A 113,977-nucleotide genomic window follows, 5' to 3' on the forward strand; every position below is an offset into this window, starting at 1 on the left:
GCACGTCGTGCCGCGCCAGCGCCGAGCGCACCGTTTCCACCAGGCTGGCGTGGGCAAACTGCAAGGCGGAAATATTGACCGCGATGGTCCAGTTGCCTTGGCCGGCGTTGATCCATTCGCGCATCTGGCGGCAGGCTTCGTTGATGACCCATTCGCCGATCGACAGGATCAGCCCGGTCTTTTCAGCGGTAGGAATGAATTGGTCGGGGCCGACCAGCCCACGCGTGGGATGATTCCAGCGCAGCAGCGCTTCGGCGCCGATGATCGGACCGGCCGGCGCTTCGTACTTGGGCTGGTAATGCAGCACGAACTGGCCGCGCTCCTGCGCCAGGCGCAGGTCGTGCAGCAGCTCGATCTGTTCGTGCGCGTCCGCGTTCATGGACGGTTCGAAGAAGCTGTAGCCGGTGCCACCCAGGCGCTTGGCGTGGTACATCGCGGCGTCGGCGTTCGTCAGCAGCGAATGGGTGTCCTCGCCGTCGTTCGGGTAAACGGCGATCCCCACGCTGGAAGTCACCAGCACTTCGTGGCCGTAGACCATGACCGGGCGCGCGATGGCTTCGATCAGGCGGTCCGCCACGTTGGCGGCGTCGGTGGGTTCGATGACTTCACTGAGCACGATGAATTCGTCGCCGCCCAGGCGCGCCACGGTGTCCTGGGTGCGCAAGGCCTGGCGGATGCGCTGGGCCAGGTCGATCAGCAAGGCGTCGCCCGTGTGGTGGCCGTAGGCGTCGTTGACCGCCTTGAAGCCGTCCAGGTCGAAGAACAGCACCGCGAAATAGCCCTTGTGGCGGTTGGCGCTTTCAATCGCCTGCTCCATGCGGTCTTCGAGCAGGATGCGGTTGGGCAGCTTGGTCAGCGTGTCGTGCAGGGCCAGTTGCACGAGTTCTTCGTTGGCCTCGGCCAGCGACGAGGCCAGGGCCGATGTGCGCGCCTCCAGCCGGTTGTCCAGCACGGCGACAACCAGCGCAATGGCCAGCACGCTGAGGGTGACGGCGGTGACGGCAATCGCCAGCCAGCCCGCCGAGATGCCGCCATCTGCCGCCATGCAGATGCTGCCCGCCGGAAAGCCCGCGGCTTCCATCCCCGAGTAGTGCATGCCGACAATCGCGATGCCCATGACGCCCGAGGCCAACGGGCGCGAGAACGCCACGCGAGGCCCGTCGTGGCGCAAGTGATAGGTGATCCACAGTGCGGCGCCGGAGGCGGCCACCGCGATGCCGATGGACAGCGCGAACCAGGCCGGGTCATAGACGATGCCGGGCGCCATCCGCATGGCGGCCATGCCCAGATAGTGCATGGCGGCGATGCCGACGCCCATCAAAACCGCGCCGCTCAGAAGCCGTCGCCAGGGAAGTTCGTCTTTGCAGACGGTCCACAACGCGAAGGCCGAGCAGCCGATGGCGATGGCCAGCGACAACACAGTCAAAGACAAGTCATAGCCCATCGGGATGGGCAGGTTGAACGCCAGCATGCCCACGAAGTGCATCGACCAGATGCCGACCCCCATCGCGAACGCGCCACCCGCCAGCCAGTAGCGCGCGGCCGGCAACCCGTTCGAGGCCCGCACGCGATTGGCCATGCCCAACGCCGTGTATGACGCCAGGATGGCGACCCCTAGAGATACGAGGACGAGCGAAGGGTTATAAGTTCCAACGAGCATTTGTGCGGTCCTGTCCTAAGCGCTTACTGCCGTCACGCCGGCCTCAAATCAAATCAATTGGTAGTCAACGGTTGCAATCGAGTCGAAAGACGATTGCTGCTGTCGACGCTGGCGATTTACGTACTCTCTTATCGGAAAGGGGGATGGGGCGAGCAATGCCTGCGGTCGATGCTGCCAGGCGCGCCGCGAGGGTGTTGCGGCAAGCGGCGGGCACCGCGCGGCACGAGCCGGTCGAAAGCCGGGGCGCGCGCAGTTCTGGACGCGCGTCCTAGGCTAAGGGATGGGTTATACCGAAATCGCGCTTCCAGAAGCTCACCAATCTTCACTTATGGCCGTCGAACGCGGGCGCGCCCAGGCCGCCGAAGCCGGCGAGCCGGGCGCGATCTTACACGGCCATCGGGGCGGTGAGGGGGGCGTGATGCGTGTAGCCAGACAGCGAAAAGTCGGACGGTTCCACTTTTTCCAGCCATTCCGGTTCGTAGCGGCCGGTGACGGCGAAATCGGGAATGCGGTCCGACAGCACCAGTCGGGGCGATTCGTAGGGTTCGCGCGTGAGCTGTTCGCGCAGCATTGGCAGATGGTTCTCGTAGATATGGGCGTCGCCAATGAAGTACGTGAACCAACGCGGCGTGTAGCCCGTCAGGCGGCCCACCAGATGCAGCAGCGCAGCGCCTTCCGTCAGGTTGAACGGCGTGCCCAGGCCCACGTCATTGGAGCGGATGTACAGGCACAGCGAGATCTCGCGCGTGGTGGCGTTGGGCAGGAACTGATAGAGCAGATGGCAGGGCGGCAGCGCCATTTCTTCGATCTGCGCCCAATTCCAGCCGTGGAACAGGATGCGGCGATCGCCCGGGCGTTCATGGATCGTGTCCAGGCACTGGCGCAGTTGGTCGACCGCTTTATATAGCAGCACCTTGGGCACGCCGCCTTCCTCAAGGTCGGCAACCTTGGCGTAACCGCGCGACAACGCGTCTTCGAGCTGGCCGGGGCGGCTGGCGTCCAGCAGCTTGTAGGCGGGCCACTGGCGCCATTGCACGCCGTACACCGGGCCCAGGTCGTCAGGGCCTTCGCGGTACGGGTTGGCCAGCCATTGGCTGTTTTCGTTGGCGTTCTGGTCCCAGACCTTGCAGCCCAGCTCGCGGAATTCGGCGGCGCTGCGCGAGGCGCGCAGAAAGCCGACCATTTCGCCGATGGCGGACTTGAACGCCAGCTTCTTGGTGGTGACGGCGGGGAAACCCTTTTGCAGGTCGAAGCGCAGCGAGGCGCCCGGCATGCTGATCGTGCGGATACCCGTTCGGTTCTCCTGCCACGAGCCGGTGTCCAGGATGGATTGAACGAGGTCTAGATATTGTTTCATGGCGGTTCTCAGGCGGCGGCCGGCGCGTCCTGGGTGTCGACGATCTGGACCGAGAAGGTCAGCGCCGCGGTCTTTTCGAGCATGGCCGAGGCCGAGCAGTATTTTTCGTGCGACAGCTGCACGGCGCGTTCGACCGCCGCTTGCGGCAGGTTGCGGCCGGTCACGGTGAAGGCGAAATGGATGCGGGTGAACACTTTGGGATCGGCTTCGGCGCGATCGGCTTGCAGCTTGACGCTGCATCCCGTGACGGCGTGGCGGCCGCGCTTGAGGATGAGCACGACGTCGTAGGCCGTGCAGCCGCCGGTGCCTGCCAGCAGCATTTCCATCGGGCGCGGCGCCAGGTTGTGTCCGCCGCCGTCCACGGCGCCATCCATCACGGCCACGTGGCCACTGCCGGTGCTGGCCGTAAAGAGCATGCCGTTGGGGCCGCCCCAGTCAATCGTGCATTCCATTTTGAGTGTCCTTCCGCATTGAGCGCAGTCAATGGTCGATGATACCTGTTGCGTACAATTCCAGGCATGAGAGCCCCGCCCCGCATCAGGGGTGTGTGGCGCCAGTTTGCACAGGAGCCGCCTATGTCGATCGCTTTGTCCCAATCCGGACCCGTTTCCTTGCGCCGCCGCATCGGCCCGCTGGATGCCTTGCTGGCCGAGGCCGACCGCGCGCTGCGCGTGCTGTCCAATAGCGCCACGGCCGGGCGGCCTTATCCGGCCAAGACGCCTGATGCGCCCGGTGCGCTATCGGAACAGGACAAGCGCCACGCCGCTGGATTGATGCGCGTGAACCATGTGGGCGAGATCTGCGCGCAGGCGCTGTACCGGGGGCAGGCGTCGGTCTGCCGTGAGCCCGCCCCGCGCGCGCTGCTGTTGAATGCCGCCGCTGAAGAAGTCGACCACCTGGTCTGGTGCAACGAACGGCTGACCGAATTGAACAGCCGGCCCAGCCTGTTGAACCCGGTCTGGTACGCCGGCTCGTTCGCGCTGGGCGTGCTGGCCAGCTATGCCGGGGTGCCCCGCAATCTGGGCTTCATGGCTGAAACCGAAAAGCAGGTCGAGGCTCATCTCGAAGAACATCTACGCACCTTGCCGGTGCAAGATGAGCGGTCGCGCGAAGTGGTCCGAAAGATGAAGGACGACGAAGCCGAGCATCGAGCCAGCGCCGAACGGGCAGGGGGCGTACCGCTGCCGGGCCCTGTAAAGACGGCCATGCGGGCAATGTCCAAGGTGATGACCACCACTGCTTACTGGATTTGAAGCCGGGCGCCGGGCGGGGTTCAGGAAATATTGCGATGCACCATTTTGGCCGCATGGTGGTGCGCCATGCACTGGAATGGTGCGATTTTCGGGGTGGGATTACCCGGAACCGGCAAGGGTAAATCCGCAAGGGGTTTACCCCTTCGGCAAAAACCCTTTTTTTGGCCAAGTCATTGCTGGCTGCGGGTCTCCAGAGGGCGGACAGCGAATTTGCGGCGAAAATGCAACGCCGGATTTCGCCTTCAAAAGAGATTAAAAAAATTCTTGCATCGCACAAAAAACCTCGGTACTATTCACTCATCGGATGTTGAAACGCAGTCGGCGCGGTGCAAAACCCCGACAGCGCAGCGAGCAGAAGGCCAGCTCCCAACATGCCACGGTTGTCTCCTCCACCCTCCTCCTTTGGTGGATTTAGCCCGAGATCTCACGATCTCGGGCTTTTTTTTATCCCCAATCAATATGTCCCTATTTGTTGGAAAGCCGCGTCTGGTTGTTGCACAACGCGCGCCTATCCTCCCTATGGAGGCATCCGCGTTTTCCCTGGGATATTTCGTATGCGCCCGAGCGGAAAGCTCTACAATCGTCTGCATGAAATCCGTATTTCCGCTCGGACAAACCACCCCGCCAGGGGCGTTACGTTTCGTGCCCGTGAATTGCACTTCCTTATCCCTCCCATATATGGGCGTTACACCTGGCTCCCATAATGGCGGGCCTGTCTCCAAGACCAACCAAAGGTGATCCAGTGACCTGGCTGTATATCTGCGTGGTCGCGTTCATGGTGGGGGGACTCATCGTGTGGTCGGAGCGCTGGCATGGCCGCTTCACCGGCGACAGCGACCTCAACAAACCACAAGCGAACCATTCCCGCGCCACGCCCCGCGTCGGTGGCCTGGCCGTTCTGGCCGGTACGCTGCTGGGCCTGCTTGTGCTGGGCCCGGCCAACATGACGCTGACCTGGCTCTGGCCCGCTCTGTTCGTGGCCGCGCTGCCCGTATTCGTTGCCGGCCTGCTCGAAGACATCACGAAAGACATTGGCGCCAGCAAGCGTTTGCTGGCGGCTTTCCTGTCGGCCGCAATTGCCTGGTGGCTGCTGGGCGGCGTCAGCCGCGTCGGCATGGCGCCCGTGGATTTTGTGCTGTCGTACTGGCCCGTATCGCTGTTGTTCACCATGTTCGCCGTGGGCGGCTGTACGCATGCGCTGAATATCGTTGACGGCATGAACGGTCTGGCCGGCATGGTCGCCACGTTGATGGCGGTGTCGATCAGCCTGGTCGCGCTGCAAGTGGGCGACGTGCCCATCTTCATGATCGCCGCCGCGCTGGCCTCGGCCACCCTGGGTTTCCTGGTCTGGAACTTTCCGTTCGGCCGCGTCTTCCTGGGCGATGGCGGCGCGTATTTCCTGGGCTTCATGCTGGCCGAGCTGGCGGTGTTGCTGGTGGTGCGCAACCCCTCGGTGTCGCCGTTCTATGCGCTGGCCGTGTTGTTCTATCCCGTCTTCGAAACCGGTTTTTCGATCTGGCGCCGCCGCTTCAAGCGCGGTGTGCCGGTCGATCAGCCGGACGCGCTGCACCTGCATCAACTGGTGTTCCGCCGCCTGGTTCGCGTGACTTTCAGCCGTGGCCGCCGTCATGCGGTGCCGGCGCTGTGCAACGCGATGGCGTCGCCCTACATGTGGGTGCTGGCGCTGATCGGCCTGGTGCCGGCCACCATCTGGTGGGATAACGCGTGGGCGCTGGGGGCCAGCCTGCTGGTGTTCGCCAGCGTCTATGTCTGGCTGTATGCGCGCCTGGTGTCCTGGCGCCGCCCGGGGTGGCTGCTGCTGCCTTCCGTTTTGAAGACCTCGGATTAAGAGTTGAGTGCCCCGGCGTTGCCGCCGGGGGCTCGTTAGTCATCGATCACCCGACCATATTTAAGATGCCGTAATCGTTTTACGGTGAAGGGAGAGTTATGTTGCGAATTCAGGATGTGAAACTTGCTGTCGTGGGCCTGGGCTATGTCGGCCTGCCTTTGGCGGTGGAGTTCGGCAAGAAACGTTCGGTCATCGGGTTCGATATCAATACGCGCCGTATCGACGCATTGAAAGCCGGCCATGACCACACGTTGGAAGTCAGCGACGAAGAGTTGGCCGAAGCCGCTCAACTGACCTACACCGCCGATCGCGCCGAACTCGGCAAGGCGAACGTGTTCATCGTTACCGTTCCCACGCCCATCGACGAATACAAGCAGCCCGACCTGACCCCGCTGGTCAAGGCCAGCGAAACGATTGGCGCCGTGCTCAAGCGCGGCGACATCGTCATCTATGAATCCACCGTCTACCCGGGCGCTACCGAAGAAGACTGCGTGCCGGTGCTGGAACGCGTGTCGGGCCTGAAGTTCAACGTGGACTTCTACGCCGGCTACAGCCCCGAGCGCATCAACCCGGGCGACAAGGACCACCGCGTCAGCACCATCAAGAAAGTCACTTCCGGCTCGACGCCCGAAGTCGCCGAACTGGTGGACCAGCTGTACAAACAGATCATCACCGCCGGCACGCACAAGGCGTCCAGCATCCGCGTGGCCGAAGCCGCCAAGGTGATCGAGAACACGCAGCGCGACGTTAACATCGCGCTGATCAACGAACTGGCCCTGATCTTCAACAAGATGGGCATCGACACCGAAGCCGTGTTGCAGGCGGCGGGCACGAAGTGGAACTTCCTGCCGTTCCGTCCGGGCCTGGTTGGCGGCCACTGCATCGGCGTGGACCCCTACTACCTGACCCACAAGGCGCAGTCGATCGGCTACCACCCCGAGATCATCCTCGCGGGCCGCCGCCTGAACGATTCGATGGGCGGCTACGTGGTGTCGCAACTGGTCAAGGCAATGACCAAGCAGCGCATCCATGTGCAAGGCGCGCGCGTGCTGGTCATGGGCCTGGCCTTCAAGGAAAACTGCCCCGACCTGCGCAACACCCGCATTGTGGACATCGTCAGCGAGCTGCGCGACTACAACGTGGACGTGGACGTCTACGATCCGTGGGTCGACCCGGAAGAAGCCGTGCACGAATACGGCTTGACCCCGGTGGCCAAGCTGGAAGAGGGCAAGTACGACGCCGTCATCCTGGCCGTGGCGCACAACCAGTTCAAGGCCATGGGCGCCGAAGGCATCCGCAAGCTGGGCAAGCCGCAACATGTGCTGTACGACCTGAAGTACGTGCTGTCGCCCGCCGAATCCGACCTGCGTCTGTAAGGATTTCGCCATGACCACGCGTTTTGAAACCATCAAGCAAGAATTGACCGCCCAGCCGCGCAAGTGGCTGGTGACGGGTTGCGCCGGCTTCATCGGCTCGAACCTGCTGGAAACGTTGCTCAAGCTGAACCAGACCGTCGTCGGTCTGGACAACTTCGCGACCGGCCACCAGCGCAACCTGGACGAAGTGCGCGGCTCGGTATCTGCCGAACAGTGGACCCGTTTCACGTTCGTTGAAGGCGACATCCGTGATCTGGCCGCCTGCCAGCGCGCCACGCAGGGCGTGGATTTCGTGCTGCATCAGGCCGCGCTGGGTTCGGTGCCGCGTTCGCTGAAAGACCCGATCACCACCAATGAAGTGAACATCGGCGGCTTTCTGAACATGCTGGTCGCCGCGCGCGACGCCGGCGTGAAGTCGTTCGTCTACGCAGCCTCCAGCTCGACCTACGGCGACCACCCGGCGCTGCCCAAGGTGGAAGAGAACATCGGCAAGCCGCTGTCGCCGTATGCCGTCACCAAGTACGTGAACGAGCTTTACGCCGACGTGTTCGCGCGTTCGTACGGCTTCGAAACCGTGGGCCTGCGTTACTTCAACGTGTTCGGCAAGCGTCAGGATCCGGACGGCGCCTACGCCGCCGTGATCCCGAAGTGGACCGCCGCGATGATCAAGGGCGACGACGTCACCATCAACGGCGACGGCGAAACCAGCCGCGACTTCTGCTTCGTCGACAACGCCGTGCAGGCCAACCTGCTGGCCGCGATGGCGCCGCCCGAAGCGCGCAACCAGGTCTACAACGTGGCCGTCAGCGGCCGCAGCACCTTGAATGACCTGTTCGGCTTCCTGGTCAAAGCCCTGGGCAACCAGAACGTGAACTACGGCAAGAAACCGGTCTACGCCGATTTCCGCGCCGGCGATGTGCGCCATTCCCAGGCCGACGTCAGCAAGGCGGGTCGCCTGCTGGGCTACGTGCCGTCGCACACCGTGCTGCAAGGCCTCGAAGTGGCCATGCCCTGGTACACGCAATTCCTGCGTTGATTTGAAAGCACTCGTCCGCAAACTCGGCAACATCCACCCGGACCACCAGCGCATCTTCAAGGGCGCGTTCCGGGTGGCGGTGTTCCTCCTGCTGGGCAAGGCCGCCGGCGCCATCAAAGAGATGGCGGTGGCGTATCGCTACGGCGTCAGCGACGCGGTGGACGCCTACCAGTTCACGATGACCATGGCCACCTGGCTGCCGGTCACGATCGTGGGCGTGCTGTCGGTGGTGCTCATCCCCGTGCTCGTGCGGCTGCGCCGCGCGGACGACAGCGAGCGCGACCAATTCATCAAAGAACTGCAAGGCTGGGTGGCTGCCGCCGGCATCGCGCTGGCCATCGCCACCTGGTTCGCGTGGCCGTATGTGGTCGAGACATTGGGCAAGGGCTTGCCCGATCGCGTACGCGGCATGACGGGCGACCTGCTCGTGGCTTTCGCGCCGGTCTCGGCCCTGTTGCTGATTGCCGGCATCAGCGCCGCGCGCCTGCGCGCGCACGAACGCCACGTCAACACCTTGCTGGACAGCGTGCCGGCCGTGGCCACGCTGGCCTGGGTCATGCTGGCCGTCAACGCCGATGGCGTGGGTCCGCTGCTGTGGGGCACGCTGGTGGGTTACGCCATCCAGACCGTGTGGCTGGCGTGGCTGGCCGCGCGCGCCGACGGCGGATTCTGGGGAGCGCCGCGCCTGACGCTGCGCTCGCCGCACTGGCCCGAATTGATGGGCGCGGCCGGCGTCATGCTGATCGGCCAGGTGGCCATGAGCTTCGTCGGTCCGCTGGACCAGTACGCCGCCGCCAACCTGGGCGCCAACGCCAACGCCACGCTGGGTTACGCCAGCCGCCTGCTGTCGTTGCTGTTGGGCATCGGCGCGGTGTCGGTCGGGCGCGCCGCGCTGCCCGTGCTGGCCGATGTGCAGGCACGCGGCGATACCGCGCGGGCCCGCAGCATGGCGCTGAAATGGTCCGTGCTGATGGTGGGCGCGGGCGCGGTGGCCGTGGCCATCGGCTGGGTGCTGGCGCCCTGGGGCGTGTCCGTGCTGTTCCAGCGCGGCGCATTCACCGCCGAAAACACCGAAGCCGTCGCGCACGTGCTGCGCTGGGGCTTGTTGCAGCTGCCTTTCTATTTTGGCGTGCTGATCCTCGTGCAGTTGCTGGCCAGCCAGAACCGCTACCGCATCATGGCCGCCATCGCCGTGGCCAATTTCGCGCTCAAGGCCGCGTTGAACACCGTGCTGGCGCCCAAGATGGGCGCGGCTGGCATCATGCTGGCAACCAGCCTCATGTATGTGCTGTCCTTCGCCTGCTACCTGGTGGTGGCGATGCGCAAGGCTGAACCCAAGGAGGCCGATTGAATGTCCGAAGCCGACTCCGGCCGCGCGCTGCGCGTGCTGCTGTTTATCCATTCGCTGCATGGCGGCGGCGCGGAACGCGTTGCTGCTGATCTGAGCGCGCACTGGGCCGGCATGGGCCGCGAGGTCATGGTTGTGACGCAGGCCAGCGCCGATGGCGACGTCTACGCGCTGCATCCCAAGGTCCGCCGCGAAGTCCTGCACACCGAGGGCGAAGGCGGCGGGCTGCGTGGCATCTTGAGCAATGTCCGGCGCGTGCGCGCGCTGCGCCGCGTGATCAAGGCGTTCCGTCCCGACATCGTGCTGGGCATGATGACGACCGCCTCGGTGCTGTCGGTACTGGCCTGCACGGGCCTGTCCTGCCGCGTGATCGCCACCGAGCATACTCATCCGCCTTCGCAGACGCTGTCGGGCCTGTGGCAGCGCCTGCGCCGCATGACCTATCCGCGCGCCGCGCGCGTCGTCGCCTTGACGCGCGGCACCGCTGACTGGATCGAACAGCATGTGCCCGGCTCGCGCCTGGCCGTCATCCCCAATCCGGTGCATTGGCCGCTGCCGCGTGCCGAACCCTTGCTGGTTCCCATCACCGACAACGGCCGCAAGCGCCTGCTGGCCGTGGGCCGCCTGCATGCCGACAAGGGTTTCGACCTGTTGATCCAGGCGTTCGCCGCCTTGGCCCCGTCGCATCCCGACTGGGATCTGGTTATCCTGGGCGAAGGCCACGAGCGCGGCGCGTTGCAGGCGCAAGTGGATCAGGCGGGTCTGGCCTCGCGCATCTCGATGCCGGGTCGCGCCGGCAACGTCGGCGACTGGTATGACAGCGCTGACCTGTACGTGTTGACCTCGCGCTTCGAAGGCCTGTCCAACACCTTGCTTGAATCCATGGCCAGCGGCCTGGCCGCCGTGTCGTTCGATTGCGATACCGGGCCGCGCGAGATCGTGCGTGACGGCATCGACGGCGTGCTGGTGCGTCCCAATGGCGATGTGCCGGCGCTTTGCAAGGCGCTGTCCGAAGTAATGGAAAATGACGCAAGGCGCCAGCGCATGGCGCAAGCGGCAACCGATGTGCGCGACCGCTTTTCGGCCGCGCGCATCTTGCAGCAATGGCAAGAACTTTTTGACGGCGTGCGCAAGCCGGGCCGCTAGGCCCTGCGGCGCGCCGTTGCTACGGTGACCACGAGAACCTCATCATGTGTGGAATAGTCGGAATTTGGGGCCCCATCGGGAACAAGGAGCGGTTGCTGGCGGAAAGCTGCCGCCGCATCCGCCATCGCGGGCCGGACAGCAACGGATTCTGGGAAGACCCCGAAGCCGAAGTGGCGCTGGGGCATGTGCGCCTGGCCATCCTGGACCTGACCGAAGCCGGCCACCAGCCCATGACGTCCGCCTGCGGCCGCTACGTGATGGTGTTCAACGGCGAGGTCTATAACCACCTGGACATCCGCAAGCAGCTGGAACAATCGGCGCTCGCGCCGTCCTGGCGCGGGCATTCCGACACCGAAACGCTGCTGGCCGGTTTTACCGCGCTGGGCATCGAGGCCACCCTGCAAGCCGCCGTCGGCATGTTCGCCATCGCGCTGTGGGACCGCGCCTCGCGCAAGCTGATGCTGGCGCGCGACCGCATGGGCGAAAAGCCGCTGTACTACGGCTATTCCGGCGCCGAACTGGTCTTTGCCTCCGAGTTGAAGGGCCTCATGCCCATCCCCGGATTCGGCCGCGACCTGAACCGCAACGCGCTGGCCTCGTTCATGCGCCACAACTACATTCCCGCGCCGCAATCCATCTACCAGGGCATCAACAAGCTGCCCCCGGGCACCTGGGTGGAATTCACGGCCGACGATACGCGCAGCCGCCGCATGCCGGAGCCGCGCGTGTACTGGTCCGCGCGCCAAGCCGCCGACGCGGCGGCCCGCTCGCCCTTGTCGTTCGGGTCCGACGCCGAGGCCGCCGAAGCGCTGGAAGGCGTGCTGTCCAAGGCGGTCGGGGGGCAAATGCTGTCTGACGTCAGCCTGGGCGCGTTCCTTTCGGGCGGCATCGACTCGTCCACCATCGTCGCGCTGATGCAGGCGCAAAGCGCCAAGCCCGTGCGCACGTTCGCCATCGGCTTTCACGAGAAAGGCTACGACGAGGCGCAGCACGCCAAGGCCGTCGCCACGCATCTGGGCACGGACCACACCGAACTCTATGTCACCGCCGCCGACGCGCTGGCGGTCGTGCCGTCGCTGGCGGACATGTACGACGAACCGTTCGCCGATTCCTCGCAGATCCCGACCTCGCTCGTCACCAAGATGGCGCGCCAGCACGTCACCGTGGCGCTGTCCGGCGATGGCGGCGATGAACTGTTCGGCGGCTATTCGCGCTATTTCCGCGTGAACAAATGGTGGCAGCAATGCGAGCGCGTGCCCGCCATGCTGCGCAAGCCAACCGGCGCGCTGTTGAGCGCAAGCACGCACCTTCCCGGGCGCGGCGCATGGCGCGGCAAGGTCGGCAAGCTGGGCGAACTGCTGCGCACCGATACGCGCGGTGATTTCTATCGCCACTTCGTGTCGTACTGGGCCGACCCCACGCAGGTGGTCAAGGGCGGCGTGGAGCCCGTGTCGGAATTCGCGCGCGACATGCAGGGCTCGACCTTCGAAGCCATGATGAAGCTGGACACGGTCACGTACCTGCCGGACGACATCCTGGTCAAGGTGGACCGCGCCGCCATGGCGGTCAGCCTGGAAACTCGCGTGCCGCTGATCGACCACCGTGTCTATGAATTTGCGTGGAGCCTGCCGCATCAATACAAGGTGCGCGGCAACACCGGCAAGTGGCTGCTGCGCCAGGTCCTGCATCGTCATGTGCCGCAGGCGCTGGTGGACCGCCCCAAGCGCGGCTTTGCCGTGCCGCTGGCGGCCTGGTTGCGCGGACCGCTGCGCGAGTGGGCCGATGCGCTGCTCGACCCCGCGCGGCTGCGCCAGGAAGGCTGGTTCGAACCCGAACCCATCCTGCGCAAATGGCACGAGCACACCTCGGGCCATCGCAATTGGGACAGTCATCTGTGGGGCGTGCTGATGATGCAGGCCTGGCTGGATCGTTATCGCGCAGCACCGGATCTGGGAGGAACGTTTGGGAGTCGTTGACGAATGAGAATACTGATGTTGGTCAGTTCCATGCACGCGGGCGGAGCCGAACGGGTGGCCGCCACGCTGGTGAATGCATGGGCCGAACGCGGGGATAGCGTCACCTTGACGCCTACCTATTCGTCCAAGGGCACGTGTTTTTATCCGCTGTCGGACAAGGTCGAACTGGCGTGGCTGGCGGATATTGCCGGCACCCGCGCCTCGGGCGGGATGGCCGCGTTCAAGCGCCTCATGGCCTTGCGCAAGCACATCCGCGACACCCGGCCCGATGTGGTCGTGTCCTTCCTGACCAACGTGAACGTGGCCGCCATCCTGGCCACGCGGGGCCTGGGCGTGCCCCTGATCGTCTGCGAACGCACCAATCCCGTCGCCGAGACCACCACGGGCACCGTGTGGCGCAAGCTGCGCCGCCTGCTGTATCCGCGCGCCGACATGGTGACGGTGCAGGCCGAAGACACTGCCGGTCCGTTCTCGCGGCAGGTGCCGGGCATCAAGCGCCTGGCCGTCATCCCGAATCCCTTGCCTGCGCCCTTGCTGGACGCGCCGCGCGTGATGCAGCGCGAAGGCGACGGTCCGCGCGAGCTGCTGGCCATGGGCCGTCTGGTGACCGACAAGCGCTTCGACCTGTTGATCGACGTGTTCGCGCAGTTGGCCGACGCCAATCCCGACTGGAATCTGCGCATCTGGGGCGAAGGCCCCGAACGCGCGGCCTTGGAAGCGCAGATCGCCCGATTGGGCCTGCAATCGCGCGTCAGCCTGCCGGGCCGTACCGAAGCGCCATGGGAAGAGCTGGCGCGCGGTCAGGCCTTCGTGCTCAGTTCTTTGGTGGAAGGCTTTCCGAATGTGCTGCTGGAAGCCATGGCGCTGGGGCTGCCCTGCGTGGCTTTCGATTGCCCCAGCGGTCCGCGCGAAATGACGCGTGACGGCCAGGATGCGCTGCTCGTTCCCACGGGCGACCGCGATGCCTTGCGCGATGCGTTGCAACGCGTCATGAGCGACCCGCTCTTGCGTCGGCAACTGGGCGACCGCGCGGCTTCGGCAGTGCGCCAGCGTTACGCGCTGGCCACCGTGCTGTCGGAATGGGACGAACTGTTCGATGCGGTGCGGGAGGGGCGATGAGCACCCCGGCTTTGCATGTACTGCATGTGATCACTGGCCTGGGGCAGGGCGGCGCGGAATCCGTGCTGCTGCGCCTGGCGACCTATCCGGAGCCGGGCGTGACGCACACAGTGGTGTCGCTGACGGACGAAGGCATCTACGGCGAGCGCCTGCGCGCCGCCGGCGTGTCGGTGCATGCGCTGGGCATGAAGCGCGGGCGAGTCAGCCTGGGCGGCTTCCTGGCGTTGCGCCGCCTCATCGCCAGCTCGCGTGCCGACGTGGTGCAGACCTGGATGTACCACGCCGACCTGATCGGCGGACTGGCCGCCCGAATGGCCGGCGTGCGCGCAATCGCGTGGGGCATCCGCAATTCCGGCGAACACCTGGAACGCAGTAGCCGGTCGGCGCGCATCGTCTTGCGCGCGTGCGCGCTGCTGTCAGGCAGCGTGCCGCGCGCCATCGTCTGCGCGGCCCAGAACGCCGCCGAACGCCATGCCGAAAAGGGGTATCGACGCGACCGCATGGTCGTCATTCCCAACGGCTATGACCTGTCGCGTTACGCGCCGGACCCCCAAGCCCGCACGCGTATGCGCGCGCAATGGGGCCTGTCGGAAGATGCGCCCGTGATCGGCAGCGTTGCCCGTTGGGATCCGCTCAAGGACCACGCCAACCTGTTGCGCGCCGTGGCCGCGCTGGTGCGCGACGGACGCGATGGCGGCCTGCGCTGTGTGCTGGTCGGGCGCGGCATGACGGCCGACAATCCCGAGCTTGCCGCATTGATCGACAAACTGAACCTGCGCGACCGCCTGATCCTGGCCGGTCCCAGCGACGACGTGCCGGCCGTGATGAACGGTCTGGACCTGCACGTGCTTTCCAGCTGCGCCGAAGGCTTTCCGAACGTGGTGGCCGAGGCCATGGCGTGCGGCGTGTATTGCGTGGTGACCGACGTGGGCGACGCCGCCTACATCGTTGCCGACACCGGCGTCGTGGTGCCGCCCGAGCAGGCCGAAGCGCTGGCGCGCGGCATCGAAACCGCCCTGTGCGACGTCGCCGCGCGAGGCAGCGGCCGGGCCGGAGAAGCCGGCCGCGCGCGCGTGCTTGAGAACTTCGACCTGACGCGCATGGTGCAACGTTATCTCGCCGTCTGGCGCCGTATTTCTGGAGCGCAGGCATGAGCCGTCGCCTGATGTTCGTGGTCAACAACCCTGCGTTCTTCATGTCGCATCGGGTGCCGGTCGCGCTGGCCGCGCAACAGGCCGGCTATGACGTCCACGTGGCCACCATGGATGGTCCGGCCGTCGCCGAGATCCAGGCGCTGGGCATGACGCATCACGCCATCCCCATGACGCGCAGCGGCAAGCATCCCTTGCAGGAATTGAACACGCTGCGCGCGCTGGTGCGCCTGTTTCGCCGAGTCCGTCCTGACGTGGTGCACCTGGTCACGATCAAGCCCGTGCTGTATGGCGGCATCGCCGCGCGCCTTGCCCGCGTGCCGGGGATGGTCGCGGCGATCTCGGGGCTGGGCTTCGTGTTCCTGTCGAACTCCTTGAAGATGCGGCTGGTGCGGGCCGTGGTGGCGCGCCTGTACCGCGTGGCGCTTGGCCATCCGAACAGCCGCGTGATTTTTCAGAACGCCAACGACCGCGACCTGCTCAAGTCCCTGGGCGCGGTGCGCGACGAGCAGGTCGTCATGATCCGCGGTGCGGGCGTGGACCTGGACGCCTATCGCGCCACGCCCGAGCCGCCGTCGCCACCCGTGGTGGTCACGATGGTGGCGCGCCTGTTGCGCGACAAGGGCGTGCGCGAATTCGTCGAGGCTGCATCGATCTTGCGCAAGCGCGGCCTGCCGGTCACGATGCAGTTGGTGGGTGGGGTGGACGCGGGCAATCCCACGTCGGCCACGCAGCAAGAGGTCGACGCGTGGCAGCGTGACGGCGCGGTAGAGGCCTTGGGTGAGCGATCCGACATCGCCAGCTTGTACGCGGCCTGCCATATCGCCGTGCTGCCTTCGTACCGCGAAGGTTTGCCGAAGTCTCTGATCGAAGCCGCGGCCTCTGGGCGCGCGGTAGTGACGACCGACGTGCCCGGTTGCCGCGACGCTATCGAACCGGGCAAGACCGGCCTCTTGGTGCCGGTGCGCGATGCGCCGGCGCTGGCAGACGCCATCGCGCGCCTGGTCGAGGACGCCGCGCTGCGCCAGTCGATGGGCGAGGCGGGCCGCAAGCTGGCCGAAAGCGAGTTCGACATCCGCCGCGTGGCGCGCGTGCACGTCGAACTCTATGAGGCGCTTGAGCAGCGCGCCGCCCAAGCGTAGCAACCGGTACGAAGGTTCAACAGGGGTTCGCGTTCGCCCATCATCGCCGCCGAAGGCTGCGGCATGACGCGATTCCTCACGCGGGCGTGGCCGTGCGGGCCAGTACGCCCAGCACATTGCGCGCCGCAGCGACGCCCATGTTCACGTACGCGGCGCTCGTCACGCCGCCGATGTGCGGACTGAGGATGATGCGTGCTTCCTGGTGGAAGGGATGGTCGGCTGCCATGGGTTCGACGGCGAAGCTGTCCAGGCCGGCGGCGCGCACCTGGCCTGATCGCACCGCTTGCAACAGCGCATCTTCGTCGACCAGGCTGCCGCGCGCGGTGTTGACCAGGACCACGCCAGGCTTGCACCGCGCCAGCGTCGCGGCATTGATCATGCCGCGATTTTCGTCGGTCAACGGGCAGTGCAGCGACACCACGTCCGCCTCGCGCCAGATCGCATCGAGCGTCGCGGGGGTGAGGTAGTCCGGCAGATCCTGGGCGTAGGGGTCAAAGCCCAGCACGCGCATATTCAAGCCGTGCGCCATCGCAGCCATCCGCCGGCCAATCGCGCCCAGGCCGATCAGGCCGATGGTCTTGCCTTCCAGCTCCAGGCTTTTGTGTATGGACTTGTCCCAGTGCCCGGCGCGCATGCGCGCGTCCAGGCCGACGACCGATTTGGCGCAGGCCAGCAGCAGGGCCAGCGCATGCTCGGCGACGGCCGCGGCGTTCACACCCACCGCCGCCACGACCTGGATGCCGCGCGCGGCGGCGGCCGTCTTGTCGATGGTGTCGGTGCCGCTGCCATGCTTGGAAATCACGCGCAAGGCGGGCGCCGCGTCCATCGCGGCCGCGCCCACCTTGCTGTAGCGCACGATGATGGCGACCGGGTTGTGCGCGCGGCACAGGGACACGATGTCTTCTTCAGTGGGCGTCTTGCCCGCGAACACCATGTTGAAATCCCCAAGCAACGCGAGGGCCTCCGGCGCCAGGTCGGCGGCGGTCACGACGATGCTGGGCTTGGAGGCGGCGTTCATAGCGTTTCGCCTTCCTTCAGGACGCCTGCGGCGCGCAACGCGGCGACCAGCCATTTGGCTTCGGTGTCGCCGGCCTGGATCGCGGCGATGCGCGCGGCCTCGTCGCGCACCTTCTTTTCGGCGGCCGGCAGCAGCGCTTCGATCCGATCGCGCTCGACCACGACGACGCCGTCGGCATCGCCAATGACGAAGTCACCCGGATGGACGGTCACGCCGCCGACCGACACGGGATGGCCGATGCGGCCGGGCACGTTCTTGGTGGGGCCGTTGGGATTGGTGCCCGCGGCGAACACCGGGTAATCCATCTCGATGATTTCCACCGCGTCGCGCGCCGCGCCATCCATCACCACGCCGGCGATGCCGAGTTTGCGGCAGGCGTTCATCATGATGGTGCCCATCAGCGCCGCGCTCAGATCGCCCTTGCCGTCGATCACCAGCACGTCGCCCGGCTTGGCCAGCGAAATCGCCGCATGGATCATGAGGTTGTCGCCGGGCCGCACTTCGACCGTCAAAGCCGTGCCCGCCACCTTCATGCCGGGATGCAGGGGGCGGATGCGGCCGTGCAGCGCGCCGCGCCGGCCGGCTACGTCGGCCAGGATGGCCGGTTGCAGCGCCGAGGCGCGCTGTACGACGTCGGCATCGACGCGGGGAAAGTCCTTGATGATGTCCGGGTTGGCCATGTGTGTTCCTGTCTTAAAAAATGAGATGCGTCGGGATAAGGCGGGCTGATGCCGGCTTTGCGGTCGAAGAGGAGTAGCGCTTGGGCATGGCCGGTCACTCGACTTTCGCGCCCGAATCCTTGACGATCTTGCCCCAGCGGGCGCGGTCGTCGTGGATCAGCTTGGCGAACTCTTCGGGCGAGCTGGTCAGCACACGCGCGCCTTGCTCCTGGTATTTCGTGCGCAGTTCCGGGGTTTGAAGCGCCTTGTTGAATTCGGCGTTCAGGCGTTGCACGATGTCTTGCGGCGTGCCGGCCGGCACGGCCAGGCCGAACCATGTCACCGCTTCGAAGCCGGGAAAGCCGCGTTCGGCAATGGTGGGCACGTCGGGCATGTCCGGCACGCGCTGGGCCGAGGTCACTGCCAGCGCCCGCATCTTGCCGTTGCGCACGTGGCCGATCAGGGTGGGAACAGACGACAGGTACATGTCGATCTGGCCGCCGATCAGATCGTTGGAAGCCTGCGCCGCGCCTTTGTAGGGGATATGCGTGAGCTGGATGCCCGCGGCATTCTGCAACTGAACGGCGGCCAGATGCGCCACCGTGCCGTTGCCCGAGCTGGCGAAGTTCAGGATCCCGGGCTTGGCCTTGGCCGCCGCGATCATGTCATCGAACGTCTTGAGCGGGGAGTTGGCCGGCACCACGATCACCAGCGGTGCATCCGCCACCAGCCCGATGGCGTTGAGATCCTTCTCGGGGTCGTAGGGCAGCTTGGCATAGAGCGTGGGGTTGATCGCCAGGTTGCTGGTCTGGCCCAGCACCAGGGAATAGCCGTCCGGTGCGGATTTGGCCACCGCGTCCACGCCGATGTTGCCGCCCGAGCCAGGCCGGTTCTCGGTCACGATGTTCCAGCCGGTGTTGCCGGCCACCTTGATGGCGGCTTCGCGCGCCAGCACGTCGGTGCCGCCGCCGGGCGGGAACGGCACGATCAGGCGGATCGGCTTGTCGGGGTAGCCCTGGGCAGCGGCCAGGCTGGTCATGCACAACAGGGCCAGGCCCGAAAGAACACGTGCGAACGGCTTCATGGTTTGTCTCCGATGTTGTTTTTGATGGCGCTCATTGTGAGTTCGTGTTCCGCTCAATACAATACGAGTTCGTATAGCGGAACATGTTGCGTATGACGAACGATGATATGACCCCAGAAGCAGGCGACGCAGGGGTGGTGGCGGTGCGTCGCGCGATGCGCATCCTGGAAGCCTTTGGCGTGGATGACGCGTTCCTGTCCCTGGCGGAATTGAGCCGCCGCACCGGTTGTCACCGGTCCACGGTGCTGCGCCTGGCGCGCACGCTGGCCATGGACGATTACCTGGCGCAGCGGCCTGATGGCACCTGGCGTCTGGCGCGGGCCGCTGGCTGGCTGGGGGCTTGCTACCAGGCCACGTTCAACATCGCCGAGGTCGTCCAGCCCATCCTGCGCGAGCTGTCGGCGGCGACGGGCGAGAGCGCAACGTTCTATGTGCGCGAGGGCAAGCAGCGGATTTGCATGGCGCGGGTGGAAGGGCCGAAGTCGATCCGGCATCACGTGCGCGTGGGCGCCGCGCTGCCATTGGAACTTGGCAGCCCGGGCCGGGTACTGCTCGCGTTTTCTGGCGAACCGGGCGAACCCTACGAGTCGGTGCGCCGCGCGGGCTACATGATGTCGCTGGGGGAACGCGAAGCGGAAGTGTCCAGCATCTCCGCGCCCGTATACGGCATCAATTGGACGCTGCAAGGGGCGCTCTGCATTTCGGGGCCGATATCGCGCCTGACCGAAAGCGTGTTGCTTGAACTGAAAGAGCCCATTCTTGCGGCGGCGAGTCGATTGTCGCGGTCGATGATGGGAGCAAGGCAGGGGCAGGCTGCCTGACCGCGTGATCGCGTGACGGCTTGTCGAGATTGTCGGAGTCTGACGCGCGTGGCAGGGCGTCCTGATCTTTCAGGCCCGCCCGCGACGTATTGATGAGGAAGGGCGCGGCGTGCGTTCAAGCACGCCGCGCGCCGCTACTGCCGCCGCGCGATCGCGTCGATCCAGAAGCGGGTCGAGGGATCTTGCTGACTGGCCTGCGGCGAATCCAGCTCGCGCATGATGCCCTTGGCCAGGGCCTTGCCAAATTCCACGCCCCATTGATCGAACGGATTGATGCCCCAGATCACGCCCTGCGTGAACACCTTGTGCTCGTACAGCGCCAGCAGCGCACCCAGCGTGTAGGCCTCCAGACGCGGCAGCACGATCAATGTGGAGGGACGCCCACCGGGGTGCACCCGGTGTTGCGCAAGCACCCGTGCGCGTGACGGGTCGCTTTCCGTGGCCGACGTTTCCGCCAGCGCTTCCTCGAAGGACTTGCCACGCAGCAACGCGGAGCGTTGCGCCAGGCAGTTGGCGATCAGCAGTTCGTGATGGCGCGCGTAGGCGTGGTCCGGCTGCTCGCAAAGAATGAAGTCCACGGGCGCGCCCTTGGCATCCTGGTGCAACCACTGGAAAAACGTGTGCTGGCAGTCCGTGCCCGCCATGCCCCAGATGGCCGCTCCGGTCGGCACGCCGGCCGGGCTGCCATCGGCCGTCGCGACCTTGCCCAGCGATTCCATTTCCAGCTGCTGCGCCCACGGCACGATGTGATAAAGCCGCGAATCGTAGGGCGCGATCACCAGCGAGTCATAGCCCAGCACGCTACGGTTGACCACCCCCGCCAGCGCCAGTTGCATGGGCGCGTTCTGCGCCACGGGCGCCGTGCGGAAATGCTCGTCCATGGCCGCCGCGCCCGCCAGCAACTGATCGAAGGCTTCATTGCCCAGCGCCAGCGCAATGGGTAGGCCGATGGCGGACCACAACGAATAACGGCCGCCCACCCAATCCCAGATCTGGAAGATGTGGTCGGGCAAGATGCCCAGGTTGAGCGCGGCCTCGACGTTGGAGGTGATCGCCACCACCTGCTTGATCGGGTCCGCCACGCCGGCGTCGCGCAACCAGTTCATGGCGACTTCGGCGTTGGCCAGCGGCTCGGTCGTGGTGAAGGACTTCGATGCGACGATGACCAGGGTGTCGTGCGGATCCAGCCGGCTCATGGCGTCGGCGACGGAATGCGAATCCACGTTCGACGCAAAGCGTACTTCGCGCCGCGCGCCGCCATGACGCAGCGCGCGCGTCACCATGCGCGGTCCCCAATCGCTGCCGCCGATGCCCAGATGCAGCACGTAGCCATAGCGGTCGGTGCGGTCGGCTTCGCGCACGAATTCGCGCAGCCGATCACGTTCGGCCTGGACTGTCTTTGCCACGGCAGCGGGAGGCTCGGGCGCGCGCAGGGCGGTGTGCCAGGCTGCGCGGTCTTCGGTCCAGTTGGCGTGGCCGCCGTCGAACAGCAAGGCGCGCGCGGCGTCGAAATCCTGCTGCGCGAGCAGCGCTTCGGATGCCTCGCTCAGGGCGGGCGAATGCGCCTGGGTGCTCAGGTCCAGCCGCAGCCCCGGCGCATTGATGACCCGAAGCTGCTCGCCGCGCAGAGGCGCGGCTTTGGCCGTTGCGGTGAAGTGTTGCCAGGCCGGACTGTCCGATAGCGACATGAGCGGATCAGAACGGCAATGTGGCTTCTGGCGCGAGCTTGCCCAGTTCGCGGCGGAAATCGGCCTGGATGCGCTGGAGCGCCTCGGGGTTTTCCGCTTCAAAGCGCAGCACGACGACGGGCGTGGTGTTGGACGGGCGGGCCAGGCCAAAGCCATCGGCATATTCCGCGCGCACGCCGTCGATGGTGATGACGCGGCGGGCGTCGGGGAACTGGCCCTGGTCCTGCAAGGCCTTGACCAGCGTGAACGGCTGGCCTTCTTCCATTTCCAGCTTCAGCTCGGGCGTGGAGACGTCCTGCGGCAGTGCTTCCAGCGGGGCGCAGGCGTCGGCATGGCGCGACACGATTTCCAAGAGGCGCGCGCCGGTGTAGAGGCCATCGTCAAAGCCGTACCAACGTTCCTTGAAGAAGATGTGGCCGCTCATTTCGCCGGCCAGCGGCGCGCCGGTTTCGGCAAGCTTGGCCTTGACCAGCGAATGCCCCGTCTTCCACATCAGCGGAACGCCGCCGGCCGCTTCCACGGACAGCCCCACGTGCCGGCTGCACTTGACGTCATAGATGATGGTGGCGCCGGGGTTGCGGTCCAGCACATCGCGGGCGAACAACACCAGTTGGCGGTCCGGCCAGATGATCTGGCCCGATTTGGTCACCACGCCCAGGCGGTCGCCGTCGCCGTCAAACGCCAGGCCCAGCTCGCAGTCGGTTTCGGCCACGCATTTGATGAGGTCTTGCAGGTTCTTGGGTTCGGCCGGGTCCGGATGGTGGTTGGGGAAGGTGCCGTCCACTTCGCAGAACAGTTCAGTGACTTCGCAGCCCAGCGCGCGGAACAGTTGCGGTGCGACCGCGCCGGCCACGCCGTTGCCGCAGTCGATCGCGATCTTCATGGGGCGCGCCAGCTTCACGCCGGACGCCACGCGCGCGATGTACGACGCAACCAGATCCAGCTGGCGGCGCGTGCCGGCGCGTTCGGCCGGGGCGGGGCTGGCGCCATTCATGGCGGCGCCCAGCGCCTGCACGTCTTCGCCAAACAGGGCGCGGCCGCCCATCATCATCTTGAAGCCGTTGTACTTGGGCGGGTTGTGGCTGCCGGTAATGGCGACGCCCGACCCGGTCTGCATGATGTTCGCGGCGAAGTACACCAGCGGCGTAGGCACCATGCCGACATCCAGCGTATCGACCCCGCCTTCCAGCATGCCTTCCTGCAAGGCGTCGGACAGCATCTCGCTGCTCAGGCGGCCATCGCGGCCCACCACCAGGGTCTGCACGCCTTCTTCGCGGGCGCGGGCGGCAAGCGCCACGCCCAGTGCGCGCGCGAACGTCGCGTCGATCAGATCCGGCACGGTGCCGCGAATGTCATACGCCTTGAATACGGAAGCGGGAAATTTCGTGCTGTTGTTGCCCACGACGATTCCTTGAAAAGGGTTGCAGCGCTGGTCTCGATTGGGCCTAGTGGTAAACCCGCATATCAAAACCCGCCAGAGTTAATCTTCAAACCTGAATTATCCCCCATCGGCGCATGGTCCTCATCCGACGGGAGCAGTAGGGCGTCTTAACGGTGGCGCCCGCCCCGGATTGGTGCATCGCCCCTGCGGATACGCGTTGATCCGGTGCGTCGGCAGCGGGGCGCGAGGGGCCTGCCGCAGGCGTCGCTCCATGGCACACAAATTGCTCGTCATCCGAAGGTGATACGCTTGCGCTGCAAGCAGAAAGACCGGGAGAGGCCATGGGAGCCAAAGTTTCTACTGTGATGTCATCGGGGGGCGCCAGCAGCCGGCGCGGTCCCCCCACGGACTATGCCGGGCCCGCCGCGGGGCGTGAACGCCGGCTTGATATCCATGTATTCGTATCCGAGACGGGTGAAATGGTCGCCGGCCGCGCGTGGGAACGCTGCGTCTGGCGCGAGGCCCGCGTGCTGATCGCCGAATGTCCGGCGCCGCAGTTGCCGTCCTCCATCGAAACCGCATTGCGCCGGATTGCCGCCGACGTCGCCCGCGATCGCGGCTGGCACGGTACGGGCGCGGTGGCGTTTTCGCTGGATGACCGCAGCGGCGTGTTCCGCGTCATCGGCGCCGAGGCGCAAGCGCATTCAGGCGCCATGGTCGCCAGCCCCGACGCCATGGGGGCGCACGCGCTGGAACTGCGCATCGACGGTTGCGTCGACCGCCGCCTGCCATGCACGCGCCTGCTGGTCTGCGGCGAAACGCGTGGCGAGGCGCTGCGCCGCGCTTATCGCGCCTTGTCCGAAATGCCGGGCCCCGCAGGCACCGACCGCGCTTTCCTCATGAACCGCATCGCCTCGCGCGCCTATTGTTCGGGCCTGACCGGCACGCGGCTGGACCAGGCCGTCGGCTAGCGCGGCGCTTTCAGCCCGCGCGAATGAGCCCCTACAATAGCCCGCACATCCCTAGACCCGTGCCTGGGCGCGCCCAGGCCATTCTTGTGCGGCGCCTATGACTTTGTTGAGCGATCTACAGTCCCTGTTGGGTTTTTCCCATGTGCTCACCGGCGAGGACGCCGCGTCCTATGTGCTGGATTGGCGCCGCCGTTATCGCGGCTCGGCCCTGGCGGTGATTCGCCCCGGCTCCACCCAGGAAGTCGCAGACGCCGTGAAGCTGTGCCTGCACCATGGCGTGCCATTGGTGCCGCAAGGGGGCAACACGGGCCTGTGCGGTGGGGCCACGCCGGATGACAGCGGCCGCGCGGTCGTGCTGTCCACCGCGCGCCTGACCGCGGTGCGCAACCTGGATACCGACAACGACACAATCACCGTCGAAGCGGGCTGCATTCTGCAAGCCGTGCAGGATGCCGCTGCCGGCGCCAACCGCTTGTTCCCCCTGAGCCTGGCCGCCGAAGGCAGTTGCACCATCGGCGGCAACCTGGCCACCAACGCGGGCGGCACGCAGGTGCTGCGCTACGGCAATACGCGCGACCTGACGCTGGGCCTGGAAGTGGTCACGGCCGAAGGCGAGATCTGGGACGGCTTGCGCGGCCTGCGCAAGGACAACACCGGCTACGACCTGCGCGACCTCTACATCGGCAGCGAAGGCACGCTGGGCATCATCACCGCCGCCACGCTCAAGCTGTTTCCCCGCCCGGTCGCCAGCTGCACCGCCTTGCTGACCCTGGACTCTATCGATCAGGCCGTTGAAGTGCTGTCGCGCGCACGCGCCGGCTTCGGTGCGGCGTTAACGGGGTTCGAGCTCATGAGCAACGCGTGCCTGCAAGGCGTCGTGCGCCTCTTTCCGCAGCAGCGCCTGCCCTTTGAAGGCGACTCTGCCAATTCGCCGTGGTTCGCGCTGCTGGAACTGTCCGACAGCGAAAGCGAGGCGCATGCACGCGAACGTTTCGAGGCCGTGCTGGGCGAGGCCATCGACGCCGGCCTGATCCAGGACGCCGCCATCGCCGCCAACGTGGCGCAGAGCAAGGCGCTGTGGCACCTGCGCGAAAGCATCCCGCTGGCCGAAGCCGAGCTGGGCAAGTCCGTCAAGCACGACGTGTCCATCCCCATCTCGTCCATCGCCGGCTTCGTACACAAGACCAATGCCTTGCTGCAAGCGCGGTTTCCGGGAGTGCGCCACGTCATCTTCGGGCATCTGGGCGATGGCAACCTGCATTACAACGTGGCGAATGCGCCGGGCCAGACCGAAGCCGAACTGCTGGCGTTGCAAAGCGAGATCTACGGCGTGGTGCATGACAGCGTACACGCGCACCAGGGTTCGATCAGCGCCGAGCACGGCGTGGGGCAGCTCAAGCGCGATGAACTGCCGCGCTACAAGAGCCCGGTCGAACTGGCGCTGATGCGTCGCATCAAGCGCGCGCTGGACCCGCAAGGGCTGATGAATCCAGGCAAGGTCCTGCAAGCGTAGCGCGCCCGCGCGCCGCCACTTGCGATTCACTGAACAGGGAGCCTCAACAATGGTAGTCAGCCCCGCGGCGGGAGCAAATCATCGGGTGCTGATCGTTGAAGACGATCACATCATCGCCGGCAACCTGTATTCCTTTCTTGAGGCGCGCGGGTTCCTGCCCGACGTCGCCTACACCGGCCATGCCGCGCTGGAACGCGTGAAGGCGCAACGCTTCGACGCGCTGATCCTGGATATTGGCCTGCCGGGCATGGACGGCAATGCAGTGCTGCATACGTTGCGCAACGACATGCGTGTCGATGTGCCGGTATTGATGCTGACCGCGCGCGATAGCCTGGAAGACAAGCTGGCCGGGTTTTCGCATGGGGCCGACGACTATCTCACCAAGCCGTTTGCGCTGCTGGAAGTCGAAGCGCGCCTGCTGGCGTTGATCCAGCGCTCCCGGGGCGCAACGGTCGAGGCGGTGCGCGAGTTCGGCCCGCTGAAATACGATACGCGCAGCCGTAGCGTGGTGGTCAACGGCCAGCCCGTGCATCTGACACGCAAGGCCAGCCTCATCATGGAGGCCTTGATGCGCGACCCGGGCCGCGTGGTGGCGCGCGAAGAACTGGAATCGCTGCTTTGGGGCAACGAGCCCCCCTCGTCCGACGCGTTGCGCAGCCAGGTTCACCTGCTGCGCCGCGCGCTGGCCGATGCCGGCTTCGATGGCATCGAAACGCTGCACGGCACCGGCTGGCGCCTGACGCTGAACGGAACCGCCCCATGACTCGCGCGGCGGGTGGCACCCTGACGCAGCGGGTGGTATGGGCCTTGACCGGCACCGTGGCGCTGTTCGTGACGGCCTTGGCGCTGCTGGCCTACCTGACCTTTGACCAGATGGAAGACGACCTGGTCAACGACATCCTGAATACGGAAATGGATCGTCTCGTGCAGCACGCGCGCAACAGCGATGAATTTCTGCCGCGCGACGGCGTGCGCGAACTGGGCGGGTCGATGCGGGCCTGGCTGAGTGTGGATGGGCAGCGCCCCGCCGGTATTCCCGACGAAGTCATGGAATTGGACAACGGCCTGCACCTGATCGGACCGGGCGCCTCCACCTGGCACGTGATGGTGGCCGACACGGGTCGGGGCAAGGTCTATCTGCTGTACGACGCCACCGACAACGAAGAGCGCGTCAATGATTTCGGCCTGATCGTGCTGGCCGTGGGCGCGATCTGCGTACTGGGCGCGTATGCGCTGTCGCGACGCGTGGCGGCGGTGGCGGTGGGGCCCTTGCTGGACCTGACCGACCGGCTGGCCACCTGGGCGCCGGGCGCGCCCGACATGGCAGTGGTCCGCGACGACGAGGCCGGCCGCCTGATCGAAGCCTTCAACCGCGTGCAGAACCAGGTCGACCGGTCGCTTGCGCGCGAGCGCGAATTCGCCGGCAACCTCAGTCACGAAGTTCGCACGCCGCTGGCCGCCATCCGCTCGGACAGCGAGTTGATGCTGCTGACCCAGGCGATGACGGCCGATCAGCGCGAGCGCCTGCTGCGCATCGTGGACAACGTGGACGATGTCATCGTGTGCCTGGAAAGCGCCCGCGCCATGGCGCGCGACCAACTGCTGCCGCCCACACCGGTGGACATCGCCGAATGCATGCAGGACGCCTGGCGCGGCTACGAAGCGCAGGCCGAATTGGCCGAACTGCATTTCGATAACCAGATTGCTCCCGGCCACGTGCTGATGCTGGACCGCTACGCCTTGTTGACCGTGCTGCGCAACCTGGTCCGCAACGCCGTCGAGCACGCCGCGCCCGCCACGCTGACCGCGAGCTTCCGTGCGCCCGACCTGCTGGAACTGCGCGACGACGGCAGGGGTATTTCGCCCGATGACCTGCCTTTCCTGTTCCGCCGCTATTACAGCGGCCGCATGCGTGACTCGGCCGCCGCCGGCCAGCATGAGGCGGCGCGCGGCCTGGGGCTGGCGATCGCCAAGCGCGTCTGCGACATGCAGGGCTGGCTGCTGACCGTCGAATCTTCGCGTGAACCGGCCTCCCGGGGTACGCGCTTCCTGCTGCGGTTCGAACCCTACGGCGCCGATGTTGCGCCGAAAACACACACGGAAATTTGACGAATATTCGATCTTCGGCGCGCTAATCTCAGCGCTTCGCCGACCCGTCCCTGTTCCCCTCACCATGCCGTCCCCACCGCTGTATTCGGCGCGTGCGCCCACGCTTGCCTGGTATTTGTGCAGCCATCTTTTCGGCGTGACCCTGGCGTTGGCGGCCACCGCCTGGTGGGTCAACGCATCGGGCCTGGACTTGCGCATCGCGCACGCGCTGTTCAGTCCGGCGCTGGACGACTTTCCCCTGCGTTCCAACCGCCTGCTTGAAATGCTGGGCCATCGCCTGGTGCTGGTGCTGCCTATCGGCGTGGCGCTGGCTGCCGTCGGGGTGGTGGTGGCCAGCTTTCGTGTGCCGGCCTGGCGGCGCTGGCGGGGCGCGGCCCTGGCGCTGGCGGCGACCTGCCTGGTCGGCCAGTTGCTGGTGAACCAGCTCAAGCACTACACGACATTGCCGCGTCCCTATGACCTGGAATCGCTTGGGGGCTATACGCCCTATCCGTCGCACTGGTGGACGTGGGTGCGCGCGCGGTCCGGGGGCGCGTTGCCCAGCGGACATGCGGGCGCGGGCTATTCGATGCTGACCCTTTACTTCGTCGGCTGGGCGCTGGGATCGCCGGCATGGCGCTGGCGCGGGCTGGCCATCGGCGTGTCGGCGGGGGTGCTGTTTTCGGGGGTGCGCATCCTGCAAGGCGCGCACTTCCTGAGCCAGACGCTGTGGTCGGCCACCTTGCTGTGGTTTCTTGCGGCGCTGTTCTTCATGCCGGTCATCGTGCGGGGGACCGGTATGCGCGGCCCCTCCCCACGCGCGCGTCATCAATTCAGCAGCACGCCCGGCAACCATAGCGAAAACGCCGGCACGTAAGTCACCAGCGCCAGCGCCGCCAGCAGCGCGCCGTAGAAAGGCCAGATCGTGCGCATGACCGTCCCGACCGATACCCCGCCGATGGCGCATCCCACGAACTGGGTCGTGCCCACCGGGGGCGTATTCAAGCCTAGCGCGCAATTGAGCAGCATGACGATGCCGAACTGAACGGGTCCCATGCCGTACTGCATGCAGATCGGCAGGAAGATCGGCGTGCAGATGAGGATGGTCGCGGCCATGTCCAGGAACGTGCCCAGCACGAACAGGATGATGTTGACCATCAGGAAGATGGCCCAGGGGCTGGTCGATACCGAGGCCATCAGCTCGCCGGTCTTTTCCGCTACGCCGTAGAAGCTGATCAGATAGCCGAAGGTGGCGGATATGCCGATCAGCAGCAGCACCACGCCCGTGGTCTTGACCGCCTTGCTGGCCGCGCGCACGAACTGGTCCCACGTCAGGGATCGGTATATGAAGACAGTCAATGCCAGTGCATACAGCACCGCGACCGCCGCCGATTCCGTCGCGGTGAAGACGCCGCTGAGGATGCCGGTAATGATCAGCACCACGACGAACAGCCCCGGCGTTGCTGCCGCGAGCGAACGGCCGACGATGCGCCAGCCCGGGAACGTGCCCGCCGGATAACCCCGGCTGCGGGCCACGAAGTACGCCGCGGCCAGGTTGCACAACGTCAGGATCAGCGCGGGCACGACGCCAGCCGCGATCAAGGCCGCAATGGACACCTTGCCGCCCGCGGCCAGCGTGTAGATGATGATGTTGTGGCTGGTCGGCATCAGCGCGCCCACCAAGGCCGCGTGCGTGGTGACGTTCACCGCGTAGTCCGCGTGATAGCCCTCGCGCTTCATCATCGGGATCATCACGGACCCCATTGCCGACACGTCCGCCACGGGCGAGCCCGACACGCCGCCAAACAGCGTGCAGGCCACCACATTGGACATGCCCAGTCCGCCGCGCACATGCCCCACCAACGATTTGGCGAAGGCGACGATGCGGTCGGCGATGCCGCCGTAGAGCATCAATTCACCCGTGAAGATGAAGAAGGGAATGGCCAGGAACGAGAACGCGTTCATGCCCGAGGTCATCTGCTGGAACGCCACCGCCAGCGGCAGGTCCTCGACCATGATCGCGGTGAGGGATGACAGGCCGATGGCGAACGCCACCGGCACGCCAATCACCAGAAAGCCCATGAACGTGAACGAAAGCAGTGTCAGCGCCATGCCGGTACCACCTTATGGTTGCGCAGGATGGCGATGATGTGCTCAAGGGAAAAGAGCGCGATCAAGGTGCCCGACAGAGTTGCGGGGATGTATTTCCAGGCATTGGAGATGCCCAGGTTGGGGATCTTGTAGGCGGATACCGATTCGGCCAGCACGCCGCAGTTCCACGCCATCAGCACGCCGAAGAGCAGCACCAGCAGATGGATGAAAATGCGCAGCCGCCGTTGGCCATTTGCGGGCAGGGCGTCCAGCAGCGACTCGAAGCCGATATGTCCCGCGTCGCGCACACCGACCGCCGCGCCCAGCATGGTGACGTACAGCACCAGCAGCAGGGCCAGGCTTTCGGCCCAGGTGGGTGTGCTGTTCAGGACGTGGCGGCCGAAGATCTGCAAGCTGACCGCGATGATCAGGCAGATCAGCCCGATCACGCTGGTCCACATGCAGGCTCGCGCCAGCCAGGCGCAGCCGCGCGTGTACGCGTCCAGCGGGCCGGCCAGGGCTTGCGCCCGGCCGTCCGCCGCTACACGGGTTTCATTCGTGGGTGTGGCCAACATGTCGCCCTCACTGAACAGCCTGGATCTTCGAGACCAGGTCTTTCATGTCGGGCGTGGTGACGAATCGGTCATACACCGGCTTCATCGCACCCTGGAAAGACGCCTTGTCCACGTCCACGATCTGCGAGCCGGACTTCTCGACCACGGCGCGCGACTTCTGCTCGCGCTCGTCCCACAGCTTGCGCATGAACGGCACCGACTCGCGCGCCGCCTCGCGCAGGATCTTCTGGTCTTCGGGCGCGAGCTTGTCCCATTGGCGCTTGGAAAAGATGAGGATCTCCGGCGTCATGGTGTGTTCGGTCATCGAGTAATACTTGGCGACCTCGTAGTGATGCGCGCTTTCATAACTGGGAAAGTTGTTTTCGGCCGCGTCCACCAGGCCCGTCTTCAGCGACGTATAGACTTCGCCCATCGGCATCGGCGTGGCGTTGCCGCCCATCGCTTCGACCATGGCGACGGAAAGGTCCGACTGCTGCACGCGGATCTTCATGCCCTTGGCGTCGGCCAGCGTCTTGACGGGCTTGTTGCGCGTGTACATCGAGCGCGAACCGCTGTCATACCAGGCCAGGCCGACAAAGCCCGCGGCCTCGCAAGAGCGCAGGATCTGCTCGCCGATTTCGCTGTCCAGGACCTTGTGCAGATGCTCTTTCGACCGGAACAGGAATGGCAGCGACGGCACCCGCGTGGTCTGGCAGATGTTGTGCATGGCGGCGCTGGACACGCGCGCCATGGCCAGCGCGCCCAGTTTCACCTGTTCGATCGAATCGTCCTCATTGCCCAACGCGCCGCCCGCGTAGACCTTGACGGTGATGCGGCCGTTCGTGCGTTGTTTGACCAGTTCGCCGAACTGGCGCACGGCCAGCACGGTGGGGTAGTCGTCGGGGTGAATGTCGGCGGAACGCAGCTCGGCGGCGTGCGATAGGGGAACGAGCGTCAGCAAGGCAGCCGCCGCCAGGATGGCGCGGGTCAGGATGGGGCGCAGCATGTCTACCTCCGGTTGGAGTACGGCGTTTCGTTATGGGCCGGGATGGCCTCGAAGCTCTTCGTGTACAGACCTACTTTGCGTGGGGCGCGGCGCGGCCGCCCCGGTCGGGTGCTAACCGGTGCTTGCGGTTTCCTCCAGGCCCCGCGCGCCGGGGCGCAGGGCGAACACCGCGCCGTCCAGGGATCCGGGGACGGCATCGGCGGGGCGTATCGAGGTGATGAAAAGCGTGTCCATGCCCGCGCCGCCAAAGGCGCACATGGCGACCTTGCGGGCGGGCACGCTGAACGTCAGGTCCAGCCGCCCATCGGGCGTGTAGCGATAGATGCGGCCGGCGTCGTTGCCGCAGATCCAATAGCCGCCGTCGGCGTCCACGGCGGCGCCATCGGGCCGGCCGGCGGGCAGCGCGGCGATGAAGGGGCGGCGGTTGCGCGGCGTGCCGCTGTCGACGTCGTAGTCGAAAGCCCAGACCATGGCACGGGACGGATGGGAATCGGACAGGTACATCGTCTTGCCGTCCGGGCTGAAGGCCAGTCCGTTGGGCACGATCAGGTCGTCCAGCAGTACCGCAAGGCCGTCGGCGTCCAGCCGATACAGGCGGCCGGCCGGCTGCGCGCGGCCCATGTCCATCACCATCGTGCCCGCCAGGAAGCGGCCTTGCCGGTCGCAGCGGCCATCGTTGAAGCGCATGTTCGGGGCCGCGTGCGTGACGCCGGCCAGGCGTTGGGGCAGGCAGGGTTCGCCGGGCCGCAGGGTGTCACAGCGGTACACGCCGTCTTCCATCGCCAGCAGCCAGCCCGCGCCGCGCGGGGCGATGCAGCCCGCCATCTGCGGCAGCGCCCATTCGGCGAATTCGCCGGTGGCGGGCGACCAGCGCCAGAGCGTTCGATTGGGGATGTCGGTCCAGGTGTAGGCCTGTTCGCTGGCGCGCCAGACCGGGCTTTCTCCGACGCTGCACAACAGGTCCCCCACGCGTTCGGCGCTTGCGGGCATGGTGGCGCCTATTTGGCCGGAAAGGGAAACGGGCCAGCCTTGACGAACGCGCCGCCCTGGTAGCGGGCGGCGGGGTCGTCGGCGGCAAGCGGCGGCTGCGCTTCGACCTGCGCGCGGAATCGCTCGGAAGAATCCTTGGGAACGAACCCCAACACGCGGGCCGCGTCGTCGCGCCACCAGCTATCGCGATTGGCCGATGCGCCATAGACGATCAGATGCCCCACGTCGGGCGTGAACAGCGCGCGCGTGACCAGCTCGGTCAGGTCGTCGTAACTGAGCCAGGTGATCAGCATGCGACGGTCGCGGGGTTCGGGAAACGAGGACCCGATGCGCAGGCACACGGTCTCGATGCCGTAGCGGTCGAAATAAAAGCGCGACAGTTGTTCGCCGTAGGCTTTGGACAGGCCGTAATAGCCGTCGGGGCGGGGCGGAACGTCGGCGTCCAGTTGCTGGCCCTGTTCGTAAAAGCCGATGACGTGATTCGAACTGGCGAACACCACGCGCCGCACGCCATGCACGCGAGCGGCCTCGTACAGGTTGTAGACCCCCTGGACGTTGGCGGGCAGGATCTCTTCGAACGGACGCTCGACCGACACGCCGCCCAGATGCACGATGGCGTCCACGCCTTGCACCAGCGTGGACACGGCAGCCGCATCGGCCAGATCGCAGGGCATGGCCTCTTCGCCTGGCTCGGCCGGCCCCAGGGGCGCTACGTCGGAGACGCGCAGCCGCTCGGCATGGAGTTTGAGTCGGGGACGGAGCACTTGTCCCAGGCCGCCGGCGGCGCCGGTCAGAAGCAGGCGCTGGCAGCGGATGGTCGCTGACGGCGGGTTGACGGTTCGGCTCATGTCGCAACGCTCGGTGAAAGGTGCGGAGTGGGAACGTATCTGGTACGTTGTCGTACAACTTGCGCAAAGTATAATTAGCCGCAAATTTCAGCGTCAAGCCTTTGCACTCATTTTCGGATTAACCCTGATGAACGCTCCTGTCGATACCCCCGTCTTGCCGCAGCGTCGTCCCCGGAATCTGGCTCAAGGCTTGGTCGAGAGCATCTCCGAACGCATCCGCAGCGGCGAGATCCGCCCTGGCGACAAGCTTCCCACCGAGTCCGAAATCATGCGCCAGTTCGGCGTCAGCCGAACCGTCGTGCGCGAGGCGCTGTCGCGTCTTCAGGCATCGGGGCTGGTCGAGACGCATCATGGGGTGGGCACCTACGCGCTGGAGCCCAGCGGCAGCGTCGACTTCCGCGTGGACCCGGCCGACATTGCTACGGTGCGTGACGTGCTGGTGCTGCTTGAGCTGCGCATCTGCCTGGAAAGCGAGGCTGCGGGCCTGGCCGCGATCCGGCGCAGCGACGTGCAGTTGCAGGAAATGCGGCGCGCGCTGGACCTGTTCAAAAGCGCGTTGGATAGTGGCGGCGACACGATCACGCCCGATTTCCAGTTTCATCTGTTGGTGGCGCAGTCCACCGACAACCGCTACTTCGCCGACCTGATGTCGCATCTGGGGTCGGCGATCATTCCGCGCACGCGCATCAATTCCGCCAAGTTCGCGCATGAAGATCGCGCCGCCTATCTGGCGCGTGTGAACCTCGAACACGAAGACATCTACAGCGCGATCATGCGCCAGGACGCGGAGGCCGCGCGCGCCGCCATGCGCACGCACCTGAGCAATAGTCGCGAGCGCCTGCGCCGCGCCCAGTAAGCCTTGCGTGCGCCGCGCATTCGGGCCGGCCAGTTTCGATCGAAATACGATGTCGTACAACGAGCGTCGGAACGATAACGCTGCCCGCCCCGCCAAACCGCGTTAATCTTTGCCCGTTTTCAATTTCGGTTTACGAGGCGGCATGGTTTTGCTCGGCATGGACGGCGGCATTCTTTCACTATTGGCGGCGAACGCGATCCGCCCCTTGCGGAGGTTTGTCGCATGCGTCGCCTGACACTTCGATTCATTCTCGCCGTCCTGGTGCTGCTGACCTTGTCGCGGCTGGGGCTGTCGTTCTGGATGTGGGACCGCGTGCAGGCCGCGGGCGGTTTGTGGCCGGTGCTGCTGGGCGGGCTGCGCATCGACGTCTGCCTGCTGTCGATGGTGATTGCGCTGCCTGCCGTGCTGTCGCCGTGGTTCGGGCATCGCCCGCTGGCGGCGCGCATCACCGCGTGGTGGTTCCGCATCTGGTGGATGCTGTATGTGCTGCTGGAAGTGTCCACGCCGCAGTTCATTGCGGAATACGACACGCGGCCGAACCGGCTGTATTTCATCTACCTGCTCAATCCCAAGGAAGTGGGATCGATGCTGTGGCAGGGCTACAAGGGCGTGCTGCTGGCCGCATTCGTGGTGCTGGTGGTGGCGGCCTGGCTGGCGTTCAAGATGTTCCCGACGCGTACGCGCGATGGGTTCATGGCGTGGTGGAAGCGGCCGATTGCGTCTTTCGTGATCCTGGCGCTGGTGGTGTTGGGCGCGCGCGGCACGCTGGAGCACCGTCCCATCAACCCGGCCAAGGTGGCGTTCAGCTCGGATTCCATGGTCAACGCGTTGGCGCTCAATTCGCTGTACAGCGTGTTCGACGCGGCCTATCGCATGCGCGACGAACGTTCGTCGGCCGCGATGTACCCGCGGATGCCGGTGGACCGCATGAACGCCATCGTCCGCGAAAAGGCCGGCCTGACCGGCGAGCCGCTGGACGCGCGCTATCCCAGCCTGCATGAACAGAAAGCCACGGTGCGGCGCGACAAGCCGCTGAACGTGGTGATCATCCTGCAAGAGAGCCTGGGCGCGCAGTACGTGGGCAGCCTGGGCGGGCGCGATCTGACGCCCAACATCGATCGTCTGTCCAAGGAAGGCTGGATGTTCCATCGCGCCTACGCCACGGGCACGCGCTCCGTGCGCGGCATCGAAGCGGTGACGGCGGGTTTCCTGCCCAGCGTGGCCGACGCGGTGGTCAAGCTGCCGCGTTCGCAGACGGGGTTTTTCACCTTGGCGCAGGTGCTGGGCAAGCATGGTTATCACTCGCGCTTCGTGTATGGCGGCGAGTCGCACTTCGACAATATGCGCGCGTTCTTCCTGGGCAACGGTTTCGACGAAGTCGTGGATCGTCCGAAGTTCGTGAACCCGGTATTCGAAGGCTCGTGGGGGGCGTCCGACGAAGACATGTTCAATCAGGTCGACCGCCTGCTGCGAGCCGATGGCGACAAGCCCGTCTTCACGCTGGCGTTTTCCGTATCGAACCATTCGCCCTGGGAATATCCGGAAGGCCGCATCAAGCCGGTGGGCGACCCCGCCACGGTGGACAACACGGTGCGCTATGCGGATTGGGCGCTGGGGCAATTCTTTGATAAGGCCAGGCAGGCGCCGTACTGGGACAACACGGTGTTCCTGGTGATCGCCGACCACGATTCGCGCGTGTATGGATCGATCCCGGTTCCGGTGCGCCACTTCCAGATTCCCGCCTTGTTCCTGGGCGCGGGCATTGCGCCGCGCCAGGACGAGCGGCTGGTCAGCCAGATCGATATGGCGCCCACGCTGCTATCGCTGATCGGGCTGGACAACGTCAATCCGATGTTGGGCGCCGACCTGACGCAACGCGATCCGAACCGCGCGATGATGCAGTACGCCGACAATTTCGGATATCTGCAAGGCGACAAATTGCTGGTGCTGGAGCCGGCCAAGCCGCCCCGTGAATTCCGCTACGAAGCCGCGCCGGTGGGCAAGGACGAAGTCTATGCGCCCATCGAGCCGGCGGACCCGGCCTTGACCGACGAGGCGCTGGCGCATGCCTTGTGGGCAAGCTGGGCCTATCGCGAAGAAAAATACCGGTTGCCCTGACAAGCACCGGCAGCCCAAGAAAAACGTAAGGCCGCGCGAGCGGCCTTACGTGTATTCGGTCGCAGCGCCGCGCCTGATGGTGGCGCGTTGCGCGATGTCCGCCTTACAGCTTGGCGGGCAAAACCTGGCCGACGGACTGGCCGAAGCCAATCTTCGGATAGCCTGCCTTCACGCAGGCGGCCCGCATGATGATCTGGTCGCCGTCTTGCAGGAACGTGCGCTTCTCGCCCCAGGGCAGGTCGATCGGCGACTTGCCGCCGTGGCTCAGTTCCAGCAGGGAACCGGCTTCGGACGGTTGCGGGCCGGACAGCGTACCCGTGCCCAGCATGTCGCCCGGTTGCAGGTTGCAGCCGTTGACCGTGTGATGCGCGATCAATTGCGCCACGTTCCAGTAAGCGTCGCGGAAGTTGCTGCGCGACAGCGTCACGGGCGGCGTCTTGGCTTCACGCGATTGCGCGGTGGTCATCAGCACTTCCAGCTGCACGTCGTAAGCGCCCTTGGCGCGGTTCGCGTCGGACGCCAGATACGGCATCGGTTGCGGCTCGGACGGGCCACGGTTCCACTGCGTGCGGAACGGTTCCAAAGCTTCCATCGTGACGATCCACGGCGAAATCGTCGAGGCGAAGTTCTTGGACAGGAAGGGGCCCAGCGGCTGGTATTCCCACGCCTGGATGTCGCGTGCGGACCAGTCGTTCAGGATGCACAGGCCGAAGACGTGTTGGTCGGCGTCGGCCAGGTCGATGCGGTCGCCTTGCGTGTTGCCGGTGCCCACGAAGATGCCCAGTTCAAGCTCGTAGTCCAGTCGTGCGCAGGGGCCGAATTGCGGGGCCTCGCCCTCATTGGCGGGGCGAGTTTGGCCGACGGGGCGCGGAAACTTCTGGTCCACGCCGATGCTGGAGGCGCGGCCGTGATAACCGATAGGCACCCACTTGTAGTTGGGCAGCAGCGGATTGTCCGGACGGAATTGCTTGCCGATGGCGGTGGCGTGGTGCAGCGAGATGTAGAAGTCGGTGTAGTCGCCGATGCGCGCCGGGGTGGTGTACTGCGCGCTGGCTTGCGGCACCAGCAGCGGCTCGATGGTTGCGCGCAACGCGGCGCCTTCGCGCAAGGCGCGCGACAAGGCCAGTCGCAGCGCGCTCCAGTGGGCCTGGCCCAGCGCCATCAACGCATTCAGGCTATCGCTGTCGCAGGCGGCCAATGCTTCGGCGGCCAGGCCTTCGAACGGCGCTTTGGCCGCCAGCGCGGCCAGGTCCAGGATCTGGTCGCCGATGGCCACGCCGGGGCGGAACGACTCGTTCGAATCCTTGCGGCGGAAGGCGCCGTAAGGCAGGTTCTGCACCGGGAAATCCGACGCGTCGGCGTTGGCGCTGGCGACCCAGCTCTTCAAGGACGGGTCGTGGGTTTCGTTGATCGTGGTGGTCATGGCTGCATGTCTCTTTGATAAGTGTGGGTGGCCGGCAAGCCGAATGAATGCCAAACGGCGATGCGCTTGCGCGCATCGCCGTGAACGTGGATCAGCGAGGGCTCGCCGTCACGCCTTGTTGGGGTTGAAGTGCTTCACGATGCCCTGCCAGCAACGGTAGTAGTCGTTCTGCAATTGTCCCGAGGCCAGCGCCTGCGCGGTCGGGCGTATCACCCGGCGCGTTTCGAACATGAACGCCATCGTATCGCGGATGTAGTGGGCGCTGTGGGTATCAGCGTGCGAGGCCTTCTCGAACGTTTCGGCGTCGGGGCCGTGGCCGCTCATGCAGTTGTGCAGGCTGGCGCCGCCGGGCGCGAAGCCTTCGGCCTTGGCGTCGTACACGCCCTGGATCAAGCCCATGAATTCGCTGGCGACGTTGCGGTGGAACCAGGGCGGACGGAAGGTGTCTTCCATGGCCAGGATGCGCGGCGGGAAGATGGCGAAGTCCATGTTGGCCGTGCCCGGGGTGTCGGACGGCGCGGTCAGCACGGTGAAGATCGACGGGTCCGGATGATCGAAGCTGATCGATCCGATGGTGTTGAAGTGGCGCAGGTCGTACTTGTAGGGGGCGTGCGTGCCGTGCCAGGCCACGACGTCCAGCGGCGAATGATCGATCGGGGCGCGCCAGAAGCCGCCCGTGAATTTTGCGATCAATTCGAAGTCGCCTTCGATGTCTTCGTACCAGGCCACAGGCGTCTTGAAGTCGCGTGCGTTCGCCAGGCAGTTCGAACCGATCGGGCCCAGTTCCGGCAGGCGCAAGGCCGCGCCGAAGTTCTCAAGCATGTAGCCGCGCGCTTCGGCGTCCAGCAGTTCGACGCGAAAGCGCACGCCGCGCGGAATCACGGCGATCTCCAGCGGCTCAAGGTCGATCAGGCCCAGTTCGGTGGCCAGGCGCAGCCGGCCCTGTTGCGGCACCAGCAGCAGTTCGCCGTCGGCGTTGTAGAAGTAGCGGCCTTGCATCGAACGGTTGGCCGCGTACAGATGGATGGCGACGCCGCCCTGTTCGTCGGGGCCGCCGTTGCCGCCCCAGGTCTTCACGCCTTCGAGGAAGTCGGTGGGCGCTTGGGGAATGGGCAGGGGGCTCCAGCGCAGCTGGTTGGGGGTGACGGGGCCGTGGCCGAACGTGCTTTCCCAGCCGGCCGCGCCGCCGAACGGTTCGAAGGGCTTGTGCTGCGCGCCCGGGCGGATGCGGTACAGCCAGGAACGCCGGTTCTCGTTGCGCGGCGCGGTGAAGGCCGTGCCGGACAACTGTTCGGCATACAGGCCATAGGGGCATTGCTGCGGCGAATTGCGACCTACGGGCAGCGCGCCGGGCAGGGCCTCGGTGGCGCAGTCGTTGCCGAACCCGGTCAGATATTGCAGTTCCATGAATTCCTCCTGTGGCGGCGCGGTGCGTGGCCGCGCGGTCGGTATGAGAGCCGGGGGGGCAAAGCCCGAGGCGATCCGTCATTGTCGGAAAAAACACCCCATACGGCTATGGGAATGCAAAAATACAGACTATAAATTTTGTGAATAGTAGGGGGCGCGATGGCCGAGCTGCGCAACGTCGATTTGAATCTGCTGATCCTGTTCCAGCACCTGCTGGAAGACCGCAACCTGTCGGCCGTGGCGCGCCGCATGGACCTGACGCAGCCGGCCGTCAGCAATGCGCTGCGCCGTCTGCGCGAGGCATTCGGCGATGAACTGTTCGTGCGTACCGGCCAGGGCATGCTGCCCACGCCCCGGGCGCAGCGCCTGGCCGGCCCGGTCAGCGAGGCGCTGACCATGCTGACGCAGGCGTTGCAGGACCAGGACGTGTTCGACGCCGCAACCAGCAACCGGCGCTTTCGCGTGGCGATGACGGACGTGGGCGAAATCCACTTCATGCCGCGCCTGATGGAAGTGTGCGTGCAGGTGGCGCCGCATGTGCGCATCGATTCCGTCCGGGTGCAAGGCCCGGACCTGCCGCGCGAAATGGAATCGGGCCGGGTCGATCTGGCGATAGGCGCGTTCGATGAAATGGGGGCGGGGACGCTACAGCGCATGCTGTTCCGCCAGGGTTACGCCACCCTGTTCCGGCAGGCGCATCCGACGGCGCATGCGGGCATGGGCATCAAGGCGTTTCGCGGCGAGCGCCATCTGATCGTGTCGCGCGCCGCGCCGTACGGGCAGGTGAACCAATCAATGGAGCGCGCCGGGATCGTGCTGGCCGAACATTTCAGCGTGCCGCATTTTTCTGCCGTGCCTTATATCGTCAGTGCAACGGATCTGCTGGCCACCGTGCCCGAAAAGCTGGCGGCCAGTGCCGCGCCGCCCTTTGGCCTGCGCTTCATGACGCCGCCCGTGAAGGTGCCGGCGCTGCAAACGAATCTGTATTGGCAGCGCCGCGTCGACCGGGACAGCGGCAACCAATGGCTGCGCGCCTTGATCGTCAATACCTTCGGCGTGGGCGGCGGACGATAGGGGCGGCTAGGCTATTGCGTGGCCACCTCTGACTGGGTCAGCACCGAGGCTCGGGCCAGCTGCAAGGCCTCGCGCAGCAGGGCGACATCGCCCAGGTGGTTGGCCAGCAGCAGGATCAGCGCCGCGTTCAGCTCCTGGCTTTGCTCATTGCTCAGGTCGCGGTGCGTTTCGATCAGCGCTTCGTAAAAGTCGTCGGGCGCGCTCAGGTTGGTGTCGGTAATCAGCATGATGGGATGACCTCTGGGTTCACGCGTGGCCCGTGGCCCGCTTGACGGCGGCGGCGAGCGCGTCGGCGTTGAAGGCGCGCCAGCGCGCGGCGATGTGCTGGTCGGGGCGGATCAGGTAGGCGGTGCCGGCTTGGGCGTCGTAGCGCTTGGACAGGCATCCTTCCACGTCCGCCACCACGGGCAGGTCGGCAGCCAGACCCGAAACATCACACTGCGGGTCCACCACCAGCACCGTCTTCACGGGCACCGCGCCCAGGCGCAGCGCTTGCAGCGCGGACTGCGTATCGCTGTCCGGCAGCGCGCTGCCGCAGAAGAGGGCCAGCACGAAGCCGCCGTCCAGTTGCGCCATCCACCAGTCTTTTTCGCCGTTCAACGTGATCGGCGCGTCCAGCGCGACCGCGCCGGGCACCATGCGGCCGGTGAACGCGTCGGTGTCTGGCGTGTTCAGCGGCGACGCCGTATACGTGGCGGGCAGCGACAAGCGGCCGCTGTTCACCAGCGAGCGGGCGAAGGGATGCGTCTTGGCCAGGTTCAGCACGGCGTTGCGGAAGCTGCGGCTGATGTCGCTCTTGGGGGTGATGAAATCGGTGGCGCGCGACGAGTTCAGGATGTTCTCGTCGGCGGCGTATTCCCGCTCGTCGCTGTAGCTGTCGATCAGCGCGTCCGGGGCCAGCCCAGCCAGCACCAGCTTGAGCTTCCAGGCCAGGTTCTCGGCGTCCTGTACGCCGCTGTTGGCGCCGCGTGCGCCAAATGGCGATACGCGGTGCGCGGAGTCGCCGGCAAACACCACGCGGCCGTGGCGGAACTTGTCCATGCGTTCGCACGCGAAGGTGTAGACGCTGACCCATTCCAGGTCGAATTGCGCGTCGGGCCCGAGCAGGGCACGGATGCGCGGCAGCACGTTTTCCGGCTTGACGGCTTCTACGGGGTCGGCGTTCCAGCCCAGCTGAAAGTCGATGCGCCAGACGTTGTCCGGCTGGCGGTGCAGCAGTACGGACTGGTTGGGATGGAAGGGCGGATCGAACCAGAACCAGCGTTCGGTCGGAAAGTCGGCCTTCATCCTGACGTCGGCGATCAGGAAGCGGTCGCGGAAGATGCGGCCATGGCTTTCCTGGCCGATCAGCTTGCGCACCGGCGAGCGCGCGCCATCGCAGGCGACCAGCCAGTCGGCGTGCAGGGCGTATGGGCCTTCGGGCGTTTCGATCGTCAGGTCCACGCCGTTGTCGGTCTGCACAACGGCCGCGATCTTGTTTTTCCAGCGCAGGTCGATATTCGGTTCCTGGCGGGCCTGCTCGTACAGATACCCTTCGGCGTAGTACTGCTGAAGGTTGATGAAGGCGGGGCGGCGGTGGCCGGGTTCGGGCAGCAGGTCAAAGCGCCACACTTCCTGTTCGCGGAAGAACACCTTGCCCACGTTCCACGACACGCCCTTGTCGATCATGCGCTGGCCGACACCCAGGCGGTCCCAGATCTCCAGCGTGCGCTTGGAAAAACAGATGGCGCGCGAGCCGGTGGACAAGCGGTAATCGTCATCCAGCACCACCACGCGCACGCCTTGGCGCGCCAGGTCCAGCGCGGTGGTCAGGCCGACCGGGCCTGCGCCCACCACCACGACCTGATGGCGCGGGGCCGCGCCGGCGCTCTGGTCGGCGTGTTTTTCATAGGCGAACTCCATCGCCTGAAAGTCGATGTCTCCCACGGTTGTCTCCTGTGTGGGTCATTTTGTTTTTATGCGCGAAGCCGCGCGCCGTCTTCGCGACGCGCGTCTTCGGTTCTTGCTGCAATCGGTCAGGGCCGCGCGGGGCGGCCCGGCGGGATCAGCCCTCCAGCTGCGCCCACATTTCCAGGTCGCGCTTGTCGGTCCAGATGCGCGGGTGCGTGTGGCCCGAGGCCTCGTCATAGGCGCGCGACACGTCAAACGGCATGCAGTGATCGAAGATGACCCAGTCGCTATAACGCGGCTTCATGAAGTCGTAGACCTCGCGGTAGATGGTCTTCAGGTCTTTGCCTTCGGCCACGCCGCGATTCACGGCGCCGTACAGATCGGTCAGGAACGCGCGGGTGCCGGCCAGGCCCTGGCGCACTTCGGTGGCGTTCTTGAGCGCCGGACCGCGTCCGGGCACCATCTTTTCGGCTTCGAAGCCGGACAGCGCGTCCAGCGTGCTGGGCCAGTCGCGGAAGTAGGCGTCGCCGCAATACGGGGTGGACTGGTATTCGACCAGATCGCCCGCGAACAGGATCTTCTGTTCCGGCAGCCAGGCGATGGTGTCGCCCTTGGTGTGGCCGCGGCCCACTTGCAGCAGCTTGACTTCAAGGTTGCCCAGGTTGACGGTCATTTCGCCCTTGAACGTCATCGTCGGCCAGACCAGGCCCGGCGGGATCGATTCGGCGTTGCGGAACAGGCGGGGGAAGCGGCCGATTTCGCTGGCCTTGTCCTGTTCGCCGCGTTCGACGATCAGGTCGTAGGTGTCGCGGCTGGCCAGGATTTCCTGGGCGTTATAGGCAGAAGCGCCGAACACGCGCACGGCATGGTAGTGCGACAGCAGGATGTACTTGATGGGCTTGTCCGTCACTTCGCGGATGCGGCGGATCACGTCCTGCGCCATGACCGGCGTGGCCTGGGTGTCGATCACCATGACGGCCTCGTCGCCAATGATCACGCCCGTATTGGGATCGCCTTCGGCGGTGTACGCGTAGGCGTTGTCGGACAGTTTTTCGAACGAGACGACCTTGTCGTCCATGTCGGCGTGCGAGGCGAATTGCTTGCTCATGGAGGCTCCTTCCACTTTTATAGGAATAGATGTGTGGAAGGAATATAGCGTGGCGTTAGTGTTTGTGCAATACGTTCGCTATAAACAAATGGTCGATGCTTTACAGGGATTTCCCCAGTAATTTCAGGATGTTGGGCTTAGTTCCTTTGGCACTTGGGGCAGTAGTAAGTGGCTCGCTGGCCCTGGACGAAGCGTCGGATGGGGGTTTCGCAGACGCGGCAGGGTTTGCCTTCGCGTTCATAGACGGCGGCATGGATGTCGAAGTACGCGCCCGGCTCGCCGGTGGCGCCAACATAGTCGCGCAGCGTGCTGCCGCCTGAGGTCAGCGCGTCGGCCAGCGTGGCGCGCACCATGTCGGCCAGCCGTTCGCAGCGCGCCAGCGACAATTTGTTGGCGGGCGTCTTGGGGTTGATGCGGGCGCGGAACAGGCTTTCGGATGCGTAGATATTGCCCACGCCGACGACCGCCATGCCCGCCAGCAGCACCTGCTTGATGGCGGCGCCATGATTCTTGAAGTGCCGGTGCAGCCACGCCCCGTCAAAGCGCGGGTCGAAGGGCTCGATGCCCAGCTTGGCCAGCAACGGGTGCGCGTCGATGGGGCCGTCGGCGTCGGCATGCCACAACACCGCGCCGAAACGGCGAGGGTCGTGCAGGCGCAGCACCGCGTTCTCGAATATCCATTCGACATGGTCGTGCTTGCGCAGGAATTCCCCGGGCGCGACGCTGCGCAGGGATCCGGACATGCCCAGATGCACGATCTGGGTGCCGTGTTCGAACCGCAGCAGCAGGTACTTGCCCCGGCGCGCGCACTCCAGCACGTCGCGCCCGCCGATCAGGGCGGGCAGGTCGGTCGGGATGGGCCAGCGCATGCGGGCTTCGTGGATGACCAGGCGCTTGAGCGTCCGGCCGGTGATGACGGCGTCGATTCCTCGACGCGTGGTTTCGACTTCAGGCAGTTCCGGCATGAGCCAGTGTAAGATCATCAATTGCGTGTACGAAGATTGTGCCATCAACCGGACGGGCCGCGTGAAGTCGTCTTTCAAACAAATGAATATCGGGATCGCCGTGTTGGCGCTTGCGCTAGCAACAGGTTTTGCGCTGCCAGCCCAGGCGGCCGACAGCCGGACGCGTGATGCGACCGGGCCTCGTATGGCCCCGCAGAACCGCCAGCCAGAAACCGAGGTGATCCGCCTGCGGCCGGGCCAACTGCCCTATGTCTCGCTGACCGCCGACATCTTCTATCGCGTCCTCGCGTCAGAGATCGCCGCCCAGCGCGGCATGTACGGCACGGCGGCAACCACCATGGTCGGCCTCGCCCGCGACACGGGAGACCCCCGCCTGGCGCGTCGAGGCCTGGAATTCCAGCTGGCCGGTGGCAATCTGGCCGGCGCTCTGGACGCCGCCCGGGTATGGGCGCGCCTTTCCCCGAATGACATCGAAGCCAGCTCCACCGAGCTGGCGCTGGCTGCCGCCAACGGCCAGACCAAGGGTCTGGCCCAGGCGCTGCGCAACCGCATCGACTCCTCGCGCGACAAGCCGGCTGCCATCGGGCAGGCGCTCGCCGTACTTAGCCGCCTGAACGACCGCCGCCTGGCGCTGCGCATTCTTGACGAATCCTTGAGCGACAACGTGCGCAAGCTGCCCGCCGCGCACCTGGCGCTGGCCGATGTGGCCTCTGCCGCTGGCGACTACGAACGCGCCACGCAGGAATCGCGCGCCGCCCTGGCCGCCGATCCCAAATCCGAAGCCGCCGCCCAGCGCCTGCTGGAATACGGTTCCAAGGTGGATCCGCAGCGCGCCCAGACCGAAGCCCGCGCCTACATCAACCGCCACCCCAATGCCCGCAAGGTCCGCCTGATGCTGGCGGGCCAACTGGCCGATAGCGGCGACTACAACGGCGCGCTGACCGAACTGCAAGCCATGTCGCGGCGGTCGCCGGAAGACTTCGACCTGCTCTTCATGCAGGCCCAGTTGGCTTACAAGGCCGGCCAGTTGCAGCAAGCCAAGACGTTGTTGCAGCAGTACCTTGACGTGCAGCAGCAGCGCCAGCGCGCCACCGTCCCGGGCGCGACCGACGCCGGCGCGGCCGCGGCGGACGCGCACGTGCTGCTCTCGCGCATCGCCGAAGACCAGGGCAACTACGACGAGGCCATCAACGAACTGGGCCGCATCGACGACCCGACGCTGCGCTATTCCGTCCACATGCGGCAAGCCGCGCTGCGCGCCAAGAGCGGCCGCGTCAATGACGCGCTGGCCATGATCGACGCCGCGGGCCCGCAAGACGACGAGGAACGCACGCTGGGCGTGTTGACCAAGGCGCAGATCCTGCGCGACGCCGATCGCGTGCCGCAGGCGGTCAGCACCCTGGAAGCCGCCGACCAGGCGCTGCCGGACACCGTCGAAATCAAGTACGAACTGGCGATGCTGTACGAACGCCAGAACCGGCTGGCCGACCTGGAACGCATGCTGCGCCAGGTCATCGCGCTGGACCCGGACCACGCCCACGCCTACAACGCCTTGGGCTACACGCTGGCTGACCACAACCAGCGGCTGCCCGAAGCGCTGGACCTGATCACCCAGGCGCTTGAACTGTCGCCGAACGATCCGTTCATCCTGGACAGCATGGGCTGGGTCAAGTACCGCATGGGCGAATCCGAATCGGCCGCGCAATATCTGCGCCGCGCCTACAGCGTGCGCCCGGAAGCCGACATCGCCGCGCATCTGGCCGAAGTGCTCTGGAGCCAGGGCAAGCGCGATCAGGCCGTCGAGTTGCTGCGGGTGGCGCTGATGAAGGATCCCAAGAACAAGACCGTCCAGGACGTGATCAAGCGCTTGGGGATCAATCTGTGATGTTGACGGCAATGCGACGCCTGCCCGGCATGATGGCCGGCTTGCGCTGGGCGCTGCTGGCATTGCTGGCGGCCACGCTGGCCGCTTGCACCACCACGCCCAAACCTATCGAAGGCGCCAGCGCCGATGCGTTCTCTCGCATCGGCCGCTTCGCCATTACGGTCAACGAAGAAGGCGGCAAGCAAAATGCCGTGCAGGGCGGTTTCTCGTGGTCGGACGACGGGCGGCGCTATGTGCTTGACCTGACCAACCCACTGGGTTCGACCGAAGCACGCGTGGAAGGGCGGCCCGGCGCGGCCAGCCTGACCAAGGCCGACGGCACGCGCCTGGAAGCCAACAACCCCGACGCCTTGGCCGAAGAAGCCTTGGGCAGCAGCATGCCCGTGTCGGGGCTGCGAGACTGGCTGCGCGGCAAGCTGCCGGCTGACCCGCAAGCCTCGGAAGTCACGCGCGACGACCTGGGCCGGCCGACGGCGTTCGAACAAGGCGGTTGGCGCGCGAACCTGTCGCGCTACGACAACCTGGGTCCGCAGATGCTGGTTCTGCAACGCCAGGAACCGGGCCGCCGCATCATGGTGCGGCTGGTGGTCAATCAGCCTTGAGGCGCGCGGGCGGGTGTTCAACCCGCCTTCAAAAGCTGGGGCTGGCGCTGGATCCGGCTTGGCATCACTAGACCGGTGGCCAATGAAAACCCAGGCATCGCGCCTCGCGCGGCCCATCCACGCAGTGCATCAGCGCGTGGCGGTTTGGCGGCTGGGTTCGGGATTGTCACGGGCCAGCGATCGATACAGGCTCGCCATGTAGGCCAGCAAGATCACCGAGAAAGGCAGGCCGCACAGCACCACGGCGGTCTGCATCGCGTTGAAGTTGCCCGCCAGCAGCAGGCCCACGCCCAGCATGGTGGTCAGCGCGGCCCAGAACACCCGCAGCCAGATGGGCGCGTCCTGCCCGGCGTCGGCATTGCGCGCGGACAGGTTCGCGATCATCAGCGTGCCGGAATCGACCGGCGTCAGAAACAGCATGAACGCCATCACCACGCCGACGCCCGCCACCCACTGCGTCATCGGCAGATATTCCATCAACGTATAGAACGCCATCGGCGGATTGGCCAAGGCCATCTGGCCCAGCGCCGCCGCGCCGTCGTTCAGCACCAGGTTGATGGCGGTATTGCCGAAGATCGACAGCCACGCCAGCGTGAAGCCCAGCGGCACCAGCATCACGCCGAAGATCAGCTCGCGGATGCGCCGCCCGCGTGAAATGCGCGCGATGAACATGCCCACGAAAGGCGCCCAGCCGATCCACCATGCCCAGTAGAAGATGGTCCAGGAACTGGTCCAGCGCACGGCGTTCAGGTCATACAGGTACAGGTCGAAGCTCTTGCCCAGGAACGCGCTGAGATAGTCGCCCACGTTCTGCACCATGCCGTCGAGCAGCAGGCGCGTGGGGCCGGTCAGGAAGACGAACAGCAGCAGCAGGCACATCAGCGCGGTGTTGACGTTGGACAGGATGGCGATGCCGCGCTTGATGCCCAGCGCCGCCGCGCCCGTGGCCACGACCATCATGACGATGACGATGGGCACCTGGGCCGCGGCCGTGTCGGGCACGTTCAGCAGATACGTCAGGCCTGCGTGCAACAGCAACGCGCCCAGCCCCAGGTTGGTGACCATCGAGACGATCGTGGCCAGCACGCCGAAGCCGTCCACGGCGTGGCCCACGGATCTGGGCAAGGGCTTGTCCGTCAGCGCCTGCAAAGGGGAACGCAGCGCCAGCGGCTGCTTGTGGCGGTAGGCAAAGTAGGCAAGCGCCGTGGCGGTCAGCGCGTAGAGCGTCCAGCCATGGATGCCCCAGTGCAGGAAGGTCAGCGTCAAGGCCTGGCGCGCCGCCTCGCGCGTGGCGCCCGCGCCGGTGGGGGGCATCAGGAAATGGTCCAGGGGTTCGTAGACGCCGTAATAGACCAGCGCGATGCCGATGCCGGATGAGAACAGCATGGACACCCAGGACAGATAGCTGAATTCCGGGGGCTCGTCGTCATCGCCCAGCCGCAGCGCGCCGTGGCGCGACAGGGCCAGCCACAGCGCAAAGCCTACGCTGACCGTCATCGCAAGCATGTAGTACCAGCCAAAATGCGACGCCACCAGCAACTGCGCCGCTTCAAGCCAGGTCTGCGAGGCAGCGGGCTGCCAGATGAGCAGGGCGCCGATCAACAGCACGGCGCCGGACGCACAGAGGAAAACGACGGGGTTGGTCTGCGCAAGCCATCCGCGCCTGCCCGGCGCGGCCCCTCTCGGCTTCGCCGAAGTGATCTGATCATGCCGCACCGCTGTCTCCCAAGTGGTGATGCTGCCGTGATGCTGCCGGGATGCCTTCCGATGTGTCTGCGGCACCTTACCGTTTTTATATTGAACGATCAATCAATATAAATTAGACTCGACCGCACTCGGCGGCCAGCCCTCATGCGGCCGCCATGCCACCCGTCGGAGCCCCACCCAATATGCCAAAAGTCGGAATGCAGCCCATTCGATGCAACCAGCTCATTCAGGCCACGCTTGAATCCATCGATCAGGTCGGGTTGGCCGAAAGCTCCATCGCGCACATCGCCCGCGCGGCGAAATTGTCCACGGGCATCATCAGTCATTACTTCGGCGACAAGGACGGCCTCCTGGAAGCGTCCATGCGGGAATTGCTGCGCAACCTGCGCGATTCGGTCTCGCGCGCGCGCCTTGCCGCGCAGCCAGACGCCCGCTCGCAACTGCGCGCCATCATCGACGGCAACTTCGTGCCCACGCAGGTTTCGCGCAGCGCCATGCGGGCGTGGCTGACGTTCTGGGCCGCCAGCATGCACCAGCCGCGCCTTGGCCGGCTGCAACGCGCCAACGACCGCCGCCTGCAATCCAACCTGTGTTGCCAGTTCCAACGCGCATTGCCGCTGGCGCAAGCGCGCGAGGCCGCGCGCGGCCTGGCCGCCATGATCGACGGCCTGTGGCTGCGCGGGGGGCTGATGGGCGCCGACTTTGCCGGCGAACAAGCGCGCGCCGTTGCGTACGACTACGTGGACCTGCTGCTTGCACGCAGCCAATCCGAGGGCGGACCGGCTCTGGGCCCGCCCTCACTTCGACAATAGGAAGATCCCTCATGCCCTTGCCCATCCAGCAACTCTATATCCATGGCCGGCGCACCAACGCCATCAGCAGCAAGACCATCACAACGGTGAACCCCGCCAACGGCGCGGTGTTGGCGGAAGTGCAGGTGGCCGCCCGGCAGGACATCGACCGCGCTGTCGCCAGCGCGCAGGAAGGGCAAAAGGCGTGGGCTGCGCGCACCCCGGCCCAGCGCGCGCAAGTGCTGTTGCGCGCCGCGCAATTGCTGCGAGCACGCAATGATGAGCTCGCTGAACTGGAGACGCTGGATACCGGCAAGCCGCTGTCCGAAACCCGTACTGTCGATATCGCCACCGGCGTGGACGTCATCGAGTACTACGCGGGGTTGGCGGCGGCGGTGCAGGGCATCCAGGTGCCGCTGCGCGATTCCAGTTTCTTCTACACACGGCGCGAGCCGTTGGGCGTGATTGCCGGCATCGGCGCATGGAACTATCCCGTCCAGATCGCCATGTGGAAGTCGGCCGCGGCGCTGGTGACGGGCAATGCGATGGTCTTCAAACCGGCCGAAATCACGCCGCTGACGGCGCTCAGGTTGGCCGAGATCTACACCGAAGCAGGCCTGCCCAACGGCGTTTTCAACGTGGTGCTGGGCAGCGGCCGCGAGATCGGCGACTGGCTCACCGGCCACCCGGGCATTGCGAAAGTGTCGTTCACGGGCGGTGTGGATACGGGCAAGCAGGTCATGGGCGTGGCGGCGGCATCGCTCAAAAGCGTCACCTTGGAATTGGGCGGCAAGTCCGCGTTGATCGTGATGCCCGATGCGTGTGTCGAGCGCGCGGCGGACATCGCCATGATGGCGAACTTCTTCAGCTCGGGCCAGGTGTGCACCAATGGTACTCGCGTCTTCGTTCACCACTCGCAAAAGCCGGCGTTCGAAGCCGCCGTGCTGGAGCGCGTGGCGCGCATGCGTATCGGCGACCCCTTCGATCCTCGCACCAACTTCGGGCCCCTGGTCAGCGCGGCTCACATGGATCATGTGTTGAGCTGGATCGAAATCGGCAAGCGCGAGGGCGCCAGACTGCTGGCGGGCGGTGAGCGGCTGACGGACGGCGCGCTGGGCAAGGGCGCTTACGTGGCGCCCACCGTATTCACCGACTGCGACGACAGCATGGAGATCGTGCAGGAAGAAATCTTCGGCCCCGTCATGAGCATCCTGTCTTTCCAAAGCGAAGACGAAGTCGTGCAGCGCGCTAACGACAGCCGCTATGGGCTGGCGGCGGGCGTGGTCAGCAACGACCTTGCCGCCGCGCACCGTATCGCGCATCGCTTGCAGGCAGGCATCTGCTGGATCAACACCTGGGGCGAATCGCCCGCGCAGATGCCGGTGGGCGGCTACAAGCAGTCTGGCCTGGGACGCGAAAACGGCTTGGACGCGCTGGCGCAGTACACGCAGACGAAATCGGTGCAGGTCGAACTCGGGCCTTACGCCTCGGTGTTCTGATCGATCCGGCGCATCGGCGCACCGGCGCACCGGCGCCCGGTATATCGCCACGACGGGCGCCCCGCTTGCTGCCGGGCGGCCCGTTTTCTGTACGCATTGAGGGGGAGACAATGTCCATCAAGCGCGAATACGACTACATCATCATCGGCGCGGGATCGGCGGGCAACACGCTGGCGACGCGGCTGACCGAAGATCCTGGCACCACGGTGCTGTTGCTGGAAGCGGGCGGGCAGGATCACCGCTTCGATTTCCGCACGCAGATGCCGGCCGCACTGGCCATGCCCTTGCAAGGCACGCGCTACAACTGGGCGTACAAGACCGACCCGGAGCCCCATCTGAATGGCCGGCGTCTGGATTGCGGACGCGGCAAGGGCCTGGGGGGTTCGTCCTTGATCAACGGCATGTGCTACATCCGTGGCAACGCGCTGGACTATGACCACTGGGCGCGTGTCGACGGGTTGGCGCATTGGGACTACCTGTCGTGCCTGCCGTATTTCAAGAAGGCGGAAAGCCGTGACGTTGGCGCTTGCGATTATCACGGCGACGATGGGCCCGTCAGCGTCACCACGCCCAAGGCCGGCAACAACCCCTTGTTCGACGCCATGATTTCCGCGGGCGAGCAGGCGGGCTACGCGCGTACGCAAGACATGAACGGCTATCAGCAGGAAGGCTTCGGGCCGATGGACCGCACCGTCACGCCGCGCGGGCGTCGCGCCAGCACGGCGCGCGGCTATCTGGACCAGGCGCGCGGGCGCGCCAACCTCACGATCGTCACCCGCGCCTTGACCGATGTGATTCTGTTTTCCGGGCTGCGCGCAGAAGGCGTGGCCTGGGAACAGCATGGCCAGTATCACCGCAGCTTCGCGCGGCGCGAGGTGCTGCTGTGCGCGGGCGCCATCGCGTCGCCGCAGATCCTGCAACGCTCGGGCGTGGGCGCGGCGGCCTTGCTTCGCGGCATGGGCATCGGCGTGCGGCACGAGCTGCCCGGCGTGGGTGAAAACTTGCAGGATCACCTGGAGCTGTACGTGCAGTACGAATGCAAGCAGCCCGTGTCGCTGGCCCCGGCGCTCAAGCTGCGCAATCAGCCTGCGATCGGCGCGCAGTGGCTGTTCACGGGCAAGGGCATCGGCGCCAGCAATCACTTCGAAGCGGGCGGCTTCATACGCAGTCACGATGACTTCGCGTGGCCGAACCTGCAATATCACTTCCTGCCTGTTGCCATGAATTACAACGGCTCCAAGCCCATCAAGGTGCATGGCTTTCAGATGCACGTGGGTTCCATGCGTTCGCCCAGCCGGGGGCGCGTGCATATCCGTTCGCGCTCGCCGCACGACGATCCCAGCATCCTGTTCAACTACATGTCGCATCCACAGGACTGGCGTGAATTTCGCGCGGCGCTGCGCATCACGCGCGAACTCTTTTCGCAACCGGCGCTGGCGCCGTATGCGGGCCGCGAAATATCGCCGGGCGAGGGCTTGGAAAGCGATGCGCAACTGGACGCCTTCGTGCGCGCGAACGCTGAGACGGCCTATCACCCGTCATGCTCGAACAAGATGGGCGCGGCGTCGGATCCGATGGCGGTGGTAGATGGCTATGGGCGCGTGCATGGGCTGCAAGCGCTGCGCGTGATCGATGCGTCCATCATGCCGGACATCGTGACGGGCAACCTGAATGCGCCCGTCATCATGATGGCGGAAAAGCTGGCGGATCATCTGCGCGATCGGCCGCCGCTTGCGCGCATCGACGTGCCGTATTACACGGCGCAGGGGCCGGCGCGTGGCTAGAATGTGGGCTTGTCCCGCACCGGTTGTCTTTTGTGACTCTGTACGACGTTCCTGCTCCCGCCAAGCTGAACCTTTTCCTGCATGTGGTGGGCCGTCGCGCTGACGGCTACCACTTGCTGCAAACCGTTTTCCGCTTCATCGACCTGTGCGACACGCTGCATTTCGACGCGCGTGCTGATGGCGTCATCAGCCGCGCCACTGAACTTGCCGGCGTGTCCGAAGATGACGACCTGACCTTGCGCGCCGCGCGTGCGCTGCAACGCGCGACCGGCACGCGCCAGGGCGTGCAGATCGGCCTGGAAAAGCGCATTCCGCAGGGCGGCGGGCTGGGCGGTGGTTCGAGCGATGCGGCCACTGTGCTGATCGCATTGAACAAGCTGTGGAACACCGGCCTTACCCGCCGCGAGCTCATGGACCTGGCGCTGCCGCTGGGCGCAGACGTGCCGGTGTTCGTGTTCGGGCAATCGGCTTTCGCTGAAGGCGTTGGCGAAGCGCTGACCGCCGTGACGCTGCCTGATCGCGCCTATCTGGTGGCGCAACCAGACACCAGCGTGCCGACTGTTGGAATATTTTCCGCACCCGATTTGACAAGGGATTCTTCTTACATCACAATAGCGGACTTTCTTGCTTCGCCAACTTTTTCCTTCGGGAAAAATGATCTGGAGCCGGTAGTTCACCGTCTTTATCCTGAAGTGCTCAGGGCATCGCGGTGGCTTGCAGAGCAGGGTTACCCTGTACGCATGTCGGGATCAGGCGCGTGTTTATTCGCCGAATTCTCAGAACTTTCCGAAGCCGTTTTGGCGAAAACAGAAATATCCGCTATAATGCGCGGCGCTGTTGAAACAAACAGCACAACGCATCCACGGTTTCGGTTAGTGCAGGCATGTACTGGGTTAACTGAACATCCGTTGCGGAATTGGATTGCAAGATAGTTGGGGAGTCGCCAAGCTGGTTAAGGCACCGGATTTTGATTCCGGCATGCGAAGGTTCGAATCCTTCCTCCCCAGCCAACCGAATACATAAAAAAGCTGTTGAACACGCCTGTAAGACACTGGCCCGGGTTCAGCAGCTTTTTTATTTTCCGGATCCGCTGGTGTTTTCACCCCGCATCACCTCGTTAGTGTCTTACAACGACCATCGCATCATCCATCATGGCAAACGATAGCTTCATGATCTTCACGGGCACGGCCAACACTCGGCTGGCCGTGGACGTAGTCAACCACCTCGATATGTCCCTGGGCAAGATGACCGTCGGTCGCTTCTCAGACGGCGAGGTGATGGTCGAAATCAACGAGAACGTGCGTGGCAAGGACGTCTTCGTCCTGCAACCCACCTGTGCACCCACCAATGACAACCTGATGGAAATCATGGTCATGGTCGATGCGCTGCGCCGCGCCTCCGCGGGCCGCATCACCGCCGCGATTCCGTACTTCGGCTACGCCCGCCAGGACCGCCGCCCGCGTTCGGCGCGTGTCGCCATCTCGGCCAAGGTCGTCGCCAACATGCTGCAAGTGGCTGGCGTTGACCGCGTCCTGACGATGGACCTGCACGCTGACCAGATCCAGGGTTTCTTCGACATCCCCGTGGACAACATCTACGCCGGTCCGATCTTGCTGGGCGACATCTGGCGCCGCAATTTCTCGAACCTGGTCGTGGTGTCCCCGGACATCGGCGGCGTGGTTCGCGCCCGTGCGCTGGCCAAGCAGCTGGAAGCCGACCTGGCCATCATCGACAAGCGTCGCCCGCGCGCCAACGTGTCGGAAGTGATGAACATCATCGGTGAAGTCGACGGCCGCACCTGCATCATCATGGACGACATGGTCGACACCGCCGGCACGCTGTGCAAGGCGGCCCAGGCCCTGAAAGACCGCGGCGCCGGCGCCGTTTACGCCTATTGCACGCACCCCGTGCTGTCGGGCGGCGCCATTGACCGCATTGAAGCGTCGGAACTGGACGAACTGGTCGTCACCGACACCATCCCGCTCTCCGAGCAAGGCCAGGCCAGCGGCAAGATCCGCCAGCTGTCGTGCGCCGCGCTGCTGGGCGAGACCATCCTGCGTATCTCGAACGCGGAATCGGTCAGCTCGCTGTTCGTCGACTGACGCGCATTCGCGCCGGTCGGGCCACAGCCCAATTTGGTTTTTGCACCTTGCTGGTCGCGGCAAGGGGCAATCAACACGGCGCGCATGTTGCGCGCCGTGCGTTAACAGGTGAAGTCTCTTCACCTTATTTTGCTTTTGGAGTTTTCCATGAAATTCATCGCCACTGCGCGTAGCGTCCAGGGTTCGAGTGCGAGCCGCCGCCTGCGCCGCGCGGGCCGCGTTCCCGCCATTGTCTATGGTGGTACGGCTGCCCCCCTGAACATCGAACTCGACCACAACGAGATCTATCACGCCCTGCGTAAGGAAGAATTCCACGCATCGATCCTGCAAATGCAGCTCGAAGGCTCGAAGGATGAACAAGTTCTGTTGCGTTCGGTTCAATGGCACGCCTACAAGCCGCAAGTCCTGCACGTGGACTTCCAGCGCGTTGACGCCAACCAGGCTCTGCGCACCAAGGTGCCGCTGCACTTCGTGAACGCCGAGATCTCGCCCGCTGTGAAGCTGGCCGGCGCCATGATCAGCCACGTGACGACCGAACTGGAAATCACCTGCCTGCCGAAGGCTCTGCCCCAGTTCATCGAAGTCGACCTGGCCAACATCCTGGCTGGCGCTTCGATCCACCTGGCCGACATCAAGCTGCCCATGGGCGTGACGTACGTGCCCCACGGCGGTGAAGACAACCCGCTGCTGGCTGCCGCCATCGTCAAGGGCGGCGCTGCCGCTGCCGACGACGAAGCCGAAGCTGCTCCGGCTGCCTAAGTCTTGCTGGAAAGCCTTCGGGCTTTCCGCGGCTAGTGCCGAAACCCTGCGTGTGCATTTGCATGCGCAGGGTTTTTTGGTTTAAACACCCTCCATCATGTCTATTCCCATACGCCTCATTGTGGGATTGGGTAATCCCGGTCCCGACTACGAAACCACTCGGCACAATGCCGGCTTCTGGCTGGCCGACCATCTGGCGGACGATCTGCGCACTTCTTTTGCGCTTGAGAAATCTTTTTTTGGCATGGTCGCCAAGTCGCGCCTCGGGGCGGACAACGTGCTGCTGCTCAAACCCATCACCTATATGAACAAATCCGGCCAGGCGGTCGGTGCGTTGGCGCGCTTCTACAAGCTGGCGCCCGAACAGGTGCTGGTGCTGCATGACGAACTGGATCTGCTGCCGGGCCAGGTCAAGCTCAAGCAGGGCGGCGGCCACGCGGGCCACAACGGCCTGAAGGACATCCAGGCCGTGTTGGGCAGCCCCAATTTCTGGAGGCTGCGTATCGGCATCGGCCATCCGCGCACGTTGGGCCTGGCCCAGCAGGTGGCGGACTTTGTCCTGCATCCGCCGCGCCGCGAAGAGCAAAAGGAAATCGAAGCCGTCATCGACCGCTGCCGCGCCGTGGTGCCGGCGATGCTGGCGGGCGACTTCGCCCTGGCCACGCGTCAATTGCACAGCGGCAACGTCGCGGCATGAGCAGCGGCCCGCAGTCCACGCCCACCGGCAAAACGCGTTTCCGAACGGAAGTCGTGGATTTCTGGCGCTACATACGCCGTCCGCGACCGGTCTCGCGCGTGGCGGGGCGCGCGGCGGGCGATGGCTTGCTGGCCGATTGGTGGCCGGGCATCCGCCCCGGCCGGTTGTTGGCCTGGGCGGGGCTGCTGTGGGCGTTGAATCTGTTTGCGCTGGGGCCGGTGGCCGTGATGGCCGCAGGCCTGGGCGGCGCCACCCACCGCATCGATCCGACCAACCTGCCGTGGCTGACGGCGGTGATATGGGCGCCGCTGGTCGAAGAGATGCTATTCCGATACGGACTGCGCCGACCGTTGCAGGCGCTGTGGCTGGTGCCGGCGCTGATGCCCGTCGTGCTGTATGGCCCGAAGTTGTGGACGGGGCTGCTCTTGGCCGCCTTCGTGATTCTCGCGTGCTGGGGTGTGCGCCAACGCGCGACGATGCTCACTGGCTGGGACACGACGTGGCGACGCTACTATCTGAAGCACTTCGGACTGGTGTTCCACCTGGCCGCGCTGACGTTCGCAGCGGTGCACCTGACCAATTTCGTCTACAGCAAGACACCTTACTGGCTGATGCCGTTGCTGGTGCTGCCGCAATGGCTGACGGGCCTGGTGTTGAGCTGGATGCGCGTGCGCCGGGGCATCGGCGCGGCGATCCTGCTGCATGCGACGTTCAACGCCGGCCCCATTTTGATGATCTGGGCCGTCATGCGCTGGGCGCCGTCCATCGCCAATTAGCGGGGCCGTATCGCGCCGCCACCACGCAAGAGCCTTGGGGCCCACCCGGGGTAAACTAGAACGTTAACGATCAATACCGTACTTACACAGGATTCCCATGGCTCTGCAATGCGGCATCGTCGGCCTGCCCAACGTTGGCAAATCGACTCTCTTCAATGCTTTGACCCGCGCCGGCATCGCCGCCGAGAACTATCCGTTCTGCACCATCGAGCCCAACGTCGGTGTGGTCGAAGTGCCGGATCCGCGTCTGCAAAAGCTGGCTGAAATCGTCAAGCCCGAACGCATCCTGTCCGCCACCGTCGAATTCGTCGACATCGCGGGTCTGGTCGCCGGCGCAAGCAAGGGCGAAGGCCTGGGCAACCAGTTCCTGTCGCACATCCGCGAGACGGACGCCATCGTGAACGTGGTGCGCTGCTTCGAAGATCCCAACGTTATCCACGTGGCCGGCAAGGTTGACCCCATCGCCGACATCGAAGTCATCGAAACCGAATTGGCGCTGGCCGACCTGCAAACCGCCGAAAAGGCTTTGCTGCGTCATCAGAAGACCGCGCGTTCCGGCGACAAAGAATCGCAGCGCATCGTGGCCGTGCTGGAAAAGTGCATCGCCCAACTGAACGAAGCCAAGCCGATCCGCGCGCTGGACCTGACGCCGGAAGAACACGTCGACATCGCCCAGCTGTGCTTCATCACGGCCAAGCGCGCGATGTACGTGGGCAACGTCGCGGATGACGGCTTCACCAACAACCCGCTGCTGGACCGCCTGACCGAATTCGCCGCCGCGCGTAACGCGCCGGTCGTCGCCATCTGCGCCGCCATCGAATCCGAAATCGTTGACCTGGACGACGCCGACCGCCAGGCTTTCCTGTCCGACATGGGCATGGAAGAGCCGGGCCTGAACCGCCTGATCCGCGCGGCCTTCAAGCTGCTGGGCCTGCAAACCTACTTCACCGCTGGCGTGAAGGAAGTGCGCGCCTGGACGGTGCCGATCGGCGCCACTGCCCCGCAAGCGGCTGGCGTCATCCACACCGACTTCGAACGCGGCTTCATCCGCGCGCAGACCATCGCCTACGAAGACTTCATCACGTACAAGGGCGAACAAGGCGCGAAAGAAGCGGGCAAGATGCGCGCGGAAGGCAAGGAATACATCGTGCAGGATGGCGATGTGATGAACTTCTTGTTCAACGTCTAAGGCCTTCGACGGTTCTCGACGTATCAAACAAATCGCCGCGCATTGCGCGGCGATTTGTTTTTGGCGGCCGTAAATAGGTAGTCGACCATCGCACAGGCGGCGACAGCCCCTCACCCCTCGCTATCTCCCGCCGCCCGCAGGAAATTCGATTCCAGCACGCTCAACACCCGGTTCAGCGTATCCACGTCCGACGCGCTCAATCCCTTCAACGCTTCCTCGAAAAACGCCGCCCGCTTGGGCAGCGCTTCATTGACCACGGCCTGTCCTGCGGCGGTCAGCGTAGCGTTGGTCAGGCGGTTGTCCTGCGCATCCACGGCGCGCGAGATCCAGCCCATTTTCTGCATGGCCTGCAATTGGCGGGTCAGTGAGGCGGGGTCGAGACGGCAACGTTCGGCCAGGTGCTTTTGCGAACATTGGCCGTTTTCGTGCAGCGCCAGCAGGATGCGCCAGCGGGGCAGGGCGTGGCCCACTTTGCTGCTGAATGCGCTTTGCATGACGCGATACGTCTGCCCCATGTGCTGGATGACTTGCAGTCCTTGTTGTTGTCTGGGCAAACCTATTCTCCGACGCCAGCCGGCTCCGCCTTCGTCGGGCGAGCCAATTGCACCAGCGGCACGCGTCGCACGCACCAGATTGCGAAGATGGCGACGGCCAGTGCGATGAGCTGGCCTTCATGGATGGCGCCCACCAGCGCGACTCGCGCGATCTCGATCAGCGACGTACCGTCCTGGCCTTGATGCGCCAATTGTGCCAGGAACTGAGTCTGCGCCGCCGGGTTGACCAGCATCTGCGGATCGTTCAATTCCGGCAGCCATTGCGCCGACGCGCCGCGCAGCGTGGACTCGACGCCGCTGAAATAGCTGTGGCTGACCATGGTGCCGACGACCGCCGTGCCCAGCATGCCGCCAATCATGCGCAGCGACTGCAACAGCGCCGTGGCGATGCCCAGGTGCGTGCGTCCGGCGGTCTGCTGCGCGAACACGGTCAGGTTGGGCATGATGAAACCCATGCCCAGCCCGGCCATCAGCATGTACGCGGCGATCAGCGCATGAGGCGTGGTGTTGTGCGTCGTGACGATGCCCAGGCACGACAGCGCCATCAGCACAAAGCCCGCGTACAGCATGCGGTTCGGGTTGCGGATGCGCGTGATGATGCGGCCGTTGATGATGCTGCCCACGGTGATGAAGACGACCATCGGCGTGATCAGCAGGCCGGCGTCTTGCGGCGACAGGCCAAAGCCGCCTTGCAGCAGCAGGGGCGCGTAGAACAGCAGCGAATACATCGTCACGCCCACCAGCAGCGCCAGCGTGAACAGCGTGGCCAGGCCCCGGTTGCGGAACATGTCCAGCGGCAAGAGGGGATGCGGGCAACGCTTTTCCCACCAGATCAGCAGGACGAACGCGGCGATGCTGCCCGCGCCCAGCAGCACGATGGGGCCGCTGACGCCTTCCTTGGGCAGCAGTTCGACGAGCAGTTGCAGGGTGCCCAGCGCCACCGCGATCAACAGCGCGCCTTGCCAGTCCAGGCGCACTTTGCCCGACGTATGGTTGCGCAGGTGCGGCAGGTAGCGGGAAACGAACCACAGGCCCAGGATGCCGATGGGCAGGTTCACATAGAACACCGACCGCCAGCCGTAGTGTTCGGTCAGCGCGCCGCCCAGCGTGGGACCGACGGCGTTGGCGATGCCGAAGGCGGAACTGAGCATGACCTGCCAGCGCAGGCGCACATGGGGATCGGGAAACAGATCCGGGATCGACGCGAATGCGGTGCCCACCAGCATGCCGCCGCCGATGCCCTGCAAGGCCCGCGCCAGCACCAGCGTCAGCATGCTGTCGGCCGCGCCGCACAGCGCCGAGGCCAGCGTGAACAGGACGATGGCAGCCACCACGAAGGGCTTGCGGCCGTAGTAGTCGCCCAGCCGGCCGAAGATCGGCACCGTGATGACCGAGGTCAGCAGGTACGACGTCGCGACCCATGCGTACAGCTCGAAGCCTTTCAACTCGGCCACGATGGTGGGCAGGGCGGTGCCCACGACAGTCTGGTCGATGGCGACCATCATCATGACGAAACACATGCCCAGCATGGCCAGCAAAGTTTGCCGGAAGGGAAGCACCTGGCCGGGCGAATGCGGGGTGCTGGGAGTGGGGGCGGGCATTGTTGGATGCATCAATGATTGATAGATCAATCATTCTAGTCCTACAATCCGCCGGACAGAAAGTTGTCAGCTATGCGGCTCGGTCGGGATGGAAATTGACTTGTCGCTTCCGTGACTGGAAGCGTTTTTAGTGTCATGGTCTGACAAGTGCGCGCGAAGCCGGCCCGATTTGTTACGATAGCGAAATCTGCACGTTGGTGTTTTCAACGTCTTCAGTAAGCCTTCCTTGGTAGACCCTCCCTCCAGACGCCGCAGCCGCAAGCTTTCGGCAGGAGAGTGGACTCGTCCTGAAAGGCAGACAGCTCCATTTGGCGCGTGGAATTTCCGCCGCTACAGCACCATCCCCGCGCGTCGCGCGGTGGGCGGCATCCAAGAATTTCCAGTCGAGGTACCGACGGGGCAGCAATGAAAACGTGGTTCAAGCGCATTTTGATAGGCCTGGTTGTGTTGGTTGTCGTGGCCGTCGTTGGCCTGGCCATCTTCTTGCTGACATTCGACCCCAACGCGTACAAGTACAAGCTGGAAGAGCTTGTGCAGGAACGCTATCACCGCACACTCACCATCGACGGCGAGATCGAGCTATCGCTCTTTCCGCGTATCGGCCTGTCCGTGCAGGGTGTGTCGCTGTCCGAGCCCAACAGCCCCGACACCTTCGCCTCTATTGAAAGCACGCGCCTGGCGGTTGCCGTCTGGCCGTTGCTGTCCAATAGTTTCGTGGTCGATCACGTCGCCATCAGCGGCCTGAAGGCGCGCGTGGTGCGGGGCAAAGACGGCCAGTTCAACTTCAGCAATCTGGTGGGTGGCGCATCGACCACCACCGCGGCGCCGGCCAGCCCGGCCGAAGCCCTGGTGGGCGCGGCCCAGACCGCCGCCCAGGCCATTACCAGCGGCACGCTGCCGGCCTCGCGTAACAACATGCAGATCGACATCGCCGGCCTGGATCTGAAGGACGGCGAAGTGCAGTTGCAGGACGCGATTTCCGGCATGGCGGTGGCGGTCACCAAGATCAATGCCAACACCGGCCGCGTCACGTTCAACCAGCCTTTTGATGTGCGCCTGACGGCCCGCGTCGAAGGCGGCAACCCGCGCGTGGACGCCAACCTGACCGGGCAAGCCCTGTTGACGCTGGACCCGTCCGCCAAGCGCTATGCCGCGCAAAAGCTGGACCTGCGCATGGACGGCAAGCTGCCCGGCGCCGAGGCCAAGAGCCTGGCGGTGCGCGGCAACCTGGCGTTCAATGGCCAGAAGTCCGCGCTGGATGTGGCGGGCCTGGAAGTGGTTTTCCAGGGCGACATCACCGATCCCGCCGCGCGCGCGACCGGCGTGGAAGCCAGCGTGGCCATGCCCAAGCTGTCCATCGACCCGCACAAGAGCCAGCTGCAAATCGAAAAGCTGGCCGTGCGCGCCAAGGGCGGTTCGGCGGACGGCCCGTTTGAATTTGCCGTGGACGCACCGGCGCTGAACATCTCTCCCACGTCGGCCACCGGCGAAGCGCTGACCGGGCGCGTGCGCATCAGCGGCCTGGACGCCAGCTTCGGTTTGAACGGCATCAGCGGCAACGCCGTCGAGCTGGACATCAAGGAAGCCAAGCTGGACAGCACCTCCAAGAACGGCGATCGCGTCGTGAAGCTGAACTTCGCGTCGCCATTGAGCCTGAACCTGCTGCAACGCAGCGGCGGCCTGTCCGCGCTTCGTGGCGACGTCAACATCACCGACCCGGGCTTGCCCAAGGGCAGCTTGCAGATTCCGGTGATTGGCAGCCTGAACGCCGATTTGCTCAAGGACCAGGCCAGCAGCAAGATCAACGCCGTGCTGGAAGGCGGCAAGTTCGACCTGAGCGCCGACATCACCAAGCTGTCGCAGACCCCGATCGTGAAGTTCGCGCTGGCCGTGGATACGCTGGACCTGGACAAGCTGGTGCCGCCCATCGCGGCGGCGCCCGCCAAGCCGCCCGCCGATGGCAAGAAGGACGATTCCAAGCCGGCTGCTCCGCCCGCGCCCGCGGCACCCGTTGACGACACCATCGATCTGTCGGCGCTGGTGGGCCCCAGCGTCAATGGCACGTTGAAGGTCGGCAAGCTGGTGGTGCGCGGCTTGAAGGCGGATGAAGTGGCTGCCGTGGTCAAGCTGGACAAGGGCAAGCTCGAAATTTCCAGTCTTACCGCCGGTCTGTACGGCGGCAAGCTGGCGGGTGCGCTGTCGGTTGATGCCGCGCAAGGCAATCAGGTGGCAAGCAAGATGTCGCTGGCGGGGATCGCCATCGAACCCTTGCTGATGGATCTGGCCAACCGCAACGTCCTCAGCGGCACCGGCAGCCTGGCGCTGGACTTGAAGACGGCTGGCGCCAACGCCTATGCCATGAAGAGCGGTTTGGGCGGCACGTTGCAGGTGCGCCTGCGCGATGGCGCGGTCAAGGGCATCAACCTGACCCAGACGCTGCGCGAACTGAAGGCGGCGTTCAAGCCGGAATCGCAAGACGAAACCGTGCCCGCCGACACCAGCAAGCAGACCGAGTTTTCGGAAATGGACGCGGACCTGGCCTTCACCAAGGGCGTGGCGGCGGTCAAGCGCCTGAACATCGTGTCGCCGCTGCTGCGCGTGACGCAAGGGGATCCGGCCAACATCGACTTCGTCAAGAGCGAGCTGGACCTGGTGGTGCGCGCTCGCGTCGTCAACCCGGCCGCCAACCCCGATGGCCAGGAATTGATCGACCTGAAAGACGTGACCATCCCCGTGCAGGTGAAAGGTCCCTTCGACAAGCCCACGTACACGCTGCTGTGGAAAGACGCCATCGGCGGCATCCTCAAGCGCAGCCTGGAAAACAAGCTGCGCGACGCCGTCACGGGCAAGGGCGGCAACGGCGCGGCGGTGGATAAGGCCCTGAAAGGACTGCTAGGCAAATGAGTACCGACAGCTTCCAGCCCATCGCACAATGCGGCGTCACGGCGCAGCCCGACGCCGCCGCGTATCACCGTCAATGGCTCATCGCCAACGATTCGGGCCAGTGGTTGAATCGGGAACTGTGCCCCCGGCTGGCCGACGTGTCGGTACAGCTGCGTCTGGGTTATCTGGTGCTGACCGCCCCGGGCATGCTGCGCATGGACATTCCGCTGGACGTCATCGAAGACGACGACAGCGTGCGCTACAGCATGAAAGTCGGCGAGCAGACCATCGACGTGATCGATGAAGGCGAACTGGCGGCAGCCTGGATCTCGAATTTCGTGCAGGTGCCTTGCCGGATCATGAAGGTACACCCCGACACGCCCGTGGCCGCCTGGCCGGAATGACGCGTGGCGATTTGCGGTGATTGACGACGGCGCCTGTTGGCGCCGTTTGCTTACTTGCGCCGCCTGAGCTCGAACGCGGCGTGGGCCAGCAGGCCCGCGACCAAGCCCCAGAAGGCCGAACCAATGCCCCAGAAGCTGAAGCCCGACGCGGTCGCCAGCAAGGTGATGAGCGCGGCTTCGCGCCGTTGCGGGTTGACCATGGCTGCGGACATGCCGCCCATGATGGTGCCCAGCAGCGCCAGCCCGGCGAGCGCTGCCAGCAGGGCGGCCGGCAAGGCCTGGAAGAACACGGCCACGGCGCCGGCCACGACGCTCAAGGCCACATAGCCCAGGCCGTAGGTGGCCGCCGCAATGTAGCGCTTGGCGGGGTCTGGATGGGCTTCGGGGCCGGTGCAGATGGCGGCGCTGATGGCGCCCATGGTGACGCTGTGCGCACCGAATGGCGCGGCCAGCAGCCCCAGCAAGCCGGTGGCGGCCACGATGCGCGATGCCGGAGGCCGATAGCCGGCCGCTTGCAGGATGGCCAGGCCGGGCAGGTTCTGCGACGCCATGGCGACCACGAACAAGGGGATGCCCAGGCTGACCGCCGCCTGCGCGCTGAACTCGGGCGTCGTCCAGACGAATTGCGTCAGGCTCCAGTCCAGCAGATTCAGCTGGATCAGGTCCAGCGCGAACGCCAGCGCGATGGCGACGACCATCACCAGCAGCACCGCGTAGCGCGGGGCCCAGCGACGGCACAACAGATAGGTGACGCACATGGCCAGCACCAGGCCCGGCTGACGCGCGACGTTGCTGAAGATGCCCATGCCGAAGTTGAGCAGCACGCCGGCCAGCATGGCGGCGGCGATTTCTCCGGGAATGCGGCGCAGGATGGGATCGATCCAGCCGAACAGGCCGCAGGCCAGCGTCAAGCCTGCCGCCAGGATGTAGGCGCCGATGGCTTCGTTGAACGGCACGCCGACCAGCGCGGTGACCAGCAGCGCCGCGCCGGGCGTGGACCACGCCATGACGATAGGCAGCCCCGTGCGCAGGCTGTAGAACGCGCCGCCCAGCCCGAATGCCAGGCTCAATGATCCGATCCACGATCCGATGCGCGCGGCGTCCAGGCCGGCGGCGTGGCCAGCCTGCACCATGAGCACGGCGGTGCCGCCGAAGCTGACCAGCACGGCAACCACGCCAGCGGCAATCGCTGACGCGGAAATATCGCGGCGGGCGTGGTGGGAATCGGAGGGGAGGGTGATGCCAGGCTGTGTCGCGTCGCTCATGCGGCACCGGTCAGGCGGCGGTACTTGGCCATGAGCTGTTCCTGGCCTTCGTTCCACTGAGGATGCAGTTCAATGCACTCTACCGGGCACACCACCTTGCACTGCGGTTCGTCGTGATGGCCGACGCACTCGGTGCATTTGTCGGGGTCGATGACGTAATAGTCATCACCCATGGAGATCGCGTCGTTCGGGCACTGGGGCTCGCAAACGTCGCAATTGATGCATTCTTCGGTGATGAGCAGGGCCATGGTGGGCAGCGGTGTAAAGCCGGGAGCGGATGCCATTGTAGCGCCGGGCCGCCCAGCGCAAGAAGGGCGCGAATCGCGCCCTTCGGGATGGTGCCAGGACGGTGGATCAGCCCGGCCAGGATTGCTCGCGGCGCTCCTTGGCTTTTTCCTGCAACCAGCGTTCCACGGACGGGAACACGAACTTGCTGACGTCGCCGCCCAGCTGGGCGATTTCGCGCACGATCGTGCCCGAGATGAATTGGTATTGATCCGACGGCGTCATGAACAGCGTTTCCACGTCGGGCAGCAGATGGCGGTTCATGCCGGCCATCTGGAATTCATATTCGAAATCGGACACGGCGCGCAGGCCACGCACGATGACGCGACCGCCTTGGTCGCGCACGAAGTCCTTCAAAAGACCGCCAAAGCTTTGCACTTCCACGTTGGGATAGTGGCCCAGCACTTCGCGCGCGATTTCCACGCGTTCGTCGATGCTGAAGAAAGGCTTTTTGTTGCGGCTGTGGGCGATGCCCACCACGACCTTGTCGAAAAGCGTGGCCGCACGGCGGACCAGGTCTTCGTGGCCCCGGGTCAGCGGGTCGAAAGTGCCGGGATATACAGCGATGATCATGCGAGCTCCGTACCGTTATTAGTGGTGTTCACCATCCTCCGAAGCTCGGATTATTGATCTATTTCCGCAATGCAGCAAATTCGAGAAGGTGGTAGTGGACCGCGCCTGCCTTGTCCTGCCGCAAGATCTGGAATCCTTCGGGGGCTTCGATGGGGCTTTCCGCCTCGACGTAGACTAGCCCATGCTCGTTCAGGATGCCCGGAAGAATTGGCCAAAGGCGCGTCAGCCAACCCTGTCCGAAGGGGGGATCCAACAGGATGAGGTCAAAGCGGGACGCATCCATCCGTTCGGCGACCTGCATCGCGTCGCCCACATGGATGCGTATCATGTCGGCTTTGAGCTTGTCGCGCAGTGTCCGCAGCGCGGACGCAGCGGTCTTGTCCCGTTCGACCATCTGCACGTGCGCGACGCCGCGAGAGGCCGCTTCGAAGCCCAGCGCGCCGCTGCCCGCGAAGAGGTCCAACACCTGTTTGTCGGCGAATTCGCCCGCCCAAAGATGATTCAACCAATTGAACAGCGTCTCGCGGACCCGGTCGGGCGTGGGTCGCAGCGTCTCCACGTCGGGAACGGCGATGGGGGTGCGCCTGTATTGGCCCCCGACGATACGAATATACTTGTTACCCATGTTTAGCCGCTTCTTCAAGAAAAAAACCCCTCCGCCCGCCGCACCGGCCCAGCCCGCGCCGCCGCCGGAGGTTGTGGACGCCCCAGTCGCGCCCACCGAGCCCGTCGCCGCGCCGGTAAGCCCGGCGCCCGCGCCGCGTCCTGAACCGACCGCGCCGGCCGTAAATCCCGCCGCCGCGCCGTCTGTTGCACCGCAAGCCGCGCCGCAATCCGCCCCGCAGCCCACGCCGTATTCTGCGCCGATTGCACCGCCTGCCGCGCAGCCGGTGATGCCGCAGACACCTACGCCGCCGATCTCGTCACCGGTCACGCCGACTGCTCAACCGGTCACGACACCGATTGCACAACCGGCCGCGCCGTCGATCCCGCAGCCGGTCACGCCACCCATCGCACCGCCGGTTTCGCCCGCTGCGCCGACGGTGGCTGCATCGGGTGCGGCGTCGGCACAGACGGCTGCCGTCGCTACGCAACCTGCGCCCGCTCCGGTGGAACCGGTACGCGCACCGCTGCCGATGTCGGCGCCCACGGTCACTGCGTCGCCGGCCATCCCGCCCGCGCCCATCGCCCCGTCTACGCCGATCGTAGCGCCTGCGCCGTCACCGGCCGCGTCGCCGATCACTGCACCGGCACCGGCACCGGCACCCGAAGCGCCCAAGAAAGCTTCCTGGCTGTCGCGCTTGAAGCAAGGCCTGTCGCGCACGGGGCAGAGCATTGGCGGTATTTTCGTCGGCGTCAAAGTCGATGAAAACCTGTTCGAGGAACTCGAATCGGCGCTCATTATGGCCGATGCGGGCCTGGAGGCCACCGAGAAGCTCCTGACCGCGCTGCGTGCGCGGGTCAAGAAAGAACGCATCGAAGACCCGGCCAAGGTCAAGACGGCGCTGCGCCAGTTGCTGGCGGATCATCTGCGTCCGCTTGAGCGCGGCTTCAACCTGACCAGCGCCAAACCGCTGGTCGTGATGATTGCCGGCGTGAACGGCGCGGGCAAGACAACTTCCATCGGCAAGCTCGCGCACACGTTCCAGCGCCAGGGCGCCAGCGTCCTGCTGGCTGCCGGCGACACCTTCCGCGCAGCCGCGCGCGAGCAGCTCGTGGAATGGGGCAGCCGCAACAACGTCAGCGTGATTTCGCAGGACGGCGGCGACCCGGCCGCCGTGGCTTTCGACGCCGTCAACGCTGGCCGCGCGCGCGGCATGGGCGTCGTCATGGTCGATACCGCGGGTCGTTTGCCTACGCAGTTGCACCTGATGGAAGAATTGAAGAAAATCCGCCGCGTCATCGGCAAGGCCGACGCGTCGGCCCCGCACGAAGTGCTGTTGGTGGTGGACGGCAACACCGGCCAGAACGCCTTGGCGCAGATTCGCGCCTTTGATGCGGCCATCAACCTGACCGGCCTGGTCGTGACCAAGCTGGACGGCACCGCCAAGGGCGGCACGCTGGCCGCCGTGGCGGCGGGCAGCCAGGGCGTGCGTCCGATTCCGGTGTACTGGATTGGCGTGGGCGAAAGCCTGGAAGACCTGCAACCCTTCGTCGCGGACGAATTCGCCGGCGCGTTGCTGGCAGACTGATTCCGCCTGCGGCGGATGGAAACACGGGACGGCCTCAGCGCCGTCCCGTGTTGTTTTCAGCTGTCATGCAGACCTATCCATCGTCGGGCCGCTGATGCGGCGTGGGCCGTGAGGATGTCGCGGCGGGCGGTCGATCTCACCGCGCAGCCGCCTGACCGCCTAGCGCCAGAACGGCTTGCTCTTTGCCAGCGCGTCAAACGCCTTCTGCGCGTCCACGGCCAGTTCGTCCAGCCGCGCGCTGATCCAGCCCAGCGCGAACCAGGCCTGCGGATGCGTGGCCGTACACGACTCGTAGTAATCCTTGGCGACGGCCAGGTCGTTGATTTCGCCCAGCACGTCCTGCACGTTGGACAGCAGCTTCCGATAGCCCTTCAGTTTGGCCGCCGGCAGCAGCGATTCGGCGAACGCCAGGCTGTAGCGCAGCCGTTTGCCCCGTTTGCGCAGTTCGTGGCGCGTGGGTATGTCCAGCTTGGCGAAGCGCGTGCCCTGTTCCGCCACCTTGCTGTGCCACCGGTGTAGTCGCCGCGCCAGTTGCTTGCGCAACTGCTGCGGGTCGGGCTCGGGGGCCAGCATGGGGATGATGGTGGGCTTGATGCTGGTGGGGGTCAGCCCGCCTTCCAGGCGGATGGCGGGTTCCGGCGCGGCGTCGCTGGGCGTGCCGTTGGCGGTGGCCGGCGCGGCCCCGGACGGGGCTGCGGGCGGCACGTCCAGGCTCCATTCCAGCAGGTCCAGCAGCCAGGCCTGGAACGCCTTGCCGGCGGCGATGGCGCGCGCGTCCTGTTCGGGCGGCGCGGCCTGCATCGGAATCACCGGCATGCCCGCCCGCAGCAACGCGGGGGCGACCGTTTCGTTCAGCACGTCCTGGTCGCGGTTCGCGCCAAAGGCGGCAAAGTGCGTGCGTACCCCTTGCAGAATGGCCTCGGGCACGGGTGCGACCCAGCCATCGAACAGCTTCCAGGCCGAACGCAGCCGGCGCACGCCCACGCGCAACTGGTGCACGTGTTCGGAGTTGCCGGCCTGATACACGCCTTCGGTATCGACTTCGGCCAGCACGGCGGCGTTGCGGGCGATCTGGTCCAGGCATTCGGCGGCGATCCGGCCCAACGCTTGCGGCGCGGTCATGTCTTCGCGCAGCTTGACCGGGGCAGCGCCGCGGGGCGCCCAGAATTGCGCGATGGCCTCGGCGCGGCGCGCTTGCAGGTCGTCGCCGGGGTTGGCGTCTTCGGCGGCAAGCTTGTGGGCCAGTTGCGCCAGCGCGTCGCCGCGCTCGGATTTGCTGCGCGGGTCCAGCACCAGATGGTGCCGCTGCTGCCAGCCGCGCGCCACCGCGAAGATGGCGGCGGGGCGGCCCGACACCAGCTCGAATTCCAATTCTGAAATCGGCAGTTCCAGCGCGCCCGCGCGCAGGATGCCGGTGTCGTATGCCAGCTCGACCGTGCCGTAGCGCGTGCGCACTTTGCGCAGCAGCCGCAGCACGTCGGTTTCGTAGCGCAGGCCCAGTTCACCCTTGATCGCGGCCAGCGCCTCTTCGACTTCGGTACCCGCATAGACGGACAGATCCAGCACGGGGCCGGGCCGAGGGTGGTTCAGTTCGATGCGGGTGATGGCGTTGGCCCCGGGCATCTTCAGGGTCTGCACCCAGTCCGGGCCTTCCTGCCGCAGCCGGATGGCGATGCGCGCCCGCGCCAGCTCGCGCTCGGGCGTGTCGAAGTACATGGCATGCAGACGGATGCGCGTCGCGTCGCGTTGCTTGACTTCCTGCTGCACGGCCTGGCGCGTCGCGGCGGGCACGTGCAGTTTCAATTCCTGTTCCGACATGGCGGTGGGTGTCCGACGGCAAAAGCCGAGATCTTAATCAAGCGGGGGGCGGTTTTTGATGACCGTTCATATTTCGGTCATATCGAGCATAGACGCCATTCGCAGTCCGCAACAAGCCGGCTCGGCGCCCAGAAGAAAAAAGCGCCGCCTTTTTTCAAAGGCGGCGCCAAGGAGCGCTGGTCAGGGGAAACCGACAAGCGTAAGCGGGGCGTTTCCAGGGGAACGCCACTGCGGGACGCGCACTACAGAATGCGTTTGCGCGCCTGCGTAATGATGATTTCTGCCAGCACGACCACCACGAAGATGGCGGCCAGCACCAGCGCCACGCGGTCCCACTGGAACAGGTTCAGCGCAGTGTCCAGCGCCATGCCGATGCCGCCCGCGCCCACCAGGCCCAGCACGGCGGATTCGCGCACGTTGATGTCCCAGCGCAGCAGCACGATGGACCAGAAAGCCGGACGGATCTGCGGCCAGTAGGCATACCAGAGCACCGCCCCCTTGCTGGCGCCCGTGGCCGTGACGGCTTCGATGGGCCCGCGCTGCGCTTCCTCGATGGCTTCGCCCACCAGCTTGCCCACGAATCCGATCGAGCGGAACGCGATGGCCAGCGTGCCGGCCAGCGCGCCGGGGCCGAAGATGGCGATGAACAGCAGCGCCCAGACCAGCGAGTTGACCGAGCGGCTGGACACCAGGATCAAGCGCGCCAGCATGTTGATGGTTTTGCTGGGCGTCAGGTTATTGGCCGCCAGCAGGCCCACCGGCACCGCCATGAAGACGGACAGGATGGTGCCCAGGGTAGCGATGTGCAGCGTTTCGATCAGCGCGTTGTGCACGCCGTCCGGGTAGTAGGCCCAGTCGATCGGCCACATGCGCCGGAACAGGTCGGCCATCTGCTCGGGCGCGTCATACAGGAACTCCGGTATGACTTCCACGCCGCGTATCGCCTGGGCGATGGCGGCGACCACCAGCAGGTACAGCGCAAAGCGCAGCAGCCGCTGTCCCATGCTGTAGCGCTGCCACACGCGCGGCGAGCCGGCCGCGTTCAGGCTGGAGGCGTGAGCGTTCATTCTTCCACCTCCGCCTTGCGGGCAGCCGGCGGCTTGCCGGAACCGATGCCGCGCGCGCCGGCGAAGCGGCCTTGCAGGATGCGGTCAAAGCCCAGGTTGTCCAGGAACACGGCGCGCACGAAGCCCGCGATGATTTCGCCCAGCATGATGATGGCGATCAGGGTCAGCAGGATGGCGCTGACGAAGTCGTAGTCAAAGCGCTGGAAGGCCGAGAACAGCGTGCCGCCCACGCCGCCCGCGCCCACGATGCCCACCATGGTGGAATTGCGCAGGTTCGAGTCGAACTGGTAGGTGGCAAAGCCGATGAAGCGTGCGAACACCTGCGGCAGCACGCCGAAGATGATCACGTTGGCGAACGACGCGCCGCTGGCGCGCACCGCTTCCACCTGCTTGAGCGAGATCTCTTCGATGGCCTCGGTGAACAGCTTGCCGATAAAGCCGATGGACGCCACGGTCAGCGCCAGGATGCCCGCCAGCGCGCCAAAGCCCACGGCCTTGACGAACAGGATGGCCACGATGACCGGGTGCAGCGCGCGGCACAGCGCCACCAGCGAGCGAGCCGGCCACGAGACCCAGGCGGGCATCATGTTGCGCGCGCCCAGCAGGCCGACGGGCAGGGCGAACAGAATGCCCAGCACCGAAGCCAGCACGGCGATCTCCAGGCTTTCGGCGATGCCCTTCCACAAGGTGGCGGGCTTTTCGAAATTGGGCGGAAACATGCGCGAAAGAAAGGTCGACGCGTGTCCCATGCCGGTTTCAAAGCGCGCCCAGCTGAAATCCAGCTGCGCGCCCGCATAGACGGTGTAGATCAGCAGCAACACCAGGCCCGCCTTGGCGCGCCCGGACATGGCGAAGGGGCGGTTGCCCCGGGGGTGCGTCATTCCAGCCAAGACTCGCCTCCGTAGATGGTCTTGAGCATGGTGGCGTCCAGCCCCTGGCCGTCGCCGTCGTAGACCACATGGCCGCCGGACATGCCGACGATGCGGGTCGCATAGCGGCGCGCCAGTTCCACGTCGTGGATGTTCACGATGACGGGGATGCCGGTGGCGCTGCCTTGTGCGGACAGCAGCTCCATGATTTCAACGGAGGTCTTGGGATCCAGGGACGAGGTCGGCTCGTCGGCCAGCAGCAGCTGGGGGCGCTGCATCAGCGCGCGGGCAATGCCCACGCGCTGGCGCTGGCCGCCCGACAGCGCATCGGCGCGTTGATCCGCAAAGCCGGCCAGGCCCACGGTATCGAGCAGCTTGTAGGCGTGTTCGATGTCCTCGGGTTCAAACCGGCGCATCCAGGCCTTGAGCGCCGAGGTGTACCCCAGCCGCCCGGTCAGCAGGTTTTCCATCACGGTCAGGCGTTCGACCAGGTTGTATTCCTGGAACACCATGCCGATGCGGCGGCGCGCGCGGCGCAGCGACGCGCCACGCACTCGGGCCAGGTCCACGGCGCCTTCCTTGGACTGCAACACGATCTCGCCCTGAGTGGGTTCGATCAGCCGGTTGATGCAGCGCAGCAGCGTGCTTTTGCCGGTGCCGGAAGGGCCGATGATGGCGGTCAGGCCCTGGCCGGCGATTTCAAGGTTGATGCCATTGAGAACCGGCCGGCCGGCCCGGTATTCCTTGACCAGGCCGGAAATGCGTAGCGACGTCGTCATGCTGGATTACTTCTTGCTCTTGGCGGATTCGCGGTCGTAGGCGGCGCGGTTGAAGCTTTCGCCACCCGATTCAGCCACCTGGCGGACGATGGCCCAGTCTTTCTGGTAGGTCACCGGATAGAAGCGGTCGGCGCCATCGAAGGCCTTCGACATTTCCGCCGGGAAGCGGTAGTCGTAGAAGCACTTGAGCATCTGGTCGCGGAACTTCGGCTCCAGGTCATGCGCGTAGGCGAACGACGAGGTGGGGAATTTTTCGCTCTTGTAGATGACGCGGAAGTCGGCTTCCTTGACCTGGCCGCGTTCGACCATGCGCTTGAACACGTCCGAGGCCACGGCGGCGGCGTCGTAGTCGCCGGAGTTCACGCCCATGACGGACTGGTCATGCTTGCCCGAGAAGACCACCTTGTAGTCCTTGTCCGGCGTCAGGCCTTCCTTGGGGAACAGGGCCACCGGCGCCATGTGGCCGGAGTTCGACGACGGCGCGGTGTGCGCCAGCTTCTTGCCCTTCAGGTCGGTCAGCTTCTGGTACGGGCTGTCTTTCTTGACGATGACGATCAGGTTGTAGCCCTGGAAGCCGTCGGCATAGCCCTTGACGGCGAACGGCACTGCGCCGGCGATGTTCACGGCGAAGGCGGTGGGGCCCGTCGAAAAGCCGCCCACGTGCAGGCGGCCCGAGCGCATGGCTTCGATTTCGGCGGCGTTGCTTTGCACTTGATAGAACACGACGCGCTTGCCGGTGCATTCAGACAGGTGCTTGGTGAAGGGCTTGAAGATGTCTTCGTAGACGGCCGGATCTTCCACGGGGGTGTAGGTGAACACCAGGGTGGACGGGGTCTTGAGCTTGGACGCGTCGCTGGGGGTGTCGGCCACCAGGTCCTTGTTGGCGTCGCAGTACATCTGGTCCAGATCGCCACGGTTCGAGCAGGTGTCGGCGGCCTGGGCGGCGGAACCGCCAACGGCGAATGCGGCCAGGGCGGCCGCTTGCATTAGACGCATCGCGTGCATGGTTTGTCTCCTCTTGGGGATGAATTTGAATATTTCCTGAATTCAAACACACAAGAGGGGACAGGCACACCTGGGAAAGTCCCTGCCTTTCTTTTCGGGTTTTGTTCGAATTGTTCGCTTTATGTTCGTTTGTTTGCGAACGTCGACGGCTGGCCGATCAGCCCCGATACCCCAGCTTGCGCGAGATCTCTTGCGCGCACGCCAGCAGCGGCCGGGCGATCGTGCCATCCCACGACACATCGAACAGGCCGGTCGGCCCCAGGCTGGTCAGCGCCAGCACGATGTTGCCGGTGTTGTCGAACACGGGCACCGACAGCGCATCCACGCCCGGCAGCGGGTTGCCCAGCGCGCGCGCCATGCCATGCACGCGGATGTCGGCCAATTGGGCCTCGATGTTGGCGCGCGAGGCCTTGCGTGGCGGCGGCACGCTGGCGATGACGGCCGTGTCGCCTTCTTCGCGGGCGATGTAGTGCTCGCTGACCTTGGGCGGCAACCACGCCGCGAACACCAGCCCGGTGGCGGTGTGCAGCATGGACATCACCGTGCCCTTGCGCATGTTCACGTGCACCGGATAGCTGGCTTCGGTCATGTGGATCATCGTGGGGCCATGCGAACCCAGCACGGCGATGCCCAGCGTGTGGCCGATGTCCGATTGCAGCCGGGCGATCTCGGGCATGGCGATGCGGACCGGGTCCAGCCGTTGCAGGCTGACCAGCCCCATCTGCAAGGCGAAAGGCCCAAGTTCATACTGGCCGGTAACGGCGTCCTGCTGCACCAGCCCTACGCGGATGAAGCTGACCAGGTAGGGGTGGGCCTTGGCGGACGTCATGCCGGCGCCCGCCGCCAGGTCGCGCAGGGTCAGCGGCTTGCCGGCATCGACCAGAGCGGACAGCAGCGGCACGCCCACTTCGATGGACTGGATGCTGCGGCGGCCGTCATTGGCGGGTGCGGCGGGGGTCGTCTTGGAGGTGGCCACGATGCGCGGATCTCAGGCTGAAAGCAGGGAAGACGGCGCGGCCGCCTGGCGCGCGGCCAGCAGCCGATCGGCCATTTCGACAAAGCCCGCGCCGCCATGGAAGGCGGCCACGAAAGCCGGGCGGTGCGTCAGGCGGTGCAATTGCGCCTGGATGTTGGCCACGCCGACCGAAATCGGAAAGTACGCGAACATGGGTTCGTCATTGGGCGAATCGCCGATGAACAGCGTGCTGTCCAACGCATTCGCAACGTCCTGGCCGAACTCGCGCTGGAACATCGTGCGCGTCATGGTCAGCTTGTCGTAGTCGCCAAACCAGCCGTTGACGTGGATCGAGCTGACCTTGGCCTGCGCGCCGGCGTCCTGGAAGATCTGGACGATCTTGCTGACGGCCGAATCGGGCAGGGCAGGCACGTCTTCGCAGAAGTCGATGGCCAGGTCGGCCACGCGGTAGTCCTGGTCGCTGGCCACCGCGCAGCCGGGCACCTCGGCCAGCACGCGGTCGCGGATGGCGTCCAGGCGTTTGCGGCTGGCCTGGCGCGAGGCGGCGCCGGTCCAGTAATGGGTGGTCATGCGGCGGGCCTGGCGGTCGTAGGCGTAGTAGAACGCGCCGTTTTCCCCCACCACGGCGCGCACCGGCCACATGCGGGCGATATGGTCGCACCAGCCGGCCGGGCGGCCGGTAATGGGCACGACCTGGATGCCAGCCTGTTCCAGGCGCTCCAGCGCCGCGTAGGCGTCGGCCGGCAGGCGGCCTTCGGTGGTCAGCGTGTCGTCGATGTCGGTCAGGACGACGCGAACCGCCGCCGCCACGGTCAAAGGCATGGCCGCAAGGGCTTGCATGAGGTTTTTCCTTCGAGTTTTAAGGGGGATCTCCGGGCGAAAGTTTAACCGTATGGCCCCCGGCGGGCGGCCTTATGACAGGCCGATAGGGGATCTGGGCCGAGGGGCGGTAAAATCCGGGCTTTCCCGCCTGGTTTGCGTGCCCGCCATGTCCGTCCAGTTGTCCTCTTTGCCCGGCTCCGAGCCGGAATCCTTCGGTATTGCTTCCGTTGCCGAAATCATCGCCGAGCTGCGTGCCGGCCGTATCGTCATCCTGGTTGACGAAGAAGACCGTGAAAACGAGGGCGACCTCGTCATGGCCGCCGAATTCGTCACGCCCGAAGCCATCAACTTCATGGTCACGCATGGTCGCGGCCTGGTCTGCCTGACGCTGACCGAAGAACGTTGCCGCCAGCTGGAGCTGCCCATGATGGCGGCCCGCAACGGCACGCGTTACGGCACCAACTTCACGCAATCGATCGAAGCCGCCGTGGGCGTCGAGACCGGCATTTCGGCCGCCGACCGCGCCCGCACCATCCAGGTGGCGGTGGCGCGCGACGCCAAGCCGACCGACCTGGTCCAGCCCGGCCACATCTTCCCGGTGCGTGCTGTGCCTGGTGGCGTGCTGGTTCGCGCCGGCCACACCGAAGCCGGTTGCGACCTGACCGCCATGGCCGGCCTGACGCCCGCCGCGGTCATCTGCGAAATCCTCAAGCCCGATGGCACCATGGCGCGCCTGCCGGACCTGGTGGAATTCGCCCGTCAGCACAATCTGAAGATCGGCACCATCGCCGACCTGATCCAATACCGCAGCGAACACGAATCCATCGTCAAGCGCGTGGGCAAGCGCTCGATGCAGACGGCCTGGGGCACGTTCGAAGCCGTGGCCTACGAAGATGCCGCGACCGGCTCCGCCCATTTGGCGCTGGTGCATGGTAACGTCTCTCCCGATGTCGAAACGCTGGTTCGTGTGCACGAGCCAGCATCGGTGCTGGATGTGCTGGACACGGGCGCCAGCCCGCACAGCTGGGGCGTGGCGCAGGCGCTGCAAGCCATTGCCGCCGCGCCGGCCGGCGTGCTGGTGCTGATGAATTGCCAGTCGTCCACGGAACATCTGTTCGGCCAGATCGCCGGCTGGAGCGACCCGAAGGCCCAGGCCGACGCCGCCGCCAGCACCGACCGCTTCGGATTGCGCACTCACGGCATCGGCGCCCAGATCCTGCGCGACCTGAAAGTGGGCCAGATGAGGCTGCTGGCCCGCCCGCGCAAGATGCCCAGCATGGCGGGCTTTTCACTCACCATTACGGGTTACGATTGCGACCCGCAGAATACTCCCGCAACACACTGAAGGCCGACACATGAACCCTTACATCCTTACCCCCGACCTGAACGGCGAAGGGCTGCACATCGGCATCGTACGCGCCCGCTTCAACGAAGAAATCGGCCAGGCCGAACTCGAAGCGTGCCTGAAGGAATTGGCCGAACTGGGCGTGGACGAACGCGACGTGATGGTCACCACCGTCCCGGGCGCCCTGGAACTGGGCGTGGCCCTGTCCCACATGGCCGAAACGTTTGAATTCGACGCACTGATCGCCTTGGGCGCGGTCATCCGTGGCGAAACCTATCACTTTGAAGTGGTCAGCAATGAAACGGCCACGGCAATCACCCGCATCTCCCTGGAAACCGGCATCCCCGTCGCAAACGGCGTATTGACCGTCGACACCGACGAGCAGGCGCAAGCCCGCGCCGCCGGCAAGGGTCGCGACTGCGCCCAGGTGGCCGTTGAAATGGCCAACCTGGTGGCGGCGCTGGAACCCGAGGAAGAAGACGAAGACGACGAGGACGAAGATTTTGACGACGAAGAAGACGACGACCAGCGCTGATAGCGCGGCGCAAGCCCGCGCCAACGCGCGCAGCGCACGCCGCCGTGCACGCGAATTCGCGCTGCAAGGCGTTTATGCGTGGCTGCTGCGCGGCGGCGAAGGCACGCAGGACGCCGGCGAGATCGACGCCCATCTGCGCGACACCGAGGATTTTTCCGAGGCCGACGCACAGTGGTTCAAGACCTTGCTGCATGGTGTCCTGCGCGAAGCGCCCACGCTGCGCGAGCGTTTCACGCCCTATGTCGACCGCCCGCTGGCCGAGTTGTCGCCCGTTGAGCATGGCATCCTGCTGATCGGCAGCTTCGAACTGATTCATCACGTCGAAGTGCCGTACAAGGTCGCCATCAACGAAGCCGTTGAACTGGCCAAGTCCTTTGGCGGCACCGACGGCTTCAAGTTCGTCAACGGCGTACTCGACAAGCTGGCCGCCGACGTGCGTGCCAACGAGGTCCAGGCCGCGGCGCAGCAACGACGCTGAACCTGGCTGATGGCCTCTGAAGGGGTCAGGTGCCTGCCGCCCTGCGCGTATCCTGCGATGCGCCAGGCGTGGTTGGCGCCTGACCCCTTCCTCGTTTTTTCCCCGGCCGGCCACCGGCTGGATACCCGGAGTTGCCGTGGCGTCCGAATTTGATCTGATCGCGCGCTATTTCACCCGTCCCGCGCCTGCCGGCCTGCTGGGCGTGGGTGACGATTGCGCGCTGTTTCCCGTGCCTGTCGGCGAGCAGGTCGCCACCAGCACCGACCTGCTGCTGGAAGGCCGGCATTTCTTCCCCGATGTAGACCCGCGCGCGCTGGGCCACAAGGCGCTGGCCGTGAACCTGTCTGACCTGGCCGCCATGGGCGCGCGGCCCATCGGCTGCGTGCTGGGCCTGGCCCTGCCGCGCCTGGACGAGCCCTGGCTGGCCGCGTTCGCGGCCGGGTTCCATGCGCTGGCCGACGCCCACGGCTGCCCGCTCATCGGTGGCGACACCACGCGCAGCGCGCATGACCTGGCGATCAGCGTCACGGTGTTCGGCGCGGTGCCGCCCGGGCAGGCGTTGCGGCGCGCCGGCGCCAAGGCCGGCGACGACATCTGGGTGTCCGGCGAACTGGGCGCGGCCGATGTCGCCTACCGGCTGCTGGACGGGCAGTATCCCGCCAACCCCGCGCTGCTGGCCGCCACCCGCAATGCGCTGGAATGGCCCGAGCCACAGGTCGCGCTGGGCCTGGCGTTGCGCGGCGTCGCGAACGCCGCCATCGACCTGTCCGACGGCCTGTTGCAGGACCTGGGCCACATACTCGCCGCGAGCCGCCTGGGCGCTACCTTGGAATACGCGCGTCTGCCCGTGGCCGCCGCCGTCGCGGCCCTGGACGACGCGCCGCGCCGCCGCGCCGTGCTGGGCGGGGGCGATGTCTACCAGCTTTGCTTTACCGCCCCGGCCGCGCAGCGCCAGGCAGTGCTGGCGGCCGCCAGCGCCGCTGGCGCGCAAGTCACCCGAGTCGGCCAGACGCAGGCGGATCCCGGTCTGCGCGTGCTGGACGACCAGGGCCAGCCGCTGGCGGACCTGCCTGCCGGCTTCGATCATTTCCCCGCCGCCTGAACGGGCGCGCCCGCATTCCCACTCCTTCAACGGCCCAGGAACCATGCCTTCTTCCGACAAGTCCCCCTCCATGCGCGAACGCTCGCGGGCCGTGTACCCGTCGCTTTCCTGGGTGTGCCGCGACCCCGGCCGCCTGATCGCCTTCGGCCTGGGCAGCGGCTTGATCCGGCCGGCATCGGGCACCTGGGGCACGCTACTTGCTTGGGGCATCTGGGTGGCAGCAGCGCCTGCCGCCTCGGACCTGGCGATCGGCGTGTTCCTGGCGCTGGCCTTTCTGTATGGTTGCTGGGCCTGCCATCGCGTGGGCCAAGAACTTGGACAGGCCGATCATGTCGGAATGGTCTGGGACGAGATGGTGGCGTTTTGGCTGGTGCTGTGGCTGACGCCGGCGGGCTGGTTGTCGCAACTGCTGGCGTTCGCGCTGTTCCGCACGTTCGACATCGTCAAGCCGCCGCCCATCAAGTTCTTCGACGCCCATATCAAGGGCGGCTTTGGCGTCATGTGGGACGATATTCTCGCGGCCGGCTATGCGCTGCTGGTCATGGTTCTGGTTGCACGCACAGGAGTCTTGGGATGAGTGATCTGCAAGGAAGTACCCGTTCGAATCTGTCGGCGGCGCAGCTGTCGGAAGCCACGCTGGTTGGCTTGGCCGAACGGCTGGGCGACGCGATGCGGCGCCATGGCTGGATGATGGGCACGGCGGAATCGTGCACGGGCGGGCTGGTCGCGGGGGCCATGACGTCGGTGGCCGGTTCCAGCGACTGGTTCGAACGCGGGTTCGTCACCTACAGCAATGACGCCAAAGTGACCGAGCTGGATGTGTCGCCCGACGCGCTGCATCACTTCGGCGCGGTCAGCGAACCCGTGGCGCTGGAAATGGCCAACGGCGTCTTGCTGGCTTCCCCCGCCGCGCACGTGGCCGTATCCACCACCGGCATCGCCGGCCCGGGCGGCGCGACGCCGGGCAAGCCGGTAGGCATGGTGTGCTTCGGATTTGCGATGCGCGTGGGCGATGGCATCACCAGCCGCGCGGCCACGCACGTGTTCCCGGGCGACCGTACGCAAGTGCGCCTGGCCGCCGTGGAATTTGCATTGCGCGGCCTGCTGGAATTCGTGGGTACGCCCGGCTGAAGTAAATACGGCGCGTTGATTCTGGAATCAACGCGCCGTGCAGATCAAAAAACGTCGAGGGATGGGCCGGAAGTTCAGCGCACCGCGTTGATCGCGTCGCGCAGGCCCTTGGCGGCCTGGCCGGCGGCTTCGCGCCAATCGTCGCCGCCGCTGGCGTAGATGATGGCGCGCGACGAGTTGATCATCATGCCGCTGCGCGCGGCATTGGCGCCGGCGTTTACGGTGGCGGTGATGTCGCCGCCTTGCGCGCCGATGCCCGGCACCAGCAGGGGCAGCGCGTCGCCGATGCGCTGGCGCACCGCCGCCAACTCGTTCGGGAACGTGGCGCCCACCACCAGGCCGCATTGGCCGTTGGCGTTCCACTTGTCGGCCACCAGACCTGCAACGTGCAGGTACAGCGGTTCGCCGTTATCCATCTTCAAGAATTGCAGGTCGGAGCCGCCCGGGTTGGAGGTGCGGCACAGCACGATCACGCCCCGGTCGCGCCAGGCCAGATAGGGCTCGACCGAATCCAGCCCCATGTACGGGCTGACCGTCAGCGCGTGCGCCTGATAACGCTCGTAGGCTTCGCGCGCATAGTTTTCGGCGGTGGAGCCGATGTCGCCGCGCTTGGCGTCCAGCACGATGGGCAGGTCGGGATGCTTGTCGCGGATGTGCTGGCACAGCGCTTCCAACTGGTCTTCGGCGCGGTGCGCGGCGAAGTACGCGATCTGCGGCTTGAAGCTGCATGCGTACGGCGCGGTGGCGTCGACGATGTCGCGGCAGAACTGGAAGATGGCGTCCGGCTTGTCCTGCAATTCGCGCGGAAAGCGTTGGGGATCGGGGTCCAGGCCCACTTGCAGAAGCGAGTTGCTGGTGGTCCAGGCGTGTTCGAGTTTTTGCAGGAAATTCATGGGGGTGTTCAGTGCAGTTTGACCCGGGGGCGCGTGCGCCGCATCAGCAGGCGGGCCAGGGCAAGGGAAGCGGTGCGCGAGATGCCCAACACCGCCTTGTGATGCATCAGGTGCAGGCTCATGTACATCAAGCGCGCCAGTGTACCGCTTACGAAGAGTCCCCGTCCGGCAAGCTTGCCCATCAGGCTGCCCACGCCAGCATCCTGACCCAGCGACACCAGCGAGCCGTGGTCCTGATAGACGTACGGGGCGGTGGGCTCGGCAGTGCCACGCAGGCGCGCGGTCAGCTTCTTGGCCAGGTAGTCGGCTTGCTGGTGCGCTGCCTGGGCGCGCGCCGGCACGCTGCGGCCGTCGCGCCAGGGCGCCGAGCAGCAATCGCCCAGCGCCAGGATGTTCGGGTCGGCCGTCTCCAGCCGTTCGTTGACTTCCAGCTGGCCCAGCTTGTTCAGCGGCAAGCCCAGGTCGGCCAGCAGGGCCGGGCCCTTGATGCCGGCGGCCCACATGCACAACTGCGCGGGAAACTCGCGGCCATCGGCCGTCTTGACGCTGTTGCCGGTCACTTCCAACACGCGGCATGCCGTTTCCACGCCGATGCCCAACTCGGTCAGGCGGTGGGTGGCGGCTTCGGAGATCTTTTCCGGCAAGGCGGACAGAATGCGCGGCGCGCCTTCCACCAGCGTGATGGCCAGGTCGCGTTCGGCGCGGAAGTTCGGCAGGCCATAGGCGCTGACCACATGGCTGGCTTCGGTCAGCTCGACCGCCAGTTCGACGCCCGTCGCCCCGCCGCCCACGATCACCAGATCGAGCCGGGCCGAGGGATTGCGCACCTTGGCCTGATCCACCAGCGCCATGGCCTTGAGCATGGTCAGGCGGAACTGCTCGGCGTTTTCGGTGGTGTCCAGCGTGACGGCGTGGTCAGCCGCGCCGGGGGTGTTGAAGAAGTTGGACGTGCTGCCCAGAGCCAGCACCAGCGTGTCGTAGCCCAATTCGCGGCGGGGCAGCACTTCCATGCCCTGCGTGTCGTTGACGGCGTCCACCACGATCTGGCGGCGTTCGCGGTCGACACTGAGCAGGCTGCCCTGCGCGAAAGAAAAGCCGTTCATGTGAGCCAGCATCAGGTAGGACAAGCCTTCCTGGTGGATATCCAGCGTGCCGGCCGCGGCTTCGTGCAGCGACGGCTTCCAGATGTGGAACGGTCGGCTGTCGACCAGCGTGATGTGCTGGCGGCCGTGGAGTCGGCCCAGCTTTGCGGCCAGTTCAAGGCCGCCTGCACCGCCGCCAACGATGACGATGCGTTCAGAGCGTGCTGACGTCGAGTTAGGCATCATGGCTCCCAGTATAAAGATGGCCGCGTCCCCCTCGGGACACCGACCGTATCAATGCATGACGAAACGGCTGATCGCCACGCCGATCCAGACGGCGCCGGCAAAGATCAGCAGCAGCATGACCGCCGCGCTGCCCAGGTCCTTGGCGCGCCCCAGCAGCGGGTGACGTTCGACCGACAGCGCATCGGCCAGCGCCTCGATGGCGGAATTGAGCAGCTCGGCCGCCAGCACCATCACCACGGTGCCGACCAGAAAGAACACCTCGACCGTGGTGCGGCCCAGGAAGAAGGCGGCCGGAATCATCAGCACGGCCAGCGCCAGTTCCTGACGGAACGCCGCTTCGTATTTGACGGCCGCCTGCAAGCCCTGCCATGAGTAGCGCAGCGCATTCAGGATGCGGCGCAGGCCGCCAGAGCTTTTGAAGGGCGAGTGTTGCGGGTCGTGGGTCATGTGCGCGTAGGAAGGCCGGGTGTGGCGGCTTTTTAACAGATATGGGTTGCCCGCGTGGCGCGGCCCGAGACTATGGGCAAACCCCAATTGTGACCGATAGCGGGCAGGCGCAGGATTCTGGTCAATTGGTAAGGCCACTTTACCTTTTTGGTTCATCCCTGACCCAACATGCCGATCCAGACCATCGAGCCGCGCCGCCTGTACCGCCAGATCGCCGACCAGCTGCGTCTGCTGATCGAGGCTGGCGAATTTCCGGTCGGCGCGCGGCTGCCCCCCGAACGTGACCTGGCGCTGAAACTGGGCGTGTCGCGCCCTTCCGTGCGTGAAGCGCTGATCGCGCTCGAAGTCGAAGGCTGGGTGGAAGTGCGCATGGGCTCGGGTGTGTACGTGCAAAGCCTGTCGGGCGCGCCGCGCGCCAGCCTGACCGCAGAAAGCCCGCTGGAAACCATCCGCGCCCGCTGGACCATCGAAGGCGAACTCGCCGCCCAGGCGGCCCGCAACCCGGCGCCCGCGCTGGTCGACGGGCTGCTCGAAGCGGTGGGCGCCATGGAAGACGAGGCCGGCGCCGGCTTCGTGCCCATCCGGGGCGACCGGCTGTTTCACCTGCGCGTGGCCGAAATGGCCAACAACGCCGTGTTGGTGCGTGTCGTCGGCGAATTGTTCGACGAACGTCACAACCCCTTGTCGGTCAAGCTGGGCGACTACTTCGAAAACCCTGACAGCTGGGCCGTCGCCATCACCGAACACCGTCGCGTCATCACCGCCATTGCGGCCGGCGACGAAGCCGCCGCGCGCGCGGCCATGCATCACCATCTTTCCTGCTCGTTCGACCGCCTGACCGCCAGTTGGCCCGGCGCGGCCGACACGATGCGCATCGATAGCAAAGAACCGGCGGCGTCCTGACGCCACCGGGGTTCCGCAGTCGCAGTACGAAGGTGCACCTGTATGTGATATTCCGATGTGAAACATAAAGCGGACCGGCCCACAACAACATACGCCGCGCCCGCCACCTCAAAGAGAGGAGACAACATGAATCGAGGCAACGCTATCAAAGTGCTGTTTGCCGCCGTCGCGCTAGCCGTCAGTGGCAGCGCGCTGGCGCAAACCAAGTTGAAATGGGCGCATGTGTACGAGACGTCCGAACCCTTCCACACCTCGTCGGTGTGGGCGGCGCAGGAAATCGAGAAACGCACCAAAGGCCGCTATCACATCGACGTCTATCCCGCCTCTCAGCTGGGCAAGGAAAACGACATCAACCAGGGCCTGACCCTGGGCACGGTGGACATCATCATTTCCGGGTCCAGCTTCGCCGCCAAGAGTTTTCCGCGAATCGGCGTCACGTACTACCCCTACACCTTCCGCAACCCGGAACACCTGATCGCCTACACCAAGAGCGACATCTACAAAGAGCTGACGCGCGGCTACGACGAGAAAAGCGGCAACCACATCGTCGCCACCACGTACTACGGCACGCGCCAGACCACGTCCAACCGCGCCTTCACCAAGTGCTCTGAAATGAAGGGCATGAAGATCCGCGTGCCCGATGTGGCCGCCTACCTGGCCATGCCGCGCGCCTGTGGCGCCAACACCGCGCCGATTGCGTTCGCCGAGGTCTATCTGGCCTTGCAGAACGGCACGGTGGAAGCGCAGGAAAATCCGCTGACCACCATCGAAGCGAAGAAGTTCTACGAAGTGCAGAAGAACATCGTGCTGACCGGCCACATCGTCGACCACCTGAACACGGTGATCTCCGGCAAGCTGTGGAAGAGCCTGTCCGACGAGGACAAGAAGATCTTCGCCGAGGTCGCCCAGCAGGCGTCCGAGAAGGCATCGGCCGAAGTCGCTGACAGCGAAAAGAAGATGGTCGAGGTGTTCAAGAAGCGCGGTCTGAACGTGGCCGAAGTCAACATCGACGACTTCCGCAATACCGTGCTGGAGAAGGTGCCGTTCGAGCAATACGGCTATCAGAAATCGGATTGGGAAAAGATCCAGGCGGTGAAGTAGGCCGCGCGGGCGGGCCCGTTGCGGCCCGCCGACTCTTACCCATTCCGATCAGGGGAACGTCATGCACTCGAATGCGAAAGCGGCGCCGATGGCGGCCGTCAGCCATGGCCCGACGGCGGCGCCAGGGCACTCCACGTCACCTTCCGGGCCGCACCAGGCCAGCGTCGACGAGATCGTCCACAGCTTCGAAGAGGCCGATCATCACGAGGTCAGCCTGGCTGGCTATCAGCCTGAAGACTGGATCTGCCTGGGCATATTCTGGGTGATGTCGTTCCTGGTCTTTTTGCAGTTCTTCTCGCGCTACGTGTTGAACGACTCCTTCGCCTGGACCGAAGAGCTGGCGGTGTATTGCCTGATCGGCGTGGTGTTCCTGGGCGCGGCGATGTGCGTGCGCGCCTGCCGCCATATCCAGGTGGACTTCCTGTACCGCTACCTGCCCAAGCCGGTGGGCCGCGTGCTTTCCACGGTGATCGACATCCTGCGCACCGCCTTCTTCGGCTACACGGTCTGGCTCACGTATCGCTACATCGTGCTGGTGGGCGACGAACCCATGACCACGCTGTTCTGGAACAAGTCCTACGTGTACTGGCTGGCGCTGGCGGGCTTCGCCATGATGTTCCTGCGGTCGGTGCAGGTGTCGGTGCAGAACTGGCGGCAAGGCTATTCCATTCTGGAAAACCCGGCGGCCTACGAGTCGCAGGATTGATCCCATGCGCCGGGGCGCGGCCCCTGCGGCGTTGCAGTGCCTTCCCAGGAGCAAGACATGGGCACATTGATCGGAACCTTTTTGCTGTTGATGATTCTGGGCCTGCCGGTGGCGGTGTCCATGGCGGGTGCATCGCTGCTGTTCGTGCTGATCTCCGGCAGCGTGCCGGACGTGGTGGTCGCGCAGCGCATGATCGCGGGCGTGGAATCCTTTCCGCTGCTGGCCGTGCCGTTCTTCATCCTGGCCGGCAACCTGATGAACATCGCCGGCATCACCGGCCGCATCTACAACTTCGCCGTCGCGCTGGTGGGCTGGATGCGTGGCGGGCTGGGGCAGGTGAACATCATCGGCTCGGTGGTTTTCGCGGGCATGTCGGGCACGGCGATTGCCGACGCGGCCGGCCTGGGCACCATCGAAATCAAGGCCATGAAAGACCATGGCTACGAAACCGAATTCGCGGTCGGCGTGACGGCGGCCTCCGCCACGCTGGGCCCGATCATTCCGCCGTCCTTGCCGTTTGTCATTTACGGCATGATGGCCAACGTGTCGATCGGGTCGCTGTTCCTGGCGGGCCTGATTCCGGGCGCGGTGCTGACGATATTGATGATGCTGACCGTCGCCTATTACGCGCGGCGCAACAACTGGGGCGGCGACGTCGCCTTCAACTGGAAGCGCCTGGGCGGCGCGGGCCTGGAAGTGCTGATCGTGCTGGCGTTCCCCGCATCGATCTGGCTGATGACGCTGGCCGGCCTGTCGCCCAATGCGGCCACCGGCATTGCATTCGTGGCGCTGCTGGTGCTGGACTGGCGCTTCAATTTCTCGGCCGTGATGGCGCTGATGGCGCCGGTGATCCTGATCGGCGGCATGACGCTGGGCTGGTTCACTCCCACCGAAGCCGCCGTGGCGGCGGTGATCTGGGCGCTGTTCCTGGGCCTGGTGCGCTATCGCTCGATGACGATGCGCACGCTTGCCAAAGCCACGTTCGACACCATCGAGACCACGGCGTCGGTGCTGTTCATCGTGACCGCCGCATCGGTCTTCGCGTGGCTGCTGACCACGACGCAGGCCGCGCAGACGCTGACCGACGCCATCCTGAGCGTGACGCAGAACAAGTGGGTGTTTCTGCTGATGGCCAACGTGCTGATCCTGATCGTGGGCTGCTTCATCGACACCATCGCCGCCATCACGATCCTGGTGCCCATCCTGCTGCCCATCGTGCTCAAGTTGGGCATCGACCCGATCCACTTCGGCCTGATCATGACGCTGAACCTGATGATCGGCCTGCTGCATCCACCGATGGGCATGGTGCTGTTCGTCTTGGCGCGGGTGGCGCGTCTGTCGGTCGAACGCACCACCATGGCCATCCTGCCCTGGCTCGTGCCGCTGTTCGTGGCGCTGGCCGCCATCACCTACATTCCGCAGATCACGCTGTGGCTGCCCACCGCCATGGGCATGGCCGGCAAATAACAGGAGCGCGCATCCATGTCAGAAAGACTGCAAGGCAAGACCGCCATCGTGACCGCCGCAGGCCAGGGCATCGGCCGCGCCGTGGCCGAGGCGTTCGTGCGCGAAGGCGCGAACGTGCTGGCCGTGGACATCAACGCGGCCGCGCTCCAGACGTTGTCCGGCTGCCGCACGCAAGTGCTGGACGTGACGGACGGGCGCGCCATCGCCGCGCTGGCGCAGGACGCGGGGCCGGTGAACGTGTTGTTCAACGGCGCGGGCTTCGTGCATGCCGGCACCATCCTGGACTGCGACGAAGACGCGTGGGACTTTTCCTTCAATCTGAACGTGCGCTCCATGTACCGGCTGATCCGCGCCTGCCTGCCGGGCATGCTGGCGCGCGGCGGCGGCTCGATCGTCAACATGGCCTCGGTGGCGGGCAGCATCAAGGGCGCGCCCAACCGCTGCGCCTACGGGGCGACCAAGGCCGCCGTCATCGGCTTGACCAAGGCCGTTGCCGCCGACTTCGTGGCGCAGGGCATACGCTGCAACGCCATCTGCCCAGGCACGGTGGAATCGCCGTCCTTGCACCAGCGTATCGAAGCGCAGGCGGCAGCCAGCGGGCAGACAATCGATGCGGTGCAAGCCGCGTTCACCGCCCGTCAGCCGATGGGCCGGATCGGCCGCAGCGAAGAAATTGCCGCGCTGGCGGTGTATCTTGCCAGCGATGAATCCGCGTTCACCACGGGCACGACCCAGGTGATCGACGGCGGCTGGACCAACTGACGTTTTTCTCTTTACGCAACAAGGAACCGTTATGAAACTGATGCGCCATGGCGCCAAGGGCTTTGAAAAGCCCGGCCTGATCGATTCGCAGGGCAAGCTGCGCGACCTGTCTTCGGTGCTGCCCGACATCACCGCGCAGACCCTCAGCGCCGCGCGCCTGGCCGAGCTGCGCGCGCTGGATGTGTCCAAGCTGCCGCTGGTGGACAACCCCGGCCGCGTGGCGCCGCCCTGGAGCGGCATGGGCAAGTTCATCTGCATCGGCCTGAACTACGCCGACCACGCCGCCGAATCCGGCCTGCCCGTGCCGGCCGAACCCGTCATCTTCATGAAGCCGACCTCGGCCGTCGTCGGCCCCAATGACCCCGTCGTGCTGCCGCAGGATTCGGTCAAGACCGATTGGGAAGTCGAACTGGGCGTGGTCATCGGCGAGAAGGCGCGCTACGTCAGCGAGGCCGACGCGATGAAGTACGTGGCCGGCTATTGCGTCGTCAACGACGTGTCCGAACGCGAATACCAGATCGAGCGCGGCGGCACCTGGGACAAGGGCAAGGGTTGCGACACCTTCGGGCACATCGGTCCGTGGCTGGCCACCGCCGATGAGATCCCCAATCCCCAAGACCTGGAAATGTGGCTGGAGGTCAACGGCAAGCGCTATCAGAACGGCAGCACGCGCACCATGGTGTTTGGCGTGGCGCAGCTGGTGGCCTATGTCAGCCGCTTCATGACGCTGTATCCCGGCGACCTCATCAGCACCGGCACGCCGCCCGGCGTGGGCATGGGCCAGAAGCCCGCGCCCGTCTACCTGAAGGCGGGCGACGAGATCAAGCTGGGCATTGCGGGCCTGGGAGAACAGCGCCAGCGTGTCCATGCCTGGGACCCGGCCTTGATCGACGGCTGATCGCGCGCCTGCCGCACCCCTTACTTTCCGGAGTCTTCATGTCCCAGAACGATACGGCCGTCATACGCATCCACCCGGCGGACAACGTGGTGATCGCCCGGCGCCAGCTCGTCAGCGGCACGCGGATCGAAAGCGAAGGGGTGACGGTGCAGGGGCTGGTGCCGCCCGGCCACAAGCTGGCCGTGCGCGCCATCGCGGCGGGCGAGCCGGTGCGCCGCTACAACCAGATCATCGGTGTGGCGCGCCAGCCCATCGCGGCCGGCCAGCATGTGCATACGCAGAACCTGGAGTTCTCGGATTTCGAGCGCGACTACGCGGTGGGGCAGGGCGCGCATCCTACGGATTACGTGGCGCAGCCGGCCACCTTCGAGGGCATCGTGCGCGCCGATGGCCGCATCGCCACGCGCAACTACATCGGCATCCTGACCAGCGTGAACTGTTCGGCCACGGTGGCGCGCGCCATCGCCGACCACTTCCGCCGCGACATCCATCCCGACGCGCTAGCTGCCTGTCCGAACGTGGACGGCGTGGTGGCGCTGACCCACGGCGCGGGCTGCGCCACCGGCAGCGAGGGCGAACCGTTGAAGGTGCTGCGCCGCACGCTGGGCGGCTACGCGCGCCACGCGAATTTTGGCGGGTTGATGGTGGTGGGGCTGGGCTGTGAAACCAATCAGATCGGCGGCTTGATGGAGCAGGAAGGCTTGCGCGAAAGCGGCCTGTTGCACACCTTCAACATCCAGGACACGGGCGGCACGCGCAAGACCGTGGCGCGCGGCATCGAACTGGTGGAACAGATGCTGGAGCAGGCCAACCAGGTGCGTCGCCAGCCTGTACCGGCCAGCCATCTGACGGTGGGCCTGCAATGCGGAGGCTCCGATGGTTATTCCGGCATCAGCGCCAACCCCGCGCTGGGCGCGGCCGTGGACTTGCTGGTGCGCCACGGCGGCACCGCCATCCTGTCGGAAACACCTGAAATCTACGGCGGAGAACATCTGCTGACGCGCCGCGCGCAAACGCCGGCCGTCGCCGACAAGCTGCTGGCCCGCGTGCGCTGGTGGGAAGACTACTGCGAACGCAATGACGCCGAGATGGACAACAACCCCTCGGCCGGCAACAAGGCGGGCGGGCTGACCACCATTCTTGAAAAGTCCCTGGGCGCCATCGCCAAGAGCGGCACCACCAACCTGACCGACGTGTTCGAGTACGCGGAACCCGTGCGCACGCGCGGCCTGGTCTTCATGGACACGCCGGGCTACGACCCCGTCTCGGCCACCGGCCAGGTCGCGGGCGGCGCCAACCTGATCTGCTTTACCACCGGGCGCGGTTCGGCCTACGGCTGCGCGCCCGCGCCCTCGTTGAAGCTGTCCACCAACACGGCCTTGTGGCAACGCCAGTCCGACGACATCGACATCAATTGCGGCGAAGTGGTGGACGGCGCGCAAAGCGTGGCGCAGATGGGCGAACGCATCTTCCAGCTCATGCTCCAGACGGCATCCGGACGCCGTACCCGCAGCGAAGAACACGGCTATGGCCAGAATGAATTCGTGCCGTGGCAATTGGGCGCGGTGATGTGACGGCCGTCGATGTTGCATTTGGTCACTGCGCTGGTATCGAAGAAATCGGCGTCTGCGGATATCCTCATCCGCGCGCCGACTGGCCGGTCATTCGACAGGTGCATGGCGCCTTCCGCCACTGGTCAACCATGCTTGAACGTTTGAATACGGAGTCGTTGCCGCGCCTGCCCGCAGACGTGGAAAAACCTGTCTATGATCGCAGCCGGCTTACGCCCGGCATCGTGCATCTGGGATTGGGCGCATTTCATCGCGCGCATCAGGCGGTCATGACGGACCTTGCCATCGAGGCCAGCGGCGACCTGAGCTGGGGCATTCTGGGCGTGTCCTTGCGCAGCCCCGCCACGCGCGATGCGCTGACGCCGCAAGATGGCCTGTACACGCTGGCGCTGCGCGATGACGGTCCTGACGGACAGGCGCGCGAGCAACTGCGCGTGGTCGGTTCCGTGCTGCGCGTGATGGTGGCGGGCGAAGATCCCAATGCCGTACTTGAGCGGATCGCGTATCCGCAGACTCGCATCGTCAGCCTGACCGTGACCGAAAAAGGCTACAGCCATGAGCCGGCCACGGGGCATCTGCGCTGGGATGATCCCGACATCCTGCACGATCTTGAAAATCCGCACCGCCCGCGCAGCACGATCGGCATCCTGGTCTACGGGTTGGCGCTGCGGCGCGAGCGCGGGCTGCCGCCCGTCACCCTGATGTCTTGCGACAACCTGCGCGGCAACGGCGACCTGCTGCGCAGCCTGGTGCTGGCCTTCGCGCTGCGCGTGGACGTGGCGCTGACGGGCTGGATCGACACGCACTGCACCTTTCCCAATTCCATGGTGGACCGCATGGTGCCCGGCACCGACGACCATGACCGCGACCGCATTGCGCAGCGGCTGGGCGTGCAGGACGCCTGGCCCGTCGTGGGCGAGCCCTATCTGAATTGGGTGATCGAAGACAAGTTCGCCGCCGGCCGCCCCGCCTGGGAAACGCAGGGCGGCGCGACCTTCGTGCGCAGCGCCGCACCCTACGAGCGCTTGAAGCTGCGCATGGTGAACGGCCCGCATTCCACCTTTGCCTATCTGGGCGCATTGCTGGGGCACCAGACCATCGGCGTATCGGTGCGGACGCCTGCGTTGCACGCATTTGTCGAAGCCATGATGCGGCTGGAAATCGCGCCGACCTTAAGGGGCATTCCGGATGGCGGGCTGGAAGAATACGGTCGCCGCTTCCTGGCGCGCATCGCCAATCCAGCGCTGCCGCACCCCACGCCGCAAGTAGCCAGGGACGGCTCGCAGAAAATTCCGCAGCAACTGCTGGAGACCATCCGCGCGCGCCTGCGCACGGGCGACGACATTCAGCGCCTGTCTTTGGCCGTGGCGGCGTGGCTGCACTATCTGCGCGGCGAGGACGAACAAGGTAAACGCTACGCCATCGAGGACCCGCTGGCCGCGCGTCTGGCCAAGCTGCTGTCGCGCGCCGAAGTCGCCGCGCGCGCGTGCGCGCCCGCCCAATCGGCGCACCGCCGCGCGATGGTGCTGGCGGGTTTCAAGCCGGTGTTCGGCGACCTGGGCCGCGCGGATGACTTCGTTACCGCGCTGTCCACGCATCTGGAAAACCTGCGCCAGCATGGCGTCATGTACGCGGTGCAAGCCGCCACCTGAAGGAGAGCGCCGCATGCCCATCGAAAGCCGAGTGGACGCCGAGACATGGGAACGCTGGGGCAGCGCCTGCCTGCGCGCCCAGGGTTTCAGCGACGACGATGCGCGCTGCCTGGCGGCAAGCCTGGCGCAGACGAGCCTCTGGGGCATTGATTCGCATGGCATCGCGCGGCTGCCGCATTACCTGAACCGCGTGGCGCATGGCTCTATCCAGGCGCGGCCGTCGATTCGGATCGAGCGCAGCGGTCCGGGCACGGCGCAAGTGTATGGCGGACAAGGGCAGGGCATCGTGGTGGCGCATCGGGCCATCGCGCTGGCCATCGACCTGGCGCGCGAAGCTGGGATCGCGGCGGTCGGCGTCAGCGATTCCTCGCATTGCGGCGCGGTCGGCCTGTACAGCCGCGCGGCCGCCCGGCAAGGCCTGATCGGCATCGCCTTCACGCATTCCGATTCCATTGCCGCGCCGCATGGCGGGCATCAGGCGTTCTTCGGCACCAACCCCATATCGATGGCTTTCCCGCGCGCGGACGGCGAGCCGTTGTGCCTGGACATGGCGACCACGGCCATACCTTGGAACCGCGTCATGAACGCGCGCCGCGACGGCGTGGCGCTGGCGCCGGGCGTGGCGATCGACGCCGAGGGCACCGACTGCACCGATGCCGAGGCCGTGCGCGCGCTGCGCCCCTTGGGCGGTGAAGTCTATGGCTACAAGGGCTATGGCCTGGCCATGGTGATCGAACTGCTGTGCGGCCCCTTGAACGGCAATCCGTTCGGGCCGCACATCTCGCCCATGTACGAACAGTTGCAGCGTCCGCGCGAGCTGGGCGCATTCTTCATCGTGATCGACCCTGCGCGCTTTGCCGGGGGCGCGGCGCTGGCGGGTGTGGTGGCGGCGATGGCGATGGAGTTGTCGCAAGCGCCGGGATCGCCGCGCGTACCGGGCGACCCCGAAGCGGCGGCACAGGTCGAACGCCTGCGCGACGGCCTGCCCGTGCCGCCCGCGTTGTGGATTGAAATGCAGGACTGGAGCGAGCGGCTGGGCGTGCCGTTGCCGGCGCAACGCGTGGGAGCTTGATGGGAGTGGTGAGGCGGCGACTGGTAAGGCACGGGCTGATAAGGCGCTGTCGGCGCCCACGGCCTCATGCTTGAACCCTCCGCGCCTACACCCCCAGGTACTGCAACAGCCTGGGCTCGTCGTCCAGGAATGCCTGCGATGTGCCCGTCCATGCCACGCGGCCCTTTTCGACGATGGCGTGATGGTCGGCCGTTGCAAGCAGCGGCTCAAGATTCTTGTCGATGCACAGCACGGCCAGCCCGGTCTGCTTGAGGCTGTCCAGCGCCGACCAGATTTCCTCGCGCACCACGGGCGCTAGCCCCTCGGTGGCTTCGTCCAGGATCAACAGGCGCGGATTGGTCAGCAGCGCACGGCCGATCGCCAGCATCTGTTGTTCTCCGCCCGACAGGTGGCTGCCCAGATGGCGTGCGCGTTCGGACAGGCGGGGAAACAGCGCATACACACGATCCAGGGTCCAAGCGTGTTCGAGGCCCTGACGGTTGTGGGCGGTGGCGACCAGATTTTCCCGCACCGACAGATTCGGAAAGATGTGCCGGCCTTCGGGTACCAGCCCGATGCCGCACTGCGCCACCTTGTAGGACGGCAGGCGGCTGATGTCCTGGCCATCAAACACGATGCTGCCTTGCGTGGCGCGCGTCAGCCCCATCACCGCCTTCACCGTGGTCGACTTGCCCATGCCGTTGCGGCCCAGCAGCGTCACGAATTCGCCGGGTCCGATATCCAGGTCGATGCCGAACAACGCCTGGCTGGCGCCGTAGTGGGCGGTCACGCCGCGCAGCGATAGCAGGGGGCTCATGCGGCTTCTCCTTGCTTGCGGGGGCTTCTTGCGCTGCCTCGTTCGCTGCCCAGATAGCATTCGCGCACCTGGGGATCGTTGCGGATCTGGTCGGCCGTGCCGCAAGCCAGCGCGCTGCCGTAGACCAGCACGGTAATGCGATCGGACAACGCGAAGACGGCCTGCATGTCGTGTTCCACCAGCAAGATCGTGTAGCGCCCGCGCAGTTGCAGGAGCAGGCGCGTCATGGCTTCGGATTCGTGCTGACTCATGCCGGCCATGGGCTCGTCCAGCAGCAGCAGCGACGGCTGGCACGCCAGCACCATGGCCAGTTCCAATTGGCGCAGCTCGCCATGCGCAAGCTCACCCGCTGGCGTATTGGCGCGCGCCGACAGCCCGGTGAGCACCAGCGCCTCGTGAGCGGGGTCGGTCAGCGCAGCGGTGGCCAGGACCGGCTTGAAGAACCGGAAGCTGTGGCCACGCTGTGCCTGCACCGCCATCGCCACGTTTTCCAGCGCGGTGAAGGGCTTGAACACCGAGGTGATCTGATAAGAGCGCGCCAGCCCGTGGCGCACGCGGGTGTGCACCGGCATGCGCGTGATGTCGCGATCGCCCAGCAGCACGCGGCCCGCGTCCGGTCGAAGCTCACCGCTGAGTTGGCCGATCAGCGTGGTCTTGCCCGCGCCGTTCGGCCCGATCACGGCGTGCAGCTCGCCTGCCTGCACATCCAGCGACAGGTTGTCGGTAACGGTCAGGCCGCCGTAGCGCTTGACCAGGCCTTCGACACGCAACGCGCTCATTGCGGTTCTCCGGAAGGTTGACGCAGCGGCGGGCAGGCGCGTCGCAAGGGCGTGTCGCGCAGGCTGCCATACACGCCGCGCCGCGACACCAACACCACGCCCACGATCAACAGGCCCATGATCAGCATCCAGTGCCCGGTCAAGAGCTTCAAGCCTTCTTCCAGCAGCAGGAAGGCCAGCGCGCCGACCACCGGGCCGAACAGCGTGCCAATGCCGCCCAGCACCACCATCACGATCAGTTCGCCGGACGTGGTCCAGGCCAAGTAGGACGGCGACACGTACATCGTCAGGTTGGCCAGCAGCACGCCGGCCACGCCGCAGATCATGGCCGAGATCACGTAGGCCGCCAGCCGGTAGCGCAACGTCGGAAAGCCCAGCGCGCGCATGCGCCGTTCGTTGGCCTGGCAGCCACGCAACACCATGCCGAACGGCGCGTGGATCAGCCGGTGCATCAGCGCCAGCACCGCCAGCAGCACTCCGAAGGCCGCGTAGTACAGCGCCAGCGGCGTATCCAGCCGGAACGCGCCGAAGTCGCTGCCCGCAAACAGAGACATGCCATCGTCGCCGCCAAAACCGTCCAGCCCCGTCGCCAGAAAGTAGAACATCTGCGCGAACGCCAGCGTGATCATGATGAAGGCGATGCCGGACGTGCGCATCACCACGTAGCCGCTGACCAGCCCCACTACGGCGCAGGCGCCCAGCGCGCCGGCCAGATGCAGCCAGCCGCTTTCGATACCGTAGTGCGACATCACCCCGACCGAGTACGCGCCCAGGCCCAGATACAGCGCGTGGCCAAAACTCACCATGCCGCCAAAGCCCAGCAACAGGTTCAAGGCCAGCGCGGCCACGGCGTAGACCAGCACGCGGCCGAACAGCGCCAGCAGGAAAGGTTCGCCCTGCCAGTGGGCGTAGACGGGCAGCAGGGCCAACAGCAGCAGCAGGCCGCCGGCGACAAGAACACGTGGAGAGGATAGGTGCATGCGGTTCCCCTTATCCATGCTTGACGGGAAACAGGCCCTGCGGCCGCAAGGCCAGCACCAGCGCCATCACCACGTAGATCAGCATGGAGGCAATAGCCGGCCCGGCCGCATTGGCGGCGGCGGGCGGCAGCGTGGCGCGCAACAGCGTGGGCAGCAGGGCGCGGCCCAGCGTGTCGATCAGCCCCACCATCAATGCCGCCAGAAACGCGCCGCGCACCGAGCCGATGCCGCCGATCACGATCACCACCAGCGTCAGGATCAGGATGGGCTCGCCCATGCCGGTCTGCGCCGACAGGATGGGGCCGGCCATCAGCCCCGCCAGCCCGGCCAGCACCGCGCCCAGCACGAACAGCAAGGTGTTCAGCCGCGCGATGTTCACGCCCAGCGCGCCCACCATCATGCGGTCGGTGGAGCCGGCGCGGATCAGCATGCCCAGCCGCGTGCGGTGGATCAGCACATAGCAGCCGCCCGCCACCAGTAACCCCACCACGATGATCAGGAAGCGGTACAGCGGATACGTCACGCCCAGGATATCGATCGTGCCCGACAGCCACGACGGCAGCCCCATGCTGATGGGCGCGGGGCCCCAGATGATGCGCGTCAGTTCGTTGAAGAACAGGATGAAGCCGAAGGTGGCCAGCACCTGGTCCAGATGGTCGCGCGGGTACAGCCGGGCCAGCGCGATGCGGTCCAGCAAGAAGCCCAGCGCAGCCATGCCGACGATGACGGCGGCGCCGGCCAGCAGGAACGAACCGGTGTGGCGGAACACGGTGGCCGCGATGAACGCGCCCATCATGTACAAGGACCCGTGCGCCAGGTTGATGAAGTTCATGATGCCGAACACCAGCGTCAGGCCGGCAGCCAGAAGGAACAGCAGAATGCCAAGCTGCAAGCCATTCAAGGCTTGCACGAGCAGCAGCGTCGCGGACATGGGGGTCACCTTTGCCGGGCGGCCTGCGCCGCCGCCAGCCTTACTTCATCACGCATTGGGCGGCGTACTGATCGGACACCTTGGCAAGGTCCGCGAAGATCGGCCCCTTGTTCACGAACGCGACCTTGCCGTCCGCGCCCGCCTGCACGTCGGCGCGGAAGAAGCCGGCCACCGGGAAGTGATTGGGCTGATAGCGGAATTCGCCGCGCACCGAGGCGAAGTCGGCCGCTTCCAGCGCCTTGCGCAGCGCGTCCTTGTCGTCGACCTTGCCGCCGGTTTTCTTCAGGGCGGAACCGATCAGCTGCGCCGCGTCGTAGGATTGCGCCGCATAGCTGGAGGGCTCGCGGTTGTATTTCTGGCGGAACGCGGTGGCGAACGCCTTGTTCGCGGCGTTGTCCAGATCGGGCGAGTACGGCACGTTGGTGACCGCGCCCAGCGCGTCCTGTTGCAGCGCGGGCAGCGTTGCGCCGTCGATGGTGTCGACCGACAGCAGCGGGATCTTGCCGAACAGCCCCGCCTGCCGGTACTGCTTGATGAAGTTCACGCCCATGCCGCCTGGAAAGAACACATAGGCCGCGTCGGGCTTGGCGTCGGCCAGCGCGGCCAGCTCCACCGAGTAGTCGGGCTGATTGACCTGCGTGAACACTTCGTTGGCGATCTGGCCTTTGTAGAAGCGCTTGAATCCCGCCATGGCGTCCTTGCCGGCCTGGTAGTTGGGCGCAAGCAGGTAGACCTTCTTGAAGCCCATCTGGTTGGCCATTTCGCCGCTGCCTTCGTGGCGCTGGGTGTTGTTCCAGGACGTGGAGAAGAAATAGGGCGAACAATCCTTGCCCGCCAGATTGGTCGGCCCGGCGTTCGAGCCCACCAGGAACACGCCCGCGCTGGTCACGGGCCGCACCACGGCCAGCATCACGTTGGAATACACCACGCCGGTGATGATCGGCACCTTGTCGCTTTGCACCAGCTTGCGCGCGGCCTGCACGCCCACTTCGGGCTTGAACTGATCGTCTTCCTTGATGATCTGCACGGGCACGCCGCCCAGCTTGCCGCCGCCTTGTTCGACGGCCAGCATGAAGCCGTCAAGCTGGTCCTGACCAAGCACCGAACCGGGGCCGGTCAGTGTGGTCAACAAGCCGATTTTCACATCGGCCAGCGCTGAGGCCGACAGGGCCATGCCCATGACCGCAGCGGCGGCCAGCGTGGTGGTGCGTTTCATGTTTTTTTTCCCTTGAGTTGCCGTGTGTGACGGTCGTGGTCGTGATGGCTGCGCCGCGCAAGGCGCCTATGGCTGCAACCCCGGCTCCAATCCAAAAAACGTCATCGTGTTGCGAAACAGGATCTTCTGCTGCACCTCGGGCACCAACTCTGCGTGCGCGACCAGGCGGCCCACTTCCTGTTCGCCCAGCGGGTAGGGGTAGTCCGAACCCAGCAGCACGCGGTCTTCGCCCATCACGTCGATCAACAGACGCAGCGAGCGTGGGTCGAACACGGCGCTGTCGGTATAGAAGCGGTCGGTATACGACGAGGGCAATTGCGGGCAATCCTGCCGGATGATGTCGCGATGCCGCCACGCGTTGTCCACGCGGCCCAGCAGGTACGCGAAGCTGCCGCCGCCGTGCGCAAAGCAAAGCTTCAGGCTGCGAGGAATGCGCTCGAACGCGCCGGACAGGATCAGCGACAGAATGCCCAGCTGCGTTTCAGCGGGCATGGACACCAGCCACGGCAACATCCATTTCTTCATGCGGCCGTCGGTCATCATGTCCCACGGATGCACCAGCACGGGGATGTCGTTGTTGGCGCAGTGGATCAGGAACTGCACCAGCGTCTCGTCGTCCAGATCGCGCGGGCCGACGTGGTTGCCGATCTGCACGCCCAGATGGCCGGCGGCGCGCGCGCGGCTGGCTTCCTGGCAAGCCAGCTCCAGATCTTGCAGCGGCACCTGCGCCAACGCCTTCAGGCGCGAGGGCGCATAGGCGCAATGTTCCAGCGCCAGGTCGTTCATGCGCGCGGCCCAGTCGGCGGCAGGCCGCGCGGGGTAGGTGTAGCCGAACATGATCGGCGTGGCGCACAGGATCTGCACGTCCACGCCATGGCGATCCATCTGCTCGATGCGCAGCGCGGGGTCCCACAAGGTGGCGTCCACCGGCCGGAACTCGCGCTCGCCCGCCATGATTTGGCCCGTGGCGCCATCGGCGTCAGGGCGCAGCCAGGGCGCGTTCACGGGATCAAGCGCCGCCGCTTCCTGCCGCGTGATCGGCGGGAAGAAGTGGGCGTGCATGTCGATTTTCTGGATCATGGATCTGGCTTTGCGTAGGAGTTGGGGCGCTAGGCGGGCGCGTGGCCCTTGCCGGGATGGATGTGGCCGCAGCCGGGGCAGGTGCGCTTGTCGGTGTTGTCGTAGAACGCCTGGAACAGCGGCGGCAGATCGGTGACGATGCTCTTCAACTGCACTTGAACGCGATGCACCAGATGGCCGCATTCGGGGCAATACCACTCGAAGCCGTCCATGAGACCCACGGGACGCTGGCGTTCGATGACCAGACAGGCGCTGTCTGCTTCCGGACGTTGCGGCGAATGGCGCACGTGCGGCGGCAGCAGGAAGATGTCGCCTTCTTTCAGGTCGACGCGTTCGGGCTTGCCGTCCACCCACAAGGACAGCCAGGCGTTGCCCCGCAGCTGATAGAAGAATTCTTCCAGCGGATCATCGTGATAATCGGTGCGGTGGTTGGGGCCGCCGACCACCGTGACGATGAAATCGGCGTCTTGCCAGATCTGCTGATTGCCCACGGGCGGCTTGAGCAGATGGGCGTGTTCGTCGATCCAGCGCTGGAAATTCAAGGGCGGGCCATAGGCGGGCATGAAGATCTCCGGGGAGCTTGGTTGGTGAAGTCTAGGCGGGCGGAGCGCCGGGGGAATAATAGAAATTGCGCGGTTGGATATGCGGCTTATCTATCGCGGGGTTTCCCGTAGACAGAGGCAGATGGGCGGGCAGCGTGGCCCGCGCCGGAAGGCTTATTGCGCGGGAAGGGCCGACGCCGGATCGCGTTGCGCGGTGATGGCTTTCAGGTATTCCACCAGGCGCTGGCACGCGGGCGTCATGGGACGATCGGCGCGGATGGAATAACCCACGTCGCCGAAGTCGCCGAACACCGTGGTGGGCAAGCGCGCGAGCAAACCCATGGACAGGAACTGCGCCGCCGCGTCATAGGGAATCAGCGCCAGCGCGTCGCTGTGCATCAGGATGCCGATGTTGGTCAGGAGCGATAGCGATTCGACATGGCGCGCGGGCAGGCGCAGGCCGGCGTCGAAGAACGTGCGTTCAATGGAGGCGCGCAGGGGCGAGGTAGGCGCGGGCAGGATCCAGATGTGGTCGATCAGGTCGGCCAGCGCGACGTCCTGCTCGCGCGCCAGGGGATGCTGCGCGCCGACCACCAGGCAAAGTTCTTCGCGGTACAGCTTGTGGTGATCGACCGCCACGCCCGAGATGGACGCCATGTCCGCGCCGGGCAGTCGGCCCACGACGATATCGACGTCGCCCGTCGCCAGCGCGGGCAGCAGTTGCGCCGACGGCCCTTCGCGCACGCTGACCTGAATGCCGGGGTGGTCGGTCATCAGGCGCGCGATGGCTTCGGGCAGCAGCTTGGCGCTGGCCGCGATCAGCGTGCCCACCACCACGTGGCCGCTGGCGCCGCCCAGCACGGCGTCGATGTCGTCGGCCATGTAGCGCACTTCGGCCAGCATGGCATGCACGCGCCGGCCGAGCACCAGCGCAAGCTCAGTCGGCGTCACGCCACGATTCGAACGTTCAAACAGGGTCGCGCCGAAAAAGGCTTCCAGGTCGTGGATGGCCTTGGTGACGGTGGGCTGGGTCAGGTGCAGTTCGCTGGCGGCGCGCGACAGCGAACGGCGCGCCAGCACGCGTTCGAAAATCTGGAGTTGATGCAGCTTCAGCTTGTGGCTGAGGGCATTGGGCGTGATGCGGAAATTCGACATGCTTGCGGTCGCCCGGGCGGCGCGCCGCGAGCCATCGTCCTGTTGCGGGTGTGAACGCAAAATGCCGTCGCCCATGGTGCGTGCGCCGCGTCGCCGTGCCGTCAGCGCGCCAGCGGCTTGTAGGCGACCGCCTTGATTTCAATCAGCAATTGCGGGTGCGGCAGCTGATGCACCGCGACGGTCGTGCGCGCCGGGCCATCGGCGTCGAAGAACTCGCCGTAGACGTGATTGTATCCACCGAAGTCGTTCATGTTGACCAGGAAAGTACTGATCTCGACGACGTCAGCCAGCGTGGCGTCGGCGGTGGCGAGGATGTCGCGGATGTTCTCGATGACCGCGCGCGTTTGCACGCGGATGTCCAGCGTGGTCGTGCCCATGGCGTCGACCTCGGCGCCGGCGATACGGTTGTCGGGCAGGCGCGAGCTGGTACCGGATACGTAGAGGAAGTCGCCCGCGCGCTTGATGTGCGGATACTTGCCGCGCGGGGTGGCCTTGCCGGCCACGACGGTGGCGCTGACGTTGGGTTGGTTCATTGCGGTGTCCTTTGAGTTGTTCTTTTGGTGGGCGGGGGATCAGAGCTTGATGCAGACGTTGGTGGGCTCGGTGTAGAAATGCAGCGAATGGCGGCCGCCTTCACGGCCGATGCCGGACAGGCCGCTGCCGCCAAACGGCGTGCGCAGGTCGCGCAGGAACCAGCAATTGACCCAGGCGAGACCAACCTTCATGGCTTGCGCCACGCGATGCCCGCGAGTCAGGTTCTGCGTCCAGACGGCGGCGGCCAGGCCGTACCGCGTGTCGTTGGCCAGCCGGATGGCCTCTTCTTCGGTGTCGAAGGGGGCGACGTGGCACACGGGGCCGAACACTTCTTCCTTGATGCAGCGCGCGTTTTCGCTCAGGCCGGTCCAGATGGTGGGTTGCACGTAGGCGCCGTCATCGCGTGCGTCGCCAAACACTGGCACGCCGCCGCCCGTCACCACCGTCGCGCCTTCTTCGCGCGCCAGCGCAAAGTACGACAGCACCTTTTCACGATGTTCGCGCGAGACCAGCGGACCCATTTCGGTGGCAGGGTCCAGCGGCCAGCCGATGCGCATGTCGCGGGCGCGTTGCGCCAGCGCGGCGACAAAACGTTCGTAGATGGGGCGTTCGACGTAGACGCGTTCGGTGCACAGGCAGACTTGTCCGCAGTTGGCGAAGACCGAGCGCGTGACGCCATCGACCGCCGCGTCGAAGTCGGCGTCGGCAAAGACCAGCGCCGCGTTCTTGCCGCCCAGTTCGAATGACACGGGCTTCACGCCCGGCGCCACGGCGCGCATGATGGCCGAGCCGGTGGCGGACTCGCCGGTGAAGGTGATGCCGTCGATGTCGGGATGCGTCGTCATGAATTCGCCTGCCGAGCCGGGCCCGAAGCCGTGCGTCAGGTTCAGCACGCCTGGGGGCAGCCCGGCCTGGTCGGCCACTTCGGCCAACAGCGTGGCCGTGCTGGGCGTGACCTCGGACGGCTTCATGATGACCGTGTTGCCAAACGCCAGCGCGGGCGCGACCTTCCAGGTCAAGAGCAGCAGCGGCAGGTTCCAGGGCGAGATCACGCCGACCACGCCAAGCGGCTTGCGGTAGGCGTAGTTCAGCGCCTGCCGTCCGTCGGGCGTATCGGTCATGTAGCTTTCCATGTCCAGCGTGCGCGCCAATTCCGCGAAGGCGCGAAAGTTGGCTGCGCCTCGGGGGATATCGATGTTCTTGGCCCACTCGACGGGCTTGCCGGTGTCGCCGATCTCGGCTTGCAGGAAGTCGTCGAAGCGGCGCGTGATGCCGTCGGCCAAAGCCAGCAGGTGATCGGTGCGCGCCGCCACCGATAAGGCGGCCCAGGCGGGCAATGCGCGATGCGCGGCGGCGACGGCGCGGTTGACCTGATCCTGACTGGCCTCGTGCACCTGCGCAATCAGTTGCCCGTCCACCGGGCTGAGTTTATTGAACGTGGACGCGCCGTCTTCAAAGCGGCCGTCTATGTAGTTGCGCAGCTGGCGGATCGTCACGATCAAGGCCCTTGTGTGGTTTCGGGCCGTGGCGGCGGACCCGTCGATGGGTATTAGGTACGTATACGTACTATATTGCGGATCATAGGCAGCGGCGCGATCCAAGTCAATGCACGTTTCCCGCAGCCTACAATCGGCACGCGCAACCCCTTGGACGCCAGATGACCTCCACCGCCCGACCCGCCGCGCCCCGCGCCCTGAAAAATTTCGATCTGACGCAAGTCGCCTCGCACCTGCTGCGGCGCGCCCACTTCCGCGCGGAGGCCTTGTTTGCAGAGGCCATTCCAGATGAAGATCTGACGCCTCGGCAGAAGGCCCTGCTGATCACCGTGTACCAGCACCCCGGTGCGACGCAGAACCGCATCGCGGAACTGATCGCGTTGGATCGCAATTCCTTTGCTGAAATGATCGCGCGCATGACCGCGAAGGGTTACGTGCGGCGCACACGCTCCGCGCAGGACGGACGCGCTTATGCACTGGAGATCACGGATGCGGGGGTGGCGTTATTGGCGCGCGTCCTGCCTAAGGATGCGCAGGTCGAAGCGCAGGTGCTGGCGCCGATTCCTGAGGAACTTCGGCCCGTGTTCCTGAAATGTCTGCGCTTGATGGCAGGATTGGAGCCGCAGGACGAAGCGTGATGCGCGCTCAGTTGCCAGTGGAGGGCGCAGGCGAGTCGGTGGGGGTTGGCTTGGTTGCGCTGCCGAAACGCAGCGCGAATTGCCGGGTGAACACCGCGCCAAAGAAGAAGATCTGCGCGGAATAGTAGATCCACAGCAGTAGCGCGATGAGCGATCCGGCCGCGCCATAGGCGGACACCGCGGCGCCCCGGCTCAGATACAGGCCGATGCCCCACTTGCCCACCAGGAACAAGGCGGCGGTCACGATGGCGCCAGGTATCACGTCCGGCCACGAGATCTTGGCGCTGGGCAACAGCTTGAAGATCACCGCGAAAAGCGCCACCACGACGGAAAAAGAAAACAGCGTCGACAGCCAATCGGCCACGGTCGCGAAGGTGGATGCCATCCACAGGTCGCCGTACAGCTTTTGCGCCGCGCCCAGCGCGGCGTTCACGGTCAGCGACACCAGCAGGAACAGCGCAAGCACCAGCACCAGTCCGAACGACAGCATGCGGCTGCGCACCATGCCCTGGATGCCGCCCTTCTGGTTGGCGGACACTTCCCACAAATCGTCCAGGCTGGCTTTCAGTTCGGCAAACGCGGTGGTGGCGCTGAAGATCAGCACAAAAATGGAGATCAACGCGGCGATCCAGCCGCCTCCCGATTCATGGGCGCTGGCCAACACGGTTTGGATCACTTCCGCGCCGCGTTCGCCGGTCAGGCTGCGCATCTGCTCGAACAGCTCGGACCGCACGGCGTCTTCGCCATAGAACGCGCCGGCCACCGCGATCACCAGGATCAGCATCGGCGCCAGCGAAAACACCATGTAAAGCGCCAGCGCGGCGCCTTTGCTGGAGGCACGGTGACTCGACCACTGATTGGCGGAGTCCATCAACAGCCCGCCGATCTCGGACGGACGCAAGGCTCGCAGGCTCTTGGGTAGGCGCATGGGGCTGCTCGGCTTGGGCGGAGGAAACTTCATTGTAGGGACGCATGCGCCGCAGCGAAACCGCAAGTTTGTGCGTAAACGTGATCGCGCCGGGGGGCATTCGGGCGGGTTGGAAACAACAGGCAAACATTGCGGCCGCTCAGACGCAATGCGTTCAGCGCGCACAAAAAGAAAAACCTCCGGGGCGAAGGTCCGGAGGTTTTTCGGATACTGCATTCCCCGGCTTGACGCCGGGGAGGCCGTGCAAGGAAAGCGGGACTTAGAAGTCCATGCCGCCCATGCCGCCCATGCCACCCGGCATGGCCGGGGCAGCGGGCTTGTCTTCGGCCAGTTCGACCACGGCGGCTTCCGCCGTCAGCAGCAGGCTGGCGACGGAGGCAGCGTTTTGCAGGGCGGTGCGGGTCACCTTGGTGGGATCCAGAACGCCTTGCTCAACCAGGTCGGTGTACTCGCCGGTTGCGGCGTTGTAGCCGTAGTTGCCCTTGCCGTTCAGCACGTTGCTGACCACGACGCTGGCTTCTTCGCCGGCGTTCGTGACGATGGTGCGCAGCGGCTCTTCCACAGCACGCAGGATCAGCTTGATACCGGCGTTCTGGTCAGGCGTGTCGCCCTTCAGTTCAGCGATGGCTTGCTTGGCGCGCAGCAGTGCAACACCGCCACCAGCCACAACGCCTTCTTCCACTGCGGCGCGGGTAGCGTGCAGGGCGTCTTCGACGCGAGCCTTCTTTTCCTTCATTTCGACTTCGGTGGCAGCGCCAACGCGAATCACGGCAACGCCGCCGGCCAGCTTGGCCACGCGTTCTTGCAGCTTTTCACGGTCGTAGTCGGACGTGGCTTCTTCGATCTGGATGCGGACTTGCTTGACGCGAGCCTCGATCGACTTGCTGTCGCCAGCGCCGTCGATGATCGTCGTGTTTTCCTTGCCCACTTCGATGCGCTTGGCTTGGCCCAGTTCAGCCAGGCCGGCCTTTTCCAGCGACATGCCGGTTTCTTCGGAGATCACCGTGCCGCCCGTCAGGATGGCGATGTCTTCCAGCATGGCCTTGCGGCGGTCGCCGAAGCCCGGAGCCTTGACGGCGGTGGTCTTCAGGATGCCACGGATGTTGTTCACAACCAGGGTGGCCAGCGCTTCGCCTTCGACGTCTTCGGCGATGATCAGCAGCGGACGGCTCGACTTGGCAACTTGCTCCAGCACCGGCAGCAGGTCACGGATGTTGCTGATCTTCTTGTCGAAAATCAGGACAAACGGATCTTCCAGCACGGCAACTTGCTTTTCCGGGCTGTTGATGAAGTAGGGCGACAGGTAGCCGCGGTCGAATTGCATGCCTTCGACGACGTCCAGCTCGTTTTCCAGCGACTTGCCGTCTTCGACGGTGATGACGCCTTCCTTGCCCACCTTGTCCATCGCGTCAGCGATGATCTGGCCGATGGAGGAATCGCTGTTGGCCGAGATCGAACCGACTTGAGCGATTTCCTTGCTGGTCGTGACCGGCTTGGATTGCTTCTTCAGTTCGGCGACGGCAGCGGCGACAGCCTTGTCGATACCGCGCTTCAGGTCGATCGGGTTGAAACCGGCGGCAACGTACTTCAGGCCTTCCATGACGATGGCTTGAGCCAGCACGGTGGCGGTCGTGGTGCCGTCACCGGCGTTGTCGGAGGTCTTGGAAGCAACGTCCTTGACCAGTTGTGCGCCGATGTTTTCGAACTTGTCCTTCAGTTCGATTTCCTTGGCGACGGAGACGCCGTCCTTGGTCACGGTCGGGGCGCCGAACGAGCGCTCCAGCACGACGTTGCGACCCTTGGGGCCCAGGGTGGTCTTAACAGCGTTGGCGAGAACATTCACGCCGCGGACGATACGCACGCGGGCGTCGTCACCGAACAATACTTGCTTGGCAGCCATTTCTTAGCTTCCTTCGAAAATTCGTTTGAGGCGGGGTTTACTGGACCACGGCGAGGATTTCGTCCTCGCGGATGACGAGCAGTTCTTCGCCATCAACCTTCACGGACTGGCCGGCGTACTTGCCGAACAGAACCTTGTCGCCAGCCTTCAGGTCGACCGGCAGAATCTTGCCGTCTTCGGTCTTCTTGCCGGGGCCGACGGCCACGACTTCGCCTTGATCAGGCTTTTCTGCGGCGCTGTCGGGGATGACGATGCCCGAGGCAGTCTTGCGCTCGTTTTCGAGGCGTTTGACGATCACGCGATCGCCCAGGGGACGCAAGGCCATGAGGAACTCCTGTTTACTTGATTGAAAGTGAATGATCGGTTAGCCCCGGGAGGGCTGTTAGCACTCACCGGTGTCGAGTGCTAATTATAGGGATGATGTTCTGAGGTTCAAGGGGGGGAGGGGCGGGTGTTACATATTGGCTTGCCAGGGTCGACAGCCACTTCACTCGGGATTTGCTTGTTGTCGAAGTTCATTCAATTTGAGATTTGGTTCATTGAACGCGCCAAATTGATTGTGATTCTCATTTGCACGTATACTCGCCGCCGTCCGGTGACACGCACCGGCTTCGAAGGCAAAGCCGCCGTGGTTGTCCGCTATTACCGAGAACTGCTCAAGTTTCTGCACCGGTCCGTTAACGACAGCGATGTCGCGGCGGATCTGGCTCAGGAAAGCGTTGCGCGTGTCTTGGCGGTGCAGCAGTCCGGCCAGGCTGTCGCAGAGCCGCGCGCCTTGTTGTATCGCACCGCGCGCAATCTCGTGATCGACCAGCATCGCCGTGACAATGTGCGCGGCCAGTCCGTTGCGCTGGACGACGAGTCGGCGGTGCAGCCCTACCTGACCGCCCCGCAGGCGCACGAGCCCGAGACGGCCGCCATATCCACGCAGCACACGCAGGCGTTGTTGAACGTCATCGGAGCCTTGCCTCTGCGCTGCCGCGAAGCCTTCATCCTGCATAAATTCGATGGCCTGCCGCAAGCCGAGGTTGCGCGCCAGATGGGTATTTCGCTGACCATGGTCGAACGCCACATCAAGACCGCGCTGCTGGCGTGCCGCCGCTGCCAAGACGGTGATGGCGCGAAGGAGGCGCGATGACGCTCGCTCCCCATCCCGAACGCCCTGACCTGGACGCTGAAGCGCTCGACTGGTTCGTGCGTTGCGGCGACGCGCCGACTGCTGAATTGCAGGCTTGGCTGGATGCCGATCCCGCGCATCGGCAGGCCTATGCACGCTGGGCCGAAGACTGGGCACAGCTGGACCATCTGCCCCATGCCGGCATCGCCGCGCTGAAGCACGACCTGGCCGATCAGAAGCACCACGCCTCGCGCGTCAGTGCCAGCGCCAGTGCCAACGCCAGCGGCCGTGCCTCATGGTGGACGGCGCTGCGCCGCTGGCCGCCGCAGGCAGCGCTGGCCAGCCTCGTGATCGCGGCGGGCGCCGCCTATCTGGCGTGGGCCCAATGGCATACGGCACCCGCGCTCTATGCCGAAACCTTTGTCACGGGCCGCGGCGAACAGCGCGACGTAACCTTGCCCGACGGCAGCCTGCTGCGTCTGGACACAGCAACACGCGTCGAAGTCACGCTGTACGAAAAACGCCGCGTCGTCAGCATCCCGGACGGCCAGGCCGTGTTTCAGGTGCAGGGCGATACGCGGCGCCCGTTCGACGTGCTGGCCGGCCCCTTGAAGATCACCGTCGTCGGCACCCGGTTCTCGGTGCGGCACACCACCGGTGTGCCGGGCGATGACGGCGTGCGCGTGGCCGTGGACGAGGGCCGCGTCAACGTAGCGCGTGCCGACGGCTGGCGCGGCTGGTTCAGCGCACCTGAAACGCTGACGCCGGGCCAGCAACTGCGCGCGGATGCAGCGGGTGACATGTCGCCCGTAACCGCCGTGGCGCCGGCCGGTATCGCCCCATGGCGCGACGGCATGGTCTCGTTTGACAACACCCCGCTCAGCCAGGCCCTGGCGGAATTCGAACGTTATGGTGCAACCGGCTTGCGCGTGCGCAGCCCGGCCGTCGGCGCCCTGCGGCTGACCGGCACATTCGACCCACGCAACCTCACCCACTTCAAACGCAGCCTGCCCAAGGTGCTGCCCGTGCAGTTGCTGCCGCAAGCCGGCATCACCGAGATCGCTGCGCTGCCCGCGCCATAAAAACTTCTGAAAGCCAGGTTGGGTTGCGCGTCCCTCGTGCGTCTACTTGAGAAGGATTCTTAATCTTCCTATCAGGAGACCACTGCATGTCCCGCTTTTGCATCCGGCCCGCCCACTTGGCCGTCAGCCTCGCCCTGCTGTTTGGCGCGGCATCGGCCCAGGCGCAACCCACGGCGACTGTCGAAATCAGCATTCCGGCGCAACCGCTTGCCCAGGCGCTGGACGCGTTGGCGCGGCAAGCCAAGCTGGAACTGATGGTGCAACCCACGTTGATCGCCGACAAGAACGCGCCGGCGCTGCGTGGCCGCTACACCGCAACAGCGGCGTTTGAGCGTCTGCTTGCTGGTTCCGGCCTGATCGCAGAATTTGACGGCGGCTCGGTCACCATCCGGCCTGTGCCGCGCGGCGATGTCACGCTGGATCCCGTGCTGGTCACGGGCCTGACGCCGTTCAGCGCCACCACCGAAGGCACGGAGTCGTACACGTCGCCCGTCACCACCATCGGCAAAGGCACGCAATCGCTGCGCGACATCCCCCAGGCGATCAGCGTGGTGACGCGTGAGCGCATGGACGAACAAGGCATGACGTCGATCTACGACGCGCTGGCCAACACCACCGGCATCACCTTGCAGCAAAGCCCCCAACTCGGTAAATACGTTTACTCGCGCGGCTTTCGCAACACCTGGTACCAGTACGACGGCGTGCCGCTGGAACGCGGCATGTATGGCCGGGCCAGCAACTACACGGGCGGCACCGCCATCTACGACCGCGTCGAAGTGTTGCGCGGCGCGTCCGGCCTGCTGCAAGGTGGCGGCGAGCCCAGCGGCGCCGTCAACTTCGTGCGCAAACGCGCGCTGGCCGAACCCGGGTTCAGTGTCACCGCTACCGCCGGCATGTGGGACCGCGTTGGCACCCAGTTGGACGGCGGCGGCGCGCTGAACGAAGCCGGCACCTTGCGCGGCCGCGCCTTCATGGATGTGGAAAAGGCCGGCTCGTTCATCGACCACGTCAAGAACACCAATCAGACCTACTACGGCACGCTGGAATACGACCTGACGCCGCAAACGCAGGTGAGCCTGGGCCTGAGCTATGAGATCGCCGATGGCACGCCGAACGTGCGCGGCATTCCTTCGTACAGCGATGGCAAAAAGCTGGACGTGGTGCGCTCGTTTTCGATGGAACCCGGCTGGAACCGCCGCCACTCCACCACGCAGACGACCTACTTCGACCTGACCCACCGCTTCAACGACAACTGGCAGGCCAAGGTCACGGCCGTCAACATGCGCGAACGGCTGAACATGAAGTTCGCCAGCTCGGTTGCCGAACTGGACCCCGTCAACAACTTCGGCTCGTTATCGGCCGAATCCACCCGCAACGACATCAAGATCGGCGGCATCGACGCCAACCTGATCGGCAAGATCGACGCCTTCGGCTTGCAGCATGAACTGGTGGTGGGCGCCAACTACGCGCGCAACAAGATCTCTACCGACTACGGCAGCAAGTCCGGCTATTACGTGGGTGATATTTTCAATATCGGCCAGCTGCGTGAACCCAGCCAGCAGGAACTGGACGACGCGTATCTGGAACACCGCGACGGCAAGAGCGAGCAATACGGCGTCTATACCGCCGCGCGCATGCAGTTGGCGCAGCCCTTGAAACTGGTCCTGGGCGGCCGCATGAGCTGGTACGACATTGTCTGGGACACGCACACCACCGGCAGCTACACAGACGACTCCATCTACAAGCAACGCGTGTCGGCGGAATTCACGCCGTACGCCGGGTTGATCTTCGACCTGTCGCGGGAATGGTCGCTTTACGCCAGCTACGCCGACATCTTCAAACCGCAAAGCGAGCGCGACAAAGGCGGCAACCAGTTAAAGCCGGTGCTGGGTTCCAACTATGAAATCGGACTGAAGGGCGAACTGCTTGATGGCCGCGTCAACACGACCATTGCGCTCTTTCGTATCGACCAGAAGAACCGCGCGCAGACCGACTACAGCAGCGACCCCGTATGCGACATGGGCTGGTATTGCTACATGGCCTCGGGCAAGGTGCGCAGCCAGGGCCTGGACGCTGAAATCAGCGGCGAGATCCTGACCGGCTGGAACCTGTTCGCAGGCTACACCTACAACACCACCAAGTATCTGCAAGACGAGTCCAGCCAGGGCCAGCCGCTTAATCGCTTCACGCCCAAGCACATGCTGCGGCTGTGGAGCACCTATCGCCTGCCGGGCGAATGGAACCGCTACACGCTGGGCGGTGGCGTTAACGCCGAAAGCGGCAGCTACGACACCGGGTCCGTGCGAATCGACAACCCGGGACGTGCGGTGTGGAGCGCATTCGCCCGATACCGCATCGACAAGAACTGGGCGGCGTCGGTCAACGTGAACAACATTTTCGACAAGCGCTACTTCACCAATGTGGGTACCAATAACGGCGGCTTCTATGGAGACCCGCGCAACGTGATGTTGACGCTGCGCGGCACGTTCTAAGGCGCCGGCGCCGATCGCATTCGCTGGAGAGCTTCACACCATGGTCCGTCATCTGGACCTTGCCGTATCGGTGACCCTGGCAGGCAGCGCGGTTGCCGCCCCGTCGTTCAACTGCGCCAAAGCCTCCGCCCCGTTCGAAAAGTCGCGTTGCGGCAACTGGATGCTGGGCGACCAGCACGCCGTACGACGCCCTGCTTTCGGGCATGCGTTCGCGCCTGGCGTTTCTGAAAGCCATCAATCCGCAGCCCGCGCCGGGATTTGCCGGTAAATGGAAAAACCTGACAGGCGAAATCGAGATCACCCAGGGCGCCGATGGCCAGTTGATGGTGGCGGGCAATGCCCCGGCCGTACACCGGCCGTTGGGGCTGCGACCTGAGCGGCCGCAACACTGGTCGAACGCCGCTCAACTTGGGATGTGCGACATGCAGGTTGCGATCAAACATAGGTGTCAGCGCAGGGCCGGTTTGGCTTTCGCGCTCATCCATGCCAGCCGTGGTTCAACGCATCGGGGCAGCGATATAGGGATGTTGGCAGGGATGCTGGATGTAGAATGAGATACATTCCCATTAACAGTCCAGTTACCCGCTGCGCCGCACATGCTCCCGCGTTCCACGCTTTCATCGGACCCGCACCTTCTGGTCCGCATCTATACCGAAGACAGGCCATGGCTGCTCGGCCGCCTCTACACCCGGCTACGCAACATCGAAGATGCGGAGGACGTCGCGGGCGACACGTTCGTCCAGCTGATCCAGAACCCGATGCTCGCCTCCGCACGCGAGCCCCGCGCGCTCATCATCACCATCGCGAAGCGGCTGATCTGGAAACTGTGGCGCCGCCGGGAACTGGAAACCGCCTGGTTCGAAAGCCTGCTGGACAAGGGCGAGCAGTTCGCCCCGTCGCCGCAGGAGCAGCTCATCATTCTGCAGACGCTGCACCAGGTGGACCAGATGCTCGATGGCCTGTCCGCCAAGGCCCGCGCGGCCTTTCTATACAGCCAGCTCGACGGCCTGACGCACAAGGAGATCGCCGTCGCGTTGGGCGTATCGGTAAGCATGGTGCGGCAGTACATCTCGCAGGCGCTGCTGCGCTGCTATGCGCTGGCGGAGGCAACATGAGCCGCCAGCGGGCAACTACCGACGCTGCCGAACGCGCGATTGGCTTCTGGCTGAAGCTGACGTCCGGCGAGGCGACGGACGCCGACCACAGCGCATGCGCTGCGTGGCGCGCGGCCGACCCCGCCCACGAACGCGCTTGGGCACAACTTCAGCAAGGACTGAGCAATTCAGTGGGACGGCTGGAAGCCGTGATGAAGAATAAGCATCACGCCTTGCGACGCACGCTGGTGCGTCCCATGCGTCGCCGCGTGCTGCTCAATGCCGCCGGCCTGGTGGGGGTGGCGGCGGCCGGGGCCTGGGTGGCGAACCGGGTCTCTCCGCTGAGCAATCTGGTGGCCGATCTAGGCACCGCCACTGGAGAGCGCCGGGAGTTCACCCTTCCGGACGGCAGCCTGTTGACGCTGGACGCGCGCAGCCGGGTAGATCTGGAGTTCACGGCACAGACACGCAGCGTGTGTCTCCTGGAAGGTGCCCTGGCGGTGCAGCCGCGCACGGGCCTCCCCGCATTGTTCAACGTGCATACACCGCACGGCCAGGTGCGCAGCGCAGGTGCCGGCTTCATGGTTCGGCTGGAGACGCAGGCCAGCGTGGCGGTGGCTTTGCAAAACAGTATCGAGGTCCTCCCGCGCGAAGCCGAGCGGCTGACGCTGGCCTTCGGGCAAGGGGTGCGTTTTGGCGATGCCTGGGCGGACCGGCCGCAACCGATGGAAGACGCGGCGTCGTGGCGCGAGGGGTGGCTCAAGGCCCGCGACCAGCCGCTGGGCGAGATTGCGGCCGCGCTAGGTCGCTACCGGCCGGGCCTTTTGCGCGTGAGTCCCCGTGCCTCCGCCCTTGCTGTGTCCGGCCTGTACCCGCTGGACGATACCGACCGCGCGCTCAGCGCGCTGGAACATACCTTGCCGGTCACTGTCAGCCGCTACACGCGTTGGCTGACTTTGATCGACGTACGTCAGGCCTGACCGGCATTTTCATTTTTTTCGCATGAGGACTGTCACTTTTCCGATCTCGCGGCACATGTCTACATATCGCTGTGCGCAACGTATCGGAGATCTTCATGCGCATATTTCCTGTTCCCCATGTTCTATGCGCCGCCCTGGTCCTGGCGGCATCCAGCTTCACCCTGCCGGCGTATGCCCAGCCGCTCGCGCCCATCGCGTTCGATCTGCCCGCCGGCAGCCTGGACGCCACCTTGACCGAGATCGCGCGGTTGAGCCGGACCGTGGTGTCCTACGATCCGCAGCTCGTGCGCGGCTTGAATGCCCCTGCCGTGCGGGGCCTCTACACCACGGACGCGGCGCTGCGTGCAGCCTTGGCGGCCAGCGGGCTCGAGTCAACGCGGGCCGGGGATGGCACGTTGACCCTGCGGCGTGCGCCGAGCGCCCAGACCACCACGCTTGCGCCGGTCACGGTGTCCGGCATGCTGCCGCCGGTGGACACCAGCGGCACCTACGTCGTGCAGGCGACGAACAGCGCCACGCGCCTGAACCTGTCGCCGCGAGAAACCCCACAATCGGTGACGGTGGTGACGCGCCAGCGCATGGACGACCAGTCCATGCAGAATCTGGACGACGTGCTGCACGCGACCACCGGCATTTCGGTGGGGCAGAGCGGTTCCGAGCGCTCGGTGTACCAGGCGCGTGGCCAGCAGATCGACAACCTGCAGATCGACGGCGTGCCGGTCAACATCACCAACCCGTATTCGTTCGACGCCATTAATAAACCCACCACCGAGATCTACGACCGGGTCGAGGTGGTGCGCGGCGCCACGGGCCTCTTGGAGGGGGCGGGCAATCCGGCAGCCGCGATTAACATGGTCCGCAAGCGGCCCGGCTTCGAAACGACGGGAAGCATGACGCTGTCGGCGGGTTCGTGGGACAGCTACCGCAGCATGCTCGACGTGTCCTCGCCTCTGAACGACGCCAAGTCACTGCGCGGACGCGCCGTGATGGCCTACACCAACTCGGGCGACTTCCAGCAACATGCGGGCAAGGAGAACTCGCTTTTCTACGGCATCCTGGAGGCCGACATCACGCCCGCAACCACGGTGACGGCGGGCCTGACTTACCAGAAGGATCGCAACCAGGGTTATGACTGGTCCGGATTGCCTACGCGGGCCGACGGTTCGTTCTACCCGATGGCGCGCAAGACGGCGCTGGTCGGCGACTGGAACTACGTGAACAAGCGCAACACAAACCTGTTCGCCGACATCAAGCACGAATTCGACAACGGCTGGAAGTTCACCCTGGCCGGAAACTGGCTGTCCGCCAAGTCGGACTTCCTGGGCAACTACACGCAGCGCACCACTGGCGACCTCTTCACACTGAATCCGCGTCTTTTCCACTTCGACGATACGCAGTGGGGCGTGGATGTCTATGCGTCTGGCCCGTTCCAATTGCTGGGTCGCCAGCATGAGCTGGTGGTGGGCGCCTCTACGCGCAAGGACGATTTCGACTATCACGGCGGGCGCGACGCCAGCTATCACTATCTGGTCGACATGAACGACCTGGGCGCCTTCGATCCGCCCGCACCGACTGGACTGGACGTGGACATGTGGCAGTACAACATCACGCAGAAGCAGCAGGGCATCTACACAGCCGGCCGCTTCAGCCTGACCGACAGCACGACCTTCCTCCTGGGCGCGCGCATGAGCTGGTTCGAATCGGACCGCTTCGCGCAGACCACCGTGCGCACGGAAAGTCGCTATGAGCAGCGCGGCAAAGTCACGCCGTATGCCGGCGTGGTGCAGGACCTGAATGAAAACCTGTCGGCCTACGCCAGCTATACCGAAATCTTCAAACCGCAGGAGAACATCGGGGTCGATGGCAGCGTGCTGCCGCCGATGACCGGGCAGAATTACGAGATAGGCCTGAAGGGCGAGTTCATGGACCGCCGGGTGAACGCGGCGCTGGCCGTGTTCCAGACGGACCAGAAGGGTCGGGCCGACCCCGTCTACGA

The 113,977-nt window shown here is 65.5% G+C and carries 105 protein-coding genes and 1 tRNA gene (2 of these 106 running past the window's edge); 57 read left to right on the forward strand and 49 right to left on the reverse strand.

Features of this window, described 5'->3' with window-relative positions:
- The 3 genes from API01S_RS14180 to API01S_RS14190 all read right to left on the reverse strand — a co-directional run.
- A protein-coding gene (locus API01S_RS14180; protein WP_006221721.1) for a putative bifunctional diguanylate cyclase/phosphodiesterase crosses the window boundary here: on the reverse strand, positions 1-1,660 show its 5' portion. The gene continues 404 nt to the left of window position 1, outside the view; only the first 1,660 of its 2,064 coding nucleotides appear in the window; it begins with the start codon at positions 1,658-1,660; the stop codon falls past the left edge of the window.
- Positions 1,661-2,045: 385 nt separating this feature from the next.
- Complete coding sequence (locus API01S_RS14185) at positions 2,046-3,017, reverse strand: thymidylate synthase (protein ID WP_050729551.1); 972 nt, start codon at positions 3,015-3,017, stop codon at positions 2,046-2,048.
- 8 nt (positions 3,018-3,025) lie between these two features.
- Positions 3,026-3,469 (reverse strand): OsmC family protein, encoded by a 444-nt coding sequence (locus API01S_RS14190; RefSeq protein WP_006221719.1) that lies wholly within the window; start codon positions 3,467-3,469, stop codon positions 3,026-3,028.
- A 123-nt stretch (positions 3,470-3,592) separates the two neighbouring features.
- On the opposite strand from API01S_RS14190, the gene coq7 reads away from it, so the two are divergent.
- The 10 genes from coq7 to API01S_RS14240 all read left to right on the forward strand — a co-directional run bounded on the left by coq7 (position 3,593) and on the right by API01S_RS14240 (position 16,413).
- Positions 3,593-4,270 carry a 2-polyprenyl-3-methyl-6-methoxy-1,4-benzoquinone monooxygenase gene (gene coq7 / locus API01S_RS14195; protein ID WP_039883623.1) on the forward strand — a complete coding sequence of 226 codons (678 nt, stop codon included), beginning with the start codon at positions 3,593-3,595 and terminating at the stop codon, positions 4,268-4,270.
- A 742-nt stretch (positions 4,271-5,012) separates the two neighbouring features.
- The gene (locus API01S_RS14200; RefSeq protein WP_006221717.1) at positions 5,013-6,119 is read left to right on the forward strand and encodes an MraY family glycosyltransferase; all 1,107 of its coding nucleotides are present in this window, start codon (positions 5,013-5,015) and stop codon (positions 6,117-6,119) included.
- Between the two features lie 98 nt (positions 6,120-6,217).
- Positions 6,218-7,495, forward strand: a complete 1,278-nt coding sequence (tviB, locus tag API01S_RS14205) for a Vi polysaccharide biosynthesis UDP-N-acetylglucosamine C-6 dehydrogenase TviB (protein WP_050729550.1) — start codon at positions 6,218-6,220, stop codon at positions 7,493-7,495.
- A 10-nt stretch (positions 7,496-7,505) separates the two neighbouring features.
- Positions 7,506-8,531, forward strand: coding sequence for an SDR family oxidoreductase (locus tag API01S_RS14210; protein WP_006221715.1), 1,026 nt, complete (start codon positions 7,506-7,508; stop codon positions 8,529-8,531).
- Position 8,532: 1 nt separating this feature from the next.
- Positions 8,533-9,882, forward strand: coding sequence for a murein biosynthesis integral membrane protein MurJ (gene murJ / locus API01S_RS14215; RefSeq protein ID WP_050729549.1), 1,350 nt, complete (start codon positions 8,533-8,535; stop codon positions 9,880-9,882).
- Positions 9,883-11,025 carry a glycosyltransferase family 4 protein gene (locus API01S_RS14220; RefSeq protein ID WP_061304921.1) on the forward strand — a complete coding sequence of 381 codons (1,143 nt, stop codon included), beginning with the start codon at positions 9,883-9,885 and terminating at the stop codon, positions 11,023-11,025. It begins immediately after the preceding gene.
- A gap of 44 nt (positions 11,026-11,069) precedes the next feature.
- Entirely contained in the window at positions 11,070-13,001 is a 1,932-nt protein-coding gene (asnB, locus tag API01S_RS14225; RefSeq protein ID WP_061304923.1) for an asparagine synthase (glutamine-hydrolyzing), read from the forward strand.
- Between the two features lie 3 nt (positions 13,002-13,004).
- On the forward strand, positions 13,005-14,120 hold the full coding sequence (locus API01S_RS14230; protein ID WP_061304925.1) for a glycosyltransferase family 4 protein: 1,116 nt from the start codon (positions 13,005-13,007) through the stop codon (positions 14,118-14,120).
- Entirely contained in the window at positions 14,117-15,274 is a 1,158-nt protein-coding gene (locus tag API01S_RS14235) for a glycosyltransferase family 4 protein (protein WP_061304932.1), read from the forward strand. Before API01S_RS14230 ends, API01S_RS14235 begins: the two co-directional genes overlap by 4 nt.
- Complete coding sequence (locus API01S_RS14240) at positions 15,271-16,413, forward strand: glycosyltransferase family 4 protein (RefSeq protein WP_006221709.1); 1,143 nt, start codon at positions 15,271-15,273, stop codon at positions 16,411-16,413. The genes API01S_RS14235 and API01S_RS14240 overlap by 4 nt, the downstream gene beginning before the upstream one ends.
- Positions 16,414-16,489: 76 nt before the next feature.
- Here the strand turns inward: API01S_RS14240 and API01S_RS14245 are convergent, their stop codons facing one another.
- From API01S_RS14245 to API01S_RS14255, 3 genes are all read right to left on the reverse strand, one after another.
- Positions 16,490-17,431 (reverse strand): NAD(P)-dependent oxidoreductase, encoded by a 942-nt coding sequence (locus tag API01S_RS14245; protein ID WP_061304934.1) that lies wholly within the window; start codon positions 17,429-17,431, stop codon positions 16,490-16,492.
- The gene (locus API01S_RS14250) at positions 17,428-18,111 is read right to left on the reverse strand and encodes an RraA family protein (RefSeq protein WP_050729543.1); all 684 of its coding nucleotides are present in this window, start codon (positions 18,109-18,111) and stop codon (positions 17,428-17,430) included. The genes API01S_RS14245 and API01S_RS14250 overlap by 4 nt, the downstream gene beginning before the upstream one ends.
- 94 nt (positions 18,112-18,205) lie before the next feature.
- Positions 18,206-19,174, reverse strand: coding sequence for a Bug family tripartite tricarboxylate transporter substrate binding protein (locus tag API01S_RS14255; RefSeq protein ID WP_061304936.1), 969 nt, complete (start codon positions 19,172-19,174; stop codon positions 18,206-18,208).
- 83 nt (positions 19,175-19,257) lie between these two features.
- On the opposite strand from API01S_RS14255, the gene API01S_RS14260 reads away from it, so the two are divergent.
- The gene (locus tag API01S_RS14260; RefSeq protein ID WP_050729541.1) at positions 19,258-19,995 is read left to right on the forward strand and encodes an IclR family transcriptional regulator; all 738 of its coding nucleotides are present in this window, start codon (positions 19,258-19,260) and stop codon (positions 19,993-19,995) included.
- A gap of 134 nt (positions 19,996-20,129) precedes the next feature.
- Here the strand turns inward: API01S_RS14260 and pgi are convergent, their stop codons facing one another.
- Positions 20,130-21,683, reverse strand: a complete 1,554-nt coding sequence (pgi, locus tag API01S_RS14265; RefSeq protein WP_061304938.1) for a glucose-6-phosphate isomerase — start codon at positions 21,681-21,683, stop codon at positions 20,130-20,132.
- Positions 21,684-21,690: 7 nt separating this feature from the next.
- Positions 21,691-23,085, reverse strand: coding sequence for a phosphomannomutase/phosphoglucomutase (locus API01S_RS14270; protein ID WP_050729539.1), 1,395 nt, complete (start codon positions 23,083-23,085; stop codon positions 21,691-21,693).
- A gap of 320 nt (positions 23,086-23,405) precedes the next feature.
- Between API01S_RS14270 and API01S_RS14275 the strand changes: the two genes are divergently transcribed.
- The 5 genes from API01S_RS14275 to API01S_RS14295 all read left to right on the forward strand — a co-directional run bounded on the left by API01S_RS14275 (position 23,406) and on the right by API01S_RS14295 (position 28,513).
- Positions 23,406-24,035 (forward strand): BPTD_3102 family carboxylase-like protein, encoded by a 630-nt coding sequence (locus tag API01S_RS14275; RefSeq protein ID WP_061304945.1) that lies wholly within the window; start codon positions 23,406-23,408, stop codon positions 24,033-24,035.
- Between the two features lie 97 nt (positions 24,036-24,132).
- The gene (locus API01S_RS14280; protein ID WP_061304947.1) at positions 24,133-25,548 is read left to right on the forward strand and encodes an FAD-binding oxidoreductase; all 1,416 of its coding nucleotides are present in this window, start codon (positions 24,133-24,135) and stop codon (positions 25,546-25,548) included.
- A 49-nt stretch (positions 25,549-25,597) separates the two neighbouring features.
- Positions 25,598-26,311 (forward strand): response regulator transcription factor, encoded by a 714-nt coding sequence (locus API01S_RS14285; protein ID WP_006221694.1) that lies wholly within the window; start codon positions 25,598-25,600, stop codon positions 26,309-26,311.
- Positions 26,308-27,657 carry a sensor histidine kinase gene (locus API01S_RS14290; protein WP_006221693.1) on the forward strand — a complete coding sequence of 450 codons (1,350 nt, stop codon included), beginning with the start codon at positions 26,308-26,310 and terminating at the stop codon, positions 27,655-27,657. Before API01S_RS14285 ends, API01S_RS14290 begins: the two co-directional genes overlap by 4 nt.
- 64 nt (positions 27,658-27,721) lie before the next feature.
- Positions 27,722-28,513, forward strand: coding sequence for a phosphatase PAP2 family protein (locus tag API01S_RS14295; protein WP_061304949.1), 792 nt, complete (start codon positions 27,722-27,724; stop codon positions 28,511-28,513).
- Here the strand turns inward: API01S_RS14295 and API01S_RS14300 are convergent.
- The 5 genes from API01S_RS14300 to API01S_RS14320 all read right to left on the reverse strand — a co-directional run bounded on the left by API01S_RS14300 (position 28,465) and on the right by API01S_RS14320 (position 33,125).
- A complete protein-coding gene (locus tag API01S_RS14300; RefSeq protein ID WP_006221691.1) occupies positions 28,465-29,748 on the reverse strand; it encodes a TRAP transporter large permease in 1,284 nt (427 codons plus the stop codon). The two genes, API01S_RS14295 and API01S_RS14300, sit on opposite strands and share 49 nt — an antisense overlap.
- Positions 29,739-30,302, reverse strand: coding sequence for a TRAP transporter small permease (locus API01S_RS14305; protein ID WP_084802428.1), 564 nt, complete (start codon positions 30,300-30,302; stop codon positions 29,739-29,741). Before API01S_RS14305 ends, API01S_RS14300 begins: the two co-directional genes overlap by 10 nt.
- 7 nt (positions 30,303-30,309) lie before the next feature.
- On the reverse strand, positions 30,310-31,287 hold the full coding sequence (locus API01S_RS14310) for a TRAP transporter substrate-binding protein (protein ID WP_061304951.1): 978 nt from the start codon (positions 31,285-31,287) through the stop codon (positions 30,310-30,312).
- 111 nt (positions 31,288-31,398) lie between these two features.
- Positions 31,399-32,277 (reverse strand): SMP-30/gluconolactonase/LRE family protein, encoded by an 879-nt coding sequence (locus API01S_RS14315; protein ID WP_061304953.1) that lies wholly within the window; start codon positions 32,275-32,277, stop codon positions 31,399-31,401.
- Between the two features lie 8 nt (positions 32,278-32,285).
- Positions 32,286-33,125 (reverse strand): NAD-dependent epimerase/dehydratase family protein, encoded by an 840-nt coding sequence (locus API01S_RS14320; protein ID WP_061304954.1) that lies wholly within the window; start codon positions 33,123-33,125, stop codon positions 32,286-32,288.
- A 127-nt stretch (positions 33,126-33,252) separates the two neighbouring features.
- Here API01S_RS14320 and API01S_RS14325 point away from each other — a divergent pair, with 127 nt between their 5' ends.
- Both API01S_RS14325 and API01S_RS14330 read left to right on the forward strand, forming a co-directional pair.
- Positions 33,253-33,981: a FadR/GntR family transcriptional regulator gene (locus tag API01S_RS14325; RefSeq protein ID WP_061304955.1), complete on the forward strand. Its 729-nt coding sequence runs from the start codon at positions 33,253-33,255 to the stop codon at positions 33,979-33,981.
- A 222-nt stretch (positions 33,982-34,203) separates the two neighbouring features.
- Positions 34,204-36,099: an LTA synthase family protein gene (locus API01S_RS14330; protein ID WP_061304956.1), complete on the forward strand. Its 1,896-nt coding sequence runs from the start codon at positions 34,204-34,206 to the stop codon at positions 36,097-36,099.
- 103 nt (positions 36,100-36,202) lie between these two features.
- Here the strand turns inward: API01S_RS14330 and fahA are convergent, their stop codons facing one another.
- Positions 36,203-37,522: a fumarylacetoacetase gene (fahA, locus tag API01S_RS14335; protein ID WP_050729529.1), complete on the reverse strand. Its 1,320-nt coding sequence runs from the start codon at positions 37,520-37,522 to the stop codon at positions 36,203-36,205.
- Between the two features lie 108 nt (positions 37,523-37,630).
- Positions 37,631-38,929, reverse strand: a complete 1,299-nt coding sequence (hmgA, locus tag API01S_RS14340) for a homogentisate 1,2-dioxygenase (protein ID WP_050729528.1) — start codon at positions 38,927-38,929, stop codon at positions 37,631-37,633.
- Between the two features lie 159 nt (positions 38,930-39,088).
- Here hmgA and API01S_RS14345 point away from each other — a divergent pair, with 159 nt between their 5' ends.
- Positions 39,089-40,003 (forward strand): LysR family transcriptional regulator, encoded by a 915-nt coding sequence (locus API01S_RS14345; RefSeq protein ID WP_050729527.1) that lies wholly within the window; start codon positions 39,089-39,091, stop codon positions 40,001-40,003.
- A gap of 11 nt (positions 40,004-40,014) precedes the next feature.
- Here API01S_RS14345 and API01S_RS14350 read toward each other — a convergent pair whose 3' ends face one another.
- From API01S_RS14350 to mutM, 4 genes are all read right to left on the reverse strand, one after another.
- The gene (locus tag API01S_RS14350) at positions 40,015-40,233 is read right to left on the reverse strand and encodes a DUF2783 domain-containing protein (RefSeq protein WP_174544680.1); all 219 of its coding nucleotides are present in this window, start codon (positions 40,231-40,233) and stop codon (positions 40,015-40,017) included.
- Positions 40,234-40,249: 16 nt separating this feature from the next.
- A complete protein-coding gene (locus API01S_RS14355; RefSeq protein WP_061304958.1) occupies positions 40,250-41,929 on the reverse strand; it encodes an FAD-dependent oxidoreductase in 1,680 nt (559 codons plus the stop codon).
- Between the two features lie 118 nt (positions 41,930-42,047).
- Positions 42,048-43,001, reverse strand: a complete 954-nt coding sequence (locus API01S_RS14360) for an MBL fold metallo-hydrolase (RefSeq protein ID WP_006221679.1) — start codon at positions 42,999-43,001, stop codon at positions 42,048-42,050.
- A 137-nt stretch (positions 43,002-43,138) separates the two neighbouring features.
- Positions 43,139-43,966 (reverse strand): bifunctional DNA-formamidopyrimidine glycosylase/DNA-(apurinic or apyrimidinic site) lyase, encoded by an 828-nt coding sequence (mutM, locus tag API01S_RS14365; RefSeq protein WP_006221678.1) that lies wholly within the window; start codon positions 43,964-43,966, stop codon positions 43,139-43,141.
- On the opposite strand from mutM, the gene API01S_RS14370 reads away from it, so the two are divergent.
- Positions 43,965-45,851, forward strand: a complete 1,887-nt coding sequence (locus API01S_RS14370; RefSeq protein WP_006221677.1) for a tetratricopeptide repeat protein — start codon at positions 43,965-43,967, stop codon at positions 45,849-45,851. The genes mutM and API01S_RS14370 overlap by 2 nt on opposite strands.
- Positions 45,851-46,453: a lipoprotein insertase outer membrane protein LolB gene (lolB, locus tag API01S_RS14375; RefSeq protein ID WP_006221676.1), complete on the forward strand. Its 603-nt coding sequence runs from the start codon at positions 45,851-45,853 to the stop codon at positions 46,451-46,453. The genes API01S_RS14370 and lolB overlap by 1 nt, the downstream gene beginning before the upstream one ends.
- 129 nt (positions 46,454-46,582) lie before the next feature.
- Here lolB and API01S_RS14380 read toward each other — a convergent pair whose 3' ends face one another.
- Positions 46,583-48,169 (reverse strand): BCCT family transporter, encoded by a 1,587-nt coding sequence (locus API01S_RS14380; protein WP_084802429.1) that lies wholly within the window; start codon positions 48,167-48,169, stop codon positions 46,583-46,585.
- Between the two features lie 173 nt (positions 48,170-48,342).
- On the opposite strand from API01S_RS14380, the gene betI reads away from it, so the two are divergent.
- The 10 genes from betI (at position 48,343) to ychF (ending at position 57,757) form a co-directional block, all read left to right on the forward strand.
- Positions 48,343-48,972, forward strand: coding sequence for a transcriptional regulator BetI (gene betI / locus API01S_RS14385; protein WP_006221674.1), 630 nt, complete (start codon positions 48,343-48,345; stop codon positions 48,970-48,972).
- Between the two features lie 11 nt (positions 48,973-48,983).
- Positions 48,984-50,450 (forward strand): betaine-aldehyde dehydrogenase, encoded by a 1,467-nt coding sequence (gene betB, locus API01S_RS14390; RefSeq protein WP_061304959.1) that lies wholly within the window; start codon positions 48,984-48,986, stop codon positions 50,448-50,450.
- Positions 50,451-50,560: 110 nt separating this feature from the next.
- Entirely contained in the window at positions 50,561-52,234 is a 1,674-nt protein-coding gene (gene betA, locus API01S_RS14395) for a choline dehydrogenase (protein ID WP_061304961.1), read from the forward strand.
- 32 nt (positions 52,235-52,266) lie between these two features.
- Positions 52,267-53,166, forward strand: a complete 900-nt coding sequence (gene ispE / locus API01S_RS28850) for a 4-(cytidine 5'-diphospho)-2-C-methyl-D-erythritol kinase (RefSeq protein WP_082306080.1) — start codon at positions 52,267-52,269, stop codon at positions 53,164-53,166.
- A 1-nt stretch (position 53,167) separates the two neighbouring features.
- Positions 53,168-53,244: transfer RNA gene (locus API01S_RS14405), tRNA-Gln, on the forward strand.
- A gap of 141 nt (positions 53,245-53,385) precedes the next feature.
- The gene (locus tag API01S_RS14410) at positions 53,386-54,336 is read left to right on the forward strand and encodes a ribose-phosphate pyrophosphokinase (protein WP_006227587.1); all 951 of its coding nucleotides are present in this window, start codon (positions 53,386-53,388) and stop codon (positions 54,334-54,336) included.
- Positions 54,337-54,483: 147 nt separating this feature from the next.
- Positions 54,484-55,095 (forward strand): 50S ribosomal protein L25/general stress protein Ctc, encoded by a 612-nt coding sequence (locus API01S_RS14415; protein ID WP_039883615.1) that lies wholly within the window; start codon positions 54,484-54,486, stop codon positions 55,093-55,095.
- Between the two features lie 97 nt (positions 55,096-55,192).
- The gene (gene pth, locus API01S_RS14420) at positions 55,193-55,792 is read left to right on the forward strand and encodes an aminoacyl-tRNA hydrolase (RefSeq protein ID WP_050729520.1); all 600 of its coding nucleotides are present in this window, start codon (positions 55,193-55,195) and stop codon (positions 55,790-55,792) included.
- Entirely contained in the window at positions 55,789-56,568 is a 780-nt protein-coding gene (locus API01S_RS14425) for a CPBP family glutamic-type intramembrane protease (RefSeq protein WP_050729519.1), read from the forward strand. The genes pth and API01S_RS14425 overlap by 4 nt, the downstream gene beginning before the upstream one ends.
- A 97-nt stretch (positions 56,569-56,665) precedes the next feature.
- Positions 56,666-57,757, forward strand: coding sequence for a redox-regulated ATPase YchF (ychF, locus tag API01S_RS14430; RefSeq protein WP_006221665.1), 1,092 nt, complete (start codon positions 56,666-56,668; stop codon positions 57,755-57,757).
- A 110-nt stretch (positions 57,758-57,867) separates the two neighbouring features.
- On the opposite strand, the gene API01S_RS14435 is transcribed toward ychF, so the two are convergent.
- Positions 57,868-58,311 carry a MarR family winged helix-turn-helix transcriptional regulator gene (locus tag API01S_RS14435; protein ID WP_006221664.1) on the reverse strand — a complete coding sequence of 148 codons (444 nt, stop codon included), beginning with the start codon at positions 58,309-58,311 and terminating at the stop codon, positions 57,868-57,870.
- A gap of 2 nt (positions 58,312-58,313) precedes the next feature.
- Positions 58,314-59,912, reverse strand: coding sequence for an MDR family MFS transporter (locus API01S_RS14440; protein WP_050729518.1), 1,599 nt, complete (start codon positions 59,910-59,912; stop codon positions 58,314-58,316).
- Positions 59,913-60,317: 405 nt separating this feature from the next.
- Between API01S_RS14440 and API01S_RS14445 the strand changes: the two genes are divergently transcribed.
- Both API01S_RS14445 and API01S_RS14450 read left to right on the forward strand, forming a co-directional pair.
- Positions 60,318-62,816 carry an AsmA family protein gene (locus API01S_RS14445; protein ID WP_050729517.1) on the forward strand — a complete coding sequence of 833 codons (2,499 nt, stop codon included), beginning with the start codon at positions 60,318-60,320 and terminating at the stop codon, positions 62,814-62,816.
- Complete coding sequence (locus API01S_RS14450; protein WP_006221661.1) at positions 62,813-63,199, forward strand: MOSC N-terminal beta barrel domain-containing protein; 387 nt, start codon at positions 62,813-62,815, stop codon at positions 63,197-63,199. The genes API01S_RS14445 and API01S_RS14450 overlap by 4 nt, the downstream gene beginning before the upstream one ends.
- Before the next feature lie 50 nt (positions 63,200-63,249).
- Here API01S_RS14450 and API01S_RS14455 read toward each other — a convergent pair whose 3' ends face one another.
- The 4 genes from API01S_RS14455 to rsmD form a co-directional block, all read right to left on the reverse strand.
- On the reverse strand, positions 63,250-64,464 hold the full coding sequence (locus API01S_RS14455) for a benzoate/H(+) symporter BenE family transporter (protein ID WP_061304966.1): 1,215 nt from the start codon (positions 64,462-64,464) through the stop codon (positions 63,250-63,252).
- Positions 64,461-64,712, reverse strand: coding sequence for a YfhL family 4Fe-4S dicluster ferredoxin (locus API01S_RS14460; protein WP_006221659.1), 252 nt, complete (start codon positions 64,710-64,712; stop codon positions 64,461-64,463). Before API01S_RS14460 ends, API01S_RS14455 begins: the two co-directional genes overlap by 4 nt.
- 106 nt (positions 64,713-64,818) lie before the next feature.
- The gene (coaD, locus tag API01S_RS14465) at positions 64,819-65,322 is read right to left on the reverse strand and encodes a pantetheine-phosphate adenylyltransferase (protein ID WP_006221658.1); all 504 of its coding nucleotides are present in this window, start codon (positions 65,320-65,322) and stop codon (positions 64,819-64,821) included.
- Positions 65,323-65,380: 58 nt separating this feature from the next.
- Entirely contained in the window at positions 65,381-65,947 is a 567-nt protein-coding gene (rsmD, locus tag API01S_RS14470) for a 16S rRNA (guanine(966)-N(2))-methyltransferase RsmD (RefSeq protein WP_039883614.1), read from the reverse strand.
- Positions 65,948-66,458: 511 nt separating this feature from the next.
- Between rsmD and ftsY the strand changes: the two genes are divergently transcribed.
- Positions 66,459-67,514, forward strand: a complete 1,056-nt coding sequence (gene ftsY / locus API01S_RS14475; protein ID WP_231689431.1) for a signal recognition particle-docking protein FtsY — start codon at positions 66,459-66,461, stop codon at positions 67,512-67,514.
- Between the two features lie 159 nt (positions 67,515-67,673).
- Here ftsY and API01S_RS14480 read toward each other — a convergent pair whose 3' ends face one another.
- The 7 genes from API01S_RS14480 to API01S_RS14510 form a co-directional block, all read right to left on the reverse strand.
- Positions 67,674-69,332 (reverse strand): CYTH and CHAD domain-containing protein, encoded by a 1,659-nt coding sequence (locus API01S_RS14480; RefSeq protein ID WP_050729515.1) that lies wholly within the window; start codon positions 69,330-69,332, stop codon positions 67,674-67,676.
- 242 nt (positions 69,333-69,574) lie between these two features.
- The gene (phnE, locus tag API01S_RS14485) at positions 69,575-70,399 is read right to left on the reverse strand and encodes a phosphonate ABC transporter, permease protein PhnE (RefSeq protein ID WP_050729514.1); all 825 of its coding nucleotides are present in this window, start codon (positions 70,397-70,399) and stop codon (positions 69,575-69,577) included.
- A complete protein-coding gene (gene phnE / locus API01S_RS14490) occupies positions 70,396-71,280 on the reverse strand; it encodes a phosphonate ABC transporter, permease protein PhnE (RefSeq protein ID WP_050729513.1) in 885 nt (294 codons plus the stop codon). Before phnE (API01S_RS14490) ends, phnE (API01S_RS14485) begins: the two co-directional genes overlap by 4 nt.
- Complete coding sequence (gene phnC / locus API01S_RS14495) at positions 71,277-72,047, reverse strand: phosphonate ABC transporter ATP-binding protein (RefSeq protein WP_006221652.1); 771 nt, start codon at positions 72,045-72,047, stop codon at positions 71,277-71,279. Before phnC ends, phnE (API01S_RS14490) begins: the two co-directional genes overlap by 4 nt.
- Before the next feature lie 6 nt (positions 72,048-72,053).
- Complete coding sequence (gene phnD / locus API01S_RS14500; protein WP_006221651.1) at positions 72,054-73,052, reverse strand: phosphate/phosphite/phosphonate ABC transporter substrate-binding protein; 999 nt, start codon at positions 73,050-73,052, stop codon at positions 72,054-72,056.
- Positions 73,053-73,209: 157 nt separating this feature from the next.
- Positions 73,210-74,028 carry an IclR family transcriptional regulator gene (locus API01S_RS14505; protein WP_050729512.1) on the reverse strand — a complete coding sequence of 273 codons (819 nt, stop codon included), beginning with the start codon at positions 74,026-74,028 and terminating at the stop codon, positions 73,210-73,212.
- Between the two features lie 12 nt (positions 74,029-74,040).
- Positions 74,041-74,868: an HAD-IIB family hydrolase gene (locus tag API01S_RS14510; protein ID WP_050729511.1), complete on the reverse strand. Its 828-nt coding sequence runs from the start codon at positions 74,866-74,868 to the stop codon at positions 74,041-74,043.
- A 148-nt stretch (positions 74,869-75,016) separates the two neighbouring features.
- Here API01S_RS14510 and ribBA point away from each other — a divergent pair, with 148 nt between their 5' ends.
- The 6 genes from ribBA to API01S_RS14540 all read left to right on the forward strand — a co-directional run bounded on the left by ribBA (position 75,017) and on the right by API01S_RS14540 (position 79,441).
- On the forward strand, positions 75,017-76,195 hold the full coding sequence (ribBA, locus tag API01S_RS14515) for a bifunctional 3,4-dihydroxy-2-butanone-4-phosphate synthase/GTP cyclohydrolase II (protein ID WP_061304969.1): 1,179 nt from the start codon (positions 75,017-75,019) through the stop codon (positions 76,193-76,195).
- Positions 76,196-76,205: 10 nt separating this feature from the next.
- The gene (gene ribH / locus API01S_RS14520) at positions 76,206-76,730 is read left to right on the forward strand and encodes a 6,7-dimethyl-8-ribityllumazine synthase (protein ID WP_006221647.1); all 525 of its coding nucleotides are present in this window, start codon (positions 76,206-76,208) and stop codon (positions 76,728-76,730) included.
- On the forward strand, positions 76,699-77,208 hold the full coding sequence (gene nusB / locus API01S_RS14525) for a transcription antitermination factor NusB (protein ID WP_006221646.1): 510 nt from the start codon (positions 76,699-76,701) through the stop codon (positions 77,206-77,208). The genes ribH and nusB overlap by 32 nt, the downstream gene beginning before the upstream one ends.
- A gap of 136 nt (positions 77,209-77,344) precedes the next feature.
- The gene (gene thiL, locus API01S_RS14530; RefSeq protein ID WP_050729509.1) at positions 77,345-78,310 is read left to right on the forward strand and encodes a thiamine-phosphate kinase; all 966 of its coding nucleotides are present in this window, start codon (positions 77,345-77,347) and stop codon (positions 78,308-78,310) included.
- Positions 78,311-78,380: 70 nt separating this feature from the next.
- The gene (locus tag API01S_RS14535) at positions 78,381-78,887 is read left to right on the forward strand and encodes a phosphatidylglycerophosphatase A family protein (RefSeq protein ID WP_006221644.1); all 507 of its coding nucleotides are present in this window, start codon (positions 78,381-78,383) and stop codon (positions 78,885-78,887) included.
- Positions 78,884-79,441, forward strand: a complete 558-nt coding sequence (locus API01S_RS14540; RefSeq protein ID WP_006221643.1) for a CinA family protein — start codon at positions 78,884-78,886, stop codon at positions 79,439-79,441. The genes API01S_RS14535 and API01S_RS14540 overlap by 4 nt, the downstream gene beginning before the upstream one ends.
- 74 nt (positions 79,442-79,515) lie before the next feature.
- On the opposite strand, the gene pyrF is transcribed toward API01S_RS14540, so the two are convergent.
- Genes pyrF through API01S_RS14555 form a run of 3 tightly spaced genes read right to left on the reverse strand, consistent with a single transcriptional unit; the run spans position 79,516 to position 82,109 of the window.
- Positions 79,516-80,334 carry an orotidine-5'-phosphate decarboxylase gene (gene pyrF, locus API01S_RS14545; protein ID WP_006221642.1) on the reverse strand — a complete coding sequence of 273 codons (819 nt, stop codon included), beginning with the start codon at positions 80,332-80,334 and terminating at the stop codon, positions 79,516-79,518.
- Positions 80,335-80,342: 8 nt separating this feature from the next.
- The gene (locus API01S_RS14550) at positions 80,343-81,662 is read right to left on the reverse strand and encodes an NAD(P)/FAD-dependent oxidoreductase (protein ID WP_006221641.1); all 1,320 of its coding nucleotides are present in this window, start codon (positions 81,660-81,662) and stop codon (positions 80,343-80,345) included.
- 48 nt (positions 81,663-81,710) lie between these two features.
- The gene (locus tag API01S_RS14555) at positions 81,711-82,109 is read right to left on the reverse strand and encodes a diacylglycerol kinase (protein ID WP_006221640.1); all 399 of its coding nucleotides are present in this window, start codon (positions 82,107-82,109) and stop codon (positions 81,711-81,713) included.
- Positions 82,110-82,277: 168 nt separating this feature from the next.
- Here API01S_RS14555 and API01S_RS14560 point away from each other — a divergent pair, with 168 nt between their 5' ends.
- The 9 genes from API01S_RS14560 to API01S_RS14600 all read left to right on the forward strand — a co-directional run bounded on the left by API01S_RS14560 (position 82,278) and on the right by API01S_RS14600 (position 92,241).
- Positions 82,278-83,012, forward strand: coding sequence for a FadR/GntR family transcriptional regulator (locus tag API01S_RS14560; RefSeq protein ID WP_050729508.1), 735 nt, complete (start codon positions 82,278-82,280; stop codon positions 83,010-83,012).
- Positions 83,013-83,138: 126 nt separating this feature from the next.
- A complete protein-coding gene (locus API01S_RS14565) occupies positions 83,139-84,113 on the forward strand; it encodes a sialic acid TRAP transporter substrate-binding protein SiaP (RefSeq protein ID WP_050729507.1) in 975 nt (324 codons plus the stop codon).
- 61 nt (positions 84,114-84,174) lie between these two features.
- Positions 84,175-84,819, forward strand: coding sequence for a TRAP transporter small permease (locus API01S_RS14570; protein ID WP_156329904.1), 645 nt, complete (start codon positions 84,175-84,177; stop codon positions 84,817-84,819).
- A 57-nt stretch (positions 84,820-84,876) separates the two neighbouring features.
- The gene (locus API01S_RS14575) at positions 84,877-86,286 is read left to right on the forward strand and encodes a TRAP transporter large permease (RefSeq protein ID WP_050729505.1); all 1,410 of its coding nucleotides are present in this window, start codon (positions 84,877-84,879) and stop codon (positions 86,284-86,286) included.
- A gap of 15 nt (positions 86,287-86,301) precedes the next feature.
- Complete coding sequence (locus API01S_RS14580; protein ID WP_006221634.1) at positions 86,302-87,048, forward strand: SDR family oxidoreductase; 747 nt, start codon at positions 86,302-86,304, stop codon at positions 87,046-87,048.
- A 31-nt stretch (positions 87,049-87,079) separates the two neighbouring features.
- Positions 87,080-87,946 carry a fumarylacetoacetate hydrolase family protein gene (locus API01S_RS14585; protein WP_061304970.1) on the forward strand — a complete coding sequence of 289 codons (867 nt, stop codon included), beginning with the start codon at positions 87,080-87,082 and terminating at the stop codon, positions 87,944-87,946.
- Positions 87,947-87,984: 38 nt separating this feature from the next.
- A complete protein-coding gene (locus API01S_RS14590; protein WP_050729503.1) occupies positions 87,985-89,520 on the forward strand; it encodes a UxaA family hydrolase in 1,536 nt (511 codons plus the stop codon).
- A gap of 128 nt (positions 89,521-89,648) precedes the next feature.
- Entirely contained in the window at positions 89,649-91,169 is a 1,521-nt protein-coding gene (locus API01S_RS14595; protein WP_050729689.1) for a mannitol dehydrogenase family protein, read from the forward strand.
- A gap of 13 nt (positions 91,170-91,182) precedes the next feature.
- Positions 91,183-92,241, forward strand: a complete 1,059-nt coding sequence (locus tag API01S_RS14600; RefSeq protein ID WP_061304972.1) for an Ldh family oxidoreductase — start codon at positions 91,183-91,185, stop codon at positions 92,239-92,241.
- Between the two features lie 85 nt (positions 92,242-92,326).
- Here the strand turns inward: API01S_RS14600 and API01S_RS14605 are convergent, their stop codons facing one another.
- From API01S_RS14605 to API01S_RS14650, 10 genes are all read right to left on the reverse strand, one after another.
- Complete coding sequence (locus API01S_RS14605) at positions 92,327-93,037, reverse strand: ABC transporter ATP-binding protein (protein ID WP_006221629.1); 711 nt, start codon at positions 93,035-93,037, stop codon at positions 92,327-92,329.
- A complete protein-coding gene (locus tag API01S_RS14610) occupies positions 93,034-93,816 on the reverse strand; it encodes an ABC transporter ATP-binding protein (RefSeq protein ID WP_050729501.1) in 783 nt (260 codons plus the stop codon). The genes API01S_RS14605 and API01S_RS14610 overlap by 4 nt, the downstream gene beginning before the upstream one ends.
- Complete coding sequence (locus API01S_RS14615) at positions 93,813-94,796, reverse strand: branched-chain amino acid ABC transporter permease (protein ID WP_050729500.1); 984 nt, start codon at positions 94,794-94,796, stop codon at positions 93,813-93,815. The genes API01S_RS14610 and API01S_RS14615 overlap by 4 nt, the downstream gene beginning before the upstream one ends.
- Positions 94,797-94,806: 10 nt before the next feature.
- The gene (locus API01S_RS14620) at positions 94,807-95,727 is read right to left on the reverse strand and encodes a branched-chain amino acid ABC transporter permease (RefSeq protein ID WP_006221626.1); all 921 of its coding nucleotides are present in this window, start codon (positions 95,725-95,727) and stop codon (positions 94,807-94,809) included.
- Positions 95,728-95,767: 40 nt separating this feature from the next.
- Positions 95,768-96,943, reverse strand: coding sequence for an ABC transporter substrate-binding protein (locus API01S_RS14625; RefSeq protein ID WP_050729499.1), 1,176 nt, complete (start codon positions 96,941-96,943; stop codon positions 95,768-95,770).
- A 66-nt stretch (positions 96,944-97,009) separates the two neighbouring features.
- Positions 97,010-98,023 carry an amidohydrolase family protein gene (locus API01S_RS14630; RefSeq protein ID WP_050729498.1) on the reverse strand — a complete coding sequence of 338 codons (1,014 nt, stop codon included), beginning with the start codon at positions 98,021-98,023 and terminating at the stop codon, positions 97,010-97,012.
- A 29-nt stretch (positions 98,024-98,052) separates the two neighbouring features.
- A complete protein-coding gene (locus API01S_RS14635) occupies positions 98,053-98,586 on the reverse strand; it encodes a 3-hydroxyanthranilate 3,4-dioxygenase (RefSeq protein WP_050729497.1) in 534 nt (177 codons plus the stop codon).
- Positions 98,587-98,739: 153 nt separating this feature from the next.
- Positions 98,740-99,795, reverse strand: a complete 1,056-nt coding sequence (locus API01S_RS14640) for a LysR substrate-binding domain-containing protein (protein WP_006221622.1) — start codon at positions 99,793-99,795, stop codon at positions 98,740-98,742.
- Between the two features lie 26 nt (positions 99,796-99,821).
- Positions 99,822-100,253, reverse strand: coding sequence for a RidA family protein (locus API01S_RS14645; protein WP_006221621.1), 432 nt, complete (start codon positions 100,251-100,253; stop codon positions 99,822-99,824).
- A 39-nt stretch (positions 100,254-100,292) separates the two neighbouring features.
- Positions 100,293-101,750 carry a 2-hydroxymuconic semialdehyde dehydrogenase gene (locus tag API01S_RS14650; RefSeq protein WP_050729688.1) on the reverse strand — a complete coding sequence of 486 codons (1,458 nt, stop codon included), beginning with the start codon at positions 101,748-101,750 and terminating at the stop codon, positions 100,293-100,295.
- Between the two features lie 161 nt (positions 101,751-101,911).
- On the opposite strand from API01S_RS14650, the gene API01S_RS14655 reads away from it, so the two are divergent.
- The gene (locus API01S_RS14655) at positions 101,912-102,388 is read left to right on the forward strand and encodes a MarR family winged helix-turn-helix transcriptional regulator (RefSeq protein ID WP_050729496.1); all 477 of its coding nucleotides are present in this window, start codon (positions 101,912-101,914) and stop codon (positions 102,386-102,388) included.
- Positions 102,389-102,395: 7 nt separating this feature from the next.
- Here API01S_RS14655 and API01S_RS14660 read toward each other — a convergent pair whose 3' ends face one another.
- The 3 genes from API01S_RS14660 to groES form a co-directional block, all read right to left on the reverse strand.
- Complete coding sequence (locus API01S_RS14660) at positions 102,396-103,316, reverse strand: YihY/virulence factor BrkB family protein (protein ID WP_039884540.1); 921 nt, start codon at positions 103,314-103,316, stop codon at positions 102,396-102,398.
- Positions 103,317-103,575: 259 nt separating this feature from the next.
- Positions 103,576-105,216, reverse strand: coding sequence for a chaperonin GroEL (gene groL, locus API01S_RS14665; RefSeq protein WP_050729495.1), 1,641 nt, complete (start codon positions 105,214-105,216; stop codon positions 103,576-103,578).
- A gap of 37 nt (positions 105,217-105,253) precedes the next feature.
- Positions 105,254-105,541: a co-chaperone GroES gene (gene groES, locus API01S_RS14670; RefSeq protein ID WP_006221616.1), complete on the reverse strand. Its 288-nt coding sequence runs from the start codon at positions 105,539-105,541 to the stop codon at positions 105,254-105,256.
- Positions 105,542-105,811: 270 nt separating this feature from the next.
- On the opposite strand from groES, the gene API01S_RS14675 reads away from it, so the two are divergent.
- The 7 genes from API01S_RS14675 to API01S_RS14705 all read left to right on the forward strand — a co-directional run.
- Entirely contained in the window at positions 105,812-106,354 is a 543-nt protein-coding gene (locus API01S_RS14675; RefSeq protein ID WP_254598456.1) for an RNA polymerase sigma factor, read from the forward strand.
- Positions 106,351-107,415: a FecR family protein gene (locus API01S_RS14680; RefSeq protein WP_050729494.1), complete on the forward strand. Its 1,065-nt coding sequence runs from the start codon at positions 106,351-106,353 to the stop codon at positions 107,413-107,415. Before API01S_RS14675 ends, API01S_RS14680 begins: the two co-directional genes overlap by 4 nt.
- Before the next feature lie 86 nt (positions 107,416-107,501).
- Positions 107,502-109,907 (forward strand): TonB-dependent siderophore receptor, encoded by a 2,406-nt coding sequence (locus API01S_RS14685; RefSeq protein WP_061304974.1) that lies wholly within the window; start codon positions 107,502-107,504, stop codon positions 109,905-109,907.
- 203 nt (positions 109,908-110,110) lie between these two features.
- Positions 110,111-110,461 carry a hypothetical protein gene (locus tag API01S_RS29425; RefSeq protein ID WP_174544676.1) on the forward strand — a complete coding sequence of 117 codons (351 nt, stop codon included), beginning with the start codon at positions 110,111-110,113 and terminating at the stop codon, positions 110,459-110,461.
- A gap of 42 nt (positions 110,462-110,503) precedes the next feature.
- Complete coding sequence (locus API01S_RS14695; protein ID WP_061304978.1) at positions 110,504-111,022, forward strand: sigma-70 family RNA polymerase sigma factor; 519 nt, start codon at positions 110,504-110,506, stop codon at positions 111,020-111,022.
- A complete protein-coding gene (locus API01S_RS14700; RefSeq protein WP_061304980.1) occupies positions 111,019-111,981 on the forward strand; it encodes a FecR domain-containing protein in 963 nt (320 codons plus the stop codon). Before API01S_RS14695 ends, API01S_RS14700 begins: the two co-directional genes overlap by 4 nt.
- 95 nt (positions 111,982-112,076) lie before the next feature.
- Positions 112,077-113,977, forward strand: the 5' portion of a protein-coding gene (locus API01S_RS14705) for a TonB-dependent siderophore receptor (protein ID WP_061304982.1). It continues 508 nt past the right edge of the window; only the first 1,901 of its 2,409 coding nucleotides appear in the window; it begins with the start codon at positions 112,077-112,079; the stop codon falls past the right edge of the window.

It is taken from the genome of Achromobacter piechaudii NBRC 102461 (genome assembly GCF_001571245.1).
Taxonomy (GTDB): Bacteria; Pseudomonadota; Gammaproteobacteria; order Burkholderiales; family Burkholderiaceae_B; genus Achromobacter; species Achromobacter piechaudii.

Bases quoted from the DNA above. Each gene is read 5' to 3' on its own strand.
- API01S_RS14185 (WP_050729551.1), bottom strand. From the start codon at position 3,017: ATGAAACAATATCTAGACCTCGTTCAATCCATCCTGGACACCGGCTCG.
- API01S_RS14190 (WP_006221719.1), bottom strand. From the start codon at position 3,469: ATGGAATGCACGATTGACTGGGGCGGCCCCAACGGCATGCTCTTTACG.
- coq7 (WP_039883623.1), top strand. From the start codon at position 3,593: ATGTCGATCGCTTTGTCCCAATCCGGACCCGTTTCCTTGCGCCGCCGC.
- tviB (WP_050729550.1), top strand. From the start codon at position 6,218: ATGTTGCGAATTCAGGATGTGAAACTTGCTGTCGTGGGCCTGGGCTAT.
- API01S_RS14210 (WP_006221715.1), top strand. From the start codon at position 7,506: ATGACCACGCGTTTTGAAACCATCAAGCAAGAATTGACCGCCCAGCCG.
- API01S_RS14220 (WP_061304921.1), top strand. From the start codon at position 9,883: ATGTCCGAAGCCGACTCCGGCCGCGCGCTGCGCGTGCTGCTGTTTATC.
- asnB (WP_061304923.1), top strand. From the start codon at position 11,070: ATGTGTGGAATAGTCGGAATTTGGGGCCCCATCGGGAACAAGGAGCGG.
- API01S_RS14230 (WP_061304925.1), top strand. From the start codon at position 13,005: ATGAGAATACTGATGTTGGTCAGTTCCATGCACGCGGGCGGAGCCGAA.
- API01S_RS14235 (WP_061304932.1), top strand. From the start codon at position 14,117: ATGAGCACCCCGGCTTTGCATGTACTGCATGTGATCACTGGCCTGGGG.
- API01S_RS14240 (WP_006221709.1), top strand. From the start codon at position 15,271: ATGAGCCGTCGCCTGATGTTCGTGGTCAACAACCCTGCGTTCTTCATG.
- API01S_RS14245 (WP_061304934.1), bottom strand. From the start codon at position 17,431: ATGAACGCCGCCTCCAAGCCCAGCATCGTCGTGACCGCCGCCGACCTG.
- API01S_RS14250 (WP_050729543.1), bottom strand. From the start codon at position 18,111: ATGGCCAACCCGGACATCATCAAGGACTTTCCCCGCGTCGATGCCGAC.
- API01S_RS14255 (WP_061304936.1), bottom strand. From the start codon at position 19,174: ATGAAGCCGTTCGCACGTGTTCTTTCGGGCCTGGCCCTGTTGTGCATG.
- API01S_RS14260 (WP_050729541.1), top strand. From the start codon at position 19,258: ATGTTGCGTATGACGAACGATGATATGACCCCAGAAGCAGGCGACGCA.
- pgi (WP_061304938.1), bottom strand. From the start codon at position 21,683: ATGTCGCTATCGGACAGTCCGGCCTGGCAACACTTCACCGCAACGGCC.
- API01S_RS14275 (WP_061304945.1), top strand. From the start codon at position 23,406: ATGGGAGCCAAAGTTTCTACTGTGATGTCATCGGGGGGCGCCAGCAGC.
- API01S_RS14280 (WP_061304947.1), top strand. From the start codon at position 24,133: ATGACTTTGTTGAGCGATCTACAGTCCCTGTTGGGTTTTTCCCATGTG.
- API01S_RS14285 (WP_006221694.1), top strand. From the start codon at position 25,598: ATGGTAGTCAGCCCCGCGGCGGGAGCAAATCATCGGGTGCTGATCGTT.
- API01S_RS14290 (WP_006221693.1), top strand. From the start codon at position 26,308: ATGACTCGCGCGGCGGGTGGCACCCTGACGCAGCGGGTGGTATGGGCC.
- API01S_RS14295 (WP_061304949.1), top strand. From the start codon at position 27,722: ATGCCGTCCCCACCGCTGTATTCGGCGCGTGCGCCCACGCTTGCCTGG.
- API01S_RS14300 (WP_006221691.1), bottom strand. From the start codon at position 29,748: ATGGCGCTGACACTGCTTTCGTTCACGTTCATGGGCTTTCTGGTGATT.
- API01S_RS14305 (WP_084802428.1), bottom strand. From the start codon at position 30,302: ATGTTGGCCACACCCACGAATGAAACCCGTGTAGCGGCGGACGGCCGG.
- API01S_RS14310 (WP_061304951.1), bottom strand. From the start codon at position 31,287: ATGCTGCGCCCCATCCTGACCCGCGCCATCCTGGCGGCGGCTGCCTTG.
- API01S_RS14315 (WP_061304953.1), bottom strand. From the start codon at position 32,277: ATGCCCGCAAGCGCCGAACGCGTGGGGGACCTGTTGTGCAGCGTCGGA.
- API01S_RS14320 (WP_061304954.1), bottom strand. From the start codon at position 33,125: ATGAGCCGAACCGTCAACCCGCCGTCAGCGACCATCCGCTGCCAGCGC.
- API01S_RS14325 (WP_061304955.1), top strand. From the start codon at position 33,253: ATGAACGCTCCTGTCGATACCCCCGTCTTGCCGCAGCGTCGTCCCCGG.
- API01S_RS14330 (WP_061304956.1), top strand. From the start codon at position 34,204: ATGCGTCGCCTGACACTTCGATTCATTCTCGCCGTCCTGGTGCTGCTG.
- fahA (WP_050729529.1), bottom strand. From the start codon at position 37,522: ATGACCACCACGATCAACGAAACCCACGACCCGTCCTTGAAGAGCTGG.
- hmgA (WP_050729528.1), bottom strand. From the start codon at position 38,929: ATGGAACTGCAATATCTGACCGGGTTCGGCAACGACTGCGCCACCGAG.
- API01S_RS14345 (WP_050729527.1), top strand. From the start codon at position 39,089: ATGGCCGAGCTGCGCAACGTCGATTTGAATCTGCTGATCCTGTTCCAG.
- API01S_RS14360 (WP_006221679.1), bottom strand. From the start codon at position 43,001: ATGAGCAAGCAATTCGCCTCGCACGCCGACATGGACGACAAGGTCGTC.
- API01S_RS14370 (WP_006221677.1), top strand. From the start codon at position 43,965: ATGAGCCAGTGTAAGATCATCAATTGCGTGTACGAAGATTGTGCCATC.
- mutM (WP_006221678.1), bottom strand. From the start codon at position 43,966: ATGCCGGAACTGCCTGAAGTCGAAACCACGCGTCGAGGAATCGACGCC.
- lolB (WP_006221676.1), top strand. From the start codon at position 45,851: ATGTTGACGGCAATGCGACGCCTGCCCGGCATGATGGCCGGCTTGCGC.
- betI (WP_006221674.1), top strand. From the start codon at position 48,343: ATGCCAAAAGTCGGAATGCAGCCCATTCGATGCAACCAGCTCATTCAG.
- betB (WP_061304959.1), top strand. From the start codon at position 48,984: ATGCCCTTGCCCATCCAGCAACTCTATATCCATGGCCGGCGCACCAAC.
- betA (WP_061304961.1), top strand. From the start codon at position 50,561: ATGTCCATCAAGCGCGAATACGACTACATCATCATCGGCGCGGGATCG.
- API01S_RS14410 (WP_006227587.1), top strand. From the start codon at position 53,386: ATGGCAAACGATAGCTTCATGATCTTCACGGGCACGGCCAACACTCGG.
- API01S_RS14415 (WP_039883615.1), top strand. From the start codon at position 54,484: ATGAAATTCATCGCCACTGCGCGTAGCGTCCAGGGTTCGAGTGCGAGC.
- pth (WP_050729520.1), top strand. From the start codon at position 55,193: ATGTCTATTCCCATACGCCTCATTGTGGGATTGGGTAATCCCGGTCCC.
- API01S_RS14425 (WP_050729519.1), top strand. From the start codon at position 55,789: ATGAGCAGCGGCCCGCAGTCCACGCCCACCGGCAAAACGCGTTTCCGA.
- ychF (WP_006221665.1), top strand. From the start codon at position 56,666: ATGGCTCTGCAATGCGGCATCGTCGGCCTGCCCAACGTTGGCAAATCG.
- API01S_RS14440 (WP_050729518.1), bottom strand. From the start codon at position 59,912: ATGCCCGCCCCCACTCCCAGCACCCCGCATTCGCCCGGCCAGGTGCTT.
- API01S_RS14445 (WP_050729517.1), top strand. From the start codon at position 60,318: ATGAAAACGTGGTTCAAGCGCATTTTGATAGGCCTGGTTGTGTTGGTT.
- API01S_RS14450 (WP_006221661.1), top strand. From the start codon at position 62,813: ATGAGTACCGACAGCTTCCAGCCCATCGCACAATGCGGCGTCACGGCG.
- API01S_RS14455 (WP_061304966.1), bottom strand. From the start codon at position 64,464: ATGAGCGACGCGACACAGCCTGGCATCACCCTCCCCTCCGATTCCCAC.
- API01S_RS14460 (WP_006221659.1), bottom strand. From the start codon at position 64,712: ATGGCCCTGCTCATCACCGAAGAATGCATCAATTGCGACGTTTGCGAG.
- coaD (WP_006221658.1), bottom strand. From the start codon at position 65,322: ATGATCATCGCTGTATATCCCGGCACTTTCGACCCGCTGACCCGGGGC.
- rsmD (WP_039883614.1), bottom strand. From the start codon at position 65,947: ATGGGTAACAAGTATATTCGTATCGTCGGGGGCCAATACAGGCGCACC.
- ftsY (WP_231689431.1), top strand. From the start codon at position 66,459: ATGTCGGCGCCCACGGTCACTGCGTCGCCGGCCATCCCGCCCGCGCCC.
- API01S_RS14480 (WP_050729515.1), bottom strand. From the start codon at position 69,332: ATGTCGGAACAGGAATTGAAACTGCACGTGCCCGCCGCGACGCGCCAG.
- phnE (WP_050729514.1), bottom strand. From the start codon at position 70,399: ATGAACGCTCACGCCTCCAGCCTGAACGCGGCCGGCTCGCCGCGCGTG.
- phnE (WP_050729513.1), bottom strand. From the start codon at position 71,280: ATGACGCACCCCCGGGGCAACCGCCCCTTCGCCATGTCCGGGCGCGCC.
- phnC (WP_006221652.1), bottom strand. From the start codon at position 72,047: ATGACGACGTCGCTACGCATTTCCGGCCTGGTCAAGGAATACCGGGCC.
- phnD (WP_006221651.1), bottom strand. From the start codon at position 73,052: ATGCACGCGATGCGTCTAATGCAAGCGGCCGCCCTGGCCGCATTCGCC.
- API01S_RS14510 (WP_050729511.1), bottom strand. From the start codon at position 74,868: ATGCAAGCCCTTGCGGCCATGCCTTTGACCGTGGCGGCGGCGGTTCGC.
- ribBA (WP_061304969.1), top strand. From the start codon at position 75,017: ATGTCCGTCCAGTTGTCCTCTTTGCCCGGCTCCGAGCCGGAATCCTTC.
- ribH (WP_006221647.1), top strand. From the start codon at position 76,206: ATGAACCCTTACATCCTTACCCCCGACCTGAACGGCGAAGGGCTGCAC.
- API01S_RS14535 (WP_006221644.1), top strand. From the start codon at position 78,381: ATGCGCGAACGCTCGCGGGCCGTGTACCCGTCGCTTTCCTGGGTGTGC.
- API01S_RS14540 (WP_006221643.1), top strand. From the start codon at position 78,884: ATGAGTGATCTGCAAGGAAGTACCCGTTCGAATCTGTCGGCGGCGCAG.
- pyrF (WP_006221642.1), bottom strand. From the start codon at position 80,334: ATGAATTTCCTGCAAAAACTCGAACACGCCTGGACCACCAGCAACTCG.
- API01S_RS14550 (WP_006221641.1), bottom strand. From the start codon at position 81,662: ATGATGCCTAACTCGACGTCAGCACGCTCTGAACGCATCGTCATCGTT.
- API01S_RS14555 (WP_006221640.1), bottom strand. From the start codon at position 82,109: ATGACCCACGACCCGCAACACTCGCCCTTCAAAAGCTCTGGCGGCCTG.
- API01S_RS14560 (WP_050729508.1), top strand. From the start codon at position 82,278: ATGCCGATCCAGACCATCGAGCCGCGCCGCCTGTACCGCCAGATCGCC.
- API01S_RS14565 (WP_050729507.1), top strand. From the start codon at position 83,139: ATGAATCGAGGCAACGCTATCAAAGTGCTGTTTGCCGCCGTCGCGCTA.
- API01S_RS14570 (WP_156329904.1), top strand. From the start codon at position 84,175: ATGCACTCGAATGCGAAAGCGGCGCCGATGGCGGCCGTCAGCCATGGC.
- API01S_RS14575 (WP_050729505.1), top strand. From the start codon at position 84,877: ATGGGCACATTGATCGGAACCTTTTTGCTGTTGATGATTCTGGGCCTG.
- API01S_RS14580 (WP_006221634.1), top strand. From the start codon at position 86,302: ATGTCAGAAAGACTGCAAGGCAAGACCGCCATCGTGACCGCCGCAGGC.
- API01S_RS14585 (WP_061304970.1), top strand. From the start codon at position 87,080: ATGAAACTGATGCGCCATGGCGCCAAGGGCTTTGAAAAGCCCGGCCTG.
- API01S_RS14590 (WP_050729503.1), top strand. From the start codon at position 87,985: ATGTCCCAGAACGATACGGCCGTCATACGCATCCACCCGGCGGACAAC.
- API01S_RS14595 (WP_050729689.1), top strand. From the start codon at position 89,649: ATGCTTGAACGTTTGAATACGGAGTCGTTGCCGCGCCTGCCCGCAGAC.
- API01S_RS14600 (WP_061304972.1), top strand. From the start codon at position 91,183: ATGCCCATCGAAAGCCGAGTGGACGCCGAGACATGGGAACGCTGGGGC.
- API01S_RS14605 (WP_006221629.1), bottom strand. From the start codon at position 93,037: ATGAGCCCCCTGCTATCGCTGCGCGGCGTGACCGCCCACTACGGCGCC.
- API01S_RS14610 (WP_050729501.1), bottom strand. From the start codon at position 93,816: ATGAGCGCGTTGCGTGTCGAAGGCCTGGTCAAGCGCTACGGCGGCCTG.
- API01S_RS14615 (WP_050729500.1), bottom strand. From the start codon at position 94,796: ATGCACCTATCCTCTCCACGTGTTCTTGTCGCCGGCGGCCTGCTGCTG.
- API01S_RS14620 (WP_006221626.1), bottom strand. From the start codon at position 95,727: ATGTCCGCGACGCTGCTGCTCGTGCAAGCCTTGAATGGCTTGCAGCTT.
- API01S_RS14625 (WP_050729499.1), bottom strand. From the start codon at position 96,943: ATGAAACGCACCACCACGCTGGCCGCCGCTGCGGTCATGGGCATGGCC.
- API01S_RS14630 (WP_050729498.1), bottom strand. From the start codon at position 98,023: ATGATCCAGAAAATCGACATGCACGCCCACTTCTTCCCGCCGATCACG.
- API01S_RS14635 (WP_050729497.1), bottom strand. From the start codon at position 98,586: ATGCCCGCCTATGGCCCGCCCTTGAATTTCCAGCGCTGGATCGACGAA.
- API01S_RS14640 (WP_006221622.1), bottom strand. From the start codon at position 99,795: ATGGGCGACGGCATTTTGCGTTCACACCCGCAACAGGACGATGGCTCG.
- API01S_RS14645 (WP_006221621.1), bottom strand. From the start codon at position 100,253: ATGAACCAACCCAACGTCAGCGCCACCGTCGTGGCCGGCAAGGCCACC.
- API01S_RS14655 (WP_050729496.1), top strand. From the start codon at position 101,912: ATGACCTCCACCGCCCGACCCGCCGCGCCCCGCGCCCTGAAAAATTTC.
- API01S_RS14660 (WP_039884540.1), bottom strand. From the start codon at position 103,316: ATGCGCCTACCCAAGAGCCTGCGAGCCTTGCGTCCGTCCGAGATCGGC.
- groL (WP_050729495.1), bottom strand. From the start codon at position 105,216: ATGGCTGCCAAGCAAGTATTGTTCGGTGACGACGCCCGCGTGCGTATC.
- groES (WP_006221616.1), bottom strand. From the start codon at position 105,541: ATGGCCTTGCGTCCCCTGGGCGATCGCGTGATCGTCAAACGCCTCGAA.
- API01S_RS14680 (WP_050729494.1), top strand. From the start codon at position 106,351: ATGACGCTCGCTCCCCATCCCGAACGCCCTGACCTGGACGCTGAAGCG.
- API01S_RS14685 (WP_061304974.1), top strand. From the start codon at position 107,502: ATGTCCCGCTTTTGCATCCGGCCCGCCCACTTGGCCGTCAGCCTCGCC.
- API01S_RS29425 (WP_174544676.1), top strand. From the start codon at position 110,111: ATGCGTTCGCGCCTGGCGTTTCTGAAAGCCATCAATCCGCAGCCCGCG.
- API01S_RS14695 (WP_061304978.1), top strand. From the start codon at position 110,504: ATGCTCCCGCGTTCCACGCTTTCATCGGACCCGCACCTTCTGGTCCGC.
- API01S_RS14700 (WP_061304980.1), top strand. From the start codon at position 111,019: ATGAGCCGCCAGCGGGCAACTACCGACGCTGCCGAACGCGCGATTGGC.